Genomic DNA, 95,788 nt, shown 5'->3' with positions numbered 1-95,788 from the left:
TCAACATCCAGCCGGGGCCGACTTCGCCACCAAATTCTTCATCATAGGTAAATAACAATTCCAGCGTGCCAGTCTTGGGCTTGGCGACAGCTTCCAGTGCACGCAGGGCAAAGGTGTAGGTAGAAAAGTCAGATTTGCTGACGGCAGTGGCACGGCCATAGATATGGCCGTTTTCTATTTCACCCCCATACGGGGCCTTGGTCCAGCCTTCACCGGGGGGAACCACATCACCATGGGCATTCAGCAAGATGGTCTTGCCGGGGCCATACACACGGCGTACCAGCAGGTTGGTGATGCTTTGCAGGCCAGCGGCTTTGACTTCACTGTCAGGGACGCTGTGTTTTTCTGCGGTGATCCCCATGTCGTGCAGCAGATCAGCAGTGCGGTCTGCATGCGGGGCATTGTTGCCGGGTGGGGTATCGGTAGGGACGCGTAACAGTTCTTGCAGGAAGCTGACCTGTTCATCAAAGTGGCTGTCGATCCAGGCGTCGAGTTGTTGGTAGTGGTTCATGGGTGGAGAGCTTTCTTTTGTGCTGACGTATTGACTGGCCTACTTGGCACCAGCCTGAAACCAGGCGCCGATAACGGCGCGTTCGTCTTCTGTCATTTGCGTCAAATTCGCGATAGGCATGGCTTTCAACTGCACTGCCTGCATATTCACTTTGACGGCGTTTTGATGTATCAGTTCAGCGGTATCCAGCCTGATACCAGCCGGTGCAGCGGCAAAGCCGGGCTGGGTAGGTACTGCCGCGTGGCAGGCGACGCAACGCTGATGGATGATGGATTGCACTTTGGCAAACTGGACTGCGGCGGCATCCGGGCCAGCGGCTACAGCAGCAGCTACCGGTGGTTTGGGCGCGATGGCGATGGCTACTGCCAGCAACAAGAGCACGCCAACGGCAGGATAAGCCCAGTTGGTAATGCCCTTATGGCGCAGGTTGAAGAAATGGCGGATGGATACGCCCGCAGCCATGATGACGGCCAGTACCAGCCAGTTATAGGCATGGTTATACGTCATTGCATAGTGGTTGCTGATCATGATGAACAGCACCGGCAGGGTGAAATAGTTATTGTGGACGCTGCGTTGCTTGCCTTTTTGGCCGTGTATCGGGTCCGGCGATTTGCCTTGCTGCATGGCTTCGACCAGCTTGCGCTGGCCGGGGATGATCAGCATCAGCACATTGCCGACCATCATCGTACCCATCATGGCACCGACGTGGATATAGGCAGCACGGCCACTGAGCAATTTAGACAGCACATAGGCGACGGCAACAATAAATACAAACATGATGATGCCAAGCAGGCCATCGCGCTTGCCCAAAGGCGAGCGACACAGCAAGTCATACACGGTCCAGCCCACCAGCAGGGTACCCAAGCCTATGCCTATGGCTTGCCAGTTCGTCAGGTCGGCGACGGACTTGTCTATCATCATCGCCGACGCATTAAAGTAATACACGATAAACAGCATCGCGAAGCCTGATAGCCAGGTGGAATAGGCTTCCCATTTGAACCAGTGCAGTTCTTCCGGTAATTCCTTGGGGGCGACCAGGTATTTTTGCGGGTTGTAAAAGCCGCCTCCGTGCACGGCCCACAGTTCGCCGGATACGCCCTTGTTGGCCAGATCAGAACCGGGTTTGGGTGGGCGGATCGTGTTATCCAGCCAGACGAAGTAGAAGGATGCGCCTATCCAGGCGATGCCGGTGATCAGGTGCAGCCAGCGGACGATCAGGTTCAGCCACTCAGTGCCATACGCAAGTAAAAAAGCTTCCATGTGTTCTCTCATGTTTGAAGCTCGTCTGCCTCCGCGGGCTCTTCAGACGAGAGGGATAAAAAATCCCAAAGTGGTCGCGAACCATGACAGCTCCGCTGCGACCAGGACAATGACTTTCAGAAATGTCATTTTTATTGACGATTTTAGTACTGAAAAACCACAGTTGCTCTTTAGTTGTGTTTTATTTGCAGCAGATCGCCACTATTGCCGCCTGCCGACTTGTGGTCGGCAAGGGCGATAGGAAAAAAACCTGAGGATGTTTATCAACGATAAACTTTTCCCCGGCAAACTATATAGAAAACACAGTATAGTAAAAATACGGATTTCGATATAGACAAGACTTTATTGCACAATCAATTCGGTCAACACGCTCTAAGATCGTAAACAGGTTCTAACTACCCCTGTAGGTGGAATACGCCCATGGCGACACCACCAGCGGCACATGGTAATTCTGGCTGGTATCTGCCACGCCAAATGCCAGGGTCACGCGGTCTATGAATTTGGGGTTGGGCAGGTCCACGCCCTGCTTATCGAAGTAATCGCCAGCGGCAAAGACCAGTTCATACTGACCGGGTTTCAGGCTGTCACCCTCCAGCAGGGGGGTGTTGCAGCGGCCATCCTGGTTGGTGACTGCTGTTTTCAGCAATGTTTTATGGCCTGCCTCAACTGCATACAAGGCCACTTGCACACCCGCACCGGGTTTGCCTATGCTGATATCGAGCACATGTGTACTGAGCTTTCCCATTGTGAACTCCTATATTGATGTCTTGAAATACGCTATCAGCCAAATCTTATACTCTCAGCAGTCTATCAATATACTATCGAAGATATACACATCATGAAGATGACAACATGATACCGGCAAGCATTTTCAAAATTTAGCCTAGGCCTGAGCGATGACGACTACCACCCTGGACCATCTGAACCATCTGAACAACTGCACGGCGGCGGAATTTGTGCAAATTTTGCATGGTATCTATGAGCATTCCCCCTGGATACCGGAAAGAGCCGCCACGCAAAGACCGTTCACCCGCATCGCGGCGCTGAAGCTGGCCCTGCAAACGGTGGTGACCGCAGCGACGCAAGATGAACAACTGGGCCTGATACGCGCCCATCCGGAACTGGCGGGCAAGGCTGCCTTAGCGGGTGAATTGACCAAAGAATCTACCGGCGAACAGGCCAAGGCCGGTTTAAATAACTGTAGCCCGGAAGAATTCGCCACCCTGCATCAGTTGAATGCTGATTACAACAGCAAGTTCGGCTTCCCCTTCATCCTGGCCGTCAAAGGGCCGGATGGCAAGGGTTTTACCCGGCAGGCCATCATTGCCACCTTCCAGCGTCGTTTTAAAAACCAGCGTGAAGATGAAATGGCAGAATGCCTGCGCCAGATAGGCCGCATTGCCGAACTGCGCCTGAATGATTTGCTGGGCCATACGCTGCAATTCGGCCCCGTCATCATGGAATGGTCAGAAACCCTGGCAAGCTGGAGTGATGATGCCGAAGGCCTGACCTGCGCCTATATGACGCCCACGCACCAGAAAACCGCAGGCCAATTGGCGACCTGGATGCGCGAAGCCGGCATGCAGGTGCATATCGATGCCGTAGGTAATGTGGTGGGGCGCTATCTGTCTGATGTACCGGATGCCAAAACCCTGATGACCGGGTCCCACTATGACACCGTATGCAACGGCGGCAAATATGACGGGCGTGAAGGTATATTGCTGCCCATCGCCATCATCAGGCACTTGCATGAAAGAGGCGAGAAATTGCCTTTTCATCTGGAGGTCATCGGTTTTTCTGAAGAAGAAGGTGTGCGCTACAAAAGCACCTTCCTCGGCAGTAATGCCATCATCGGCCAGTTTGACCTGGCCTTGCTGGATAAAACAGACGCTGCCGGCATCAGCATGCGTGATGCCCTGACAGCTGCCGGACACGATGTGGGCCAGATACCCGCGATCGCACGCGACCCCGCACAAATACTGGGCTTTGTCGAAGTGCACATAGAACAGGGGCCAGTCTTGCTGGGGCGCGATTTGCCTGTAGGCATAGTCACCTCGATTGCCGGTAGTTGCCGTTATCAGGTACAACTACAGGGCGTGGCCAGCCATGCCGGCACTACACCCATGCATATGCGCAAGGATGCCGCCGCCGCCGCGGCAGAAATCATCCTGTATGTGGAACAGCGTTGTACAAACGGGACATCCCTGGTCGGTACGGTGGGGCAATTGCAGGTACCGCATGGTTCGGTGAATGTGATACCCGGTGCCTGCAATCTGTCACTGGATATACGTGCTGCCGATGATGCCCTGCGTGATGCCGCCGTCAATGACATCCTGGCGCACATCGCCACCGTCTGTCAGCGTCGCGCCATAGAAGTCAACGTGGTCAGGGCTGTGGCAGCATCGGCTGCCCCATGCGCACCCTGGCTCATGCAGCAACTGGCTGCCGCCACGCAAAGAGCGGGTTTGCCAGCATTTGAACTGCCTTCAGGAGCAGGGCACGACGCCATGGCCATCGCCAGGATGACCGATGTGGCCATGCTGTTTACCCGCTGCGGCAACGGCGGCATCAGCCACAATCCGCTGGAAACCATGACCGCCGATGATGCCGACGTATCGGCGCAGATCTTGCTGGATTTCTTCAGGAACTTTAAGGCAAAAGTTTAAATCTTCACTAGGCTGCAATTGCTTTACGTATCTCGGTTTTTTCCAGTTCAGTAAAGTCCAATACGGTCAGTTGTTCATCCAGCAGGATGAGGTGATCGGTTTCCGGCACCCCGACTGCCAATGCGACAGCGTGCTGTTCAGACAGAAATAGCGGGCGTTCATTTTTGCGCATGAAGTTACTATGTTCTTTCTTGATGCCGCCGATATGGGTTTCAAAACTGATGTTGCGCTCGTTTTCAATTTTGGTGACACCGACCAGTACGGGTTTCAGTACCAGTTTGTGTTTGATAATGCTGCGCAGCTTGTAATCTTGCCAGGCAACCAAAAAACCTCTGACAGAAAACCCGCCGAATAGCAGGCCAAAGACCAGTATCATCAGAAAGCGATTGGTAATATGTTCAGTCGCGATTGATGTGGTAATCATCGACGGGTCTTTTCTGTACCTGAGCACTTCGGTTTTCATCGAAGGGCTGAAACTGATAAACCAGAAACTGTGTTCGATCTCTTTGACGGTGCTGTCTTCCGGCGTGGCCAGGTATTGGATCTTGACATCACAATCAACAAAAATGAATTTACGCGTCTTGCATGAACCGTGTATTTCAGATTGCGTATCTACCACCGGGTCTTTGGATACCTTATAGTCATAGATCAGATCCGGCACAAAGAAGTACGCGATCACCGCTGTCAGGGCAACAAACAACAAGCCCAGGCCTATACTGGTCATCAAGCCTTGCTTGCCAGTGGCGAGTACGGACATGCGACGTTTGGGAAAGGCTGAGGCAATGCTGGCGAAGTGGTCGGTCGCTGTCGTGGTCATGTTCTGGGTTCCCTGTTTGTTTGGAAAAAATTTCGCCTGTATCGGCGATAGGTTCAAGAGTTGCTACCAAAGTATAACGGAAGCTATATTTTCAAAAAAGCACTACTGTAAATTTTTACAAATCGCCATAATGTATCAATCAGGCACGAAAAAAGTGGGTTGGCTTGCCTGATCCAAAGGTAAGCCGTCTCTTTTATCTTCCCCTGACTGCGTTTATCGTTAAAATCATGCGCTTGTCGCAAGCCTGGCAAGGCTGGCTTTGTCTCTGGCAAAGTAGCCACATGACATGTCGTCATGAAAAGGAGAAAACATGAAACCTGGATATATTATTTTGTCTTTACTTGCTGCTGCGTCTTTGTATGCGGTGGCCGCTGAATCGGTAGAGAAATTGGCCGAACCCTGGCTGCTGGCTGGCGAAACGCCGAAGTCTTACCAGATCGGTATCGACCGCAGCCAAACCATCAGTGGTAAAGGTGGTAAGTTCATACGTTACGTGAGTGGCGAAGGCAATAGCTGGGGTACGCTGATGCAGATGGTTTCTGCTGACCAGTACCGCAACAAGCGCGTGCGTTTCCAGGCCAGGATAAAAACCAAAGATGTGGATAGCTGGGCAGGCCTGTGGATGCGTGTCGACACCTCTTCACGCAATGAAATGCCGTTTTACAATAGCGAAGACAAACCCATCACCGGTACCACCGACTGGCAATTGCGCAGCGTGGTGCTGGATGTGCCGGCCAACGCCAACTCGATCGCTTTTGGTGTGATTGATGGAGGTAAAGGCCAGGTCTGGCTGGACGATTTGAAACTGGAAGTAGTCGGTAATGATGTGCCGGTAGATAAAATGAAGCAGGGCAGGCAATTGCCCACCGCCCCCAGTTTATGAAATTGGTGTTATTGAATTCCCTGGCTACAGCAGGCAGGCGCTTGCTGTGGGCCAGCCCCACCGGGGAAAAATGTTTTCCTGTTTTCGCCGGTGAGTCTAATGGTGATGTGGCACGGCTTGTGTCCGGCGTGCTGGGTTTTTCCAGACGGCAGGCGCTGCTAAGTGCAGGTTTGCTGGTGGGTGCTATTTTGCTGGCATTCCTGTGGCAGGCCCACGCCTGGCTGGGGTTGTTTGGTTTGCTGGTTTCGCCCTTGTGCATAACGGGATGGATATTGCTGGTCAGTCTGCGCCTGTCGGGCAGGTCGCATAACTGGCTGTGGGTATGGTGTTGCTTGTTGTTGCTAGCTGTATTGACATCCTGGACTGCGGTGAACGCTTATCACTGGTGGGTGGATGCCAATGAATTACGTGGCTTGAATACCCTGCAGGGTTTTGTCAGCGCCTTGATGTTGACGACCCTGTTGCTGGGTTTCCCCTTGTGGCGGGCGCAGACACAGTCGCGTGACTTGCAGATCGCCAATTTGAAACAGCTGGCACTGGCGGCTGAACTGAAAGCTTTGCAAGCCCAGGTTGAGCCGCATTTTCTTTACAATACCCTAGCCAATAGCCGCTATCTGGCGCGTCACGACCCGGATAAGGCAGTGCAGATGCTGGACCACCTGATCGCCTATCTGCAAAGTGCCTTACCCGATTTGCGCAGCCCCATGTCTACAGTGCAAAGAGAATTTGAACTGGCAGAACATTATCTGGCACTGATGGCCATACGTTTTGGTGAGCGCCTGCGTTTTCAATTACAATTTTTGCCTTCATTGAATGAAGTAGCCTTGCCACCCATGATGCTGATGTCACTGGTGGAAAACGCCGTACAGCACGGCGTTGAATGCCAGCCAGGACAGGTGGAAATCATTGTGCAGGCGCATGAGCAGGCCGGATACCTGCATATTACCGTCAGCGATGATGGTGCCGGGCTGGAACAAAAGGTCCTGGGCAGCGGTGTAGGTTTGCGCAATTTGCGTCAGCGCCTGCACGCACTGTACGGCGACAAGGCAAAATTTGAATTACGTATGGCACCAGACCAGCGCACGGTGGCAGAACTGGTCCTGCCATTGACTGCAATCAGAATCGAATCATGAATAATCCCGACAGAAGGCCGCGTGTGCTGATCGCAGATGATGAACCCTTGCTCAGGGCAGAACTGCGCGAGTCGCTGGCGCTGTTATGGCCGGAAGCCGATATCGTCGCCGAAGCCGTCGATGGTTTTGAAGCGCTCAGGCTGGCCAGGGAAATGATGCCGGACGTCGCCTTCCTCGACATACGCATGCCCGGCCTGAACGGGCTGGAAGTGGCGAAAGCCTTTGCTGCCCGCACCCATGTCGTGTTTGTCACAGCATTCCAGGAACATGCCATCGCTGCCTTTGAAGAAGGCGCACTGGATTATGTCGTCAAACCCAGCAGCCCGGCCAGGCTGGCACGCACCATCACCCGGGTGCGTGAGCGTTTGGGCACGCCACCACCTGATATCAGTCGCGTCATGCAGCAAATACAGGAAAAACCGCACAACAAGACGCAGTCCCCGGCCTGGCTACAGGCGGCGGTGGGCAATACCATTCACTTTATCGATCTCAGCGACGTTATCTATTTTTGCGCCGAACTGAAATACACGCGCGTGGTGACGGATACCATCGAGGCACATATACGCACCCCTTTAAAGGAACTGGCAGACACGCTGGAAGAGGCCGGCTTCTGGCAGATTCATCGCGGCTACCTGGTGGCCGTCAAACGTATTGCCAGCGTCAACCGCGATGCTGATGCCGCCCTATGGCTAAGCCTGCGCGACCACAGCGCCCGCTTACCGGTAAGCCAGCGTTATCAATACCGGTTTAAGGGAATGTGATTTGCCAGCGCCAAGATCGTAAACAGGTTTTGAGATAAGGTATGGCTGGTCTCATCTGACCAAACTGACTCAACTGACCGTGATGCTGTGTACCTGGCCGGTTTGGCGGTCTATATCGATCAATTTTCCGCATTGATCGAAGATCAGTATGTGGTTCAGCTGTACATGGATGTGTGCCTGTGCTGCTTTGCTCAAGCTGATATTGGCAAGTATCTGGTTGAGGGTCGCATGGATGATCATGATGCGTGTTTCATTTGCTGAATACAGTTTCACGAACAGATAGCCATCCTTCAATTCCACTTCTGGCTCGCTGTCGAGTGTACCCAGGGTGAACTGATGTTGACTGCTGGTGCCAAATTTCCGGATGACCAGCGATGTGATGTCATTCGCAAACATCAGGTACAACCTTATCGGCTCTTCAGAAATGGCAACGGGGAATACTTTCCAGACATCAGAATCTGGCAATGCCCAGGCATCGCGCTGGTTCAACTGCCGTTTGGGTAACAGGTAACGCCATTGTTCTAGTTCCCGCTCAGAAGCGATCAGCATAGTCTGTGCGTTGACGGTTTCGACAAAGGCAATCACCTTGCCAGGAAGATCCGCCACCTGCCAGTGGGTCGTCAGGTGGGCGTTGCTGGTATCCACCGCCAGCAATTTATTTTGCATGACGATATTCCAGTTGATACCGTCGTAGCGGTCAGACCAGAAACTGATTGGCAGGCTCAGCCAGTCAATGACCTGATGACCAACCAGGTCCAGAGTGCTGACACGTTTCACCGTATCACGTCTGGCCAGCGCCAGTGCACGCAAACCATTGTCTGCAATGACCAGATGGTGGGCAGGCACTGGAAAATGCGTCAGTTGGCGTCCGCGTCGGTTGATCTGTATGACACCACTTTCGCCCAATGCCAGCAAATAATCGCCGCCTGGCAAATGGACTGCATCGTGGATGGTGGCCAGGCCGCTATCCTGTAACTTCAGTTCGAGGGGGCTGGTTCTTGTAACGAAAGAACTGGTCCGCATTTCCTGTCCGGAAAACTTCAGTTCGGGTAAATCAGCCTTCAGTGCATCGGAATTTACCAACTGATGCAGTTGCCGGATTTCTGCTGTTGTCAGGCTGCTTTGCTCTGCCTGCTTTTCTGCGATTATGTGTGGCAACAAGGCGGATGCTACGCGTCTGCTGGCCTGTGAATGATTCTTTTGCTGTATCAGTTCCATGGCAAGGCGGCTTCTTTGCATGATGCCGTCGTCGTCCTGTTGATACAGCAGGTCTTGTATCATGAAGGCACTGTCTGCCAGCCCTTCTGGATACAGACATAGCTTTCTTACCAGTGCGCGCAAGCTGATAAAACCACCCGCCTGCTCGGCCTGCAATAACCATGACATTGCCTGCGTGCGGTGTTCGGACAGGGGCCAGATGGCTTCTGCCGCTTCGCACAAGTCGCCACGTGCTGCCAGGTATTGTGCCCAGTGCAGGCGCATATCATTGGCCGTACCGGCGTGCTTTTTTTCCAGTAGTTTGATGGCTTCGGCAAAGGCGTTGTACATGCCGGCCAGCTGTATCGCCCGCTTGCTGTCACCAACCAGCGTCCATAGACGTATCATGATTTCCGGGGCCAGATTCAGGGTTTCAGCAAGTTCTGCTGCCTGCCTGATGCGCCCTTTTTTCTCCAGGTAATCAACCGCCTCGCCGCCTGCTCTCAGCAATTCAGCAAGTACAAATACGGCTTCGTCTATCTTGCCTTCACGATCAAGTTTTTCGAAAGTCTGTCTGTATGTTTTTCTCAGGTGCAGTTCCAGTGGATCTGCAATGTTGATCTGGCTGTTTTGGCCAGAGTTGCCGAAGATCGAAAAACTATCCCTGCGCCGGGGAACAGAAAAAGCCTGTTTCGAAGGCTTGCCGCCTAGCGTATCCAGCTTGCTTAAGGGAATGGCGTGTCTTAACGCCTCCATCAGGTCACCATGGTCAAACATGTCGAGCATCTTGCGCAGATAATTCGCCTGCCGCTGGCTGAGTATTTTCGATACCCCCGTCATCACTGCCGCTTTGCTCAGCATGTCATTGAGTTTTTGTTCAAAGGCGGATGGCGCAGATGGACGGCCCGGCACTTTTACCCCGCCATCTTCGCTGCCCTGGCGACGCTGAAGCATTCTGGCGAGCCAGCCCATGGCTTTTTCGGCAGAATCTCTTGCCATGGCACGTGCGCCAGCGAGCAGCGCCTGCTTCACATCCAGCTTTTTCGAATTTCTGGGTGTGGTGAAGTTCTTTTCTTCATCCAGAAACCCCTGCACATGTGCTGTCGCATCGGGGCTGTCTTTGCCCAGTATGTCGCGCAAGGTCTTGCCGGGTTTGACCTCGACATCGGTGCCGGCTTGCTGCTCTTGTGGAAATTCCATGGGAACCAGAAGCGGCAGCTTGCTCAGATCCAGCCACAATGCGGGATCCAGTTTTTTTACCGTGTTCAGGTTCTGGGTATAAATCAGTGCCCCGCGTACGAGGCAAAAACTGCCTGGCTTTACTTGTCGGCGTTCTTCCGTACTCAGTGGGGCGCTGCTCAAAATGCCACTGACATCGCAGATGGCCAGACCATTCAATGTGGCGCAGTGCGCGCGCAATGCTTGCGGAAATTCCAGGAGATAGCCATCGAATATCTGATACAGACGTGAGCCGGCGCGCCATTCTTGCAGCACCCGTCGCTGGCCTTCGGTGTCGGCCATCATGCTTAAATCGAACCACAGGCCATGGATGTGCTGGGTACCTTCAAATACCGGTCTTTGTACCTTGGCTTGTAGCGTATTTTCTACCTTAGTTTCTATATTACTGAGCATGATGCACTTTCTCCGCCCTGACACGCAGCAGCGGGCGTTGTTCGTACAGGCTACAGACATGCAGTTCCAGTGTCGCTTCCACTACCCATGCCAGCTTGCCAGACAAGGCCTCCATGCTGATGTGGAGGATGGGCTGCGGGGATTTGTGCAATACGTGCAGGCCGCGCAGGCTTTTGAAAAAGATGGTTTTTCTATCCTTGTGCAAGACCACCAGACCATACTCTGCCTGCGCGGTTTCGTGATAGCGGACAACCCCCACCACCTGGGCGGCATCCACCACCTCAATCTTGTGGTTGCTGCCTTCACGGCTGATCAGCCATTCTGTATAACTCAGTTGCAGGGCCAGCAAGCCCGTTTTTTTGCTGTTCCAGGATGATTGGTCACCAAACAGCAGGCGCGTGCCGGAATAGGCTAGTTTTTCCATCAATACCGGTGCTTCCTCGTGCGCGTACCATCGGTATATCAGGGTGCCGATTTCTGTACTGGTTCCAAAAATAATTTTTCTATCCAGGTATCCTGTACCAACGACTTTTTCAGCAAGCTCAGAAAATTCTGGCGTGGACGTATCATCACTAACAGGATTAGACGATTTGCTGTCGCCGAATGTCCAGCACACCAGACGTTGCTCGGTATCCACCACCAGTACGCGACTGCGGTTAACACCTGCAACTTTGCCTGGCAGGAAATAGCAGGGCAGCATCCTGTCAGCATCAGCCGGAGGCTTGAAGGATGCAGGGTCGGGTAAGCTGGTCGATACACGTTCCAGGTAAAAATGTTTTTTCGGAAATCCCACAAAACACAAATCTCCTTCCTCTTCTTTCAGGATAAGGTAGGCTGGATTTTTGCCAAGCAATTCACAACTGATCATCCGCTCTGGAGTCGGCATGCTGACGGTACGTAGTTTGCCCGGTGCTGCTCGCGGTGAATTGGGGACATGATAAATTTTCAGGCGCTTATCTTGCTGAGCTATGGCTACCCAACCGCCGCCGGGTGACAGACGCGGGCTGTGTTTGTCTGAAGGACGGGCATCCGCGTCTTCGATATGCCCCAGCAAATCGAAACGCCTGAATGGCTCACGCAGCAGGCGTACGCTATGGCCAGGTTCTGGAAGCTCAAGTTCGATGTCTTTCCGGTTGCTGGCAGCCGACATTTGCAGGCGCAGGCTATTCTTCAGCAAATCCATGTTGATACTGACCAGTGCCGTGGCTTTTTTGACAGAGCCGGGTGCTGGTGACGATACTTGCCAGCAATCGCAATTGACAGTGATGTCGTCTATGGCCTTGTTCCATGCCTGTAGATGCGATTCTGTGGGGCTGACCAGGGTCTTGGCTGCCAATAATTTTTGTATGCCTTCTTTGCCGTTGCTGTCATGCAGGACGCCGGGTTGTTGCAATATGCCCCATTTGAATTCTGCACCAGCCTCATGCGCGCGCCGCGTCAGTATGATGAACAGGGCCATATGGGCAAGGCGGCATTCGCCCAGTTGCAGCGGGCCAGCATCGAACAGGGCAAGGCATAGTTGCGAGCGCAGGCGTATATCAGGTTCCGGACCAAGAAAAAGTAATTCATTGCTAGCCGCACGGCGCAAGAACTCGTCCGGTTCGGCGTCAGCAAACAGCCATTCTGTCATCAACAGACGATCGTAGCTGCCACGTCGCACAATATTGCCGACACCTGTCAGCACATCCCGGTTGGGAGTGGCGGCAGCCTTCAATTTGCCTACCAGCGGGTGCAGGCGCAACAGCAGTTGCCCCATGCTTAAGCCTAGTTCCGGTGGAAACAGGCTTAGCCATTGACGCCATTCTTCCAGTGCAGGAGGCAGGCTGAGTGGCGCAGGATTCATCCCAGCTCCCTTGTCAGCCAGTGCAGCAGGCCCTGGTGTATTTGTGCCGGTCTGGCCAGCGGGACGATACAGGCAGGATCATGCCATAGCAGAATGGCCTGCGCGCCTGTACGTTGCGCCAGATGGGTTTGCAACAAGTCGGCCGGCAAGGTGGGTCGGCACAGCGTCGGCAGCCAAAGATTGCGTGCAGTTTCATGCGGCGCGCAATAGCGCACACCATCAACCCAGGGCAGATCAGCGGCGTTTCCCAGCACAACCATCAGGCTGCGGGTGGCGACGATGGACAGCGCGTGTAATTCGTCGTCATGCAGTTTTTGCATGCGCTTTAACAAGGCGCTTGCATATTTGCCGTGCGCAACCACACCGGCAGGTGGCGGTGCATCACCACCTGTAGAAACCCATTGCAAATCATCCATCAATTTGCTTCCAGCAAGCCCATCAATTGCTGACGACGTTCTTGCAGTGCATCAGGCAGGCTGCTTTGATCAAAATTGGCATCAATTTCACGCAATAGCGCTTCCACCGGTTTAACTTTATTTACGGCATCGGTTTCCGCCAGCAGTTGATCCGCAGTTTCCAGCAGCCGGCCCAGCCTTGCCATGGGTTGCTGACTGGCGACTTCGACCACCGCATGCAATAGCGGATGCTGGGCATGTGCCAGTGTGTCACGCAGAATTTCCCTGGCATTGCGTTGCCCCATCGCAGTCGGGATGACATAAATCAGTGGCCACAGGTCTGCCTTGCTGGCGATTTGCCTGCCAGCCAGCACAGTTGCTGCCGCAATCAATTGCTGTGCCTTGACAATGCGACGATCCGACAAACTGATATTCGCCTGCCGCAGCTGGCGTATCGCTTGTGCCAGGTCGCTACGTATCGCATTCATGTCGACCAGCGGCCCGGCCCGGTTCAGCACATCCAGCGAGGCCAGATCGGCACAGGTACTCACCTGGCGACGATTCATTTGCCAGCCACCTTCCAGCAAGTCTTCCAGCTTGGCATCTGGCACAGAATCGATAAATACATGTAACAGAAAGCGGTCTGCAAAGGCAGCCAGACCTTCGTCTTCTGGCAAATCATTGGCGGCACCGACGCAGATACGCAAAGGGCAGCGTATGCGCGTGTGGCCACGACGGAACTGGCGTTCGTTCAGCAAGCCCAGCAAACTGTTCAGAATGGCGGTGGAGCCAAGAAACACTTCATCCAGAAACGCTATTTCTGCTTCTGGCAGCATGCCCGCAATATCTGTTTCTACCGTGCCTTCGCGCAACTTGTTCAGATTGACGGGTCCAAACAGTTCAGCCGGTTCGGTAAAACGCCCCAGCAGGTATTCAAAATACTGCCCACCCAGGCTTTGCGCCACCCGCCTGACAACCGCACTCTTGGCCGTACCCGGCGGACCGATGACCAGTACATGTTCCTGCGCGACAGCGGCCAGTATCATGAGCTCCGCCAGGTGATCACGGTCTATCAGCCCCGTTGTGGCTTCGCGCATGGCATTCCTGAGCCGCTGTGCGGCTTCACTGATGGCTACTTTGAGACGTGCATTTGCTTCATTGACGGTGGTGTTCATTATTCTTGTGCGTGAGCCGTTACGAGTGATGGGTGGAATGGCATGAAGCTTTTGTCTGAAGGGCAAGCGGTATTATTCAGTTTGCCAACCTGTTTTGCTGAATCAGACATAGTAAAATGAAAAGCCCATAACTTCAACTGGCACTGTGCATGCGCTGCCAGCCTGATACATGCTCAGATTGTGACTTCGAGATTTTAGCCGAGTAGTTTGTCTGATCTTGCTTGTACCAATATGAAAACACGGACCTCTTTACACCCAGATGACATCGCAGCTTTGCAAAAGCAGTTTTTTCATTCACTGACCCTGGGAACAGGCAGGGCGATGTTGCTCATGAGGGCACATCCGCATGTTGAATTTTCAAAAGAGCTTATTGCGGCGGCGACCGGAAATTTGGCAAATGACCCTCAATCCGAAGGCAGCAGGGCTGATTCTTTGTTTCGTCTGATTAAACGGTCCAAACAACAAGACTTGATTGTAAATGTTGTTCTTCAAAAGCTGAAAATCAGGAAGCGGGACAGGTTTAATCTTGCTCAGCTCTGTGACCTTGCTGTTTTCTTATACATGGATGGAACTGTTGGTGCGAATGAGGTGCTTATACAGAGATTTGAAAAATCCTTTCATGCTGATTTTGATGCGTGTGGGGAATCTCAAATACTGCAATTCGAAGATTTACAGGGTTTGTTCAGACGGGCTGAAAATATCAGCAAACTTCCTTCTGATGAACGGAAAAATTGGGAAGACCGCTGGTTGCTTGAAGATTTTCAAGAAGAAAATAAATCTCTCGATGCATTGTTGGAGTTCACTTGAATTTAGTTGTTTTTAAAATCACAAATATTTTCAAAAATAGTTAGATTGTGATTGTATTAAAAGCATGTAACAATTATTATTGTTGGTAATGTAACATGTCAAACGAACCCTTCGATGTTGAAACCATGTTCCGGAAGGGGAGGCTATTGCTGAAGCCAAGTCTATGGTCGGTTCACCAATCAAACTACTTGGGGTGTCCGGATGGGTCATTACAGTTTTTTTCTTCTGATTTTTTACAACTATTTTTTTCCTTGGCATAACTAAGTACAGTAAAAAGGAGACTGTCTTTGGCTATGTTACAACCACTGATGGCAGTTACAAAGTGACAGCACTTCATTCTAGGAAAGTCATGAACTTCCGATCATGTAAAGATTTACTATTTTTATCGACTCTATTAATATTTTCGCGTTTGGCCTGTGCGCAAACTACCGTAGATATATCGGTTCCGCACGCGCATTGGGCATCACCAGTTGTTGAAATATTTAAATTACAGTGTCCTGACGTTCTATACGAACTAGAATTAACTTTAGACCCAAAAAAACTAATTCTACGAGTCCAGGATAAAGGTGTAGTGACTACAACTGATTTATCAGACACACTGCTGCTGACCGATTGGTTAAACGACAGATATGTTTGGAAGCCTGTTTTTCTTTGCGGCCAAGGTAGTCTTGGATTTAATTTGCAAGGAGTAGACTTAAACGGTGGACGAAACAAACTTGAAATCGTAAGTGCCTACAGTTTTATAAATAAAGATGGGAGTCTCAAAAGGTACGCAAGTGTTCAGCCAGAGCCAAGAGATCATCTATTTAGCTATATTAAATAGGGCGTTTGGAACTCAGTGAGCATTTTATTACGCCAAGATGAAACCACTGAATGTGGTCTCGTATGCCTAGCCTTTGCATCTCAAATGCTAGGTGCCGAAATCAGTATTGCCGAATTAAGGAGAAAGTATCAGATTTCTTTAAGAGGGCTACTCAAGGCGACAAATCCTGCCTGACAACCTGAAACGGTCACTAACATGAAAAACTACTTAACCCGCAGTTCCCTGTGTTTGGTGTTGACGCTGTTGGCAGGCTGCTTTATGCCGGTACTGAGTCATGCGACCGATATTGTGGTTAAACTGGCTCAGGTAGAATTCAAAGCCAGCCCTGAAATGTTAGCCCGCGTGGAACAAAGCCAGCGACTGGTGGAAACTTGGTATCCGTTAATCAATAGCCTGCTGTTTGATGAAGGCCATGCCTTGCCTTATGCGGACGTTGGTATCGTGCTGATGCCGGGATTTGGGCCGGAACTGGCAAATGTTGTTGCCTATGCCAGCGATAATACCATTTACATTTCTGCTGAACAGGTGGCGGCCATGCCCGACAATTTCCAGGCCATGTTGGTGCACGAAATCACGCATATCAACCAACAATACCTACCATCGAAGCACCAAATCGGCTGGTTGGTGGAAGGGATCGCTGATTATGTGCGCCACAAGTATTTTGAAAAAGATATCAGCGCCACCTTGCAGATCAATGCGCAAGACCAGCTGACAGGCTATCAGCCTGACGCGCGTTATTTTTATATGCTGGAAAAGCACGGCGTCAATATGAAGGAACAGGGTTATCTGAAGGCTTACACTGTTGCTTCCAGTTTCTTGTACTGGCTGGAAGTCAACAAGGACAAGGATATCGTAAAAAAACTGAACCGGGCGCTTAGCAAGGGCGAATATACGCCTGAGCTGTTTGCGGCATACGGCGGTGCCACGCTGGATACCTTGTGGCAGGAATTTATCGAGGCATCTAAAGCGGCAACGCTGGTGACAGCGACGACCACCAAATCCTGAATACCCGCGAAAGCAACCGAAAACTCTGTCTTACCAAAAGCTTTGTCTTACATCTGCTGGAACAAGTGCGTATGGTTGCGGCTGACTTCCAGTTTTTCGGTATGGCCTTTCAGCGCAATGAGCTGGCGGCCACGAAAATCCCGCGTTACTTCGGCAATGGCAGATACGCGTACCAGGGTGGAACGGTGTATGCGCCAGAATTCCTTGGGGTCGAGTTCGTCTTCCAGTTCTTTCAGTGATTTGCGGATCAGGAATTCTGCCTGTTCGGTTTGTACCAGGGTATATTTTTCGTCAGAGCGAAAAAACAGGATTTCTTTGGTGCTGATCATGCGCAGGCTGCTACCCACGCTGGCCTGTATCCAGCGCAGGTATTCGCGGTTTTGGCCCTGATGTTGCATCAATTGTGTGAGCAATTGTTCTACCTGTGTTGCCTGGTTGGGCGCAGGGGCAAGCGCTTGCTTAGCTTGTTGCTGGCGCTGTTCCAGTTGTTTTTGCAGGCGCTGGCAGGTGCCGGCCAGGCGTTCAGCTTCTACCGGCTTCAATAAATAATCCATGGCACCGCGTTCAAACGCCTGTATCGCATATTCATCATAGGCGGTGACGAAGACGATCAGTGCCTGTTTGGCCAAAGTGCTGGCAGCTTCTATGCCATTTTTGCCAGGCATGCGTATGTCCAGGAAGATGATGTCGGGCTTGTCAATTTCAGCCTGTTCGATGGCGGCAATACCATTCGCTGCTTCGGCAATGATGGATAGCTGTGGCCATGCCTGTTGCAGGCGTGAACGCAATTGCTCGCGCATCGGGGTTTCATCATCGACGATCATTGCCGTTGCAGTTGTTGTCGCTTTGATTGACATGCTTTTGCCTTATGTCTAATTACTGCTTGCCGTCCAGAGGCAGTTGTATGCCTACCACGGCGCCGCCGCTTTGAGGTGCTTCAATGATGAGCTGTGCCTTGCCTGCATACAATACTTTCAGGCGTTCACGGATATTGCTCAGGCCCAGGCCATCATCTGCATGCATATTGAAACCCATGCCATTGTCGCGGACTTCGACCAGCAAGTGGTTATCCAGTTTTTTTGCGGTGATGCAGATATGGCCGCCCGTGGTCTTGGGTTCCAGGCCATGCTTGATGGAATTTTCCACCAGGGTTTGTATCATCATGGAAGGGAAGGGCAAGAACTCCAGTTCAGAAGGTAATTCTATCTGATAAGTCAAACGTTCCTGCATGCGTGCCTGCATGATGTTCAGGTAAGCACGACACATTTCCATCTGTTGCCCGAGCTTGCCATTGCCCTTGTCGCGCATTTGTGGCAAAGCAGAGCGCAGGTAGGTGATCAGGTGCTGGTGGACCTTGCTGGCTTCAGCCGGACTGGTTTCTATCAGCTGTCCTATCAGGGCCAGGGTGTTGAACAGGAAATGTGGTTCTATCTGGGCTTGCAGGGCAGCCATTTCCGCTTCCAGCACTCTTCTTTCCAGCGCTTCGACATCGGCGCGCGTGGCGGCTGCCGTGGCCGCAATTTCGGCCCGTCGCTTGCCGCCAGCCAGGCTCTTGACGATGATGGAAACAATGATCAGCAAGAATACCGGCCCGCCCAGGCCCAACATGCCACCTATGATCAAGCTCAGCAAAGCCGTGACCATCAAGTAAGTCCAAGACTTGACTGCCAGCCAGTCAAAGAATTGCCACCACAGCACGGTCATCGTTTCGATGACGTCCGTGATGAAATCCAGCACCTTATTGTCGTTGTGGTGGTTCATGATCATTTCTCGATATCTTGTTCACGGCCAGCCTGTTTGCCTGGTTGTTAATTAAACCTGAGACGAAGTCTGTTTGTCTTTATTGGCAAACAGTTTCACCAGAATGGCACCAAAGACTGCGGTATTCGCCAGCGATGACAGATGGATCAGGCCGCCGGTGAGAATGGTCAGCAAGGATACCAGCAACAGCTTTTTCCAGGATGCCTGGATGATCCAGTCAAATGCCTGTTGTCCGACATAGGCCAGTGTTTCACCCAGATTCTTGATAAAATCCATTGTAGGGTTGCTGTGAGCGTTGTTCATGGTGTTTTCCTCTGTTGTTGTGTGGTGGATGGTCATTAAGTCATTGCCTGGGTTCATGGTGTGCTCCTTTGTTTGCTGCCATGGAGTGACTATAGCGATACCCATTTGCGGGCGACAGCGACTTGTGACCAACTGCGTAATGGTGAGGTTTAATGGTAACCGGGGAAGATAAGTGGGGCGCTGGCATTTGCCCTGTTATGGCTTACAAGGGGTAGTAAGGGGTGGCAATGGGTGGCAAAGTGCAGCAGGTGTAAGGATGACGGCTTTTTTAGATAGAATGGCGGTTTCTGCTTAAAAGAATAATAAGATGGTCATCAAGGAATTGATTAAATTTGCCATGGTCGGCTTATGCGGCACGGCAACCCAATACCTCACGCTATGGCTGGGGGTTGAGTATTTGCATATTTCTCCTACCATTTGTTCGGCAACCGGCTATCTGCTGGGCTCGTTCTTGAACTATGCATTGAATTATTTTTTCACCTTTGAAAGTGATGGCGAGCATCTTTCATTGGCCCCCAAGTACTTTGCCGTGCTAGGTGTGGGCTTTTTGTTTAATGTCGTAGCGATGTGGTTCCTGACTTCACATTTGCAAGTCAATTACTGGATTTCACAGATATTCATTACCGGGATCGTTTTCTTGTGGAATTTTATTGGTAGCAAAATATGGGTTTTTAAATGAACCCCGGTGTGCGTTAGCTCATTTTTCTTTAGAACGTGTTTACGATCTGTAGCGAGCGAGCGTCAGCGGGGTGAAGAGCCGCGCAAAAAGCGGAATGTACTTAAAGTACATGAGCATTTTGAGCAGCGCATGAGCCCCGATCACGCTCGCGCAGTAAGATCGTAAACACGTTCTTGGAATGTGAATTGCTTCGTTGATAAGAATTACTTTGACCGGAGGTACACATGCATAAAAGTCGATTGGCAGGTCTGGTGATAGATTGCCAGGTAGATGACATCAATCCGGCTGCTACGTTTTGGGCCGGTGCCTTGGGATATACGGCGATTGCGTCTGATGAAGAATGGGCATCCAAGTATGTCTACCTGGATGTGCCGGGGGAAGAGGCAAGATTACTGTTACAGAAGGTTGAGCACCTCAGCCGCGTGCATCTGGATATAGAAACAGACAATATCCAGGCCGAAGTACAGCGCCTGGAAAAACTGGGTGCCAAAATCGTCCAGGTGATGGAACGCTGGACGGTGATGGAAGCACCCACCGGACATCGGTTTTGTGTAGTGAATCCCCAGCGTTCAGATTTTCATGAAGCCGGGGATGTGAATGTCTGGAAGTGATCTGGCTGCCGGGTCAGCGCTGTCGTGATGACCCGGCAGTTCAGAAGGGCGATCCTACATTTTCATAAGCTTGATTTGTATTTCTGTTGCAAAGCATGAGGCGATCTTGCGAAAGCCTTGACGGCTTGTTCGCAAGGCAAAATAAAAAAGCCCTCTGAGTCAGGCTGAGAGGGCTTTCTTCACAATTACGCAAGCAATAACCTTCCCAGCCACAGATGTGACTGATGATGGCGTGCATGCAAAGCGAATGTGATAGCAAATTTCATGAGCCTGATCTTAGATTTTCAAATGAATTCTGTCAACCTGAAACATAGTAAGTTTTTTCATCTCTTCTATTGTGGTCATCATGTCGATATTGCTGCCTCAATCGTGTTCACAGTATCAATATCGCCCTGAAATCATTGACATTGGTGCGCGTCGGGCCGCTGACGACCAGGTCATCGAGGGCACTGAAAAAGCCGTAGCCGTCGTTATTCTCCAGCAGGCTGCGGGCGCGTAGTTGTTGTGCTGCTGCACGATTGATGGAGTCGGGTGCGTACAGGGCACCGGCATTGTCTTCGGAACCATCGATGCCGTCGGTATCGCAGGCTATCGCATGGATGTCAGGATGGCTGTCCAGCGCGACTGCCAGGCTCAGCAAGAATTCTGCATTACGGCCACCACGTCCTTTGCCACGCACGGTGACGGTGGTTTCACCGCCAGAAATCAGTACACAAGGTTTCTGGAATGGCTGCCCATGTTTGGCCACCTGTTTTGCCAGTGCGGCATGCACCAGCGCCACATCGCGCGCTTCGCCTTCTATGCCGTCGGACAAAATATAGGGGGTGATGCCAGCGGCGCGTGCGGTGGCGGCTGCGGCTTCCAGTGCTTCTTGCGCGGTGGCGATGATGTGATGGCTGTGGCCACTAAAGCGCGGGTCGTCGGGCTTGGGGGTTTCACCCTTGCCGCTGTCCAGATGTTGCAAAATCTCAGCCGGGATGGCGATGTCGTATTTGCGCAAGATTGCCAATGCCTCGGCACAAGTGGTCGCATCGGGCAGGGTGGGGCCGCTGGCAATGATGCCGGGTTCATCACCGGGTACATCGGATATCAGCAGGGTCACCACGCGTGCCGGGGCGCAAGCCAGTGCCAGACGGCCACCCTTGATGGCAGACAGATGTTTGCGCACGCAATTCATTTCAGAAATCGCTGCACCGCTTTTCAGCAAGGCTTTGTTGATGGCCTGTTTTTGTTCCAGGCTGATACCGTCTGCCGGCAATGCCAGCAGGGCAGAGCCGCCGCCAGAAATCAGGCATAGCACCAGATCGTCTTTGCTCAGCCCTTGCACCATGTCCAGTATGCGTGCTGCTGCCTGTTTGCCTGCTTCATCTGGCACCGGGTGGGCGGCTTCCACCACTTCTATCTGGTGGCAATCTGCACCGTGGCCATAGCGTGTTACTACCAGGCCGGACAGTTCACCTTGCCAATGCTGTTCCACCACTTTAGCCATGGCTGCTGCGCCCTTACCGGCACCGATGACCAGCGTGCGCCCTTGCGCTGGCGGTGCTGGCAGAAACGCAGGCAGGCATTTTTCTGCACTGACGGCAGCAACGGCGCTGCTGTAGAGGTCAAGCAGGAATTGGCGAGGGGCGAGGGTGCTCATGGTATGGCTTCCATAAAATTGCAGGCATCTTATATAAAAATGGCATAGCGAAGTTGCTGCAGTCCTTATCGCTTGCTATTCAAACAAAACTGAGTATGCCTGACAGATTGCCGCCAAATTGCCATTCATGGAATGAAATTTTTTCGTGTGTGCCTGGGCAATCAGGTGCATACAGGGCGCGGGTGCAGGCTATCGTTGTGTGCTTCCGGGAGGTATTCAGCAGTTTTGTGGTTAAATCATTCATTTGATAAAACTGAGCGGTGCGTCATGACAGTAAAAGATAACAAACAGCACATATTCGCCAGCCTGCAGGAAGCAAAAGTGGCGCTGGACAATTTGCTGGCGAATGAAGAGGCGCTGGCCTCTATCGAACAGGCTGCACGGATACTGGTTGGCGTGTTTGAAAACCAGGGCCGTGTGTATAGTTGCGGCAATGGCGGTTCCATGTGTGATGCCATGCATTTCGCCGAAGAACTGACCGGTCGCTACCGCAAGGACAGGCCCGCGCTGGCTGCCATGGCCATCAGCGATGCCGGGCATTTGAGCTGTGTCAGCAATGACATGGGTTATGAACAGGTATTTTCCCGTTTCATAGAAGCCCATGGCCGGGCCGGCGATTGCCTGCTGGCCCTGAGCACCAGCGGCACCAGCAAGAATGTGATCCGCGCGGCAGAAGTGGCACAGGCGCGTGGCATGCATGTCATCATACTCAGTGGCCGGCACAGTGAAGTGCTGAAAAATTTGAGCAGCGCCTACATTTGCACACCCGGCGGACAATTTGCCGACCGCGTGCAGGAACTGCATATCAAGGTCTTGCATATCCTGATTGAGATGGTGGAGCGTCATTTTTTTCCGCAAAATTATGCCTGAGCAGCGGGTAAAGCAGCAGCTAAAGCAACGGGTAAAACAGTCGGCCATCCACATACGCCATGCGGTCCAGCATGATAATGCACAGATACGCAACATCGTTAGCGCATCGCTGGCTGACTTTGGCATCAGTGTTGAGTTTTCCGGACTGGATGCAGCCATAGGCGCTGCGGGTTTGCCAGATAGCAGCAATGCGATAGAACTGGTGGCTGCCCGGCAGTGGAAGCCCTGCCTCCTGCAAGAAAGCGGCCATCGGGGTATATTCAGGACTTCCTTGGCTTCCGTTTATTCCGATGTCAGAACCACGTACCGTCATCCTGCTTGGCAGCGCGCGCAATCCGGGCAATACCTACCATCTGGCGCAGGCGCTGGCCGATAAGCTACAGGCCAGCCTGCTGGATCTTAATCGCTATCAGATCAAGCCCTTTGACTACGCCTTCCATAACCAGGACGATGATTTCCCTGGCCTGATTCGCGAAGTCCTGACCTATGATCGCATCATCCTGGCCAGCCCTATCTATTGGTATGCCCCCAGTGGCAGCATGAAAATATTCATGGACAGGTTGTCTGATCTGCTGAAAATCGACAAGCCACTGGGTCGCCAATTGCGCAGCAAGCGGGCTGCCGTTCTCGCTACTGGCTCTGATGCCATCCCGGCAGACTGTTTTGAGCAGGTATTCAAACTCAGTTTTGCCTATCTGGGCATGCAGTATGAGGGCATGCTGTACGCCAGTTGCGACGAGAATTTTATTCTAGAGCAGCATGCAACAGCCATCAACGATTTTTGCCGGAGGCTGCATGCTGGATGACGTACAAATACAGGCTTACCTGGACAGAATCGCGTATACCGGCCCGCGTGTGGCAACGCTGGACGTGCTGGCGGCTTTGCATGTCGCCCACTTGCAGCACATCCCGTTTGAAAACCTGGATATCAGCCTGGGTCACAAGCTGGATTTATCCACACCGGCATTGCTGGACAAGCTGCTGCAACAGCGGCGCGGTGGTTTTTGCTATGAATTGAACCAGGCATTCAGGCTATTGCTACAGTCTTTCGGTTTCCAGACCAGCCTGATTGCTGCGCGCGTATTCAATGGCAAAGACTATGGGCCGGATTTTGATCATATGCTGATACAGGTGCAGCTGGATGGACAAGGCTGGATTGCCGATGTCGGTTTTGGGGACAGCTTCCGTGCACCGCTCACTATGAATGGCCAGCCCGTCACCGAACTGGGCATGCAGTATCAGGTACAGCCCGAGCCGGGGCTTGGGTCAACTACGGCATGCTTCAAGCTGATGCAGGGCAGGGATGACAAGAGCATGCAGCCGCAGTTCCGCTTTTCCTTGCAGGCTTTCGAGATCAATGATTTTGCAGCCATGTGCCTGTATCAACAGACTTCGTCACTATCGCACTTCACGCAAAAAACCATTTGCTCGATAGCCATACCGCAGGGGCGCATCAGCATCTCCAACAACAAATGCATCCGCACCGAGCGTGGGGTCAGACAGGTGCACAGTATTCGTGACGAAGATGAATACCGCTCCCTGTTGCAACAGCATTTTGGTATCCGCCTGGCCGCCGGTGCCGCCGTCCAAAGGCTGATGGCACGCCACCCGGTCTGAGTTGACTGACTACGCTTAGTCAATGATGCGCATCTTGAATTGCCTGCCCTTGATATTCGTGCGGCTCAGGCGATCCACGGTCTTGACGGCGACATGGCGGTCAAGTGCTACATAGGTGATAAATTCGGATACATTGATTTTACCTACCTGTTCTTTCTTCAAACCCAGGTCTGCCGTCAGGGCACCCAGCAGATCACCTGGGCGCAACTTGTCTTTTTTACCGCCCATGATGCAGACGGTCATCATCGGTGCTTCAAGGTGCTGTGCATCCTGATTCTGTAGTTCATGAATATCGGCCCAGGTGACAGCTTCACCCTGATATTCTTCTATCAGCTTCACCCATTTCTTTTCACCCGGCGTTGCCAGACTCAGCGCCAGACCTTTTTCACCGGCGCGACCGGTGCGGCCTATGCGGTGGATATGCACTTCGGTATCTTTGGATACATCGACGTTGATGACGGCCCCCAGGGTTTGTATGTCAAGGCCACGGGCGGCGACGTCGGTGGCCACCAGTACAGAACAACTCTGGTTGGCAAAACGGATCAGCACTTCATCACGGTCGCGCTGTTCCAGGTCACCATGCAGGGCCAGGGCGCTGATGCCACGGGCATGCAATTCTTCTGTCAGTTCGCGGCAATGAATCTTGGTATTGCAAAAAGCAATGGCGGATGCCGGTTGATAATGATGGAGCAACTGCGCGACAGCAGCATTGCGTTCTTCCGGCGTTACCAGGTAAAACAGTTGTTCGATATGATTGGCCGCATGTTGCGATTCAACCTTGATTTCTACCGGTTCACGTAGTAACTGCTCGCTGGCCTTGCGGATGTTATCCGGATAGGTGGCAGAGAACAGCAGGGTTTGCCGGCGCGGCGAAGTGGCCTCAACGATGTTATAGATATCATCATAAAAGCCCATGTCCACCATGCGGTCGGCTTCATCCAGTACCAGGGTCTGGACAGTTTTCAGGTTGATGGTGCCACGGCTGATATGGTCGATCAAGCGCCCTGGCGTACCAACGACGATATGTGCACCGTGTTCCAGCGAAGCGATTTGTGGGCGCATGGCGGTACCGCCGCAAAGAGTGATGATCTTGACGTTTTCTATGGCCCTGGCGAGGCGGCGCAATTCATTCGCCACCTGGTCTGCCAGTTCTCGCGTCGGGCAGATCACCAGGCCCTGTACCGCAAAATAGGTGGGATTGAGTTTTGCCAGTATGCCCAGGCCAAAGGCCGCGGTCTTGCCACTGCCGGTTTTGGCTTGGGCAATCAAATCCTGCTGTTGCAGGATGACGGGCAGGCTGGCAGCCTGTATGGGGGTCATTTCCTTGTAGCCCAGGCTTTCCAGATTACTGAGCAGGGGGACGGACAGGGACAGCGAGCTAAAAGCGGTAGATGCAGACATGGGAATAATTTCAAAAATAGGAGTGGCGCTTGTGCTTGTCCGCCAATTGCTGGACCGTGGCGAGCCGATGACAGTAGCGCAGGATATGCCGCCATTGTAGGTGAAGCGGGCGTCGTGGTGGGAAAGCTTTATGACAGCAGTGCTGATAGCAATAACAACAAGGCCCGCATTGCGGGCCTGTTTTGTGTTGCAGATAGCGCTGTAGTGCTGTAGCTATGCGGAGATCAGGCAGTGGCGTGCCACAGCAGGTATTCTATGCCGTTCTGTATGGCACCGATGACCAGTGCCTGGTTTTCGGTACTTTCGCAAAAACTGGCGAGTGCACCGGCCGCGGTGATTTTGTTGGTATTGAGCTGATCCAGCCAGTAATTGAAGCCGGATTGATCCGGCGCACGGTGCAATACATTCTGGTAAAAATTCGTGACCAGCGTGGTATTGGAAGGCTTGCTGCCATACAGCTTCTGAAATTCCGCCGATTGCATGAAGCCAGCCGCCACCGTAGTCAGGTTGGAGCCATTGTCCATGTCGGCAATCCAGTAACCCAGACCCAGCATGTCCGGCTTGCGGTCAAAGGCTGCTTGATACAGGCGATATGCCTGGCCGGCGGTGCCGGTGATATCCAGTGCAATGTTTTCATCGCTGAATTGCAGGCGTTCCACATTGATCAGATTGTCGGCACCGTCCGTGCCGGTTTTTGCTTTGATGTACGCAGTATTGCTGACGGCCGTCAGCGTGTAGTTGCTATGCAGGCCATTGTAGATGGCTGTATCAAGACCCAGGCCGCCGTCTATGGTGTCATTGCCACCGTTGCCGGTGAAGGTATTGTTGATGGAATTTCCTATCAGGGTATCGTCCCCGGCACCACCTATGGCATTTTCTATAAAGGTCTGGTAGGCGATACCCAGGTTAGCTACACCATTATAGGTGGGTACTGTTCCCCCGACGAAACCGGCGGGGGTAGGGGCAGACACCATGCGTATGTCGGAATAATTACCCGGTGTCAGGTCAATCTTGCAGCCCAGGGTGAAATTGGCAACCGAAATCGTATCATTGCCACCTGCATCCCATAGCGTTTTCAGGAAAGGCTTGTCGGTTTCAAAGGTGTAGACATCATTTCCGGTTTTGTAAGTCATGTTGGCGCCATACATGTCTTGCATGGCGGCGATGTCGGCAACCATCGGTGTTTCTGGCACGATATTCTCGTAAGTGAAAATCGGTTTGCCATTCGTGCCATAGGTAATGGTACGGAACAGGTCGTTCGCCTGCGCCGTGTAAGACATGATGGTGTATTGCCGCGTATCGAATGCGGTCGGCATGATGACACCGTCTTCAAACGGATGCTTCAAACCCAGCGCATGACCCAATTCGTGCAAGATAGCCTGGTAATTATAGGAACCCACTGTCCAGTCCGTATCCTTGTTTGCGGAGGAGGTGGAGATCCAGATATCGCCGCCTTCCGGATAATAATTGGACGGATTATATGCCCAGCCCCAGGCCGCTTTACCAGTGCTGGTTTTATCGGTGGCAGAAGTCAGGGCAATACGGATATCACCGGCTGAGCCGCTGTTATCTGCTACCTGGGTGAACTGAATATTGGCAACGTCAGACCAGGCCTGCATGGCGGTTTTCGCTGACTGTTGCTGTACTGTGTTTAATGCCGCGTGGGAGCTGGCATTCGGTTCATCGGTCGTCGAATAATTGCTGGACCCATTATGACCAAAAAAATAGGAATCGCCGGTTGACCATGGAAAACTGTAGGCGAGCGAAATTCCCGTTTGCAGCCCGGTACCCCATTTGGCACCTGCAAGCAACGCATCGATCAAAATAACACCGGTAAGTGGTACGTTGGTGGTGGGTACGGTGTTGTATGGGGTAGGCATGTCGCTTAAAAATAAAAAGTGGTTGAACCCTGGGATCAAAAACAGATCGCTGTAATGTTGTTTATTGTAACGGGGAAAAAACCGATTATTATGAGGATTGTGGTAATTTGATTAAGGTTTCAGCGCTAAAAACACACATCTGTGGTTTTCGCAGGATGCAACTGGTAATAATGTCATTGTCGTTTTAAGCTCAGCACTTGTTTCTTCAACCCCGGAGTCAGCTCATGATAATACTTGCCATACTCGTGCTTTTGCTCATCGCCTTTCTGCTGTACATCGCATCTTTGCCAGATGCTTTCCGGGTTGAGCGCTCGCTGGAAATCAATGCCGCCAGTGAACAGATTTTCCCCTTGATTAATGATTTCCACGCATGGGAAGCCTGGTCGCCATGGGAAAAAGCCGATCCCCAGGTCCAGCGCAGTTATAGCGGTAATGACAGTGGCCCCGGGGCGGTGTATGCCTGGCAGGGGAATAAGCAACTGGGCGAAGAGCGCATGGAAATTCTGGAAACCCGGCCACATGATTATTTGCGCCTGCAAATCAATTTCTATAAGCCTTTTGCGGCCCAGAACACCATAGAATTCAAGCTGGAAAGCCAGGCTGGCAAGACCGTGGTCAGCCACGCCATGTTTGGCCCCAGTAATTTTATGTCCAAGCTGATGGGCACATTTTTTAATATGGACAAGATGGTGGGCGGCAAATTTGATGAAGGCTTGCAAAGCCTGAAAGCGATTGCCGAGAAATCGTCGACATCGGCTGCCGGAAAATAAACATGGCCAGGCAACGTAAATTGTATGCCTGGTTGTGTGATCACAGCGTGGCCTGCTTTGTCTTGCTGACAGTCAGTTTTCTGGTGTTTGGCAAATTGTCTTTCGACCTGATACACCTGTTCAGTGCCAATGCCGACTATCTGCTGGACAACGGCTGGATAGGGCTGATGGAAGGTGGCTTGCAGCAGTTGCTGGAATTGCTGGCTACCTCTTGCGGTGCCATGATCGCTTACCTGCTATTCAAACTGTGCGAAAACGCCCTGGTAGAGCGGCTGCGCCATCGCCAAAATGAGTAAAAATGAGCAAGACTGATCATGCTTGCGCGATGGGGCTTGCGTAAGCTGTGATCTGTCAGGGGGAAGCACAGTGAATATCAGGGATGCGGCGTATCAAATCAGAATGCTGAAGGTCTTGTATTACATCGACCAACATCTGGAACAAGACTTGTCGGTAGAGTCATTGAGCGCAGTCGCTGCATTCTCAAAGTTTCATTTTCACCGGCAGTTTTCTGATTACTTTGGCATAGCGGTCATCAAATATGTGCAATTGTTGCGCTTGAAGAAGGCTGCGCATGTGCTGGCTTTTCGCCAGCACCGTCAGGTCATCGATATTGCTCTTGAAAGCGGATATGAAAGTAGCGAGGCATTTTCTCGCGCGTTCAAGAAAAGCCTGGGGCAAAGCCCTGCGCATTTCAGAAAACAGTCACAGTGGACCGCCTGGCAGAACAGCTACTTATCCCTACACCACATGAGAGAACAGCATATGTCAGCCCAGCACCAGCTTGATGATGTGAAAATCATCACCTTCCCCGCAACCAGCATCGCCGTATTGGAACATCGCGGCGACCCCGCGCTGCTGAATAGCAGCATTCAGAAATTCATTGCCTGGCGCAGACAAAACAAATTGTCGCCGAGCGTCAGCGCAACCTTCAACCTGATTTATGATGATCTGGAAAATTGTATTCCCAGTCAATACCGTTTCGACTTGGGGGCGGCGGTACAAACGCCAGTAGAAGAGAATGCTGCCGGCATCGTCAATAAAATCATACCGGAAGGGTCTTGTGCCGTATTACGGCATACAGGATCAGATGCCTTGCTGGGTGCCAGCATACGATTTCTATACGGACAGTGGTTACCGCAAAGTGGTGCCAGCTTGCGCGACTTCCCGCTATTTTTGCAGCGTCTGAGTTTTTACCCGGATGTGCCGGAACATCAGATGATGATCGATATATTTTTGCCCTTGAATTAAAGCGCGTTGACTTGGGTCAACACGCTCAAAAACAGGGGGTTACCGCAAGTCGGCATGACTTGCGGTAACCAGCAGACAATTATTTCAATGTCCAGGCAAACGCAAGGTCATTCCAGCCTTGTGCTGCGCCAGTCTGGAAGCGGCATGCTTTCAGTGCCAGCAGGGATGCTTTATCGAGTTTGCGGAAACCGCTGGAAGCAACGATTTTTGCATCAACAACGGCACCTTGTTTATCCACTACGTAGCTGATCTTGACCAGGCCTTCTTGTTCGTCAGTCAACGCACGTTGATCATAAGATGGGGCTTCGCAACCGGATTCCGCAAATGGGTTACGGACTTCTACAGCGAATGCCGGTGCGGTGACCAAAGCAAAAGCCAGTGTGGATACTATTGCATAGAGGCGGAAATGTGAGGACATAATAAACTCCTGAAAATAATGAAAGCTATCGATGAATTTGCTGTTGCCCCTGGGGCAATTGACTGCCACCAAACCGAGCAGGTGTTTGCACTATACGTCGTGCCAACGCAGCTAAAAAATCAATAATTCGTATAGGCATTATTTCCAAAAAGCATAATTGTTGCGTCGCATCAATTTGGTGCATTTATCTCATCATTACCTTCTCAAAAAATCACATGCTTGAGCAAATAGGCGGTAAATTGGGCCAATTTTGCATTTTTCTGTTCTTGCTGGTGCAAAAAACGGCATAAGATGGCATGAAAATATTTTTCGAAAAATTGTAAGCAAATGCTGCAAGTGCAGTATTTTTTTTCATGCCTATATGAGAAAATTAAATGTTTATTAATATTTAGCCTGCTCTATGCTCATCAATTCAATTGCTGACCGGCAATTTAAACGTTTCTCAAATTCATTGTTGATGCATATTCATAACGTGAAGGTAATCAAAACCTTCCCATACTGTTGTGTACTTGTATGACAAGCTGTTGTCTTCAAGCATATTTGCCTCAAATCAATTTTTTCGCGGTAACAAGAATCATCTTCAGGTTAGAATTGCCCTCAGTGTAATAGTGAATACGTGATGACCAGTTCACCTTGCTTTGTTAACCAAAATGCTTTATTTCACTGAAATTTGTTGAATTTGTGCAAACACTACAAGATTTTTTACAGCGTTGGCAGCAGCGAGGAATCTATACCCGGCTATTTGTACCGCTCTTTTTCTTGATATTTGCCGTCAGTGGTTTGCGCTACTACTTGCTGCTTGGTGCAGAAACCCTGGATGCCCGCCAAAGGTCAGAGGCAGAGCTGCGGCATTCTTTTCATTACCTGATCCCGGTATTGAGTACATTATCGGCGCAAGGTGATAGTAAGGGCATACATACTTTGCTGGATCAGGAAGTACGTTCCAGCACCATCATTACCCGTATTATCTGGAGTTATGGTAAGCAGCAGTTTGTCGGGCAAGATTCGCAACTCCAGCGTGCTGCCGTGCCAGCCTGGTTCAATAAGGTGCTGTCCTTGCCTGAGGAAACAGTTGCCAATGAAGTCAGACTGGCCAATGGGGATGCCGCCGTGCTGCGGCTTGACACCACGGCCGAGTATGAAAAAGAACACATCTGGGAAAAGTTCATTACCCAGGCAAAAATCTCGCTGGGCATCATTTTCACCATCTACCTCTTGCTGAGCCTGATACTGCGCTCGAATGCCAGAACCATCAGTCGTTTGGCCAACGTGACTGAGCAATTCAAGCAAGGTCAGCATGCGGTACGCATGTCGGTGTCGGGCACGGCTGAAGCACGCGCCCTGGCCCTGACCTTTAATAGCATGGCAAATGAAGTGCAAGCCTTGCTGCTGACTTTACAACGCAGCCAGCGCGACCATAGCGAGCAATTGCATTTCACCTGGCAATTGCTGAATGCCTTGCCGATACCGATATTCTTCCAGGATCAGCATGGCATCTGCAGACGGGTGAACCATGCCTGGGAACTGATGTTTGAACTCAGTGCTGAAGAAGTCATAGGGCAGCCCATGCCAGCCCTTTTCAGTGATAAGAACATACCTGGTGTATCCAGCATGCCCCTGATGCCGGATGATGCCGGCGATGCAGTGAAACGGGTGACAGAGGCCAGGGCCCATGTCTCCGGCAAGCATCTGGATGTCATTTTTTACCAGGCGAACCTGACCAATGTCGATGGTGAGCCAGTTGGCAGCATCGGTGCCATGATCGACATCAGTGAACGTATTCAGGCGCAGGCAGCATTGGCCGCAGAAAACGAAAAGGTGGAAACCACCTTGGCTTCGATTGGCGATGCCGTCATCAGTACCGATGTCGATGGCCGCATCCTGATGCTCAACAAACTGGCGCAGCAACTGAGTGGATGGAGTAGGGAAGAAGCATGCGAGCATCACTTGCAGGATGTATTTTTCCTGGCCGACTCGGTCAGCCGGGTTGGATTGGGTGATTTTGTCAACAATATCTGCAATAGCGAAGACGTCTTGCAGGCCAGTAACCAGATTCTGGCGGCGCGTGGTGGCAGGCAGATCGAAGTGGATTACACGGCGGCACCGATACGCCAGAAAGATGGCAGCGTCACCGGTTGCGTCCTGGTGTTCCGCGATGTCAGTGAACGCCGGCAACTGATACAGCAACTATCCTGGCAGGCAGGCCATGATGTGCTGACCGGGCTGGAAAACCGGGCCTCGCTGGCCGAACGCTTCAGCCTGGCCATCAACAGCGCCCGTGAACAGCAATGCTGGCTGGCTGTTTGCCTGCTCGACCTCGATTATTTCCAGGTCATCAATGAAAAATACGGCCATGAATTTGCTGACAAACTATTGCAGCAGGTCGCGCGCCGCCTGGAAATCAGCGTGGGGTCCAGCAATAGCGTAGCCAGGCTGGGTGGCGATGAATTTGTGGTGCTCCTGCACAACCAGACCGATGTCGCCGGGGTAGAACTGAACCTCGCCCTGCTGCTGGCCGAACTGGCACAACCCTATGAAATCGAGCAACGCATGGTCAGCATGTCGGCCAGTATCGGCGTGGCGATTTACCCGCGTGATGATATCAATGCCGATACCTTGTTGCGCTGTGCCGACCAGGCCATGTACCAGGCCAAACTGAGCGGACGTAACCAGTTCCATCTGTTCGATGCCGAGCAAGACCAGCAGTTGCGCACCCACCATAATCAGCGCGCCCGCGTCAGACAGGCTTTGCACCAGAGTGAACTGTGCCTGTATTTCCAGCCCAAAGTGAATATGCGTCTGGGCCATGTGACAGGCATGGAAGCCCTGTTGCGCTGGCAGCACCCGGAACATGGCATCGTCGGCCCACTGGAATTTTTACCCCTGGTCGAACACACGGATCTGATCATTGATATCGGTGACTGGGTCTTGCAGCAGGCCATGGAACAACTGCGGCTATGGAATCGTGAACACCAGCAATGGATAGTCAGCGTGAATATCGCTGCCCGTCATTTCCAGAGCAAGAATTTTTTACCGCGCCTGCGCAAAATACTGGCTGACTATCCGGATGTCGCGCCCGAACGGCTGGAAATAGAAATTCTCGAATCCGCCGCCATACAGGATATTCAACATGTACGCGAAGTCATGCTGGCCAGCCAGAAAATGGGTGTAAGTTTTGCGCTCGATGATTTCGGTACAGGTTATTCTTCCCTGTCTTACCTCAAACGATTACCCGCCAATACCCTGAAAATCGACCAGAGTTTTGTGCGCGATATGCTTGAAGACAAAGATGACCTGGCCGTGATCAGTGCCGTCATCGGTTTGGCGCGCGCGTTTAACCGTGAAGTGATTGCGGAAGGGGTGGAAAGTGCCGAACATGGCGTCGCCCTGATGCGACTCGGCTGTATGCTGGCACAAGGGTATGGCGTGGCGCGACCGATGCCAGCACTGCAGGTCAGTGACTGGGCAAAAAATTACATCATGCCGCCGATATGGAGCCAGGGCAAAGACCTGCATTGGGAAGGTGCCTGAACACTCTGTTAGCAGATAAAAAAAGCGAATCACCTCAATGATTCGCTTTTTTTTGCGATGAAGACTTGCTTACTTCGCCGGGTACCTGATCGTCATTTCCTTCAGTACATTGTCGGCATGATCAACTTCGCTCATAACCCACAGCATATAGCGGATATCGACATGGATGGCCCTGGTGATGGCACTGTCAAAATACCAGTCCTTGGTAATTGATTCATAAGTGGAATCAAAATTCAGGCCCACCAGTTCACCATTCCTGTTCAACACAGCAGAGCCGGAATTGCCACCGGTGGTATCTGCCGTCGACAGGAAATTTACCGGAACAGTATTCAATACCTTGTCCTTGAATTGGCCATAGTGCTTGTCCTTGATGCTGGCCAGCAGATTGACGGGTGCCTCGAACGGCGCTTTGCCGGTATCTTTTTCCAGTATGCCTTCCACCGTGGTGAATGGCCCCTTGCTGATGCCATCACGTGGTGTGTACGGAGCCACCGTGCCATAGGTGACGCGCAAAGTTGAATTGGCATCGGGATACACCGGTTTGCCTATGGATTTCTTCCACGCGATGACAGCCTGCATGTATTGCGGGATGATGCGTTCCAGGTTGCCATCCACTTCCTTGCGCTGGTTTTCCAGCGTCATATCAATTTCATGCAGCTTGATGGCCAGACGAATGAAGGCATCGTCTGAAGCGTCGAACGCAGCGCGGTTCTTGCTCATCCAGCCCAATCGCGTGGCCGTGTTACCCAACTGGCTTTGCTGATACAAGTTGACCACGCTTTCCGGCGCTGGCAGCAAGGCGTCCAGTCCTGCCGGATGAGCATGTTCTGGCAATTTGCTATAGCGTTGCAGGGCGGCGGTGAAACGTGCCTGATCGACATTGGGCAGATAAGATTGTTCGAGGCGGTTCAGGCGTCCGGCGATAAACGACAATTCGCGCTGTTGATAGTCGGCATGCCGTTCGACATCCGGTTTTTCGCTTTCGATAGCGACACGGTAGAGCGTGCGCGCACTTTTCAGCATTTCACCGGTATGGATGATGGTCCATGCCGTTTCTTGTTCAGACAGCGTCATGTCACTGGCGATGACCGCGTCCAGTTCTGACAGCAAAGTCTTGTTGTCGCCATGCTGTTTATACCAGGCACGGAAGTCGGCATCCTGGCCATCCTTGATGGCGGCCAGGTCTTTGCGCGCAAAGCCAGCCAGCAAGCCTTCAGTTTTTTTCAAACCGTTGTTGATGCCTTTGACGACGCTGGCGTAACGTACTTCTGCAGTCTTGTCACCAGCGCTTGCGGCCTGGATGACAGCAATATCGGCCGTGGATTCAGTCACCTTGGCCGGATAGCTGCGGTCACGCGCAAAACGTATTTCTGCCGGCAGTTTATAACGACTGGTGCGTCCTGGGTAACCGGCCAGCAAGATCGGGTCACCATTTTTCAGACCCTGTGCCGACACCACCAGGAAGTCTTTGGACTGATACGGGATATTGTCGGCAGACGGGTCAGCAGGGCGACCGTCCTTGCCCACATAGGCACGCAAAAATGCATAGTCGCCAGTATGACGCGGCCATTCAAAATTATCGACTTCACCCCCAAAATTGCCAATCTTGTCAGAGGGTGCGTACACCAGCCTGACATCCCGTATCATCATCTGGCGTATGCGGTAATACTCCAGTCCGCGATGGAAGCTGGGTACGGAACAACGATAGGCTTTGTCCTGTTCACATTCAGCAATCAGGGCCTTGATGCGGTTTTCCACCTGTTCATAGCGGGCACGGCCAGACATGGTGGCCGTCAATCCCTTCAATACCTGGTCGGTGACGTTGTCTACCTTGTCGGTGATGTACATGTGTGCATCCGGTCCGGCCGGTAATTCCTCGGCCTTGGTGCGGGCCAGGAAACCGTCGCTGATGTAATTCTTTTCTGCCGTGGAATTTCTCTGTATAGCTTTGTACGCGCAGTGATGATTGGTTACAACGAGACCGCTGTTTGACACGAAAGAGGCAGAACAGCCGCCCAGCGACACCATGGTATTCAGTGGGTGCTTGCTCAAATCCGCCAGTTTTTCAGCCGGGATGCTGATGCCTATGCGTTTGAGTTCGGATTTTAACTGGGGTAACTGATGTGGTTGCCACTGACCTTCGTCAGCATGGGCGGATGAAAAAGCACCGGCAACGGCCAGCGTGAGGGCGATAACTTTGAACAAATTGGTCTCCAACGAGGTAAAACATACGGGCGGCAGTACAGCTGCACCCATCAACGAAAATAATCAGTGTGCAGCAAAATACAGCGAAATACGGTGACTTGCGGTCAAATTTTCAGTTTGCTTATTAAAATGGCAGAAAATCCTGACAATAGCAGTCAATTACAGACACATCTCTACAAATTTAGTTCCTGTCTTGCGCGGCGACCAGTGCAGATTATTTCCATTATTCCGCTAAAAGGAATAATGAATTATAAATGATGGGGATTCTAATCCTGCTGACTTTGCTACAGAGTAGATGGCAGGCGTTCATTTTACGCCAACTACCTGATTGGAAACCATCATGTCCCGCGCCTTTGCCGATATCAGCTTCACACCCAGTGTCAAAGCAGCACAAAGCCTGTATGGCAGCCGGGAAGACAATCTTGGTTTTGAACTGGTGGATGAAAAGCGGGATCATTTGCTGCAGCGTGACATTGAATTCCTGCAGGCGCGCGACAGTTTTTATCAGGCGACGGTGTCTGAAAATGACTGGCCTTATGTGCAGCACCGGGGCGGCCCGGCGGGCTTTCTGCAGGTATTCGATGCCAAAACCATAGGCTATGCCGACTTTTCCGGCAATGCGCAATACCTGAGTGTGGGCAATCTGTTTGCAAATGACAGGATTTCCCTGATCCTCATCGATTATGCCAGACGGCGGCGTATGAAAATCTGGGGCCGGGCCCGCATCGTTCACGAGAATGAACAAGCTGAGCTCATCGCCAGACTGACAATGCCGGCCTACCGTGCCCGGGTTGAGCGTGCCGTCATCATCGCGGTAGAGGCGGTCGAATGGAATTGTCCGCAACACATCACCCCCAGGTTTAGCGAAAGGGAAGTGCAGGGGATGATGGCGGAATTGCTGGAAGAAAACCAGTTGCTCAAAAAGCAATTGCAGCAACTGCAGCAATTACAGCAATTGCGGCATTTGAAGGCTGCCGGTTAGGGAAGACTGTGTGCGGGATAGTATTTGCTTGCTATCCCGGCATCGGCTGCCCGGGGGCGGCTATAATGGGAGACTCACAGCAAAGACAGGCACCATGAAACTCTATCGTTATCTGACCGGCCCCGACGACAAGGCATTCTGCCTGCGTGTATCTGAAGCGCTGAATAAGTGCTGGACCCTCTATGGCGGACCGACCCTGAGTTTTAACGGTGAGGACACGATAGCCGGTCAGGCCATCATCAAGGAAGTGGACGGCGAATTTTCAGCCGGTCTGGACTTGTCGGCTATGTAATGCTGCTAAGTAATGCTGATATGTAATGCTGCAATGTACCGGTCATCCGCTACAGCACCAATTCTGGTCTTCCCTTCCTATTTATGAAACAGCAACACGATCAATTTCCCTCGGCGCTGGAAGCGGTTTTTCTGGTCGCTTTTCTGATGGGCGTGGAATTTGTCATCAACGCCGCTTTTTACGATATGCGTTCTGTGCTGGGCATGGACCCCGCGCATATGATAGGCATCGTTTTCCTGCTGGCCAATGCCGTGTTATTCACGGTACTGCTGCATTACAAGAAGATGACTTATTCATCCCTGTTTCATGCTTCCCCTACCCCGGTGGGGGCTACCGTTGGCTTGCTGGGTGTGCCGGTACTGATGCTGGTGCCGGCATTGTCGCTGCTGATCATGCTGCTGGAACAAGTGCTGGTGCAATGGTTGCCGGTACCAGCGGGGCAGCAAAAGATTTTTGAACAGATGATGCTAAGTGGCCTGTCGTCCATCGTCACTGCCTGCCTGATTGCCCCGGTGGTGGAAGAAATGCTGTTTCGCGGCATTATCCTGCGCAGTTTCCTGGGCCAGTATTCACGCTGGCAAGCGATCTGCGGGTCGGCCTTGTTGTTCGGTTTTGCGCACCTGAATATCTACCAGTTCTTTGCCGCCTTCCTGCTCGGCTGCCTGTGTGGCTGGCTGTATGAACGCAGTCGTTCCTTGTGGCCGGGTATCATTTTGCACGCCAGCTATAACAGCCTGGCCATGCTGATGGAGCGCTGGGCAGTATCCGGGGAAGACTGGCAACCGTCACCAGCGCATTGGTTGATTGCCATCGTCTTGTTTGTCATTGGCGCTGGCTTGTTGCACAAGCTGCTATTAAGACGAACATAATACGAACTTAAGGCGACGAATTTAAGGCGAACTTAAGGCCAGATTGAGGCGAACTTAAGGCCCGCTTTGCCAATGACAGGAAGAAGCGATCAGACCCTGCGGGAAAGGCACAAGCCCTTCCCCTGGCTGTTTAGTCTGGCTGCATTTCGCGCTTCAGGCGGCGCTGCACTTCCCAATCCAGTTCGGTTTCACGTTTCTTTTCCAGTGCATCGATATGGCGCAGTTTCTTGCCTTCGACAAATAGGCCGGACAACAGCAGGCGTGGCTTGCTGGTGGCGGACACCATACCATGTGTCGCCCAGCGTGAACGTGGCAGGGTGGTGCCAGCCAGGATGCCGTAATCGCTGCCGCAACTGATGCCTTTTTCACCAATCACAGATTCACCCGACTTGATGTACTTGGCCGCATAAATCGTGGCCTTGGTGGCGATCCAGCGTCCGCAATGGATTTCACCGCGCAGGCTGCTGATTTCGCCGGTGGCACGCAAGCTGCCCCAGGTACTGATATCACCCTGGCTGCACAGGCTGTCTACTTCCAGGTTGCCCTGGCAAATCACGGTGGCGGCAAACAGGCTGCCTTCTATCTGGACATCGGTTTCGCTGAACAATTCACCCTGACAATTGCAGTCACCGGCAACATGGATACCAGCAGCCGACAAATGTCCGCCGATAAACTGGATTTCGCCGGCTTCCAGCACATCGTCGAGTTGTACATTGCCATGACAATCCAGGTCGGCACAGGTCAGGTAGCCCAGCGCCTGAATATCGCCATAACCGCCAAAGGCATCATGATGATCATGCCGTGCCAGGATGGCAGGATGTACCAGTTGATGAATGAAATTACTGCCAGCCACCAAAGCCTTGCGCTGATCCAGTTCCAGCATGCGTGCCATCCAGTCGGCGCTGCAACCGGTCTTCAGCAGGTATTCGACTTCAATATTGCCACCGGCATCCAGCGTATGACCAATATACAGCGATTGCACGCGGATATCGCCGGTTACTGTCAATTTACCCAGGCAAAATACTTCTTCTGCTTCCAGGTCACCATCGATCAGGCAGTCACCACCGACGATAAGCTGGGTGGTGATCAGGGCATCGCCCTGTACATGGACGTCGCCCGTGCTGGCAAATTGCTTGCGTTTCAGGCGTGTGGTTTGAACCGGTAAGGGCGCAGGAAGTATGGCGGGCACGGTGATTTTTGTGGCCACGGTGGCAGTGCGCTTGGACATGGTAAGCCTTGCAGAGAGAATGGTAATCGGAGAAGCGTAAAGAAGAGCAAGGCGGCATTATCCCAGAGTTTTGCCGTCAATCGCCATTTGGATTGACGGTCTTGGCGGTGTTGCCGATGTTGCCATTCAACTCAGGACGGCAAGGCATCCAGCCTGCCGGCTTCTGCCAGCTCGCGGATGATGCGTACGGTTTCGACGTCGGCTTCGTGATAGGCCGATTTGCGATATTCGTCATACATATCATTTTCGGCATCGTGCTGCGCACTCTGGCCATTGTCATAGCTGAAACGCACGAACAGCGCCTGTGGCTGCGGTTCTTCTATACTCATGCGCAGGGTGGAATGCGGGATTTCTTTCTGCGCCGCCACATCGTAATGCACATGTTCCAGATGCACGAAACTGACACGGTCCGTGACTTCCAGCTCACCATACTTCAGCGTACGCGTCATGCCAGCTTCGGTACGCTCCATGATCAGGGCGTCGTCCAGGTAAGACACAAACATTCTTGGCATTTCTGCCCTTAATACCAGGCCGCGCCACAATTGCTCGCGGGTGATGACTTCTATCATGGGATTGCTCAGATCATTGATTTCTACCAAATGCTCAAATTTCATGGGACACCTTTTTTCAGTAACCCATAGTTTACCTCGCCTGCCCGGCGTTGTAAGCAAATTCTACGTCGGAGCACTTGCCAGGATGATAGCAAGCTAACTACTCAGGACCTTGTTTACCAGATCCATGAATTGCTGGTAACGGATGGGTTTTGCCATATAGGCATCGCAACCCGCTGCCATGAAGCGTTCTTTGTCACCATGCATGGAAAATGCCGTCAATGCCATGATACGGATATGCGCGGTAACGGCATCATTCCTGAGCAGGCGCACTGCTGTCATGCCGTCAATGCCGGGCAATTGCATATCCATCAAGATCAAGTCCGGCAACTGTTCTTTTGCATAACGCAGGCCCACTTCTGCATCAGCGGCTTGCAATACCTCGTGACCGGCATTGTTGAGCAGAAAGGAGGCCAGTTTCATATTGACAGGATTGTCTTCCACGATCAGTACGCGTGCCATGTCATTTTCCTCTGCCGGCCATGGCACGTCTGACTTCGCCGATGAAACGACCATGATTGAATTCGGATTTTTCCATTACTTTTTTTACATCGCCGTTCAGGCGTAGTTTGTCTTCAGTGGTGATTTGTTTGGCTGTCAATATCATAACGGGAATTCCGGCGGTGCTGGCATCTGCTTTCAAGGCTTCAACCACGTCAAAGCCGTTGACTTCGGGCATCATCAAATCCAGTACGATCAGGTCAGGCTGGGCGCGACGGGCTGTATGTATGCCTTCCTGGCCACCCAGGGCAGACAGGGTACGGTAACCGAAACTGTCGAGGTAGGTTGTAATCAGTTGTATCGCCTTGGGGTCATCATCAATGATCAGCGCACTTAACTGCCGCCCGCTGCTGCGCGATGCAAATCCCAGTTGCGCCAGGGCCGCATTCATGGTTTCCCTTGATACCGGTTTTTGCATGACCTGCGCTGCTCCCAGTGACATGCCACGGCCACGGTCAGCCACGATAGAAATAATCACCACCGGTACCGATGCAAACCGGGTGTCCAGTTTAAAGCGCTGCAAGAATTCCCAGCCATCCATGCCCGGCAACAAAATATCCAGGGTGATCAGGTCAGGGCATTCCTGTTCAGCCAGGGCCAGGGCACTTTCTGCCGAACTGGCCCGCACAACGCGAAAGCCTTCGCTTTCCAGTTGCAGGCGCAATACTTCAGCGGCCTGGTCATCATCTTCTATCACCAGTGCCAGCAGCGTACCGCTGGTATCGGCCGCCGGGGCCGGAATACTGCTATGGCTGACCGGCATGGACGCGTTGCCGACAATCGCTTCCACCTGAGCGGCAGTACGCAAAGGCAAGAGTACCGTGAAAGTGGAACCCTGGTCTGGTTCACTATGCAGTGTCACGCTGCCGCCATGCAATTCTGCCATGCGCTTGACCAGGGCCAGGCCCAGTCCGGTACCTTGATGGCGGCGTGCCAGGCTGCTGTCTATCTGGGTAAATGGCCGGAACAGGCGCGTCTGCTCTTCCGCCGACATGCCTATGCCAGTATCGCTGACGCTGATTTCAAGATAATGTTCATACCGTCCGCCCGCGATCTTCACGCCATCGACGCGGCGAGCAGCAATGCTGACTTTGCCGCCTTCAGGCGTAAACTTGACGGCATTCGATAACAGGTTATAGATGATCTGTTTGATCTTGACTTCATCCAGCCAGGCTTCACCCAGGTTTTCCTGTACTTCTGCACTCAGTTGCAGTCCCTGGATCAGGGCCTGTTCACGCACGATTTGCAGGCTGGACTGCACCAGCGGCGCGACGCTGACGGCTTCGAAATTCACATTCATTTTTCCGGCCTCGATCTTGGACAGGTCAAGAATGTCATTGATCAGGCTCAGCAGGTGCTTGCCACTATTGAAAATATCATTGATGCCTTCGCTTTGCCGGGTATTCATTTCTCCCATCAGGCCATCCCTGAGTATTTCTGAAAAACCGATGATGGCATTCAGAGGGGTACGCAATTCATGCGACATATTCGCCAGGAATTCGGATTTCATCAGGCTGGCTTGTTCTAGTTGCTGATTTTTAGCCGCAATTTCTTCACTGCTGATGCGCAGGCGATCAGCCAGCAATTTCAGGTCGTTATACTGACGCAGATTGTGCAGGGCGACACCCAGCTGTATCACCAGTTTTTCCAGAAACGCCTGGTCGCTGTCGATCAGCCTGGTGGTCGCCGCCAGCACCAGCACTGCCAGACGGCGCTCCTGATAAGTGACCGGCACCATCAACACCTGGGTCGGCGCGAAATCTGCCAGCCCGACCTCCAGCTTCAGGTAGCTAATATCCAGGAAATTGGTTTTTCCGCTCAGGGCTGCCTGACCCAGCAAGCCTTCGCCCAGCGCGAATTGACGTGGCACCTCGCGGCCCAGGCCATGCCCTGCTTCACAGCGGAACACGGCATTCCATTCATCAAATCCATACAAGGCAGATACGGCGAAACCATGGCGTCCGGCCAGCAGGTCCAGCAGGCCGGAAAAAATTTTCTCACGGTCAAAGCTGGTGGCAAACAGGTTTTGCGCCTGTACCAGGGTGTCGTCATAGTGGGCGGCAGCCCTTAACTTGCGCTCAGTATGGATAAAGTCGGTGACATCCACATTCACCGCCAGACCACCGACGATGCGACCGCTGTCGTCACGCAAAGGGGAGGTATTATTTGAAATGGTTTTACGGCTGCCATCAAAGCAGCGTATGTCTGCCAGTTCGTTCAAAATGGTTTCACCGTTTTGCAGGGTGCGTGCCAGCGCCCATTCATCTGCCGCGATGCGTTTGCCGCTATCTGGCCACCAGCCTACGTATTCGCCATATTGGTCCATGCTTACATGACGCGCACCGCCCCAGATTTTTTCGCCATACTGATTGATCTGGGTCAGCAAGCCGTTGCGATCTGAAATGAACACACCCACCGGCAAGATATTCAGTATCTGCTTGAGTAGCGATTCACTATCGTGAACGGCTTTTTCGGCAGCCGAGCGATGTTTGACATCAATCCTGATTTGTTGCCACAGCAAGAACCAACCCAGCAAAGTGATTACCACCATCAACGTGCCGACATTGCGCGCCTGCACTGCACTCTGTTCGGCCTGTCGGCTGCGCTGACTGAGCAATACCTGTTCTTCCTGTTCCATTTGCCTGATTTGTTCCAGCAGGCTCTCCATGATGATGCGTGGTGTCCCACCTATCAGTCTTTGCCGCGCGGCTTCAAAACCGGCTTCCTTATACAGGCGCAAGGTCTGGTCCAGGGTGGTCAGGCGTTCATTCAGTCTTTGTGCCAGGACTTTCCCTTGCAATTGCTGGCGTGGATTGTCTGCCGTCAGCTCAGTGATTTTTTTCATGGCAGCCTGTGCCTGTATGGTCTGCGCTTCGCGCTGGCCGATGAAGGAGGCATCACCGGTAATCAGATACAGTCTTTGCACGCTTTCCATTTCCAGCACACCTGATTTCATGTCATCCAGCGCACCCATGACCAGATAGGTATGTTCTACCCAGTAGGAGTTGTTGCGGTATTCCTGCAAGGCGCGATACAGTTGCCATCCGGCTATCAGCAGCAATATCAGGCCAAGGCCCAGACCAGTGACCAACCTGAATTCTGTACTGAATTTTTTCATGTGGTTCTTCCTGTGGAACTTGATATTGTCACTGCATGACCGCTATGAAGCTGATACAGAATGCTATGTATCCGGTGGACGTCCAAGGCTGGGTTCAGGAGCGAAAGCGATCAGGGTACCGGCAGTCAGTTCCAGCACGAAATAGTCCACTCTGCGATTGATGGCAGTGCGGTGTTGCAGGCGCTGACGGCGCGGGGCATGCGGCGCGTCCTGCAAGGCAGCGGGCAAGTGCGCCAGGCTTATACCGGGTTCTGCCGGGGTTTCTTCCATCTCCTGCAAAAACCGCCGTGCCGGTGCATTCGACAGGCTGACACAGTCATTCACCAATAGCAATGCACCTACCGGCAAATGATGTATGGCATCCGCTGCCATATCCTTGTGGATGGAATGCATGAGTGCATCCAGCACACGGAAAGCATGGGCACCTTCCGCATTGGCCAGTATGCCCTGGTATTCGCGCAGCAAACGTTGCTGTTCCTGTTGTTGTACCGCATGTTCCAGTGCCTGTCTGACCGTGCCCAGCAATTCTGCATCGCTAACAGGTTTAATCAACAGGCGGTAAGGTCTGGCCCGATTCAGCACCTGCAATACTTGCGGATGTTCAGGATGAGCGGTCAGGATCAGGCTGACCATATCGCCATCTGTTTCATGCATGTCCTGCATGAAATTAGCCACACCTGCGTCTGCCGGTTCCGCAATGAGCAAGCTGATGCGCTGCTCTGCCATCACACGGCGGGCTTGTGCGGGGCCGGCGGCGATGCAGAGCCGCTGTGGCAAAGCATGTAGCAAGATCGCCAGCCTGGCTTGCAAGGCAGGGTCGGCATCGATCAACAAAATACCCGGAGTATGCTCAGGCATCGTCATGTTGGTCATAAATGGCGGCAAAGCGATCGCCCTGGGCGACGAAACAGGCCAGCACGACGGGGTCAAAATGACCGGGTTCAGTTCGCCCATCACCATGGGCGATGATGGCCATGCTGCGCTGGTGGTCAAAGGCCGGCTTGTAAGGGCGACGGCTGCGCAGCGCATCATACACATCGCAGATTTGCATGACACGCGCAGCGATGGGAATGGCGGCGCCTTTCAAGCCATTCGGATAGCCGGTGCCATCCCAGCGTTCATGGTGATTGAGAGCGATTTCTGCCCCCATCTCTGTATACGGAGAGCCGCCGCTGGATAAAATACTGGCACCCAGCGCACAATGGGTGCGCATGATATTCCATTCATCCATGGTGAAACTGCCGGGTTTTAACAGTACGTGATCAGGGATGCCTATTTTGCCGATGTCATGCATGGGACTGGACTGGAAGATGGCATCGTGGAATTCCAGTGGCAAATTCATCGCCTGGGCCAACACCTGGCAGTAATAGCTGATACGGCGCACATGGTGGCCGGTTTCTTCATCCTTGTGTTCGGCTGCCCGCACCAGGGTAAATACTGTTTCGCGGTAGGCATCTTCCAGCTGGTTGGTGCGCTGTTTTACCTGTTGTTCCAGCAACTGGTTATGGTCATTCAGAAAATCACCATATTCCTTCAGCCTGAGCAAATTACGCACCCGCACATTGAGGTCGGCGCGGTCTATGGGCTTGGACAGAAATTCTTCGGCTCCCGCCTCCAGGGCGCGCAGTTTCGAATGGCGGTCATCCAGTGCAGTCAGCATGATGACGGGTACGTGTTGGGTCGCACTATGGGCTTTCAGCGCGGTGACAGTTTCAAAACCATCCATGCCGGGCATCATGATATCCATCAATATCAGGTCTGGCGGCGCGTTGACCGCCATTGCCAGGGCGTCGCGCCCGTTGCTGGCCGATGCCGTGGCATAGCCTTCTGACTGCAACAACACCTGCAATAGTTTGACGTTTCTTTCTTCGTCATCAACGATAAGGATACGAGCTGATTTTAACTCTTTCATAAAATGCATCCCTCCTGCGTTGAGAATAGTCTTGGCTTATGTAATTGTCTAGTGTTAACACTATTGTTAACAAAATTTTTACTTTTTTACTAACAACTTGATAGCCATTTCCATTATTGGGCTGTCGCCGGGAATCGATTGCTACTCAGGCTGATACTCTGAAGAAGGCAGGAATTGCCTGCACTCAAGTTACAATAGCACTTGAAAGTTTTTCCGGATGTGCTCCGCCTGCCAGTTATGTCTCATGGTCTGAATACCCCCCAGCGCAATGCAGTCAATTATATGGATGGTCCTTGCCTGGTGCTGGCAGGGGCCGGTTCGGGCAAGACGCGCGTCATCACCCAGAAAATCGTCAATCTGATCGAGCTGCATGGCTATGACCCAAGACATATCGCCGCCCTGACTTTTACCAACAAGGCCGCGCTGGAAATGCAGGAGCGCATCGGTAAATTGCTGGCAGAACCGCGCCAGGCCAAGCAACTGACGGTATCCACCTTTCACTCGCTGGGGGTGAAAATACTGCGCCAGGAAGCGCAGGCCCTGGGCTTGAAAGACCGCTTTTCCATCATGGATAGCGATGATTGTTTTTCCCTGGTGCAAGATCTGGCAATCACCACCGACAAGCAGTTGATACGCCGCATACAGACTGCCATGTCGCTATGGAAAAATGGCCTGGTCGATCCCGAACTGGCATTGAAACAGGCGCAGGATGAAGATGAAGCCATCGCGGCCCGGGTTTATCGCAGCTATGTTGCCACCCTGTCGGCCTATCAGGCGGTGGATTTTGATGACCTGATACGACTGCCGGTAGAATTGTTTCGCAGCAATGAACAGGTAAGGGACAAATGGCAACGCCGACTGCGCTATCTGCTGGTGGATGAATACCAGGACACCAATACCTGCCAGTATGAACTGGTCAAACTGCTGGTGACCGGCATCGGCAAGAAACCCATGTTTACCGCAGTGGGCGACGATGACCAGGCGATTTATGCCTGGCGTGGTGCCACCATAGAAAACCTGAAGACCCTGCAAGTCGATTTTCCTGACCTGGAAATCATCAAGCTGGAACAAAATTACCGTTCCAGCACCCGCATCCTGCAGGCAGCCAATGCCGTCATCGGCAACAATCCCAAGCTGTTTGAAAAAGCGCTGTGGTCAGAACATGGCCTGGGTGACCCGGTCAAGGTGCTGGGCATGCAGGATGATGAACAAGAGGCAGAGCAGGTCGCCATCATGATCTCAGCCCACAGATTCGAGCGCCAGGCCAAGTATTCCGATTACGCCATCCTGTATCGCGGCAATCACCAGGCGCGCGTGATCGAACAGGCGCTGCGGCGTGAACGCATCCCATATACGATATCCGGTGGGCAGAGCTTCTTTGACCGCGCCGAAATCAAGGACATCATTGCCTACCTGCGCCTGATCGCCAATGAAGATGATGACCCGGCCTTCATTCGCGCCATCACCACCCCCAAACGTGGGGTCGGCCTGGCCACGCTAGAAGTACTGGGCGAATTTGCTGGCCAATGGCAATGCTCGCTGTTTGCCGCAGTCTTCAAAGGTGGTATAGAAGCCAAGCTGCCTGACAAACAGTTACGGCCATTAAGAAATTTCTGTAGCTTTATCAACCAGGTCGAAGCCCATGCCCACCGCGAAGGCCATGCCACCGAACTGCTGGATGACCTGATGAAGGAAATCAATTACGAAGGCTATCTCTACGACAGTTTTGAAGACCGTGCGGCGCAAGGCAAATGGCAAAACGTGCTCGACTTTACCCAGTGGCTGAAAACCAAGGGCAGCGGCGGCAAGGATGGCAGCGATGATCACCGCAGCCTGCTTGACCTGACCCAGATGGTAGCGCTGATGACCATGATGGAAGGCAAGGATGAAGAACCCGATGCCGTGCGCATGTCCACCCTGCATGCTTCCAAGGGGCTGGAATATCCGCATGTGTTCCTGGTCGGTGTGGAAGAAGGCATTTTGCCGCACAAGGGCGACCCGGATGCGCCGGTAGAGACCATGGCTGCCCGCATAGAAGAAGAACGTCGTCTCATGTATGTGGGTATCACCCGCGCCCAGCGCAGCTTGCATATCACCTGGTGCAAAAAACGCAAACGCGCCGGTGCCCCGGTGCACTGCGATGTCTCACGCTTCATCAAGGAAATGAAACTGGATGAAGGTATCGCCTTGCCAACGGAAACCGAGGTGCTGACACCCAAGGAACGTCTGGCAGGTCTGAAGGCCCTATTGAATAAGCCACGGGAATAAACCTCGGGAATAAGCCAGGAGAACAAACGCACCGTAAAATTGCGTAAGAACCTTTTACGATCTTACTGCGCGTGCGTGATCGGGGCTCATGCGCTGCTCAAAATGCTCATGTACTTAGAGTACATTCCGCTTTTTGCGCTGCTCTTCACCCCGCCGACGCTCGCTCGCTACAGATCGTAAACACGTTCTAAGAAATCGCTGCCCTAAAAAGGTGAAAATGTTAGTATTACTTACCGGGTAAGGATGATGCACTGTTGCAAGTGTTGTGAGCTTGCCATTTTTGCGGAAGTGATTTATGCATCGTTGTCTGATTTTGCTCTTCTTCATTTTGTTTGCGCCACTCACTCAAGCGGCTGGAAAATGTGAACGCATGGTGATTTCGGCAGACCCTGCCTACCCACCCCTGCATTGGCATGATGGTAAAAATTTCCATGGTGCCAGCATAGACATTGCCATCCGCATCATGAAAGATCTGGGCATACCGTATGAAGTGCGTTATCTGGGCCCCTGGAAACGGGTCTTGAATGCAGCACAAAACGGCGGCATAGACCTGATCGCCACCCTCAAAACCACGCCGGAACGTACCAGTTTTTTACTCTTCAGCGATCTGGTGCTGGTTAATCCTGTGGCTGCCTTTGTCAGGAATGGCAATGCCTTCCCTTACAACAAATGGGATGATTTGATTCCTTATCGTGGCGGCATCGCCCGTGGCAACCGTTTTGGCCGGCCATTCGATGATTTCATGGATGGTCGTTTGGCCATCAACGAAGTGGATAACCTGGAAACGGCACTCAAGATGTTGCAGGCCAGGCGCTTTGATTATGTCATCACCGGTTATCATTCCGGCATGGCGTATATGGCGTCGGGCAAACTGGACGACAAGCTGGTACCGTTGACTCCCTACCTGATCGAGACCGCGAATTTACTGGGTTTTGTCGCCAGCAGCCCGTGTGCCGTTTATCTGCCGGCAGTGAACAAGCAACTGCAAAAACTGCAAAAAGAAGGCTATATAGAACGCATCCTGCTGCAGGCCAGGGAAGAATGGCGTCTCGCCCCTTACCTGGGGAAAAACTGAGCTGCCTTACACCACCATTTACCTACCATGACAATCACGCCATCCCATCTCATCACCACTGCAGAGCAACTCGCCGGGCTTTTCGATACCGTCGGCGAGGCTTCGCTGAAAAAGGAAATCAGCTATCTTCATCCGCATTACCAGGCGATGATAGCGGCTTCACCATTCGCCATCCTGGCCACCCATGGTGCAGATGGCATGGATGCATCACCCCGTGGCGATGCCCCCGGTTTTATCGTGGCAGAAGACCAGCACACCCTGTTGCTACCCGAGCGCCGTGGCAACAACCGTATCGACAGCCTGCGCAATATCTTGCATGACCCGCAGGTGGCGCTGCTGTTTCTGATTCCCGGCCTGGGCGAAACCCTGCGTGTGAATGGCAGTGCCAGCATTTCTGTTGATCCGCAGTTGCTGGATAAACTGTCCGTGGATGGCAAAGCGCCAAAATGCGTGATACGCATACAGGTGGAATGCGTGTTTTTTCAGTGCGCCCGCGCAATTTTGCGTTCGCAATTATGGCAACGTGCAGGCGCAGAGCGTCCGGCGGGCATACCCAGCGCCGGCACCATCCTGGCGAGCCTGAGCAATGCAGCCATTGATGGTGAAAAATATGATGTGGAATTACCTGCCCGCCAGCGCGCAACTCTTTATTAGGACTTACTGGTCGCGAACACATTTCTGCTATCCTGTGCCGCGTTGACACGTGGCACAAGGTCCCATTTTCTCTTTTTACGGAACATCCATAATGAATTTCAAAACTTCCTTTACCCGTCTCGCTGCCCGCTATCTTGGTATCGTCGGCCTGAGTCTGGTCTGTGCTGGCGTCAATGTCCCAGCCCAGGCCCAGACTGCCAAAGAAGACCCGGCCAAAGGTGTGCTGTGGGAAGTGAAGTCGGCTGGCAATACCGCGTATTTGTTTGGCTCCATCCATCTTGCCAAGGCCAGTTTCTACCCTTTGCCAGAAGCAGTGGAAAATGCCTACAAACAGGCCGATACCCTGGTTGTTGAAGTCGATACCTCTGACCCCAAAGTAGCAGAAAAAGCCATGCCGTTTTTTACTTACGCGGCACCGGACAAGCTGGAAAACCACATCACAAAAAAAACCTGGGAAGACTTGCTAGGCATGGTCGGCGCTGCCAGCACCCAATTGCAGGTATTGAAGCCAAGTATCGTGGCGACGGCACTCAGCGTTGGTGTTTTCAAGCAGCAGGGTTTTGATGCCAGCAAAGGTGTGGACCTGCACTATATGCAAAAGGCGAAGCAGGACAAGAAAGATATCGTCTCACTGGAAACCATGGAATTCCAGGCCAATGTGCTGGCCGGTTTAAGCGATGAAGATGGCGATGCCATGCTGGCACAAACCCTGGACGGCTTGAAGAATGGTGATTTGCTGCGCGAAACCAATGGCATGATCAATGCCTGGAAAGCCGGTGATGCCGAAGCCCTGACCAAGATCCTGCAAGACGCTGCCAGCAAGGATGCCGGTTCGCGCAAGGTCATGAAATTGCTACTGGATGACCGCAATCCCGGCATGGTGGAAAAAATCAGCGGCATGCTGGAAGGCGGCAAGAAACTGTTTGTCGTCGTCGGCGCCGGACATATGAGTGGCCCCAACAGCGTCACTGAATTGTTGCAGAAAAAAGGCTTTGAAGTGAAGCAGATCAAGTAAATCCACGATCAGGTCCAGGGGCCACAAGGTGCCCCCTGGAAATGGCAGTGGCGACGCCAGTAAACAAGAAAAAACAAGAAAAATTTCTTTGCTCAATCGCGCTTAAGATGCCAGGGCTGCAAAGGTATCTCGTCGGGAATCAGGGCATGCAGGCGCTTGTACAGCAAACGCGTTTCCAGCAAATTCGAGATTCTCAATATCGATTCGATAAAGTCGAAAGGCTTGGTCAGGAAATCTTTTGCGCCTAGCGCCAGCGCCCGGTGTTTTGCTTCCGGCATGACATCGGCGGTCAGTACCATGACGGGCCGGAAATCGTTTTTCGGTGTGCACCTGGCCAATTGTTCCAGCACGGCATAGCCATCGAACTCAGGCATCAGTTTTCCTGCCATGGCATGATGCCCTCCATATAAAAAACCGGGTGGCAGATTCCTCTCGCGTAGCATGTTTCTTTTTGTACTGGCAACTTCCCTGTCTGATACTGAATGTGCCTGGCAATTTGTGTCAGAATGCGGCTGTTGGTGCCCATACGCCGTCAAATTAAAATGACAGTTCAGAAAGTAACAAAGAAACAAGATAATGTTTAATGACAATCCGCAACCTGATGCTGTGCCAGACTTGCAAGAGCACCCCTGGGTCTCTCTGGAAACCGCGCTGGATGTCGAAGCATGGATGGATTTGCAACACCGTGAATTACAGCAGGCCCTGGGCAACAAGCCGACCACAGGGCAGGGCATCTGCCTGACTTTATTGCATGGCGGAGAACTGTATCTGCACACCAATTCTGATGGCGATGTCTTGCTGGACCTGACGCCGGAAGCACAGTGGGTGGCCCCGGTATTAAGCGCCGTGACCCAGGCTACAGCGCCACGTGGCCAGGTCTGGTGTCTGCAAGGCCATGTACTGATACAGCTGATGCTGGGATTGAATACCCTGGTTGCCAGCAGCAGGCTGGTGCTGAAGCATCAATACAAAGGGGCGCGCCACAGCATGCAATAGTGCTGGTTGCTACATACCAACTGATGCAACACTACACTAGCGCAATGCGTACACCCTGGCCAGTTCACCTTCCTGATGGGCACGTGCGATGGCGCGGTCGATTTTCTGTATCAAGCCCTGGTCAAGATCAGGCCGGACAGCGATATGAATATCCATGGAAGAAACCGGCTTTGGCAAAATACAAAACAGTTTTTCCTTTGTCTGGTTAGTAGTAAATTGTGTGGCGAATTTCGCCGCATATTGCCGGTTGAGTCGTTTTTCCAATTGGCTGATGTTGTTTGTCGAGCTATACAACAAAAATGCATCCATGCGCCCCAGGTAAAGTTTCTCCAGGCGCCGCGAATTATTGTTGGTATCGTCTTCCACCTTGAACAGCACATTGCTGAGCCGGTCAAATTTGTCGCCGTTGCTGGTGCCACGAACTATGCCTATGGTTTTATCCTTCAGGTCGTCCAGTGACTGAAATACAAATTTGCTATCGCAACGGGTGACCAGCAAGGACAGGTCGGTAAAAATTGGCTGCGAAAACTTGAAACTGCGTAATCTTTCCTGCGTTTTTGATATGCCAAAGATCAGGCCTTCCCCATTTTCCGCGTTTTCCAGTGCACGCTTCCAGGGATAGCGCCGTACGTCAAACGTGATTCCAGAGTGCTGTTCCAGGTAGCGCAACAAGGTCTTGACTGCTGCGGGTATCGGCATCACCTTGCCTTCGTCACTCTGCTCTTCACTCATCAGCAGTACCGCATGCTGGTTGGTCTGGGCATGCACCGGCGCTGCCTGAGACAGACAGGCCAGCAGCAGGCAGACAAATAAACGCAAAAAACAAGGCATGACAATTCTGGTTGCGGATTCGAAACTTATCTTAGCGTAATTTTTTGCCTTGTGACGCGGTCTAGGTAGTTTCCCTGATCATCCCGAAGAGCATTGTTCGGCGTATCACCTCTTTTTGAAAAGAAGACTAGAATTTAATTGCAAAAATAAAAATATTTCCATAAATTAATTGTTAAAATAGACATATTATGAAATGCCATAAAAATATGACTACGAATAACAATAAAGTCCTCTTTGCTGATCAGCTCAGGGGTCTGGCTGCATTGCTGGTGCTGGTTTCACACTGGTTCGGCGTGTACTGGGGAATGAGAGAGGCGGTTTCCTTTTACACTGCGTCGCCGGTTCATGGCGGGGCCAATCCGCTGGCATATGAGCTGGTGTCATTCAATCCCAATTTTGGCCTTGGGCCTTTTGGTGTATCGATATTCTTTCTCATTAGTGGTTTTGTGATCCCTATTTCTCTTGAAAAGAATCGCGCATCCAATTTTCTGATCATGCGATTCTTCAGGATATTTCCCACTTACTGGATCAGCTTGTCCATCGGCCTGTTATTCGTCTATGGTTCCAGTCAATTCTGGGGGCAGGCACTGTATTGGAATACGAAAATCCTGGTGTCCAATATGTTGTTAATCAATGACCTGTTGTTGCTACCAGGCGTTGATCTGGTCAATTGGACGCTGGCGATGGAATTGAAATTTTATCTGGTCGTGGCATGCCTGAGTCCGGTAATCAAAAGGGGAAAAGTTTTTCCGGTGTTTATTTTCTCCGTCTCGGTATTGATATTGAACTGGTGCTTAAACAGCGTGCCCAATGTTTGGACTTCCAATGAATTTGTAGCTGTCGCCAGGATGCTGGCCTCAGAGTTTGTCTACGTCCAGTTCATGCTGGTCGGGCTGTTTTTTTATTATGCGTATCAACAGAAAATTTCGAACAGGGAATTGATTTTCTATGTCTTGCTTCAATTGCTGCTGTTTTCACTGACATGGGGGAATAGCAGTATCCGCGATGAATTCCCGGTCGTGACCCTGATTTATTGGTATGGATTGGTGCTCTTTGCATTGGCCTATGTCTTCAGAAAAAAATTCCGGCAACATGCGGCCATCAATTGGCTGGCTGATATCAGTTTTCCCCTGTACCTGCTGCACTCACTGGTCGGCTATGTGATGATAAAAATAGGGATGTCTTACGGGTTTTCATTCTATGTGGCGATGTTGCTGGCGGCGCTGGTCGTTGGCCTGATTGCCTATGCAATTCACCGCCTGGTAGAAATGCCGACGAATGCGTTTGGAAAAAAGATATCAAACTTGCGGACATCCAGACTAAAGGTCGGTAATGAGCTTTAGTGACTGCGACAACGACCGTCCATGAAAAAAGCGTCCAGCCGCTGTCGCAGGCTGGACGCTTTAGCTGGTGCACTGACAATCAATGGTCAGTGCACCTGTGCGGGCAATTTCTAACTCTCTACGCCGTTGCGGTCTATTTTGACTATTCGTGAGCCGCCGGTTTTTTTGACATTAACTTCTGCTTCACCGGGGCCGGTGACCTTGATGCTGGCGCTGTCGAGCAGCAGTTCGCTGGCGCGCAGGTCGCCACTGCCGCTGACTTTGGCGGTCAGGCTCCTGGCCTTGCCTTTCAGGTTGACCTGTCCCGGGCCTTGCATATTCAGTTCCAGTGCTGCATCGGATTGCAATTCCGCATCAAGATCACCCGAACCCGACATATCTGCCTTCAGGATACCTTGTATGCCACGGAAGCTCTGGTTCGAGGGACCATTGTTGGCGAGGTGCAGATCCTTGATTTTCAGGTTTTCTGCATCCAGGTCGCCGGAACCGCTGGTGGTGACCGTCAAATCACCGACTTCACCTGTCAGCCTGATATCACCAGAACCGCTGGCACGCAGGCTTGCCTGTTCAGCCTTGATGCCCTGGATATTGATATCCCCCGATCCCACCGTTTCCAGTTGCAGGGCCTTGATATTACCCAGCAGACGCACATCGCCCGATCCGTGCTTGATCAGCCTGACGCTGGCTGCCTGCAGATTGTCGACACGCAGATCACCGCTGCCGCTGGAGGTGGTATCCAGCGATTGGCTGACGGTATCCAGGTGTACTTCACCAGAGCCGCGCATTTCCAGCTCAGCCTGGGCGACTTGCAGTTGCTGCATGTCCAGGTCACCGCTGCCGGTGGACACTAGTTTCAGGCTGCCCAGCTTGCCGGTGACCCTGACGTCGCCAGAGCCATGCAGGTTCAGGCTCAATTTGTCGGTTTGCAGATCATGTATATCCATGTCGCCGCTGCCAGAATTGGTGGCCTTGTTCAAACTCGCCGTCGTGATCCTGACGGTACCTGGCTGGTTGCTCCAGGTAAAGTTATAGGATTTGCGCTTGCTGCGTATGATCAAGACCTTGTTTTCCACCACGGTTTCAATTTCTGGCACCAGATTGTCGTCGCCACTGATCACCACACTCGCCTGCGGCGCGTTGGTGACCACCACATCAAAGAAGCTGGAATTTTCTATGGCATTGAATTCAGTCATACTGCGCTGTTCCGTAGTGATCTTGCCGCTGCCCTTGATGGTATCGCCTTTGACACTGATTTCGCAGCCACCCAGCAAGACTGCCAGCAGTGTGAGACATCCTAGTGATTTGATCATGATTTGACGTGATGAAAGAGTTAACAGTTTCCAAGTGTAGTAGGATTTATGCGGTTTTTCACTGCCTATACAGACAGACTGCACATTCCGTGTCATCAAACGCAAATTTGCCCGACGAAGCGTTGCCATATCAGCCAAAACCCGGATTCGGATGTACACTTGACAGCAGTTTCTTTAGGTGCAACCACGACGACACTATGATGCCAAGCCGCCGCCAGCTTTTAAAACAAGGTTTACTGCTCAGTGCCACTGGTTTGATCGGCCAGCCTGGGTTATCGCAGGCAGCGCAGGCAGCCCAGGCTGGGGAAAAATCCACCCAGCTAGCGCCACCACCGGATTTATTTGATTCCCAGGCACTGGATATTGAATTCTGGGTCAAGCCCCGCACCCTGGACCTGATACGACCGGCAACCGGTGAACGCAGCAAAATCCTGTACTGGAAAGACGGTGACGTGCTCGAATCTGCGTATCAGCAACTGTGTCATCTGTTGCGCGACGTGAATGGCAAGCAGACCGCGCCGATTGATCCCAAACTGCTGGAAACCCTGTGGGCTACCCAGGCCTATGTGGCACGCTTCGGTGTCAGCCGGCCACTGGAGATTTTGTCCGGTTACCGCACCCAGGCATCGAATCAGCGCCTGATTGAAGAAGGCGTACCCGCCGCCCGCAAATCCCTGCATATGGAAGGCAAGGCAGCAGATATCCGCATACCGCAGTTGCATGAAGAAATACTGGGGGAATTGATACAGAGTTTCCGCCAGGGGGGCGTTGGTTTCTATTACCGCCAGACTGCGCAAGGCGGCTGGATACATACCGATACCGGTCTGCAAAGAAGCTGGAAAGGTTGATTGCTCCTTCCGGCAAATTCCCGTGGTTTACGGTTTCTGGTTCATCTTTTTGGGGTCCCCCGTGGTCACGATGCTCCACAGGCCGGGTTGCAGATATTTGCGGCAGGCCTGGTTCAACTGTTCCAGCGTCAGGTTTTGAATGGCAGCTTCCCGTTGCGTATACAGAGTAAAATCCTTGCCCTGATGCAAAACGCCGTTCCACAAGCTGGCCAGGCGGCTGTCGTCGGCACGTTGCTGCTGGGTCAGGCGGCCCAGTGCCTGTTTGGCTTTTGCCAGTTCTTCCGGCCTGAAACCGCCGCTTTCCACCGCCCGCAATTCTTCCAGGATGGCGACTTTCAGCTTGTCCACATTGGCTGATGCAGCGGTGGCAATGATTTGCCAACTGGCGGCAGGGTCGTTTGCCTGTGCTTCAATACGCGAGCGCACGTGATAGCTCCAGCCTTCTTTCTGGCGCACCCGCAGGCCCAGTCTTGATTCTGCCGTCATGCCGCCTATCAGGTAGTTGGCCACTTCCAGTGCCGCATAATCGGGATCATTCTGGCTGATGGCCAGATCCAGGCGTCCCATGAAATAGCCATTGTCTTTACCCGGGGTAGGGATGAAGGTATTGAGTGGCAGGCGTTCGATGATACTGGTGTGGGCAAGCTGGAAAGGCGCCTTGCTTTCCCAGCCGGCGAATTGCTGGCGCAGGATGGTCGCGGCTTCATCCACGTCAAAATCACCGACGATGGCCAGGTGACCGTTGGACGCGCCATAAAACTGTTTGTGAAATTCAAGCAGGTCGGCAGGCTTGATGGCATTCAGTTCGGAAATGATTTGCTGGGCGGTTTCTTGCGCCCGTATATCGCCATCCGGGTAGGCATTGAAATGCCTGGCCATTTCATCCATGCCCATTTGCACCGGGTTGCCGCGTTCGCCAAACCATTTTCTCTTTTCCTTCTCGATGATCGTTTGTGCCTGTGCAAACCGGGGTTCTTTCAGGCTCATGACCATCAATTGCAAAGCCTGTTTCAGATGTGCCCTGTCGGTGGTGAACTGGGTCAGGCCGCCACGGATATGCGATTTTTCTCTTTCCGCTTCCAGGGCTTCCTTGCTAAACGGGCCGCTGCCGTGGAGCATGGTCTGGTCGGTCATACGTTCCAACCAGCGCTTGGCAAACAGGGATTGTTCATCCCCCCAGTGCAATGCCAGATCGACACTGACTGCCTGGCCACGGCTGGGCTTGGACAGCAGGGCCACATCCAGGTTACCGATTTTCAGACGCCGGGTCTGTTTCTGGATATTGGCGACGCTGGCATTGAAATCGCTGACCAGTGCATATTCATTGACATGCGAAAAATTCTTCATGACATCGCTGAGGGGCGGTGCCGGTGGGATACTGCTGTCCGGGCTTTTTTCGTCTGACAGCAAGACGCCCACGGTACGGTTTTCACGCACGAAATAGCGTCTTGCCGCATTTTGTACCTGTACCGTCGTCAGTTTGGCGATACGGTCTTTTTCCACGAATAACAAACGCCAGTCACCCAGCGCAATGTATTCAGAAAGCATGGTGCCCATTTTTTCGGCATCATTCATGAGCCTGGAAAAATTGTTGACATACTGGCTTTTGACGAAATCGAGCTCATCCTGACTCAGGTTTTGCTGGCCAAATCCTTCTATGATCTTGATCAGACCTTTGGCGTTTTCATCCGAAGGCGTACCTGCATAACTGTCGGTGGTAAACACGGCCAGCCCGGCTTCTGCATTGCCCTGCATGGAAAAAGAAGGCGCGAAATTGGTGAGGATGATTTCATTGTCTTTGTTGCGCTGCTCACGCCCGGATGACAGCATGCCACCGGCCACTTTCAGGGCCGCATGATCCGGATGCAGGGCAGACGGTTTGTGATAGGCCAGCATAGTAACGTTGTAGCTGGACTTTCTTCTGACGATGACTTGACGTTCGCCCAACTGGGCTGGTTCTATCGTGGGTATCACCGGCAGTGCTGTTTTGGGGGTTGCCAGGTGGCTGAACTTGCGGGCGATCACCTCCAGTGCATGGGCCGCATCAAATTTTCCTGCCACCACCAGCACTGCATTGTCGGGTCTATAGTAGGTGTGGTATAGCTGGCGCAATTGCTCGATGTCAACCTTTGCGATATCACTTTTTTCACCGCCGGTGCTGTGGCCATAGCCATGCCAGTCAAAGGCAACTGCCAGCAAGCGTTTGTTGAGGATTTCGCTCGGGCTGACCTCGCGCATTTCCAGCTCATTGCGCACTACCGTCATTTCCGTATCCAGCTCAGACTGCAAGACCTGGGCATTTTGCATGCGGTCTGCCTCCATCCCCAATACCCAGTCCAGATCCGCTTCATTGGCGTCAAAGTAAGCGATGTAATTGGTGTGGTCGAGGTGGGTAAAGGCATTCCAGCGTACCCCGCGATTACTGAGCTGGTTGGCAATCTGCGGATAATTCTTGCTGCCTTTGCACAGCATATGTTCAAGCAGATGGGCATACCCCGTCTGTCCGATGTTTTCATGTTTGGAACCCGCCATGTACACCATGTTGACCGTAATGGTTGCCTGGGAATTGTCCGGCATCAGCAAGACCTTGAAGCCATTCGGCAAGCGGTATTCGGTAATGCCTTCGACGCTGCTGGCCTGCATGACATTCACCGGCAGAGTGGTAGCAGCATGAGCAGGCGTGTGAGATATCAGCAGGGAAGTTGCTAGTACCAGCGATGTGAGAGTGGTGTTCAAGGCGGCCATATTGAGTACAAATAAAATAAAAAAAACCGGAAATCATCGATTTCCGGTTTCATCACCAGCCAGCTTTATTTGGCTGCTGCTGTTGCTGCTGCTTTCGCCTTGGCTTCATCACCGGCGATGAAGATACTCATCTTCGCCGGGTCTATATAGCGACGGAAAGCTTCATTGACTTGCTCTACAGTCAAGGCCTGTATCTTGTCATCCATGGCTTGTGACCAGCCCCAGTTGCGGTTCAGGTACAGGTTGCTGTTCCAGCCACCAGCCAGAGCGCCGTCACTGGTACGGGCTTGCAGTCGTTGTTGCAGCAGGCCGGATTTGGCTTTGGCCAGTTCTTCAGCGGTGAAGCCATCCTTCAGGGCGCGTTCCAATTCTTCCTTGATGGCGATTTCCAGCTTGGCCAGATTTTGTGGTGCCGCCGTGGCGTTGATGCTGAAGCTGCCGATGCGATCAATTTCACCGACACTCAGGTTGGAACTACCGCCATACGACAGGCCTTCTTTTTGACGGATGCGTTCCAGCAGGCGGGAATTCAGGCCGGCACCACCACCAAAAATATAATTGGCAACGCGCAGGGCAGGGAAATCAGCATCATCGTCCCGCATGCTGAGATTCATGCGGCTCAGATAGATCGCGCTTTCCTTGTCTGGCGTGTTGAAGGTCTTGCGCACCACCTCTACATCACTACGTTTGCCGACCATGCGGGTATACGGGGCTTTGCTGGTCCAGCCATCAAATACCTTGCTGACGATCTGTTTGGTGCTGTCCACATCAAAATCACCGACGATACTCAATTCACCTTTGGAGACGCCATAAAAATCTTGATGGAAAGCCTTGATATCTTCCAGCTTGACCGCACGCAGTTCTTCCAGCGCTTCATCCAGCGTCACGGCGGCGCGCATATCGCCTTTCGGGTAGCTGTTGAAGTGCAGGCCCACGGCGCGGCTGGCAACAGCGACTGGTTCATTGCGCGAAGCTTCCAGTGCGACCAGTGTCCTTTCCAGTGCCTGCTTGAATTCAGTTTCCGGATAATTGGCTTCTTTCAGCACGTGAGCCACCAGCTCCAGCGCCGCCGGCAAGTTCGCCCTGGTGGTCTGGAAGGAATACAGGCCGCCACTCATTTTCAGCTTGGACATTTCATCCGACAACTGCGCCCGTGAATATTTGCTGGTTCCGGTGGCCAGCAAGGAACCGGCGAAACCGGAAATCGTGCCTTTCTTGAACAGGCTCTTTTCATCACCCCAGTGCAGGGACAGTGACACGTTGACGGTTTCGCCACGGGTTTTCTTGGGTAATAGCGCCAGTTGCAGATTGCCCATGGTACTCAATTGCGTGCGCTTGTCGATATTTGCCGGGGCCGGGTCAAACGCTTCGCCGGTCAGGGTGGCTGCCTTGGGTTTGAAGTCTTTCATGACTTCGGCCATGGTCGGTGCCGCAGGCACCTCGGCACGCTGTGGATTGTCTTCCGGGATAAACATGCCTACCGTGCGGTTGTCGCGCACCAGATAGCGTTTGGCAGCGGCCGTCACCTGTTCGGCGCTGACATTGTCGCCATCATCCCTGTCCTTGAACAGATAGCGCCAGTCACCCATGGCGATATATTCGGACATGCTGATGCCTATGGATTCGTGGTTGTTCAAGAGTTTTTCGTAATAATTGGCATTGTTGCGTTTCTGGCGATCCAGTTCATCCTTGGTCGGTGGGCTATTTTTGAAATCTTCTATGCCTGCCAGCAGCGCATCTCTGGCCGCTTCTACCGATTCGCCTTTTTTTACTACCGCACCTATGACGTTGATGCCGGGTTCAACCTGACCCAGGCTGCTGGAAAAGACCTGGACCACCTTGCCGGTTTCCACCAGTTGTTTGTGCAGACGGCCATGTGGTGCCGTGGTCAGGATACTGTTGGCCAAACCCAGGGCATCGCGGTCTTTATGCAGGCCCGCCGGTACTTTGTAGGCAATCATCACCAGTTGTACATCACCCTTGCGGCGCACGACCACACTGCGTTCACCATCCTGTGTTGGTTCCACGGTCCAGAACTGCGGCAGGCTGCGGGTCGGCTTGGCGATCTTGCCGAAAGACGCATTAATCCATTGCAGTACTTTTTCCTGCTCGAACTTGCCGGCTACCATCAGCACCGCATTATCAGGTTGGTAGTAGTTGCGGTAAAAAGCCTGCAGATTTTCTATCTTGACATTTTCGATATCGCTGCGGTTACCGATGGTGGAATTGCCATAGTTGTGCCAGTCATAGGCCACGCTTTGCAGGCGCTTCATCAACACGCTACCAGGCGAGTTTTCACCACCTTCATATTCATTGCGCACGACCGACATTTCTGTGTCCAGGTCTTTTTTGGCAATGAAGGAATTCACCATGCGATCGGCTTCCAGCTCCAGTGCCCATTTCAGGTTGTCGTCACTGGACTGGAACAGTTCAAAGTAGTTGGTGCGGTCAAGCGAGGTGGTGCCGTTCATGCGCATGCCGCGCTTGTTGAATTCTTCCGTGATCTTCGGGTTATTTGGCGTGCCTTTGAACAGCATGTGTTCGAGCAAATGTGCCATCCCGGTTTCACCGTAATTTTCATGTCGCGAACCGACCAGGTAAGTGATGTTGACGGTGACCGTGGGTTTGGTTGCATCCGGCATCAGCAATACCCGCAAACCATTTGGCAAGCGGTATTCGGTAATGCCTTCGACACTGCTGACCTGGCTGACACCCTTGGGCAAACTATCTGCCAGGGCTAGCGGCGCAGTGAACAGGAAGACGCCACCCAAAACCAGTGCGCGCAAAACGGGTTTGAGTGAAAGCTGGATACCGGAGCGGACAGAATGCATAAAATCCTTCAGTCGAAAATAAAAGCAAAAAATAAATGATCCGGCCAGCGCTTCTACACTGGTGGGATCATTTCTGGATGGTAACGATTTTGTACAAGTGATAAATTCAATACAGTCAAAGTCGGCTTGCAACAGGCCAATGCGCGGCAAACCGATAATTGTGACTATGTGTTAAACGGACCGCATTGTCAATTGCTTCATGCACGGATTTCCAGAGTCTGGCTTCCACGCCAGTTTTCACCGGGGGCCAGGTTGACCGGGCGCAATATGCTGGCTGCTTCCACACACAGCATGCGTTGTTCGCCACCGGCTTCCATATCGCCGATGCTGGCCGCAGCGGCACCCGGGTTCCATACCACGGCATCGGCAAAGCCTGCACTGCTGATAAGGGTGGTTTGATGCGGCTGGCGCAATTCCAGACAGGCTGGAACACCCCCATAGATACGGTCGGTTTCTGCACGAATGTGCAGTGCAACATCCTTATCCAGGCAATGGTCCTTGCCGGTGACCGTGTCGCGGTAATGCAAGCCGTGCAGGCCGTGCAGGCTGACCTGGTTGATATCCCTGACCGCCAGATAGGTGTGCAAGGCGCTGCAAAAGCTGAAGTAAGTGTCGCCGGTGTTTTGTATCTCCAGCGTCATCTGCAGGATATTGCCATGCAGGGTAAAGCGCAGTACCGCACGGAATACATGCGGCCATATCGTCAGGCGGGCAATATTTTCCTTCAGCTCATACACGGCCTGGGCCGCACCGGTATCAACAGAGCTGGATTCAACTGCGCCAGCTTCCAGCAGACGCCATTCCGAAGTACGGGCAAAACCATGCTTGGGCAAGGTGCCCAGATTGGAAAACTGGGGAAACACCACCGGCACGCCACCACGTATGGCAATCCCTTCCTTGAATTCTGAACGACTGCTCATGAATAATTGTTCGGACCCACTAGCAGGTATCCATGAACATAAATGCGCACCCTGGCTGGCAATTCTTGCTTTGGCACCATCTTTTGACTGCAGGTCGAGGAAATTCATCAAGTCGGGCTTTCTGGTTGAATAGTGATAGCCTGAAGTTTAATGGATTTTGCCAGTTGCTTGTCAGCATCCACCTTTGCTGGCTTTCGGGTAGTATTGCAGGCACAAAAACGCCAATGAGGTTTATCTATGGATATGCTGCCCAGCTATCTTGCCATTAAACATTTGCATATGACTTGTGCTGCCCTGAGTGGCAGTTTGTTTTTGTTGCGTGGTATCTGGATGTTGCGTTCTTCATCGATGCTGGCGCGACGCTGGGTCAGGATACTGCCGCATGTGATTGATACCGTCTTGCTGGCTAGCGCGTTGACCCTGGCGATGTGGAGCGGGCAATACCCGTTCCGCCAGGATTGGCTGACTGCAAAATTGCTGGCGCTGATTCTGTACATCGTGCTTGGTACCATCGCCCTGAAACGCGGCAAGACGCCTGCCATCAGGGCCGTGGCTTTGGTGGCAGCTTTGTCGGTGTTCGTCTATATTGTCAGCGTTGCACTGACGCGCCAGGTTTTTCCCTGGTGAATGAGAAGAGGAATCAATTGATGAGATCCCGATTGCGTAAGTTCTATCTGAGTTTGAATCTGGCGCGGGCTTGTGCCTTGCCATTGTTGCTGGTACACACTGCGCAAACAGCGGCAGCCAGTGATGAATTGAGCGTACTGGCACAAGAGCTGCGCCAAGGGAAAATCACGGCACAAGAAGTGCTGGCAAGCTATCAAGCCAAAATCCAGTTAACCAACCCCTTGCTACAGGCAGTCATGACCATCAACCCGCAGGCTCAGACGGATGCGATAGCGATAGATCAGCAGGGGCCGCGCCGTGGCAGCCTGGCTGGGCTACCCATCTTGCTGAAGGACAATATCGATGCCAGGGGCATGGTGACCACGGCGGGTTCGCTGGCGCTGGCAGATAATCTGGTGCAAAAAGATGCATCCGTGGTGGCGCGCCTGCGGGCTGCCGGGGTCATCATTGCCGGCAAAGCCAATTTGAGTGAATGGGCGAATTTGCGTTCCAACCTGTCCAGCAGCGGCTGGAGTAGCGCCGGTGGACAGACCCGCAATCCGTATGCACCACAGAGCAGCCCTTGCGGATCAAGTTCGGGTTCTGGTGCAGCGGTGGCGGCGCGCCTGATACCGGCGGCGATAGGTACTGAAACCGATGGTTCCATTGTCTGCCCGGCATCGGTGAATGGCCTGGTGGGGTTAAAGCCTACCGTTGGCCTGGTCAGTCGTAGCGGCATCGTGCCACTCAGCCATAGCCAGGACACGGCAGGACCGATGACACTGACGGTACGTGATGCTGCCATGCTGCTGAATGCCATGGCCGGTAGTGACGTGCATGACCCGACGACACTGCAGGCGGACCGCCGTCGCAGCAAGGACTATACGGCAGGCTTGAAGACCAGCGCGCTGCAGGGTGTGCGGCTGGGCATAGTGCGCAAGATGGTCGATGGTTACGATGCCGAAACCCGCGCCCTGTTTGAGCGCAGCCTGGCAATACTGATTGCGCATGGTGCCACCATCGTTGACCAGATAGACCTGCCTTATCTGGAAGAACTGGACAAGGATGAATTGACCGTTTTGCTGTATGAATTCAAGGCTGACCTTAACACCTATCTGGCCGCTACACCGGCGGCAGTCAAGACCCGCACTATGGCTGATGTGATTGCCTTCAACAAGCAGCATGCCGCTACTGTCATGCCACATTTTGGCCAGGAATTGATGGAACAGGCGCAAGCCACGCCGGGTTTGCAGGATGCCGCTTATCGGCAGGCCGCAGCCCGCATCAAATCAAGGGCAGGCAAGCAGGGGATTGATGCGGTGTTGAAAAAATACCGGCTGGCGGCGCTGATCGCCCCCACCACCGGCACCGCCTGGGCCATTGACTATAAGCTTGGGGACGTGGTCGCCGGCAGTGCCAGCACTCCGGCGGCGGTTGCCGGTTATCCGCACCTGACCGTACCCATGGGCCTGGTGCGGGGTTTGCCGGTGGGGCTGTCCCTGTTCGCCGGTGCCTGGAGCGACGCCAGGCTGCTGAACATGGGCTATGCCTTCGAGCAGGCCAGGCCGGCTTTACCGGCACCGGCCATGCTGCAGCCGCCCCCCTGACCAGGTAAATCACCAGACGGGGAGGGTGTTCAGCTACCCGCCCGTATCATGTCCGCCGCCTTTTCCCCTATCATCATGGCGGGTGCGTTGGTATTGCCACCGATCAGCGTCGGCATGATGGAGGCATCCACTACCCGCAGGCCTGTCATGCCATGTACGCGCAATTGCGGGTCGACCACGGCCGTGTTATCCACCCCCATCTTGCAGGTGCCGACCGGGTGATACACCGTATCGCAGGTCTGGCGCAGGACCGCGCGGATATCATCGTCGCTGTGTACATTGGCGGTCTGGAAGTCGCTGCTGCGTGCAGCTACCAGCGCCGGGGCATTCATCAACTGGCGTGTCAGCTTGAAGCCCTTGACCATGTTTTCCAGGTCGTCCGGATGTTCAAGGAAACGCGGGTTGATCTGTGGTGCTGCCATGGGATCAGCACTGGCCAGCGTCACTTCCCCCACGCTTTTCGGACGCAACAGGCAGACATGGCAGGAATAGCCATGGCCCAGATGCAGTTTGCGCGCATGGTCGTCCAGCATGGCCAGCACAAAATGCAGTTGTATGTCAGGTGCTGACAGCGTCGGGTCGGTCTTCAGGAAGCCACCGCCTTCCGCCCCGTTGGAACTCAATATGCCGCGTCGCTGTTGTTGATAACGCCGGAATTCTTTCACCATGCGCACGCTGCCAGCGGCAGAAAAGCCCAGCAGGTCGAGGCTCTTGGCGCGGTATTTGAAGACGAAATCAGGATGATCCTGCAAATTCTGACCGACGCCGGGCAAGTCATGCACGACTTCTATCCCCATGTTCCGCAATGCCTTGCCATTGCCGACACCGGACAGCATCAGCAATTGCGGAGTCTGGAAGGCACCTGCCGCCAGCAGCACTTCACGCCTGGCTTTCAGTATCTTGATTTGCCTGCCCTGGCGATATTCGACACCGACGGCGCGCTTGCCTTCAAACAGGATGCGGGTCACGTGGCAGTCGGTTTCCACCTGCAGGTTCTGGCGCTTGCCCATATGTGGATGCAGGTAAGCTCGCGCAGCGGTCCAGCGCTCACCATTGTGCTGGGTGACCTGGTAGATGCCTATGCCTTCCTGGTCTTCGCCATTGAAGTCGGTATTGATGCGAAAACCGGCCTGGCGCGCAGCTTCCAGGTAAATTTGCTGATACGGATTGTCGCTGCGCAATTCGCTGACATGCAGGGGGCCAGACTGGCCATGATACGGGCCACCGTGGGTTTCATTGTTTTCCGAACGCTTGAAGTAGGGCAGCACTTCATCAAACGACCAGCCGGGATTGCCTAGCGCCGCCCAGTGATCGTAATCCTGCTTGTGGCCACGGATATACACCATCGCATTGATGCCGGAAGAACCACCCAGCATCTTGCCACGCGGCTGATAGCCACGGCGGCCATTCAGGCCGGGTTGCGGCAGGGTTTCAAAAGCCCAGTTATTCAGTTTGGTCGGCAGCATGGCGATCACCGCAGCCGGGGTATTCACCACCCAGCTATCTGCCTTGGCACCGGATTCCAGTACGGTGACGTGCAGAGCCGGGTCTTCAGTCAGGCGTCCGGCAACTGCACAGCCGCCCGAACCACCGCCAACGACGATAAAATCAGTAGTAGTCATTTCGTCTCTCTTATGTTTTTGCGATCTTGCCGGACTCATCGTTCCGTTGTAATTTCAGATAGTAAACCTTTGAGCTGTCACTGTAACTGTTGAAAACAGAGCGCCTTCCACGCTTACTGCCTGCCTGAAAGTATTTCAGCGATACACATCAAATTCAAACCAGAAGGTGGTGCCTACATCCGGTGTGCTGTGGAAGCCGATTTGTCCATGCATTTTTTCCAGCATGGCCTTGGTAATCGACAGACCCAGCCCGGTTCCGCCTTTTTGCCTGGTGTTGGTGCCGTCGGCCTGGGTAAATGGTTCAAACAGGTGTTCCTGGAATTCTGGCGCAATGCCGCTGCCGCGGTCGCTGACTTCCACCCGGTAGCGCGGCCCCGCATTCATGATATGCAGTGACACTGCATCACCCTCACGCGAGAACTTGGCGGCGTTCGACATCAGGTTGGCCATGACTTGCATCAGCCTGTCAGTGTCGGCCAGTATCCAGGCATGCGGCGGACAGCTTTCCAGCTTCAGGCTGACCTTCAGTGAAGCGGCATAGGACATATTCGATTCGATGGCATTCTGGACCAGGCTTACCAGATCCAGCGCTTCCGATTTGAAAATCATCTTGCCGCTGGCCAGTTTGTCCATGTCCAGTATGTCATTGACCAGGGTAATCAGGCGCTTGCTGTTATTGTGGGCGATGCGTATCAGGTGTTCTGCCTGCGGCGGCAAGATACCGCTGACGCCAGATTCCAGCAAACTGAGCGAGCCGCGTATCGAGGTCAGCGGCGTACGCAATTCATGGCTGACCACGGAAATGAATTCGGTCTTCAGGCGGTTCATGCGCAGGCGGTCGCTGATATCCATGGCAAAGGCGACCCATTCACGTTCGGAATTTTCCAGATGGCTAAGGCCGACCAGGATGGGCACGCCGTTATTATCTCCCTGCTGCAACATGATTTCGAAAGGCACGGTAGTGCCGGTCCGTATCAAATCCTGGTATGCCTGTTGACAGATCTTGATATCCTGTTGCGACAACAGGGTTTCCCACACCTTGCTGTGGGTCAGCAAATAGTCGCGGTTATAACCGCTGAACTGGGTGAAGACGTCATTGACGTCCAGTATCTGTCCCGCTTCATTGCCCTGGATGATGCCGATCAGGCTGGAATTCATCAGCCTTTGCAGGCGCTGCTCGCTATTGCGCAGGGCATCCAGCATGGTTTTTTGCTCGGTGATGTCCTGTATCATCCACACAGCACCCTTGACATAGCCACCGCTAGGCAAGGCACGCCCGGCGATGCGGCCGATGAACGCTTCTCCATTATGGCGACGCAGAGGCCATTCCAGTTCGACCAGTTCATCTGCCAGTAAGCCGGGGATGACCTGTTTGCTGAACGCTTCATAGTCTGCCTGGTTCTGGTACAGGAAAGCGGTTTGCTGCCCTATCATGGCCTGTACATCGTGGAAGCGACAGAGTTCGGCCAGCGCCTTGTTGGCACGGACGATCACGCCGTCACTGACAAACATGATGCCGACCGGGACATTGGTAATCAGGATTTCCAGCTCTTTCGCCAACACCTTGTAGCGGTCTTTGCTGGATTTCAGCAGTTCCTGGTTTTGATGCAGCATGTCTTCGATCTGCTTGCGTTCGGTAATATCGATATGGGTGCCAACCATGCGCAGCGGCAGGCCACTGCTATCCCATTCGACGATGCTGCCCAGCGACATGATCCAGCGCCAGGCGCCAGCCTTGTTCTTTTGTCGGAATTCAGCATGGTAGTCACCCTTGCCCATGCCCTGGGCATGGGCTTTATAGGCTTTCTTAAGACTTTTGACATCATCCGGGTGCACCCCCGTGCCCCAGAAATAATCCCAGAACAGTTGCGGCGTAGCAAAGTCATCCGGGTCGTAACCCAGCATCTGCAGGTATTCCGGACTGAAACTGCCTTCGCCGGTTTGTAGATTGATATCGTACAGCCCCTGGTTTGAAGCCTTCATGACCAGGCGGCGCTGGCGTTCGGCAGCCTGCAATCTTTGCTCGGTCAGCTTGCGTTCGGTATTGTCTGTCAGAAAGCCATGCCACAATATACTGCCATCCGGCAATAATTCTGGCGTGGCATTCCCCATCACCCAGCGGTCTGGCTTGTCGGCAGAAATGATGCGGTATTCCTGGTGCCAGACGCTGAGATCGGTATACGATTTACGTATCGCGACTATCATTTTCGGCAAATCATCCGGATGTATGATGCTTGCCAGGAAACGGGCATCTTCACGCAACTGTTCTGCCTTGACCCCAAAAAAAGTGCTGACGGCATCGCTGGCGTATGGGAAACAGACGCGGCCATCCGGATAACGCCGGTATTGATAAAACATGACCGGCAGATGATGCGAAAAACTCGATAACAGATGATGGCTGCGTCTCAGCATGTCCAGCTCCGCCTGATCAGGCGGAAGCATGGGTGGGGGAGACAGATCAGACATCCGGATTGACCATGCTTAGTGATACAGGGCGGTGATTTCATCAAAAAAATCATATACCCCTTGCTCACTCATTTTGCGGGCATTCGACAATTCGCCACCTTTGGATGCATACAGCACACTATTGTCCGGCCTTAACAAGACCGCTGCCGGTATCCCCTTTTTGGTCGGCGTGCCATAGCTATCGGACAGGTCCATATTTTTATCGAACTGGCCGACATTCACCTTGACGGTGACAAACTTGCTGTTCAGCAGGGGGGCGTTTTTGCCATGCATGGATTTGTCCAGTTCCAGGCAATCCTTGCACCAGTTGGCACCGAAGATCACCAGAACTTTTTTGTCACTTTTTTGAGCTTCTGCCAGCGCTTTGGTGATGGCGGTCCTGGCATCGGCGCTTTCATCATAGACTTGCGCCGGATTGGTGCCGGCATGCGCCATGCTCAAGCCAAAAACCATAGTACAAATCAGCGAAAACAGTTTTTTCATCACCTATCCTTCAAAAAAAGCATGCAAATCGTGTTGCGGAAGATAAGACTATCTTAGCTTAAACCACAACAACTAGTCATTTCTTACAAGAATTAGTCGCATTTATACTGTATGTATGCTCAGTTAAACCCTGGATTCGGGATAAAATACGGTATTCTTACTTTGAGTAGCCAGTTTGAAAAAGATTATCCATTGCGACTGTGACTGTTTTTATGCAGCGATAGAGATGCGTGATGATCCGACGCTGCGTGGAAAACCCCTGGCGGTGGGCGGTAAGCCCGACCAGCGCGGGGTGGTGGCGACCTGTAATTATGAAGCGCGCCGCTTCGGCATCCGTTCGGCCATGCCGATGTCACAGGCGGTGCGGCGCTGCCCGGACCTGCTGATCATGCCGCCGACTATGGAAAAATACCGGGTAGCCTCGCGCCAGATCCTGGCGATTTACCGTGATTACACCGATGCAGTGGAACCGCTGTCGCTGGATGAAGCTTATCTGGATGTCAGCCATTCCACCCAGTACAAAGGCAGTGCCACCCTGATAGCGCAAGAGATACGGGCGCGCATTGCCGACACGGTGGGCATTACTGCATCTGCCGGGGTGGCACCGAACAAGTTCCTGGCCAAGATCGCAAGTGACTGGAACAAGCCAGATGGCATGTTCGTCATTTTGCCCGACCAGGTGGAAGACTTCGTCGCCGCTTTGCCGGTGGCCCGCCTGTTTGGTGTCGGCAAGGTCACTGCCGCCAAACTGCATTCCATGGGCATCCATGAATGCCGCGACTTGCTGACCTGGTCGCTACCGGACCTGATGCAGCATTTTGGCAAACTGGGGAATAATCTGTACCAGCTTTGCCGTGGCATAGACCGGCGTGAAGTATGCGCTTACTCGGAACGTAAATCAGTGAGTGTGGAAGAAACCTATACCATCGATTTACCGGATTTAGCCACCTGCCAGGCCGAGTTGCCGGTCCTGTTCAAGTCCTTGCAGCAGCGCATGCAAAGGGCGGCAGCAGAAGACAGTATACAGAAGCTGTATGTCAAAATCCGTTTTTCAGATTTTCGCGTCACCACGGTGGAATGCGGTGCCAGGGCGCTGGATCAGGACATGTATGCACAACTGCTGGCAACCGGCTATTCTCGCCGCCAGTTACCAGTACGCCTGCTGGGTCTGGGAACGCGGCTAGCCGATGAGAAAACCGAGAGTCAGTTGAATTTGTTTGGTGGTGAATAGCTGCAAGGACTTTCCTCATGAGAAGGAGGGAATTCCTTGCAGCCTGGTTTGTAGGCTTACTTGATTGTAGGCTTATTTGAAATCACCCGCAAAAACCCGCACCAGCTTGTCATAACCCAGATGCCGGTTCATGGCTTCCTTGATGGTGGTGACGCTCAGGCCCTGGATTTTCTTTTCCATCTCGGCATCAAATTGCATATTACGACCCAGATACAGGTTGGTGGTCAGTGTGGATGCGAGGGCATTGTCCTGGCTGCGTTCCAGTTGCATTTGCTGTAGCAGGCTCTTCTTGCCGTCTTCCAGTTCGGCGGCGCTAAAGCCATCTTTCAGGGCGCGGCTAATTTCTTCCCGTATGCCGGTTTCCAGCTTGACGCGGTTTTGCGGTGCATAAATGGCCGCGACCGAGAAGGAAGCGACTTCATCCAGGGATGAGCCATTGAAGGAGGAACTACCGCCATAACTGATGCCGTCTTTTTGGCGTATGCGTTCCAGGATGCGTGAGTTAAAACTACCACCCAGCAGGTAATTACCCATCACCAGTGCCGGGTAGTCAGGATGTTTGATGCCGACGGGTACCTGCATGCTGGCATAGAAGAAGGCATTGGCCTTGTCCGGTGTGATCAATTGTTTTTCTTCGGCCTTGGTGGCGCGATAAGGCCTGGCCAGGCGGCTGAAGTTTTGCTGTGCCTTCCAGTCACCAAAGGCGGTCTGCAACTGGGTTTTGATGGCGGCTGCATCGAACTCGCCAACGATGGACAATTGCGCCTGGTTAGCCTGGTTGACACCGTAGAACTCTTTCCAGAATGCCTTGGCATCGGCAAGTTTGGCGGTTTTCAGGGCGGCAATCTGTTCATCGATGGAGCGCTGGTAACGCGGGTCATCTGCCGGCCAGTTGTTCAATGCTTTTCTGGCGGCATCCACTGCAATGGCCTGTGGGTCTTTGCGCGATTCTTCCAATTGGGCCAGTTGGGCATTGATCAGTTGGGTAAATTCGGTTTCGCTGAAGGCCGGTTGGCGCAGGGCATCATGCAACAGTTCCAGTACCCTTGGCAGGTTGTCGCGTACGGTTTCTGCATTGATGTAGACGGTTGCCGCACTACCACCGATTTGCAGCTTGGCCTTGAGTTTGTCGAGTTCTTCGGTGAATTGCTGGCGGCTGAGTTTTTCAGTACCACGGTTCAGCATGGCGGCCGCCAGTTCACCGGCACTGACCTTGCCTTTCAGGCTGTTTTCATCACCCAAGTTCAGCATCATGGACAGCACCACGGTATTGCCACGCGTGGTTTTTGGCAGCAGCGCATACTTGAAGCCATTGCTGAGTGCACCGGTCTGGGTGCGCTTGTCTATATTGTCTGGGGTAGTGGCAAAATTTTCTGCCTGCGCCAGGGCCACGCCAGGTTTGAATTCCTTGATCTGTTCATCGACTGCGACTTTGGCCGGGGCCGGTACGCGTTCAGGTTTGTCGCTAGGGATGAAGCTGCCGGAAGTACGATTGGTGGATTTCAGCCAGGTCGTGGCCACCCTTTGTACTTCATCGACTTTCAATGCCTTGACGCGGTCACGGAACAGGAAGAACAGGCGCCAGTCACCACTGGCGATGCTTTCTGACAAAGACACGCCAAGTTTTTCCGGATCATTGAAGACCTGGGCAATGTCGGAATCCAGCTTGGACTTGGCACGCGCCAGTTCGGCTTCGGTGACCGGGGTTTTGTCAAAACTTTCTATGGTTTCCAGTAAAATCTTTTTCGCTTCCGGGACACTCTGTTCGGTACGCATAGTTGCGCCCAGCAGCAGGAAGCCAGGTTCTTCCAGATTGGCTGCCCATGGGAATACATCAGTGGTTTTCTTGGTTTCCACCAGGGCCTTGTACAGGCGGCCATTCGGTGTATCACCCAGTATCAGGGCCAGTGCCTCTGTCGCTGCATAATCGGGATGCGCTGCCGGCACGGTATGGTACAGCGCCACCACGGCCTGCGAATCGCCGACGCGGCGTACGGTCACGTCACGTTCGCCGTCCTGCACCGGGTCCAGGGTATAGGTGGTTTCTATCTGGCGTTTCGGTCTGGGGATTTTGCCGAAATGGGTACTGATCAGTTGCAGCGTCTGCTTTGCATCAAAGGCTCCGGCGACGATAAGGGTGGCATTGTCCGGCTGGTAATATTTGCGCCAGAAAGCCTGCAGGTGCGGGATATTGACGTTTTCCACGTCGGTGCGGGCACCGATGGTGTCCTTGCCATAGTTATGCCATTGGTGGGCGCTGGAAATGACGCGCTGTATCAGGGTACCGACGGGCGAATTTTCATTTTTTTCCATCTCATTGCGGACGACAGAAAATTCGGTCTTCAGGTCTTCACCAGAAATTCGCGAATTCACCATGCGGTCTGCTTCCATGGAAAGCGCCCAGGCCAGGGTTTCAGGCTTGGCGGCAAAGGTTTCATAGTAATTGGTGCGGTCCAGCCAGGTTGTGCCATTGAACTGCACACCGCGCTGCGACAGTTCTTCCCACAGGCGAGGATGGGCTTTGCTGCCCTTGAACATCAGATGTTCCAGCAAGTGGGCCATGCCGGTTTCGCCATAGTTTTCATGACGCGAACCAACGCGGTAAGTAATATTCACGGTGGTGGTCGGCTTACTGGCATCCGGTACCAGCAATACCCGCATGCCGTTGGCAAGCTGGTATTCATCTATGCCTTCCACCTGGCGTATCAGTTTCAAGCCTGCCGGCAAGGCAGCTTTGGCAAGCGGCGCTGCCTGGTCCGCCGCCATCGTGGCGGGCGACATGGTGGCACAGGCCAGGGCAATGGGCAGACTAAGCGTAGTGAGCTGGAGACGGCTTGATTTCATAAGCGACCTTCATATGTCATGTGAATGGGAAAAACCTGCACCTGTTATGCCATAGGGATACCGGTATGACAGAACAGATAGGGGCGGGTTCAAAAAATGAAATACTTGCAAGGCAATTAAGCTTGGCTAGCATATAGCAGATGGCGTAATTTCTACAAGGACATAGAAAATGGTGGTGGCTGGGGTCGGTCGTAGATAGCTACTGACACTGAGCAATTAGCACTGAACCTCCGGCTGGTATAAACAGGGAAGTCAGTGACAGGAAGGAATTTGGTGCGCCAGACACGAATCGAACGTGCGACCCCAGCCTTCGGAGGGCTGTACTCTATCCAACTGAGCTACTGGCGCTTGGGTATGCTGTTTTGAACTCACTAAAATTAGCAACGACAATGACAATGAGTTCTGGTAATGCAAGGGCAACATTCTAACCTAAATTGGCCATTTCCTCCTGTCTCACACCAAGGAATTTGTCGTTAAACGACTTGGAATTTTTGTATTCTTGCTTAAGTGCTCCTGCTTTTCATTCCAAACAGGGCACTTTCACACTATAATCCCAAGCTTTGGCAATTGCTCGCGCAAGCGGCGTGCCTGCATTCCCGATTTATTTTCAGCACCTAATTTATTTGCAACGAGGAAACCATGAGCGACGCGCACGACGAACACGAATCAGCGATCAAGACCCCTAAGCAACTCATCGTTGCTATTCTCGCCGGATTCCTGGTCCCCATTATCGCCATTGTCTTGCTGGTACAGTATGTATCGAATGACAAGAAAGTCGGCGCTGGCTCTTCTGCACTGACACCAGAAGCGACCGCGGCACGTATCAGCCCGGTTGCTGACCAGGGTTTTACTTTTAAAGATGCAAGTGGTCCTAAAACTTTACAGGCAGGCGAAACCGTCTACAAGACCATCTGCGCGGCTTGTCATGATGCTGGTGCTGCCGGTTCACCAAAATTTGGTGATGCAGGTGCATGGGGTCCACGTATTGCCCAGGGTTACGACAAATTAGTGGCCAATGCCATCTCCGGTATTCGTGCCATGCCAGCCAAAGGCGGCAATCCAGATCTGGATGATGTAGAAGTCGCCCGTGCCGTGGTTCACATGGCCAATGCAGGTGGTGCCAAGTTCAAGGAACCAGAAGTCAAGGCTGCACCAGCGGCAGCCTCGGCAGAAGCTTCAGCCAAGTAATTCTCTCGCCAGTTTTCTGGTGCCTTAACAAAAACCCCGGTGCGCCGGGGTTTTTGCTTTTCTGCTTTCGGTTTTCTCCCTCATTCTTTTAGTCGGTGATTTTTTATTTTTTTGCATTGTATCTTTGAGTGCTTAATATGTTAAGTGCACAAATTTAGGGCAAATTTTTAGAAGTAAAAAAACACTAATTGTCGTTTTCATCTTACATCTTCGTGGTACTACCAAATTGCAAGAAAAGTAATTTTCGAGAGGAGTAGTAGTAGAAAAACTATGTTACAAAACAGTTAAAATTATTTTCGTTTTTCCGGAACTTTCGTCCTATTCTGTAGACTTATGTAAGCGCCATGTTTCAAGAAAGTGGGCAAAATTAATCAAGTGTTGTTTTTTCGTCGTTTGTACTATTTCAAGATTGACAGCAGATTCTCCAAAATGGTTTCATTCTAGAGCTAAATTTTTGAAAGAATTTTATTCAAAAATTCCTCAAGAATGGAAAGATTTTTCCATTTTAATTTGGTAATTTTGCTTATCCGCAAAATTTATCTGGTTGTCACAGAATTGTTAGTAATGTACAAACAACGGAGCAAAAAGTGATTAAAGAAAAAACCATTTCAAGATCAGTACGGCTGATCTGTTCTAGCGGTCTGGTGCTGAGCATGGGTGTTTTGGCACCAACAGCTTTCGCACAAGACGGTGTCCAAAAGGTAGAAATTACCGGTTCCAGTATCAAGCGTACTGAAACAGAAGGTGTTGCAACGACTCAGATACTGAGCCGCAAAGACATCGAGCAAACAGGCAAGACTTCCATCGCTGACGTGGTACGCAGTATCTCTGCGGATAACAACGGCAGTATCAGTGGCTCTTTCACCAATGGTTTCGCCGGTAGTGCTTCCGGTGTTTCCCTGCGTGGTTTGAGCGTCAGTTCGACTCTGGTGTTGATCAATGGTCGTCGCACGGCACCTTATGGTTTCGGTGATGACGGTCAACGCAGCTTCGTTGATCTGAATTCCATTCCTCTGGATGCGGTTGAACGTATCGAGATTCTGAAAGATGGCGCTTCGGCGATTTATGGCTCCGACGCGATTGCCGGCGTGGTCAACATCATATTGCGCCAAAATTATGTTGGTCAATCGGTTGCTGCCAGTATTGGTCAATCTTCCCGTGGCGATGGCCGCGTCTCCAGCGCTTCGGCATCGATAGGTTTTGGTAATCTGCAAACCGAAAAATACAATGTGTTTATGACCATTGATGCCAAGAAACAAGAAAAAATCTGGCAAAAAGACCGTGACGATTACATCGGCCAGGCCGATGCCCGTCCATGGGGCGGGCGCGATCAACGCGCCGGTTTCATCACTTCCGGTAATGCTGGCGGCAGCAATATGCTGGGTTCAGTACGCCCTGTGAGTGCCACTGGCGCTACCATTCCTGGTCGCGGCATACAGCAATTGGCAGGTACTTGCGATCCAAAAAATCTGGACCCAGTAGGCGGTACATCGCTGGATAACGCCGGCGCGGGTTGTATGTACGATCCAGTGCAATATCAAACCATTCAGCCAGAAACACAGAATCTGAACCTGTATGCACGCGGCACTTTCGCTATCAATGACACGACGACTGCCTATACAGAACTCGGTTTGTTCAACAACAAGGCAAAAACCCAGACTACGCCTTCCGGCCTGACTGGCGCTGGTTTCGATCTGGTGAATGCACGCGTCAACAATACCGGCACTGGTCCTGACCAGTTGCTGCTGCCTATCGGCCATCCAGACAATCCATTTACTGATGCACGCGCCCGTCCACGCTGGATTGATGCTACTCGCCCACGTACCGCCGATCTGGAAACCACGGTTACCCGTTTCCTGGCAGGCGTAAAAGGTAATTTCGCTGAATGGGATTACGATACCGGCTTCCTGTATGCCGAAAGTAAAACAGACAAGACACAAAACGGCTACTATCGCCAGTCTGCGCTGAAAGCAGCGATTGCAAATGGTAGTTTCCGCATTGGTCAGGGTCGTGTCAATACACCTGACGTGCTGGCACTGGTTTCACCAACACTGGTCAATTCCGGTGTGACCAAGAGCACATCCGTGGATTTCAAAGCCACTCGTGAACTGATGCAATTGTCGGGCGGTGCCATGGCCATCGCGGTTGGCGCAGAATATCGCAAAGAAGAAACCAACAGCGAAGCAACACCATTCACCAACACCAATGATATCGCTGGTCTGGGTTACTCTGCTGCCAAAGGTTCACGCAACGTCGCCGCACTCTACACAGAGTTGGCTATCCCTGTCCTGAAATCGCTGGAATTCCAGTTGGCTGCCCGTTCAGACAAATACTCTGACTATGGTCGTTCCACGACACCAAAAGCCGGCTTCAAATTCACCCCGACCAATACCATCGCTTTCCGCGGTACGTATGCTGAAGGTTTCCGTGCTCCTAGCGCGGCAGAGAATGGCGATAGTGCTGTAGCAGCATTTACCAACATTCCTAGCGACCCTATCCGCTGCGCAGTGACCAAACTGGCGGCTGACTGCTCTTCACAAAATGTGGGCGCAATTACCGTTGGCAATAAAAACATCAAGCCTGAAACTTCCAAGAGCTATAGCCTTGGTCTGGTTGTAGAACCGATCAAGAACTTCAGCATTTCTCTGGACTGGTGGAAAATTGTTCGTGACGGCGAAATCAGTGGTTCTGACCCAGGCGCGATTGTTGCCAATCCAGCTGGTTACCCGGACGCTCAAATCGTTCGTGGTGAAGCAACTACCAACTTCCCTAATCTGGTTGGTCCTATCCTGATGGTCAAAGCGCCTTACCTGAATGCAGGCAAGACACAGACTTCCGGCCTGGATCTGGACATGCGCGCCAAGTTTGACCTGGGCAGCAATGGCAAGTTGAATGCTGGCGTGGTGGTGACCTACATGAATGAATTCAGAAGAACTGATGCCGACGGTACCGTGCATGAATTTGCTGGTACTCACGGTGACGTGAATCTGTCAGGTGACGGTGGTACACCACGCACTAAAACCAGCTTCACGCTGGGTTGGGAAGGTGGTCCATGGACATTGTCTGGTAACGTCAACTATGTTTCCAGCATCAGCGACACCAATGAAATCGGTGGCGACTGCCTGGACGTAGATGCAAATGGCAAGCCTTACCTCGGTTGCCGTGTTGCTTCATTCACGACCATGGATGTATTTGGTAAATGGAAAATGTCGAAAAACCTGGAATTCACGGCATCCATCACCAATCTGTTCGACAAGATGGCACCACTTGATGTCCAGACTTATGGTCGCATCAACTACAACCCATCCCTGCATCAGTCCGGCGCAGTTGGCCGTTACTTCAATGTTGGCGCACGTTACACATTCTGATAAGAATGTAGACGGCGGATACGTATAAAAGCGCGGCCCCTGCTGTCGCATTACCGGGCAGCGTGGGGTGGGCTGAAATAAAGTATCGGTGTCATTGACATAAAAAACCGCAAGCTTGCTTGCGGTTTTTTTTATTTCAGCTGGTCAAAAACCGTCAGGCTTTATTCTGCAATGTAAAAAGATGAATTATGTCGGCTTGGTACACGCACCCATGAGTTTTGTCTCATTAAAGATACAGAAAAGTATATGAAAGAAAATATATTAACAATTTCGCCTGCCACCATTTTCATAAATTTTGCACAATTTTACATCTGAAGAGCTTTGTAAAGATTGTGTAAATTACAATGCCAATACTTGGAGCTTCAACTTGTGTCGAAAAAGACAAAAAGAAATCCGCGAATTTTTGTCCATTTAATAGGCCCCTGTTGGCAATAAAATTTTGTTCTGAGTCCCCGCGGGTAAATTTAATCGAACAAATTGGCAGTCAGTTATAAGATTAGAAAATATTGACAAGAATAAATAAAAAAATATTACTTTGTTTCGTATTTTTATATCGACTAGTCCCACCCCCCAAACCGGCTTTGCAGCCCGAAAAAACAGCCTTGACACTAAGTTTGTGCAATGGTTCCATGCAATATGAGTACTTTTTGACAGAAAATTTTACACATGTAACTTCAAGATTTGAGTGGAATGATGGCTGTAATTTCCACTCAGTTGATAGTTATCGTGCAATTTTTCTTTGGAAAATATTTATATGACGTTTCGACCATTATTGGCATTAAACATGCATTTCTGCGTGCTGGACAGAGCAAGAAATCGCCGCCTGAGCAATCAAAAGCAAAAGAAGTGAAGCGAATAATGGCAGCAGTAAAAGGGGAGTAAAGGGAGTAGTCAAGGAGTAGTGCGAAATTGGTGAGTTGAAGGACATTTCGTACCGCGTTTCGTCGACATAAAATACTTAGGGAAAAAAACACATGTCCAAGAATAGTCTGGTATTTAAAAAGACGCTGGTTGCCCGTGCGCTGATGTTGGCGTTTGGCGCTAGTGTGATGACAGTTGGTATCAATCAGGTTGCCATGGCGCAATCAAATACAACTGGTACGATCTCAGGTAAGGTTGCTGGCAAGCCGAACACCAGCATTTCCATCGTTGGTGTGGATAATGGTGTCAAGCGCACCATCACACCAGATTCCTCTGGTGCTTTCCGTGTTCCCTCAGTACCAATTGGAAATTATAAGGTGTCGCTGTTAGAAGGTACGTCCGTGGTCGCAACGCAGGATCTTGAAGTCCGCATTGGCCAGGACAGCGAAGCGACCTTCGGTATGCAAGTGGTGCAAATTACACAACGCGCCAAGGCGATTGATATCAAGAGTTCCAATTCCGGGTCTTCCTTCACAGCCAAAGAACTTTCTGTGATCCCGATTGCACCGGCAGTTGCCAACATCGTCCAACTGGCGGGCGGTACGACACGCGCAGAATCCCGTTTCGGTAATAATGCGGCTTCTTTCGGTGGCTCCAGCGCGGCTGAAAATGCGGCGTATATCAACGGCTTTCCAGTGACCAGCGCCTTGTATCAGGTGGGTTATTCTTCCCTGCCATTCGGATCAATTGCGGAAGCCCAGGTGATAACTGGTGGTTATGGTGCTGAATTCGGACGCTCTACTGGCGGTGTCGTCAATATTACGACCAAGAGCGGTACCAATAACTGGGAAATTGGCGCAGGCTTTACGTATGCACCAAATAGTTTGCGTTCAACCCCAAAAGACATTCTGTTTCCCAACACTGGTGCCGCACGTAACGCAGCAACCGACGGCAAAATGTACAACTACAAAGCGGGCGATATTGTAGACGAGAAGGTTTACAACTTTTCTTTGGGCGGCCCTATCATCAAAGACAAGTTGTTTATCTACATAGCGGCCGAAACAACACAAAAAAATACCCAGACAGCGCGCCTGGCGTCTTCTAACACGACCAATAACAAATTGGGTTGGCTTGAGCAAACCTCTGAAGTGCCACGATACCTTGCTAAAATCGACTGGAACATTACAAACGATCACCATTTGGAATACACCCGCATTGGTGATGAGTCCCGAGTAGAAGACAAGTATTTTGGCTTTGATTATGCGACAAATCAACGTAGCTATACCCAGTATGGTGGTGCCACGTTTAAAAACTATGCATCCGGTCTGCTGGGGCTCAATGCCAATGGTGCTGCATTGCAAGCTCCACAGGGCGCAAATATTGATATTCTCAAATATACCGGCTACCTGACTGACGATTTAACTGTACTGGCCCTGGTTGGTCAATCCAAAGTTGACCACGTTCAGACACCATTTGGTTACATTCCTGGTGTAAAACCCTTTACCGCAGCAGACGCCAACCGCGTCCCGGGCGTCAACTACAATGTGACTGATCCACAAACTTTTGCGGGTAGCCTGTTACGCGAAGGTGCCAATGACCAGAATAAGGGCTATCGTTTCGATCTGGAATACAAGGCCACCAAAGAGCATACCGTTCGTGCTGGTCTGGATTACAACAAGATCAATTCGGTTGCCGGTAGTCAGGCTGCTGGTGGTGGTACCTGGACTTATCTACGTGCCACGAATCCGAATGCAGTTCTTTCCGGACACAATATTTCTCCGGCAGCAGGCGGTGGCTATGGCACACAAGGTTATTATGTTGACTTGAATCTGCAGGCTACGGGTTCTACTCCTTCAGTAAAACAATCTGCGCTGTATATCGAAGATCGCTATCAAGTCACCAAAGATGTGCTGCTGACTGTTGGTCTGCGTAGCGAAAGCTTTTCCAACCAAAATGAGGTGGGAACCACTTTCGTTGAGCAGAAAAATCAGATTGCCCCCCGCCTGGCTGCCGTCTGGGACGTGAGCGGTGATGGCTCTCTGAAGGTCTTTGGTACCGCAGGCCGCTATCATTTACCATTGCCAACCAACCTAGCGGTGCGTTTTGCCGGTGCGTCTCTGAACACGGATCAATTCTACACTTATACAGGGGTTGATTCGAAGACGGGTGCCCCTCTTGGCCTGAACAAGATCAGTGGTGTATTGTCAGCTAACTCTGAATTTGGTCAACCGAAAGTTGCGAATGAACTGGCAGCTACCAACCTGAAGGCTCACTATCAGGACGAAATTAATATTGGTTTCGAAAAAGCACTGTCAGCGGAATTCAACGGCGGTGTCAAATTTACTTATCGTAAATTGAAAAATACCATCGACGATTATTCTGATACCCGTGCCATTCTTAAGAAACTGAATGCAGCCGACCTGGCTACTTACAACGCTGCAGGTTTGGGCTGGAATGGTGCGTTGTTCAATCCAGGTCAGGATGCGACTTTCGTTTTCCCATTGGGTAATGGTCAGCAACGTACAATATCCGTGACAGCGGCAGAGATGGGTTTCCCAGAAGGTCCGAAACGTGAATACACAGCTTTGGAATTCATGCTCGAACATCCAATGCGCAATAGCTGGTACGGCAAATTTAACTATACCTGGTCTCGTAGCGAGGGTAATCAGGAAGGCCTGACCAAGTCGGACAATGCACAGTCTGACGTTGGTAACAGCTCTCTGTGGGATTTCCCGGAAACCATGATCAACGGCAGCGGATTATTGCCAAATGATCGTACACACCAATTCAAGGCATATGGTTTGTATGAAATTAATCCTGAGTTTGCGATTGGGGGTAATTTACTGGTGGCATCTGGTCGTCCAAAATCCCTCACGTGCAACATCCCGTCAGCGATGGATCAGGAAGGTCTGGGCCTCTCGCAATATGGCTCCATCTTCTATCTGTGCCCAGCCAGCTCTGGTGTACCAAATGGTCGTGGCGCAGCAGGCCGCTTGCCACGGGATACACGTCTGGATTTGAACTTCATGTATAAGCCAAGCCTGGTCAAAGGCTTGTTGCTGAAAATAGATATCCTGAACGTCTTTAATAAACAGACCGTACAGTCTATCGATGAAGGTTATAACGTCAGGTTGGCAGGCGATGCGGTTAGCCCAACGGCAGGTCAGGAACTGTCGTACACAGCGCCACGCTCTGTCCGCCTGTCGGTTCAGTACAATCACAAGTTCTGAGCCTAGTCTGAGCACGCTGTAAAAAAAGAAATCCCCTGTCAGTAAAAACTGACAGGGGATTTTACATTTTTCGGTGAAAAATAAGATCAGCATGCCCCGGAAAGCAGCCATTTTCAGACGTGATTTTGTTGTGCATTTGCGACAAAAAATTGTTTCAGAATCTCTGCTCTAGTGTGCTCTACAGCAATTGATTCAGCACATTCTTGTACAGTCAGCTTGCTGCCGGACGATTTGAAAATGAATGTGGATAAGCGCAGCGGGAACTATTTTCTTTCTTTTCGAAAACGCACTTTTTAATAACATTTTTTATCAAGAAGATCGCATTTTGGTTATGTAAAAATTCTGTCACAAATGAAATGCGCTAAATTAAATAGATAAATGCGCAAACGAGGCTAAATCGCCACAGATTTCATTGCGAAAATTCCAGCTTTTGATCAAAGAAAATTCATGCGTCCATTCCATTGCAAATGGACACAATCGATGCTTGCCCGGAAGAATGTCAGCCTTGACAACAAACATCCCAAATGGTTCCATGAAAAAAGATGTTTTTTGATGAAAAAATTTACATAAGCAAAAATAAAAAAACAAATGTTTTACATACCCATGTTTAACACAAGGTTTTTACAATGCTGCCAGTCAAAAAACATCAAAGATAGAAATGTGGTTACGCCGTGCAAATAGGGGTCTCACTTACAAGGTGGGGCCTGGCATGCGTAGCCTGACTTATTAGATATATTTTTGGGGGATTAGTCATGGTAGAAAAAATATTGGCCCGATCAGTGCGCCTGATGTTTATAGGCAGTTTCGCGGTCGGTGCAGGCTTGCTGGCACAACCGGCAATGTCGCAAGATGTAGGACAAAAGGTAGAGATCACCGGTTCATCGATTAAACGGATTGCGCAGGAAGGTGCGTTGCCAGTACAAACACTGACACGCAAAGACATAGAACAAAGTGGTTTGAATAATGTGGCAGATCTGGTTGCCGCCTTGCCAGCCATGCAAGGTTTCATTACCGCTTCAGCTTCTGTCAACGGTGGTGGCTTAGGTCGCCAGTCGGCCTCCATCCACGCGATTGGTACGGATTACACCCTGGTGCTGTTGAATGGCCGCCGCATGGCGCCGTATGGCACCGGTAGCGCAGTGAACCTGGGCAGCATCCCCCTGTCCGCAGTAGAGCGCGTAGAGATACTGACGGATGGTGCATCCACCCTGTACGGCTCTGATGCGATTGCCGGTGTGGTCAACTTCATCCTGAAAAAAAATCAGACTGACCTGAACCTGGAAGCAACCCTGACCAGCCCGCAACAAAGCGGTGGTCGCAGTAGCAATTTCTCGATTTCCAAAGGTTTCGGTGATCCAGTCAAGGATGGCTATAACGTCCTGCTTGCGTATAGCCATGATGAACAAAAAGCGCTGGAAGCATCGCAACGCAGTTTTGGTAGCTCCGGTGTTCAGAAGTTCGTCAAGGACGGCAAGATGTATGCCACCTGGCAGACCAGTATCAATTCCATCCCGGCCAATGCGGATATCTATGATTCCCTGGGTAACAACGCCACCTTCTCGCCTGACCTGGTAAATACCAGCAAATGCAATGGTCCAAATACATTTGCCCGCGGCGGTGTGTGCCGCTATGACTATGCGGCAACGGTTCAATTGATGCCAGAGCTGAAGCGTGACAGTTTCTTTGCGTCCGGTAACCTGAAAGTGGGCAAGGACACGACATTGTTCGGTGAACTGGTGATGTCAGATTTATCCAACACCGCTCGTTATGCAGCGCCTGCTCAACCTTTGACCACCTTCAGCACTGATCCTGTGACCGGTGTGAAAGTCATTAATCCGAATTATATCGGTGCTTACAACAAATCTGTTGTGCCACTGCTGGCAGGACAGGGCATCAACCCTAACAATGTGACCGATGCCTTCTTCTATTTCCGTGCCCGTGATGCAGGTGGTCGTGCAGATAAGTACAAAACGGAAGCCCGTCACCTGGTCCTGGGCCTGGAAAGCAATCTTGAAGGCTGGGATTACAGCGCTAACTATACCCATTCCGAAAATACGGAAAGGGATGATGCTGTTTCCGGTTACATGAGTGCCAACCGGTTTGATGCCCTGGTCAAATCCGGCGCTTACAATCCGTATATCATCAATGCGAATGCGGCTTCCATTCTTGCTCCGGCAGTATTGCAGGAAAACCTCAGCGTCACCAAATCCAAGATTGATGTAGTGAGCGCACATGCTTCCAAAGAGCTGTTCGATATGAGTGGCGGCAAGGCACAGCTGGGTCTGGGTGCAGATATGACCAAGCAGTCTTACAATGACGCGCCTAGCGAACTCTCACAAGGCCCTGGCCCGCAACATCCGGCCTGGACGGATGTCATTATCGGTGGTAGCACAGGTTCTCAAGGTCTGGTCGCCTCACGTAAGAGCTGGGGTACCTTTGGCGAATTGCTGATGCCTGTCATCAAGAACCTGGATGTGACAGCAGCCTTGCGTTATGACAGCTATGACGCTGTGAAGAAAGACAATATCAGCTATGACGTCAACGGCAATGCATCGCAGCCGGGCACGCAGGGTATTTCTGTTTCCAAAGCCACGTATAAACTGTCGGCCCGTTACCAACCTATGCAAAGCCTGATGTTGCGCGGTTCTTATGGCACTGGCTTCAAGGCACCAACATTGAACGACGTTTCCGACCCATTGAAAAATGACGGTTCATCGAACGCCTTCCCTTGCCCTATCACCAAGGCATCGGACCCACGTTTTGCCTATTGCCGTGGTACAGCTGAATATGGTCTGCTGAAAAAGGGTAATCCAAGCACAGGTGCAGATGCACTGAAAGCCGAAGAATCCAAACAGGCAGCTTTGGGATTCCGCTTTGAACCAACCAGCAGCCTGTCTTTGGGCCTGGACTGGTGGGACGTGAAATTGAAAAACCAGATCCAGAAATTGTCTCAGGATTTGATTTTCACTACACCAACACTGGCTGATCAGTACATTTCCCTGTACTACGATCCTATCCAGAAATCCAAAGTTCTGGTGGCAAATCGCAGCCCTGTGAATCTGGCCAGCTCACGCTACTCCGGCCTGGACTGGGATGCCACCTTCAAGACCGCCCTGCCTATCGGCAAGCTGTCCATGAACTGGTCTGGTACTTACATGTTGACAGCAGAAAAAGATGTACCTGGTGCCGCCAAGGAAAGCAGCATAGGTCGTTTCGATTCCTATGATGATGTGACCTTCCGTATCATCTCCAGACTCGTGACTTCCCTGAAAGTGTCTGATCAGTACACCCACAGCGTGACCATGAACTACCGTTCCGGTTACCACGACAAAGTGGCATCTGCTGATGACGGCTATGTACGTGGCGTGAATGCAGATGGCAGTATCGGTGGTTATGTGGACATGGTGCGTGATGTCAGCAACTACATGACTTTTGACTATCAACTGCAAGCCAAAGTAATCAAAAATCTGACTATTACAGGTGGTATCCGCAACCTGTTCAATGTCGATCCGCCATTCACCATCCGCAATACTGGTGGTGGTAACCAGGTTGGTTACGATGGTCGCTACACCGATCCACTCGGTCGCACCTTCTATGTCACTGCTGCATACAAGTATTAATTATTGATATGCCGTATAAAAACCCCGGTGAAAAAGCCGGGGTTTTTTTTCGACCAGATATTCTAGTTTTTTTCGGGGCCTGGCCTTTGATCTACAGAAAAAAACACCGACATGCATAGTTCACGTTGAGGTCGATTTGCCAACAAAGCGTTGTTGCCATGGGGAAAGCGTTTAAAGTGTGAAGAAAATTTAGTCAGAACACCCGCTTGGCGAGAATAAGTTAGTCTGCATAAAAAATAGGCAAATTTATATGCCTGCACAAATGGAAATACTTTCTTTCCATACTATGAAAATCTTGCATTTTTGCGCAAGCCAAGAGAGTAAAAACCCCTTGCCAGAGAGCAAAATTCGAGTATATTTCTAACCTTAATCACTAAATTCCCACAATTTAAAAGCTGATAACTTCAAAAAGGCCGGATTCCATCGGTTTTTTGACGCATAAACCAATCAAAGTGATTTTTCTTTCGGTCTGGTAAATTAAAGAGACAGATATTGTGTGGAGAATAGAGAGTAATGAAGCTTTATCGGGATTCGTCTTTTCTTCAACCTTTTTAAAACCAGTCAAGCAAATGAATTTATCAAAAATGACAGTAAGTAAACGTCTGGGGCTGGGCTTTGCTCTGGTGTTGGCATTATTAATTGCGGTGACTGTGGTCGGCATTTCGAGGATGTCGCAAATACAGGCCCGACTTGAAAAGATCGTGAATATCAGCAATGCCGAGACCCGTCTGGCGCTGGATATGCGTGCGATCGTGTATGACCGCATGGTATCCCTGCGTAACCTGACCCTGCTCAACGATGCCGCAGATATGGAACCGGAACTGAACAAGATTGCTGACCAGACCAAGAAATATGCCGCCGCCGATGAAAAGCTGAGCAAGATGGCGCTGGAAGAAAGCAATGTCACACCAGAAAAGAAAACCCTGTTGACCAAGCTCAAGGAAGCAGAAACTGCTGCTGCCTCGCTGCCAGCCAAAGCCCAGGAACTGGGGATGGCCAACAACGCAGAGGTGGCGACCATCACACTGATCAAGAAACTCCGTCCAGTTCAGAAAAAATGGCTGGATACACTGGATGAACTGGTCACGCTGGAAGACAAGCTGAATGGCCAAACGGCAGAAGAAGCCAAGTCTGCTTTTAAGGCCGCTACGACCATGATGCTGGTGCTGGGTGCTTTGGCGCTGGCTGGCGGTATCCTGGCTGCCTGGGCGATCAGCCGCAGCCTGTTGAAACAACTGGGTGGCGAGCCTGATTATGCGGCAACCATTGCTGGCCAGATTGCTGCCGGCGACCTCAGCGGACAGATAGACTTGAAATCCGGTGATCAGGACAGCCTGCTGTTTGAAATGAAAAACATGCGCGACAGCCTGGTGAATATCGTTGCACAAGTACGCACCGGTACGGACACCATCGCTACTGCATCCAGCGAAATCGCCACCGGTAACCTGGACTTGTCTTCACGTACTGAACAACAAGCCGGTTCACTGGAAAAAACCACGTCGTCCATGAAAGAATTGACGACGACAGTGAAACAGAATGCCGACAATGCACGTGAAGCCAATCAACTGGCCGCATCTGCATCCGAAGTCGCACGTCAGGGTGGTGTCGTGGTGGCACAGGTGGTGGACACCATGGGTTCCATCAACGAATCGTCGAAGAAAATCGTGGATATCATCAGCGTGATTGATGGCATCGCCTTCCAGACCAATATACTGGCGCTGAATGCTGCGGTGGAAGCGGCACGTGCCGGTGAACAGGGGCGTGGTTTTGCCGTGGTTGCCGCTGAAGTGCGTAACCTGGCACAACGCAGTGCTGCTGCCGCCAAAGAGATCAAGACCCTGATCGGCACCTCGGTAGAAAAAGTGGAAATCGGTACCAAGCTGGTTGGACAGGCTGGCGTGACGATAGACCAGGTTGTCTCCAGCGTGAAACATGTGACCGATATCATTGCCGAAATCAGTGCTGCCAGCCAGGAACAAAGTGTCGGTATTGAGCATGTGAACCACGCCATTATTGAAATGGATGGCGTCACTCAACAAAATGCTGCCCTGGTAGAGCAGGCTGCCGCTGCCGCCCAAAGCTTGCAGGATCAGGCTTCTGAACTGGCGAAGGTTGTTAGCATCTTTAAATTGCAGGCTGGCGAACGCGCGCAGCAACTGTCTGCGCCACCTACACCTGCGCCAGCACCCGTGCGCCGTGTTGAGCCTGTGGTCGCTATCAAACCCAAGGTAAGAAACAGTCAGGTAAAATCTTTACCTGCAGCCAAGGCACAAGTTAAAAAAGCTGCATCGGCAAACAGAAGCGATGAATGGGAAGAGTTCTGATCGTTCTGTAACGCTTCCTGGCCGGCTGCCGTTGCAGCCGGTTGCCCGCATCAGGTTTCAGGCTCTAAGAATGACAGTTAACAATCCTTGACTTGCAATCTGCCAGAAATTTTTTATACTGAACAAAAGTGAATAAAAATATTTTTATGAAACCGCAAATATCCATCCTTGTTTCATCCCTGCTGTTGGCAATGAGCGCATCCGTACTGGCGGCCGAAACTTCACCGGTCATGGATGGCAAATCCTGTGAACCACCAAAATATCCAAAAGCAGCCCTGATGAATGAAGAGACCGGCACTGTCACCATGGGTTTTCTGATCAGTACTGACGGTAAAGTCGTTGAGTCAAAAGTCGACAAATCCAGCGGTTCCAAAAGCCTGGACAAAGCCGCACTGGGCGCATTGAGCCAATGCAAATTCAAACCAGGTACCAAAGATGGCAAACCCGATCAATTGTGGGCCAAGGTCGATTTCGTCTGGAAGCTTGAATAAGCATCGGGGCCGGTGAGTTCAGACGCCGGACCACCTGAACGCGAAACCGGAATATAAAAACAGGAAGGGGACACTATCATGTGTCCCCTTCCTGTTTTATGTCCGAATTTTTATTCAGCGCATTGAGTTGCCAGGGTCTATTTCTGTCCTGCTTGCAAACCACGACGTATCAGCAAGGGATCGATCTTGGGATCACGTCCACGGAACTGGCGGAAGGATACCAAGGGGTCGATGCTGCCACCCTTAGACAGCAATTGCTGGCGGAACCAATCGCCGTTTTTGCGGCTGAGGCCACCGTTTTCCTTGAACCATTCTACCGATTCGGCATCCAGTACTTCGCTCCACAAATAGGCATAGTAGCCGGCTGAATAACCGCCACCAAAAATATGCGAGAAATAGGTGGTGCCATAACGCGGTGGGACCGGCGCAAAGTCCACGCCTGCCTGTTTCAGCGCCTGCGCTTCAAAGGCCAGTGCGTCGGTCGGTATCTGGGCCGGTGTCAACTGGTGCCAGCGCTGGTCCAGCAGCGATGCGGCAATGTATTCGGTGGTGGTGAAGCCCTGGTTGAACTGATTGGCGGCACTGATCTTGTCGACCAGCGATTGCGGGATGACTTCGCCGTTCTGGTAGTGCCTGGCATAGTTCTTCAACACTTCCGGCCAGGTAGCCCACATTTCGTTGACCTGGGATGGATACTCGACAAAATCACGCGGGACATTGGTACCAGAAAAACGCGGGTATCTCACTTTGGAAAACATGCCGTGCAGCGCATGGCCAAATTCATGGAATGCGGTGCGCACCTCATCAAAGGTCAGCAAGGTAGGCTGCCCCGCCGGTGGTTGTGGAATATTGAGATGGTTGGCAATTACCGGGTGGGTGCCGAACAGACCGGATTGTTCGGTATACGCATTCATCCATGCGCCACCGCGCTTGGTATCACGTGCGTACATGTCAGCGATAAAAAGGGCCAGGCTGCTGCCGTCGGCATCCAGCACTTCATATACTTTGATACTGGGGTGATACACCGGCAAGTCCTTGCGTTCCTTGAAGCTGATGCCATACAGTTTTGATGCAGCGTAAAACACGCCGTTTTCCAGTACATTGTTCAGCTCAAAATACGGGCGCAACTGGCTGTCGTCAAAACTGTATTTTGCCTTGCGCAATTGTTCGGTGTAGTAGGCCCAGTCCCATGCTTCCAGCTTGAAACCACCTTGCTGTGCATCGATCAGCTTTTGCAGCTCTGCTGCTTCCAGCCTGGCGTTATTGACTGCTGCCGGGGCCAGGTCAGCCAGCATCTTGTTGACGGCGGTGGTGGTTTTTGCGGTTTCATCTTCCAGGCCATACGCAGCATGGTTAGCGTAACCCAGCAGGCTTGCCCGTTCTGCGCGCAGGCGGGCTATCTTGATGACGACAGCGCGATTATCAAATTCACCGCCATGGTTGCCGCGTGCTACCGACGCTTCATGCAAACGCTGGCGCAATGCGCGGTTAGCCAGCACGGCTTCAAACGGCTGGCCAGTGGTATTCATCAGCGGTATCACATATTTACCGTTCAGGCCGCGTGCCTTGGCGGCTTCGGCAGCACTCGACAATTCACCCTCTGACAGACCTTGCAGGTCAGTCTTGTTATCGACAATGATGGCACCGGCATTGCTTTCCTTCAGTGCGTTCTGGCTGAATTGCGTGGCCAGGGTCGCCAGTTGCGCATTCATGGATTTCAATCTGGTTTTATCCGCTTCTGCCAGCTTGGCACCAGCGCGCACAAAGTCGGTGTAATACCGTTCCAGCAGGCGGAAGGATTCTGCATCCAGATTCAGGCTGCTGCGTGCCGCATATAATTTGCCGATGCGCTGGAATAAGCTGGCGTTCAGGAAAATCTGGTCTTGATGGGCTGCCAGTTTGGGGGCCAGTTCGCGTGACAGGGTTTCCAGTTCCGGGTTGGTATTGGTGGATGTCTGGTTGGTGAACACGGTCGACACGCGGTTCAGCATTTGCCCGGCGCGTTCCATCGCCACCACGGTATTGTCGAAAGTCGGCGCAGCACGGTTATTGGCAATGCGGGCGATTTCGGCATTTTGCTGGCGCATGCCTTCGGCAAAGGCCGGGGCATAATGTTCATTACGGATTTTGTCGAAAGGCGGGTACTCATACATCAGGCTGCTGGCCGTGGCGAAAGGATTATTCGCCAGCGGGCTGAGCGTTTTTTTGCTGGTCGCGGTGGCCTTGGCAGTTGCCTTGGTGTTAGCCAGCGTATCCGCTGGCGCAGAGTGTGCCGGACTGGATTGAATTGCCAGTGCAGAACTCAGCAGAACGAGCATGAGGTGTTTGTTCATAAGGTTTCCGGTAAGAAGTGGATATGAAGTGGATGAGCGGGGTAATGGCAGAGGAAAGCAGTGTATCAGACCATCACGCCGGAAAATAATTTCGCGTCATGCTGTGTGCATCAGCATTGCAGGTATTGGGCACTGCGCCGCCAGGTGCCTGGCCAGCACAGATATCAGGAAGAGAAGGGCGGTTTTAGCAAAGAACGAAGCGATTGGCCAGTTCCAGGATGAAGGCTGGCCGCAGATAAGCCATGAAAGTCAATGCCAGTACGATGGCCATCAAGGCCAGCCACAGCAGTTGCGGGATTTTTTTGCGAGGTATCATGATCTGGGCAAGACTAAGGTTTTCATCATGCAACTGCCGCCTGTTCACGGGCGATAGGTTGTTCGCTGATAGGGAAATTCACCAGGGCGGCAAAAATACCCAGCGCCAGCACGATGCCCCAGACCATATCGTAATTCCCGGTTTTGGTATAAATATAGCCGCCCAGCCAGACGCCCATGAAGCTGCCTACCTGGTGCGAGAAGAACACGAAGCCTGACAGCATCGACAAGTATTTAACCCCGAAGATGCCAGCGATGATGCCATTCGTCAACGGCACGGTAGACAGCCACAGCAAGCCCAGCGCCGCAGAAAAAGTGTAAACGGAATAAGACGACAAAGGCGCCAGCAGGAACAGGCCGATGACTAGTGTGCGCGACAGGTAAATCGCCGACAGCAGGTAAGGTTTGGAATACATGCCACCCAGCTTGCCAGCGTAGTAAGAACCAAAGATATTGAACAAACCGATCAGGGCCAGCGCAAACACCGCGACATCCGGGTCGAGTATGCCCTTGTCCTTCAGGTAGGCTGGCATGTGCACGCCGATGAACACGACCTGGAAGCCGCAAACGAAATACCCCGCCAGTAGCAAAAGGAAAGGCTTGTAGGCAAAGGCCTCGCGTATTGCATGGCGTATGCTTTGTTGCGGCCCGCTGGTTTGTTCAAGCGCAGGTTCACGTAATTTCCAGGCCATAGGCAGCATGACAATGATGACCAGTGCCGCCAGCATGTAAAATGCATTTTGCCAGCCGGTATGTCCTATCATTTGCTGTTCGACCGGCATCATGACAAATTGACCGAAAGAACTGGCCGCAGAAGAAATACCGAATGCCCATGAACGCCGTTCCAGCGGTGCAGTGCGACCGATGATGCCGCTGACGGCACCAAACGAAGTACAGGCCAGCGCCCCACCGATCAGCACACCGGTACCCAGAATAAATACGGTAGGCTGATCTATCATGGCCATCCACAACAAGCCCCCCGCATACAGGAAGGCACCGAGTATCACCATCTTCATGGTGCCGAAGCGGTCTATCGCCATACCCGCAAACGGGCCAAATACACCCCACATCAGGTTCTGCATGGCCATCGCCATGGAATAGGTTTCCCGGGTCCAGCCATGCGCCTGTGATATCGGTTGCATCCACAGGCCAAAGCCATGCCGTACACCCATGGCCAGCGTTAATACGAAACCGCTGGCAATCAGCACGGTCTTCAGATCGGGGGCGCGTTGAGTCGTCATGGGATAGATGGTTTGCAAATAAGGAAATACTTTCCAGTGTAGTCGAAACCTGAACATCATGTGGACTGCCACAAAGACCATGACGGTACTGTCATTCCGACAACCGGTGTATGCTTGGATTTGTTTGTCCGAAAGCGGCTAGAACAGTGCGCTGCAGTCGCGTATAAATGCAAATGTGGACTGTGACAGTTCATCAGGAACAGAAAGCACTTTAATTGCAAAGGCGAGGATCAAGTGGCAGCGATGAAACCAGTCAGGAATACGTTTGAAGGCATAGTGGAAAGCGCGGCGGAAAAAGCGGTGAAAAAAACCGCCTCCGTCCTGTTTCCCATTGCCGGCGAAAGCCCGACCCAGCAGCAATGCTATTACCGCGCCCTGGCTGCCAGGGATAGCCGTTTTGACGGCGTCTTTTTTACCGGCGTAAAAACCACCGGCATTTATTGTCGTCCGGTCTGCGGTGTCAAAACCCCGCGTGAATCTTCGTGCGAATTTTTTAGTAGTGCAGCAGCGGCAGAGGCGGCGGGTTTTCGTCCCTGCCTGCGTTGCCGGCCTGAACTGGCACCGTATGCCCTGCAACAAAATCTGGCGCATGCCGTGTGGCAAAGAATTGCCGATGGGGCTTTGAATGAAAGTGACCTGGAAAGTTTTTCACAACAGGTAGGTCTGTCTTCACGGCAATTGCGGCGCGTGATGTTGCATGAATTTGGTGTCACGCCGGTAGAACTGGCACAGACCCAGCGCCTGCTGTTTGCCAAAAAGCTGTTGCAGGAAACCCGGCTAGGCATGGCCGAGATTGCCTTTGCCGCTGGTTTTGGCAGTGTCAGGCGATTCAATGCCCTGTTTTCCGAACGTTACCAGATGGCCCCCGGTTCTATACGACGCGCCGCTGATCTTGGTGGCGAAGGTGTCAGCCTGCGCCTGGCGTATCGCCCGCCGTATGCCTGGGACGCAGTGATTGACTACCTTGCTGGCCGTGCCATGCCGGGGCTGGAAGCCGTGATAGATGAAAAGGGTGGTAAGGCCTACGTTCGCAGCGTGCAGATAGATGGCATTGCCGGCTGGCTGAAGGTGGCCCATTTGCCCGACAAACAGCAACTTAGCCTGCAGGTGGCACCGGCACTGGCACCGGTCTTGATGCCTTTGATGGCGCGTGTCAGACAGCAGTTTGACCTGGAAGCCAATCCGGCCATTATACAAAGCCATCTGGAACAGGATGCCATGCTGACGGCGCAAATCCGGCGCACGCCCGGCATGCGGGTGCCAGGTGCCTTTGACAGTTTTGAGCTGGCGATCCGTGCCGTACTCGGCCAGCAAGTCAGCGTGGCCGGGGCAACCACGGTAGCCGGGCGGCTGGTGACACGTTTCGGGCAAGCGACGACGACGCCATTTGCGGCGATTACCCATCATTTCCCCTCGCCGCAAACCATCGTTGCGCTGTCGATTGATCAACTGGCCGGTATCGGTATCCCCGGTGCACGCGCAGCGACACTGCAGCATATCGCCCAGTTCACGCTGGATGGCGGCTTGCAAAAACAACTGGCCGCGAGTTCGGATGAGATGGTTGCCAGATTGAAGACCGTGCGCGGCATTGGCGAATGGACAGCGCAATACATCGCCATGCGGGCCTTGCGATTTTCTGATGCTTTCCCCGCTGGCGACCTGGGTTTGCAAAAGGCAGCGGCACAACTCAGCCTGCCACCACAGATACGGCTGACAGAAAAGCAGTTACTTGGCCGTGCCGAAGCCTGGGCACCCTGGCGCGCCTATGCAGCATTATTGTTGTGGCAATCGCTGGCAACATCTTGAATAAAACGGAACAAGAAAGGAATAATCATGAAAACCATCCACTATATGAATATGGACAGTCCGCAAGGCCCTTTGTTGCTGGCAGCCAGCGACAGCGGTATTTGTGGTGTGTATTTTGAACACCACAAGCATTTCAAGGGCAGTGCTGGCTGGCAACTGAATCTGCAGCACCCCTTGCTGTTACAGGCGGCCCGACAACTGCAAGACTATTTTGCCGGACAGCGCCAGGATTTTGACCTGTCGCTAGATGTATCGGCTGGTACCGCGTTTCAACAAGCCGTCTGGGCCGGGCTGCGGCAAATACCGTTTGGCATGACCGCCAGCTATGGGCAACTGGCCCAGCATATCCGGCAACCGGCGGCGGTGCGGGCAGTCGGGGCGGCAAATGGGCGCAACCCCATTTCCATCATCATTCCCTGCCATCGTGTGATCGCCAGTTCAGGGGCGCTGACGGGTTACGCCGGTGGCCTGGAGAATAAACAAGCCTTGCTGGCGCTGGAAAATGGCCAGGCAAAACACGGTCAGCCAAAACAAGGTCAGCCTATGGCGCAACATGAGCAACACAGCCGGAACCAGTCCTCACTCTGCTTTGCGTAATTTCTTGCGGGAAACTTGTAGATATGATTTTCAGAGTGTAATTTAGCTAATTTTGGTGCGACGCACAAAAAGTGCTTGACCTTTTAAATTCTCCGTGTAAAATCGTAATTGTTGCGGTGCACCATTCAAGAATTAATGGAAGGCGCTGCCGATGTTTGATTCCACTTAATTCCTTTTACCGGAGAATGTTATGACTACCAATACACCAGAACAATTTATCGCTGCTACTAAAGCTAACCTGGAAGCCCAATTTGCTTCCCTGACATCCCTGAACAAGAAAGCCTTTGAAGGTCTGGAGCAGTTGTTTGCCCTGAACGTCAATGCTGCCAAAGCCAGTTTCGAAGAAGGTACAGCTGCTGCCAAGCAATTGATCGGCGCCAAAGACCCACAAGAATTTTTCTCCCTGACTGCAGCACAAGCTCAGCCAAGTGCAGAAAAAGCCCTGGCTTATGGCCGTCACCTGGCAAGCATCACGACAGCGACTCAGCAAGAATTCACTAAAGCAGTTGAAGCGCACATCGCTGAAACAAACACCAAAGTGATTTCCCTGATCGACGAAGTGACTAAAAATGCACCCGCCGGTTCCGAACAAGCTGTGACAGCTTTGAAATCCGTTGTTGGCAACATCAACGCCGGTTACGAACAACTGTCCAAAACTACCAAGCAAGCTGTTCAGACTCTGGAAGAAAACCTGAACAAAGCAACTCAGCAATTTACACAAGCTGCTGAAAAAGCAACTTCTAAAAAGAAGTAATTAGTCATTCGCTGCATGCTCAATGAAAATTGAGCAGCAGTAATGTAAAAATCCCCTCATGGTGTAAACCTGAGGGGATTTTTTTCGCCTGAAATCAAGAAACTGTGACCTGCGACGGTTTCTCCAGCAAATAAATCAGGTACAGCAGCACGCAGGTACCATCAAAAATAGCCGCAATATGCAAGCCCTGCAAGGCGGGTTCTGACCAGTTGATGAGCAGCATGACGACCAGCCCCAGTTTCTCTGTGGCCGCTGCCAGTAAAATCGCCCGACGTGCCTCTACCTGTTTGACGGCATACAGGATCAATGCACCAACTACAAAGGCCATCAAACCCCAGTGGCGGGCAAAGAACAGGCCGGTAACATCACCCACCTGCATGCCGGATGCCTGCAGGAACAGGGTCGGTGCCAGAAACTGCAGGCCCGCCAGCATGGTCACAACGCCGCTGACATATAGCACTTTGCGTATGGATTTTTCTTGCATGTCGTCTCCCTTTATTATTCGAACTTATTTGTCATTTTCTAAAACCTCAAGCTTTTACCCCTTGATGATACAAGAACGCCGGCCCCGGTAATTCTTTGCCCAGGTCGGCACCGACTTCGGCAGT

At 52.2% G+C, this 95,788-nt stretch carries 78 protein-coding genes and 1 tRNA gene (1 of these 79 only partly in view); 40 read left to right on the top strand and 39 right to left on the bottom strand.

Annotation, left to right across the window (positions count from 1 at the left end; genetic code table 11):
- The 3 genes from ACO0K9_RS11175 to uraH form a co-directional block, all read right to left on the bottom strand.
- Positions 1-511 (bottom strand): M20/M25/M40 family metallo-hydrolase (locus ACO0K9_RS11175; protein ID WP_422984789.1); only part of this gene is annotated, 511 nt, incomplete at its 3' end.
- A 39-nt stretch (positions 512-550) separates the two neighbouring features.
- Positions 551-1,771: a urate hydroxylase PuuD gene (locus ACO0K9_RS11170; protein ID WP_422984787.1), complete on the bottom strand. Its 1,221-nt coding sequence runs from the start codon at positions 1,769-1,771 to the stop codon at positions 551-553.
- 391 nt (positions 1,772-2,162) lie between these two features.
- Entirely contained in the window at positions 2,163-2,516 is a 354-nt protein-coding gene (gene uraH, locus ACO0K9_RS11165) for a hydroxyisourate hydrolase (RefSeq protein WP_422984785.1), read from the bottom strand.
- Between the two features lie 151 nt (positions 2,517-2,667).
- Here uraH and ACO0K9_RS11160 point away from each other — a divergent pair, with 151 nt between their 5' ends.
- Positions 2,668-4,437, top strand: coding sequence for an allantoate amidohydrolase (locus ACO0K9_RS11160; protein ID WP_422984783.1), 1,770 nt, complete (start codon positions 2,668-2,670; stop codon positions 4,435-4,437).
- 7 nt (positions 4,438-4,444) lie between these two features.
- On the opposite strand, the gene ACO0K9_RS11155 is transcribed toward ACO0K9_RS11160, so the two are convergent.
- Positions 4,445-5,254 (bottom strand): hypothetical protein, encoded by an 810-nt coding sequence (locus ACO0K9_RS11155; RefSeq protein ID WP_422984781.1) that lies wholly within the window; start codon positions 5,252-5,254, stop codon positions 4,445-4,447.
- A gap of 310 nt (positions 5,255-5,564) precedes the next feature.
- Here ACO0K9_RS11155 and ACO0K9_RS11150 point away from each other — a divergent pair, with 310 nt between their 5' ends.
- Genes ACO0K9_RS11150 through ACO0K9_RS11140 form a run of 3 tightly spaced genes read left to right on the top strand, consistent with a single transcriptional unit; the run spans position 5,565 to position 8,031 of the window.
- Complete coding sequence (locus ACO0K9_RS11150; RefSeq protein ID WP_422984779.1) at positions 5,565-6,137, top strand: transcriptional regulator; 573 nt, start codon at positions 5,565-5,567, stop codon at positions 6,135-6,137.
- Positions 6,134-7,270: a sensor histidine kinase gene (locus tag ACO0K9_RS11145; RefSeq protein ID WP_422984777.1), complete on the top strand. Its 1,137-nt coding sequence runs from the start codon at positions 6,134-6,136 to the stop codon at positions 7,268-7,270. The genes ACO0K9_RS11150 and ACO0K9_RS11145 overlap by 4 nt, the downstream gene beginning before the upstream one ends.
- Positions 7,267-8,031: a LytR/AlgR family response regulator transcription factor gene (locus tag ACO0K9_RS11140; protein WP_422984775.1), complete on the top strand. Its 765-nt coding sequence runs from the start codon at positions 7,267-7,269 to the stop codon at positions 8,029-8,031. The genes ACO0K9_RS11145 and ACO0K9_RS11140 overlap by 4 nt, the downstream gene beginning before the upstream one ends.
- Before the next feature lie 69 nt (positions 8,032-8,100).
- Here ACO0K9_RS11140 and ACO0K9_RS11135 read toward each other — a convergent pair whose 3' ends face one another.
- The 4 genes from ACO0K9_RS11135 to ACO0K9_RS11120 are packed head-to-tail and all read right to left on the bottom strand — an operon-like array spanning position 8,101 to position 14,273.
- A complete protein-coding gene (locus tag ACO0K9_RS11135; RefSeq protein WP_422984773.1) occupies positions 8,101-10,860 on the bottom strand; it encodes a bpX6 domain-containing protein in 2,760 nt (919 codons plus the stop codon).
- Entirely contained in the window at positions 10,850-12,703 is a 1,854-nt protein-coding gene (locus ACO0K9_RS11130; protein WP_422984771.1) for a hypothetical protein, read from the bottom strand. The genes ACO0K9_RS11135 and ACO0K9_RS11130 overlap by 11 nt, the downstream gene beginning before the upstream one ends.
- Positions 12,700-13,119, bottom strand: a complete 420-nt coding sequence (locus ACO0K9_RS11125; RefSeq protein ID WP_422984769.1) for a hypothetical protein — start codon at positions 13,117-13,119, stop codon at positions 12,700-12,702. The genes ACO0K9_RS11130 and ACO0K9_RS11125 overlap by 4 nt, the downstream gene beginning before the upstream one ends.
- Entirely contained in the window at positions 13,119-14,273 is a 1,155-nt protein-coding gene (locus ACO0K9_RS11120) for an AAA family ATPase (RefSeq protein ID WP_422984767.1), read from the bottom strand. The genes ACO0K9_RS11125 and ACO0K9_RS11120 overlap by 1 nt, the downstream gene beginning before the upstream one ends.
- 231 nt (positions 14,274-14,504) lie before the next feature.
- Between ACO0K9_RS11120 and ACO0K9_RS11115 the strand changes: the two genes are divergently transcribed.
- The 4 genes from ACO0K9_RS11115 (at position 14,505) to ACO0K9_RS11100 (ending at position 16,908) form a co-directional block, all read left to right on the top strand.
- Complete coding sequence (locus tag ACO0K9_RS11115; RefSeq protein WP_422984765.1) at positions 14,505-15,080, top strand: hypothetical protein; 576 nt, start codon at positions 14,505-14,507, stop codon at positions 15,078-15,080.
- Positions 15,081-15,429: 349 nt separating this feature from the next.
- A complete protein-coding gene (locus ACO0K9_RS11110; protein ID WP_422984763.1) occupies positions 15,430-15,903 on the top strand; it encodes a hypothetical protein in 474 nt (157 codons plus the stop codon).
- Between the two features lie 15 nt (positions 15,904-15,918).
- On the top strand, positions 15,919-16,077 hold the full coding sequence (locus ACO0K9_RS11105) for a cysteine peptidase family C39 domain-containing protein (RefSeq protein WP_422984761.1): 159 nt from the start codon (positions 15,919-15,921) through the stop codon (positions 16,075-16,077).
- Positions 16,078-16,098: 21 nt separating this feature from the next.
- Positions 16,099-16,908 (top strand): basic secretory protein-like protein, encoded by an 810-nt coding sequence (locus tag ACO0K9_RS11100; RefSeq protein WP_422984759.1) that lies wholly within the window; start codon positions 16,099-16,101, stop codon positions 16,906-16,908.
- A gap of 47 nt (positions 16,909-16,955) precedes the next feature.
- Here the strand turns inward: ACO0K9_RS11100 and ACO0K9_RS11095 are convergent, their stop codons facing one another.
- From ACO0K9_RS11095 to ACO0K9_RS11085, 3 genes are read right to left on the bottom strand one after another with little or no spacing between them, the layout of a single operon-like run.
- On the bottom strand, positions 16,956-17,765 hold the full coding sequence (locus ACO0K9_RS11095; protein WP_422984757.1) for a LytR/AlgR family response regulator transcription factor: 810 nt from the start codon (positions 17,763-17,765) through the stop codon (positions 16,956-16,958).
- A 19-nt stretch (positions 17,766-17,784) separates the two neighbouring features.
- Positions 17,785-18,669, bottom strand: coding sequence for a sensor histidine kinase (locus ACO0K9_RS11090; RefSeq protein WP_422984755.1), 885 nt, complete (start codon positions 18,667-18,669; stop codon positions 17,785-17,787).
- A gap of 51 nt (positions 18,670-18,720) precedes the next feature.
- Entirely contained in the window at positions 18,721-18,972 is a 252-nt protein-coding gene (locus tag ACO0K9_RS11085) for a hypothetical protein (protein WP_422984753.1), read from the bottom strand.
- A gap of 307 nt (positions 18,973-19,279) precedes the next feature.
- On the opposite strand from ACO0K9_RS11085, the gene ACO0K9_RS11080 reads away from it, so the two are divergent.
- Together ACO0K9_RS11080 and ACO0K9_RS11075 are read left to right on the top strand one after the other, a co-directional pair.
- Positions 19,280-19,651 carry a GtrA family protein gene (locus tag ACO0K9_RS11080; protein WP_422984751.1) on the top strand — a complete coding sequence of 124 codons (372 nt, stop codon included), beginning with the start codon at positions 19,280-19,282 and terminating at the stop codon, positions 19,649-19,651.
- Positions 19,652-19,875: 224 nt separating this feature from the next.
- Positions 19,876-20,262, top strand: coding sequence for a VOC family protein (locus tag ACO0K9_RS11075; RefSeq protein ID WP_422984749.1), 387 nt, complete (start codon positions 19,876-19,878; stop codon positions 20,260-20,262).
- Between the two features lie 373 nt (positions 20,263-20,635).
- Here the strand turns inward: ACO0K9_RS11075 and ACO0K9_RS11070 are convergent, their stop codons facing one another.
- Positions 20,636-21,904, bottom strand: a complete 1,269-nt coding sequence (locus ACO0K9_RS11070) for a glycerate kinase type-2 family protein (RefSeq protein ID WP_422984747.1) — start codon at positions 21,902-21,904, stop codon at positions 20,636-20,638.
- A 267-nt stretch (positions 21,905-22,171) separates the two neighbouring features.
- On the opposite strand from ACO0K9_RS11070, the gene ACO0K9_RS11065 reads away from it, so the two are divergent.
- Positions 22,172-22,774 carry an SIS domain-containing protein gene (locus ACO0K9_RS11065; RefSeq protein WP_422984745.1) on the top strand — a complete coding sequence of 201 codons (603 nt, stop codon included), beginning with the start codon at positions 22,172-22,174 and terminating at the stop codon, positions 22,772-22,774.
- Positions 22,775-22,793: 19 nt separating this feature from the next.
- On the opposite strand, the gene ACO0K9_RS11060 is transcribed toward ACO0K9_RS11065, so the two are convergent.
- Positions 22,794-23,024, bottom strand: a complete 231-nt coding sequence (locus ACO0K9_RS11060; RefSeq protein ID WP_422984743.1) for a hypothetical protein — start codon at positions 23,022-23,024, stop codon at positions 22,794-22,796.
- 40 nt (positions 23,025-23,064) lie between these two features.
- Here ACO0K9_RS11060 and ACO0K9_RS11055 point away from each other — a divergent pair, with 40 nt between their 5' ends.
- Together ACO0K9_RS11055 and ACO0K9_RS11050 are read left to right on the top strand one after the other, a co-directional pair.
- A complete protein-coding gene (locus ACO0K9_RS11055; protein ID WP_422984741.1) occupies positions 23,065-23,580 on the top strand; it encodes a flavodoxin family protein in 516 nt (171 codons plus the stop codon).
- Positions 23,534-24,391 (top strand): arylamine N-acetyltransferase family protein, encoded by an 858-nt coding sequence (locus ACO0K9_RS11050; RefSeq protein ID WP_422984739.1) that lies wholly within the window; start codon positions 23,534-23,536, stop codon positions 24,389-24,391. Before ACO0K9_RS11055 ends, ACO0K9_RS11050 begins: the two co-directional genes overlap by 47 nt.
- 15 nt (positions 24,392-24,406) lie before the next feature.
- On the opposite strand, the gene dbpA is transcribed toward ACO0K9_RS11050, so the two are convergent.
- A complete protein-coding gene (gene dbpA / locus ACO0K9_RS11045) occupies positions 24,407-25,792 on the bottom strand; it encodes an ATP-dependent RNA helicase DbpA (protein ID WP_422984737.1) in 1,386 nt (461 codons plus the stop codon).
- Positions 25,793-26,016: 224 nt separating this feature from the next.
- On the bottom strand, positions 26,017-27,672 hold the full coding sequence (locus tag ACO0K9_RS11040) for a DUF4214 domain-containing protein (RefSeq protein WP_422984735.1): 1,656 nt from the start codon (positions 27,670-27,672) through the stop codon (positions 26,017-26,019).
- A 224-nt stretch (positions 27,673-27,896) separates the two neighbouring features.
- Between ACO0K9_RS11040 and ACO0K9_RS11035 the strand changes: the two genes are divergently transcribed.
- The 3 genes from ACO0K9_RS11035 (at position 27,897) to ACO0K9_RS11025 (ending at position 29,690) form a co-directional block, all read left to right on the top strand.
- A complete protein-coding gene (locus ACO0K9_RS11035) occupies positions 27,897-28,442 on the top strand; it encodes an SRPBCC family protein (RefSeq protein ID WP_422984733.1) in 546 nt (181 codons plus the stop codon).
- 2 nt (positions 28,443-28,444) lie between these two features.
- Positions 28,445-28,738, top strand: coding sequence for a hypothetical protein (locus tag ACO0K9_RS11030; RefSeq protein WP_422984731.1), 294 nt, complete (start codon positions 28,445-28,447; stop codon positions 28,736-28,738).
- A 70-nt stretch (positions 28,739-28,808) separates the two neighbouring features.
- Entirely contained in the window at positions 28,809-29,690 is an 882-nt protein-coding gene (locus ACO0K9_RS11025; protein ID WP_422984729.1) for an AraC family transcriptional regulator, read from the top strand.
- A gap of 79 nt (positions 29,691-29,769) precedes the next feature.
- On the opposite strand, the gene ACO0K9_RS11020 is transcribed toward ACO0K9_RS11025, so the two are convergent.
- The gene (locus ACO0K9_RS11020) at positions 29,770-30,108 is read right to left on the bottom strand and encodes an energy transducer TonB (protein ID WP_422984727.1); all 339 of its coding nucleotides are present in this window, start codon (positions 30,106-30,108) and stop codon (positions 29,770-29,772) included.
- A gap of 759 nt (positions 30,109-30,867) precedes the next feature.
- Here ACO0K9_RS11020 and ACO0K9_RS11015 point away from each other — a divergent pair.
- On the top strand, positions 30,868-33,639 hold the full coding sequence (locus tag ACO0K9_RS11015) for an EAL domain-containing protein (protein WP_422984725.1): 2,772 nt from the start codon (positions 30,868-30,870) through the stop codon (positions 33,637-33,639).
- A 69-nt stretch (positions 33,640-33,708) separates the two neighbouring features.
- Here ACO0K9_RS11015 and ACO0K9_RS11010 read toward each other — a convergent pair whose 3' ends face one another.
- Positions 33,709-35,844 (bottom strand): S46 family peptidase, encoded by a 2,136-nt coding sequence (locus ACO0K9_RS11010; protein WP_422984723.1) that lies wholly within the window; start codon positions 35,842-35,844, stop codon positions 33,709-33,711.
- Between the two features lie 340 nt (positions 35,845-36,184).
- Between ACO0K9_RS11010 and ACO0K9_RS11005 the strand changes: the two genes are divergently transcribed.
- The 3 genes from ACO0K9_RS11005 (at position 36,185) to ACO0K9_RS10995 (ending at position 37,987) form a co-directional block, all read left to right on the top strand.
- Entirely contained in the window at positions 36,185-36,826 is a 642-nt protein-coding gene (locus ACO0K9_RS11005) for a pyridoxamine 5'-phosphate oxidase family protein (RefSeq protein WP_422984721.1), read from the top strand.
- Positions 36,827-36,920: 94 nt separating this feature from the next.
- Complete coding sequence (locus ACO0K9_RS11000; RefSeq protein ID WP_422984719.1) at positions 36,921-37,118, top strand: DUF1737 domain-containing protein; 198 nt, start codon at positions 36,921-36,923, stop codon at positions 37,116-37,118.
- A gap of 83 nt (positions 37,119-37,201) precedes the next feature.
- Positions 37,202-37,987 carry a lysostaphin resistance A-like protein gene (locus tag ACO0K9_RS10995; RefSeq protein WP_422984717.1) on the top strand — a complete coding sequence of 262 codons (786 nt, stop codon included), beginning with the start codon at positions 37,202-37,204 and terminating at the stop codon, positions 37,985-37,987.
- A gap of 130 nt (positions 37,988-38,117) precedes the next feature.
- On the opposite strand, the gene ACO0K9_RS10990 is transcribed toward ACO0K9_RS10995, so the two are convergent.
- From ACO0K9_RS10990 to ACO0K9_RS10965, 6 genes are all read right to left on the bottom strand, one after another.
- The gene (locus ACO0K9_RS10990) at positions 38,118-39,215 is read right to left on the bottom strand and encodes a hypothetical protein (RefSeq protein ID WP_422984716.1); all 1,098 of its coding nucleotides are present in this window, start codon (positions 39,213-39,215) and stop codon (positions 38,118-38,120) included.
- 131 nt (positions 39,216-39,346) lie between these two features.
- The gene (locus tag ACO0K9_RS10985) at positions 39,347-39,829 is read right to left on the bottom strand and encodes an SRPBCC family protein (RefSeq protein WP_422984714.1); all 483 of its coding nucleotides are present in this window, start codon (positions 39,827-39,829) and stop codon (positions 39,347-39,349) included.
- A 93-nt stretch (positions 39,830-39,922) separates the two neighbouring features.
- Complete coding sequence (locus tag ACO0K9_RS10980) at positions 39,923-40,288, bottom strand: response regulator (protein WP_422984712.1); 366 nt, start codon at positions 40,286-40,288, stop codon at positions 39,923-39,925.
- A gap of 1 nt (position 40,289) precedes the next feature.
- Complete coding sequence (locus ACO0K9_RS10975) at positions 40,290-43,445, bottom strand: response regulator (protein WP_422984710.1); 3,156 nt, start codon at positions 43,443-43,445, stop codon at positions 40,290-40,292.
- Positions 43,446-43,508: 63 nt separating this feature from the next.
- Positions 43,509-44,303, bottom strand: coding sequence for a hypothetical protein (locus tag ACO0K9_RS10970; protein ID WP_422984708.1), 795 nt, complete (start codon positions 44,301-44,303; stop codon positions 43,509-43,511).
- Positions 44,296-45,357 carry a response regulator gene (locus tag ACO0K9_RS10965; RefSeq protein ID WP_422984706.1) on the bottom strand — a complete coding sequence of 354 codons (1,062 nt, stop codon included), beginning with the start codon at positions 45,355-45,357 and terminating at the stop codon, positions 44,296-44,298. Before ACO0K9_RS10965 ends, ACO0K9_RS10970 begins: the two co-directional genes overlap by 8 nt.
- Before the next feature lie 237 nt (positions 45,358-45,594).
- Between ACO0K9_RS10965 and ACO0K9_RS10960 the strand changes: the two genes are divergently transcribed.
- The 4 genes from ACO0K9_RS10960 (at position 45,595) to ACO0K9_RS10945 (ending at position 50,369) form a co-directional block, all read left to right on the top strand.
- Entirely contained in the window at positions 45,595-47,625 is a 2,031-nt protein-coding gene (locus ACO0K9_RS10960) for a UvrD-helicase domain-containing protein (RefSeq protein ID WP_422984704.1), read from the top strand.
- Between the two features lie 295 nt (positions 47,626-47,920).
- Positions 47,921-48,700 (top strand): substrate-binding periplasmic protein, encoded by a 780-nt coding sequence (locus tag ACO0K9_RS10955; protein WP_422984702.1) that lies wholly within the window; start codon positions 47,921-47,923, stop codon positions 48,698-48,700.
- Between the two features lie 27 nt (positions 48,701-48,727).
- Complete coding sequence (locus ACO0K9_RS10950; protein ID WP_422984700.1) at positions 48,728-49,354, top strand: pyridoxamine 5'-phosphate oxidase family protein; 627 nt, start codon at positions 48,728-48,730, stop codon at positions 49,352-49,354.
- Positions 49,355-49,445: 91 nt separating this feature from the next.
- Positions 49,446-50,369 carry a TraB/GumN family protein gene (locus ACO0K9_RS10945; protein WP_422984698.1) on the top strand — a complete coding sequence of 308 codons (924 nt, stop codon included), beginning with the start codon at positions 49,446-49,448 and terminating at the stop codon, positions 50,367-50,369.
- 92 nt (positions 50,370-50,461) lie between these two features.
- On the opposite strand, the gene ACO0K9_RS10940 is transcribed toward ACO0K9_RS10945, so the two are convergent.
- On the bottom strand, positions 50,462-50,743 hold the full coding sequence (locus ACO0K9_RS10940) for a response regulator (protein WP_422984696.1): 282 nt from the start codon (positions 50,741-50,743) through the stop codon (positions 50,462-50,464).
- A 202-nt stretch (positions 50,744-50,945) separates the two neighbouring features.
- Here ACO0K9_RS10940 and ACO0K9_RS10935 point away from each other — a divergent pair, with 202 nt between their 5' ends.
- Positions 50,946-51,365, top strand: a complete 420-nt coding sequence (locus ACO0K9_RS10935; protein ID WP_422984694.1) for a hypothetical protein — start codon at positions 50,946-50,948, stop codon at positions 51,363-51,365.
- 36 nt (positions 51,366-51,401) lie between these two features.
- Here ACO0K9_RS10935 and ACO0K9_RS10930 read toward each other — a convergent pair whose 3' ends face one another.
- The gene (locus ACO0K9_RS10930; protein ID WP_422984692.1) at positions 51,402-52,196 is read right to left on the bottom strand and encodes a substrate-binding periplasmic protein; all 795 of its coding nucleotides are present in this window, start codon (positions 52,194-52,196) and stop codon (positions 51,402-51,404) included.
- 206 nt (positions 52,197-52,402) lie between these two features.
- Here ACO0K9_RS10930 and ACO0K9_RS10925 point away from each other — a divergent pair, with 206 nt between their 5' ends.
- Complete coding sequence (locus ACO0K9_RS10925) at positions 52,403-53,539, top strand: acyltransferase family protein (protein ID WP_422984690.1); 1,137 nt, start codon at positions 52,403-52,405, stop codon at positions 53,537-53,539.
- 110 nt (positions 53,540-53,649) lie between these two features.
- Here the strand turns inward: ACO0K9_RS10925 and ACO0K9_RS10920 are convergent, their stop codons facing one another.
- Positions 53,650-54,849, bottom strand: coding sequence for a GIN domain-containing protein (locus ACO0K9_RS10920; protein WP_422984688.1), 1,200 nt, complete (start codon positions 54,847-54,849; stop codon positions 53,650-53,652).
- Between the two features lie 200 nt (positions 54,850-55,049).
- Between ACO0K9_RS10920 and ACO0K9_RS10915 the strand changes: the two genes are divergently transcribed.
- The gene (locus tag ACO0K9_RS10915; protein ID WP_422984686.1) at positions 55,050-55,697 is read left to right on the top strand and encodes a YcbK family protein; all 648 of its coding nucleotides are present in this window, start codon (positions 55,050-55,052) and stop codon (positions 55,695-55,697) included.
- 27 nt (positions 55,698-55,724) lie between these two features.
- On the opposite strand, the gene ACO0K9_RS10910 is transcribed toward ACO0K9_RS10915, so the two are convergent.
- The 3 genes from ACO0K9_RS10910 to ACO0K9_RS10900 form a co-directional block, all read right to left on the bottom strand.
- Positions 55,725-58,442: a M16 family metallopeptidase gene (locus ACO0K9_RS10910; protein ID WP_422984684.1), complete on the bottom strand. Its 2,718-nt coding sequence runs from the start codon at positions 58,440-58,442 to the stop codon at positions 55,725-55,727.
- Between the two features lie 65 nt (positions 58,443-58,507).
- Positions 58,508-61,273 (bottom strand): M16 family metallopeptidase, encoded by a 2,766-nt coding sequence (locus tag ACO0K9_RS10905; RefSeq protein WP_422984682.1) that lies wholly within the window; start codon positions 61,271-61,273, stop codon positions 58,508-58,510.
- Positions 61,274-61,470: 197 nt separating this feature from the next.
- Positions 61,471-62,301 (bottom strand): D-hexose-6-phosphate mutarotase, encoded by an 831-nt coding sequence (locus ACO0K9_RS10900; protein WP_422984680.1) that lies wholly within the window; start codon positions 62,299-62,301, stop codon positions 61,471-61,473.
- A 129-nt stretch (positions 62,302-62,430) separates the two neighbouring features.
- Here ACO0K9_RS10900 and ACO0K9_RS10895 point away from each other — a divergent pair, with 129 nt between their 5' ends.
- Both ACO0K9_RS10895 and ACO0K9_RS10890 read left to right on the top strand, forming a co-directional pair.
- The gene (locus ACO0K9_RS10895; RefSeq protein ID WP_422984678.1) at positions 62,431-62,820 is read left to right on the top strand and encodes a SirB2 family protein; all 390 of its coding nucleotides are present in this window, start codon (positions 62,431-62,433) and stop codon (positions 62,818-62,820) included.
- Between the two features lie 20 nt (positions 62,821-62,840).
- Complete coding sequence (locus ACO0K9_RS10890) at positions 62,841-64,406, top strand: amidase (protein WP_422984676.1); 1,566 nt, start codon at positions 62,841-62,843, stop codon at positions 64,404-64,406.
- A gap of 29 nt (positions 64,407-64,435) precedes the next feature.
- Here the strand turns inward: ACO0K9_RS10890 and ACO0K9_RS10885 are convergent, their stop codons facing one another.
- The 3 genes from ACO0K9_RS10885 to ACO0K9_RS10875 all read right to left on the bottom strand — a co-directional run bounded on the left by ACO0K9_RS10885 (position 64,436) and on the right by ACO0K9_RS10875 (position 68,977).
- Positions 64,436-66,028: a GMC family oxidoreductase gene (locus ACO0K9_RS10885; RefSeq protein ID WP_422984674.1), complete on the bottom strand. Its 1,593-nt coding sequence runs from the start codon at positions 66,026-66,028 to the stop codon at positions 64,436-64,438.
- A gap of 135 nt (positions 66,029-66,163) precedes the next feature.
- Positions 66,164-68,440 (bottom strand): PAS domain-containing protein, encoded by a 2,277-nt coding sequence (locus tag ACO0K9_RS10880; RefSeq protein ID WP_422984672.1) that lies wholly within the window; start codon positions 68,438-68,440, stop codon positions 66,164-66,166.
- Between the two features lie 69 nt (positions 68,441-68,509).
- Positions 68,510-68,977, bottom strand: a complete 468-nt coding sequence (locus ACO0K9_RS10875) for a thioredoxin family protein (RefSeq protein ID WP_422984670.1) — start codon at positions 68,975-68,977, stop codon at positions 68,510-68,512.
- 175 nt (positions 68,978-69,152) lie between these two features.
- Between ACO0K9_RS10875 and dinB the strand changes: the two genes are divergently transcribed.
- Positions 69,153-70,208 (top strand): DNA polymerase IV, encoded by a 1,056-nt coding sequence (gene dinB / locus ACO0K9_RS10870; protein ID WP_422984668.1) that lies wholly within the window; start codon positions 69,153-69,155, stop codon positions 70,206-70,208.
- A gap of 72 nt (positions 70,209-70,280) precedes the next feature.
- On the opposite strand, the gene ACO0K9_RS10865 is transcribed toward dinB, so the two are convergent.
- Both ACO0K9_RS10865 and ACO0K9_RS10860 read right to left on the bottom strand, forming a co-directional pair.
- Complete coding sequence (locus tag ACO0K9_RS10865) at positions 70,281-73,052, bottom strand: M16 family metallopeptidase (protein WP_422984666.1); 2,772 nt, start codon at positions 73,050-73,052, stop codon at positions 70,281-70,283.
- Positions 73,053-73,323: 271 nt separating this feature from the next.
- A tRNA-Arg gene (locus ACO0K9_RS10860) sits at positions 73,324-73,400 on the bottom strand.
- 291 nt (positions 73,401-73,691) lie between these two features.
- On the opposite strand from ACO0K9_RS10860, the gene ACO0K9_RS10855 reads away from it, so the two are divergent.
- The 7 genes from ACO0K9_RS10855 to ACO0K9_RS10825 all read left to right on the top strand — a co-directional run bounded on the left by ACO0K9_RS10855 (position 73,692) and on the right by ACO0K9_RS10825 (position 88,134).
- The gene (locus ACO0K9_RS10855) at positions 73,692-74,240 is read left to right on the top strand and encodes a c-type cytochrome (RefSeq protein ID WP_422984664.1); all 549 of its coding nucleotides are present in this window, start codon (positions 73,692-73,694) and stop codon (positions 74,238-74,240) included.
- 587 nt (positions 74,241-74,827) lie between these two features.
- Positions 74,828-77,608, top strand: coding sequence for a TonB-dependent receptor (locus ACO0K9_RS10850; protein ID WP_422984662.1), 2,781 nt, complete (start codon positions 74,828-74,830; stop codon positions 77,606-77,608).
- 693 nt (positions 77,609-78,301) lie between these two features.
- Positions 78,302-78,490 (top strand): hypothetical protein, encoded by a 189-nt coding sequence (locus tag ACO0K9_RS10845; RefSeq protein WP_422984660.1) that lies wholly within the window; start codon positions 78,302-78,304, stop codon positions 78,488-78,490.
- A gap of 92 nt (positions 78,491-78,582) precedes the next feature.
- Entirely contained in the window at positions 78,583-81,699 is a 3,117-nt protein-coding gene (locus ACO0K9_RS10840) for a TonB-dependent receptor (protein ID WP_422984658.1), read from the top strand.
- Positions 81,700-82,451: 752 nt separating this feature from the next.
- Positions 82,452-85,319 (top strand): TonB-dependent receptor domain-containing protein, encoded by a 2,868-nt coding sequence (locus ACO0K9_RS10835; RefSeq protein WP_422984656.1) that lies wholly within the window; start codon positions 82,452-82,454, stop codon positions 85,317-85,319.
- Between the two features lie 584 nt (positions 85,320-85,903).
- A complete protein-coding gene (locus ACO0K9_RS10830) occupies positions 85,904-87,643 on the top strand; it encodes a methyl-accepting chemotaxis protein (RefSeq protein ID WP_422984654.1) in 1,740 nt (579 codons plus the stop codon).
- 146 nt (positions 87,644-87,789) lie between these two features.
- Positions 87,790-88,134, top strand: coding sequence for an energy transducer TonB (locus ACO0K9_RS10825; protein WP_422984652.1), 345 nt, complete (start codon positions 87,790-87,792; stop codon positions 88,132-88,134).
- A 137-nt stretch (positions 88,135-88,271) separates the two neighbouring features.
- Here the strand turns inward: ACO0K9_RS10825 and ACO0K9_RS10820 are convergent, their stop codons facing one another.
- The 3 genes from ACO0K9_RS10820 to ACO0K9_RS10810 all read right to left on the bottom strand — a co-directional run bounded on the left by ACO0K9_RS10820 (position 88,272) and on the right by ACO0K9_RS10810 (position 92,023).
- The gene (locus tag ACO0K9_RS10820) at positions 88,272-90,467 is read right to left on the bottom strand and encodes a M3 family metallopeptidase (RefSeq protein WP_422984650.1); all 2,196 of its coding nucleotides are present in this window, start codon (positions 90,465-90,467) and stop codon (positions 88,272-88,274) included.
- A gap of 184 nt (positions 90,468-90,651) precedes the next feature.
- On the bottom strand, positions 90,652-90,783 hold the full coding sequence (locus ACO0K9_RS10815) for a hypothetical protein (protein ID WP_422984648.1): 132 nt from the start codon (positions 90,781-90,783) through the stop codon (positions 90,652-90,654).
- Positions 90,784-90,808: 25 nt separating this feature from the next.
- The gene (locus ACO0K9_RS10810) at positions 90,809-92,023 is read right to left on the bottom strand and encodes an MFS transporter (protein ID WP_422984646.1); all 1,215 of its coding nucleotides are present in this window, start codon (positions 92,021-92,023) and stop codon (positions 90,809-90,811) included.
- 243 nt (positions 92,024-92,266) lie between these two features.
- Between ACO0K9_RS10810 and ACO0K9_RS10805 the strand changes: the two genes are divergently transcribed.
- The 3 genes from ACO0K9_RS10805 (at position 92,267) to ACO0K9_RS10795 (ending at position 95,180) form a co-directional block, all read left to right on the top strand.
- The gene (locus tag ACO0K9_RS10805; RefSeq protein ID WP_422984799.1) at positions 92,267-93,829 is read left to right on the top strand and encodes an AlkA N-terminal domain-containing protein; all 1,563 of its coding nucleotides are present in this window, start codon (positions 92,267-92,269) and stop codon (positions 93,827-93,829) included.
- A 27-nt stretch (positions 93,830-93,856) separates the two neighbouring features.
- Positions 93,857-94,426, top strand: coding sequence for a methylated-DNA--[protein]-cysteine S-methyltransferase (locus ACO0K9_RS10800; RefSeq protein WP_422984644.1), 570 nt, complete (start codon positions 93,857-93,859; stop codon positions 94,424-94,426).
- 190 nt (positions 94,427-94,616) lie between these two features.
- A complete protein-coding gene (locus ACO0K9_RS10795) occupies positions 94,617-95,180 on the top strand; it encodes a phasin family protein (protein ID WP_422984642.1) in 564 nt (187 codons plus the stop codon).
- A 94-nt stretch (positions 95,181-95,274) separates the two neighbouring features.
- Here ACO0K9_RS10795 and ACO0K9_RS10790 read toward each other — a convergent pair whose 3' ends face one another.
- Positions 95,275-95,664 carry a hypothetical protein gene (locus tag ACO0K9_RS10790; protein ID WP_422984640.1) on the bottom strand — a complete coding sequence of 130 codons (390 nt, stop codon included), beginning with the start codon at positions 95,662-95,664 and terminating at the stop codon, positions 95,275-95,277.
- Positions 95,665-95,710: 46 nt separating this feature from the next.
- A protein-coding gene (locus tag ACO0K9_RS10785) for a sulfatase-like hydrolase/transferase (RefSeq protein WP_422984638.1) crosses the window boundary here: on the bottom strand, positions 95,711-95,788 show its final stretch. It continues 1,716 nt past the right edge of the window; only the last 78 of its 1,794 coding nucleotides appear in the window; the start codon falls outside the window, past its right edge; it ends in the stop codon at positions 95,711-95,713.

Origin of the sequence: Undibacterium sp. Ji50W, from assembly GCF_049340445.1 — a bacterium.
Lineage (GTDB): Bacteria > Pseudomonadota > Gammaproteobacteria > Burkholderiales > Burkholderiaceae_D > Undibacterium.
This window is presented reverse-complemented; position numbering and strand designations above follow the sequence as displayed.

Excerpts from the sequence above, each read along its gene's own strand:
- ACO0K9_RS10970 (WP_422984708.1), bottom strand. The coding sequence starts at position 44,303 with ATGCCTGAGCATACTCCGGGTATTTTGTTGATCGATGCCGACCCTGCC.
- ACO0K9_RS11120 (WP_422984767.1), bottom strand. The coding sequence starts at position 14,273 with ATGAACACCACCGTCAATGAAGCAAATGCACGTCTCAAAGTAGCCATC.
- ACO0K9_RS11080 (WP_422984751.1), top strand. The coding sequence starts at position 19,280 with ATGGTCATCAAGGAATTGATTAAATTTGCCATGGTCGGCTTATGCGGC.
- ACO0K9_RS10975 (WP_422984710.1), bottom strand. The coding sequence starts at position 43,445 with ATGAAAAAATTCAGTACAGAATTCAGGTTGGTCACTGGTCTGGGCCTT.
- ACO0K9_RS10945 (WP_422984698.1), top strand. The coding sequence starts at position 49,446 with ATGAATTTCAAAACTTCCTTTACCCGTCTCGCTGCCCGCTATCTTGGT.
- ACO0K9_RS10895 (WP_422984678.1), top strand. The coding sequence starts at position 62,431 with ATGGATATGCTGCCCAGCTATCTTGCCATTAAACATTTGCATATGACT.
- ACO0K9_RS10820 (WP_422984650.1), bottom strand. The coding sequence starts at position 90,467 with ATGAACAAACACCTCATGCTCGTTCTGCTGAGTTCTGCACTGGCAATT.
- ACO0K9_RS11065 (WP_422984745.1), top strand. The coding sequence starts at position 22,172 with ATGACAGTAAAAGATAACAAACAGCACATATTCGCCAGCCTGCAGGAA.
- ACO0K9_RS10835 (WP_422984656.1), top strand. The coding sequence starts at position 82,452 with ATGGTAGAAAAAATATTGGCCCGATCAGTGCGCCTGATGTTTATAGGC.
- ACO0K9_RS10855 (WP_422984664.1), top strand. The coding sequence starts at position 73,692 with ATGAGCGACGCGCACGACGAACACGAATCAGCGATCAAGACCCCTAAG.
- ACO0K9_RS11135 (WP_422984773.1), bottom strand. The coding sequence starts at position 10,860 with ATGCTCAGTAATATAGAAACTAAGGTAGAAAATACGCTACAAGCCAAG.
- ACO0K9_RS10925 (WP_422984690.1), top strand. The coding sequence starts at position 52,403 with ATGACTACGAATAACAATAAAGTCCTCTTTGCTGATCAGCTCAGGGGT.
- ACO0K9_RS10900 (WP_422984680.1), bottom strand. The coding sequence starts at position 62,301 with ATGAATTTCCTCGACCTGCAGTCAAAAGATGGTGCCAAAGCAAGAATT.
- ACO0K9_RS10950 (WP_422984700.1), top strand. The coding sequence starts at position 48,728 with ATGACAATCACGCCATCCCATCTCATCACCACTGCAGAGCAACTCGCC.
- ACO0K9_RS10800 (WP_422984644.1), top strand. The coding sequence starts at position 93,857 with ATGAAAACCATCCACTATATGAATATGGACAGTCCGCAAGGCCCTTTG.
- ACO0K9_RS10995 (WP_422984717.1), top strand. The coding sequence starts at position 37,202 with ATGAAACAGCAACACGATCAATTTCCCTCGGCGCTGGAAGCGGTTTTT.
- ACO0K9_RS11055 (WP_422984741.1), top strand. The coding sequence starts at position 23,065 with ATGTCAGAACCACGTACCGTCATCCTGCTTGGCAGCGCGCGCAATCCG.
- ACO0K9_RS11150 (WP_422984779.1), top strand. The coding sequence starts at position 5,565 with ATGAAACCTGGATATATTATTTTGTCTTTACTTGCTGCTGCGTCTTTG.
- ACO0K9_RS10875 (WP_422984670.1), bottom strand. The coding sequence starts at position 68,977 with ATGAAAAAACTGTTTTCGCTGATTTGTACTATGGTTTTTGGCTTGAGC.
- ACO0K9_RS11160 (WP_422984783.1), top strand. The coding sequence starts at position 2,668 with ATGACGACTACCACCCTGGACCATCTGAACCATCTGAACAACTGCACG.
- ACO0K9_RS10865 (WP_422984666.1), bottom strand. The coding sequence starts at position 73,052 with ATGAAATCAAGCCGTCTCCAGCTCACTACGCTTAGTCTGCCCATTGCC.
- ACO0K9_RS10890 (WP_422984676.1), top strand. The coding sequence starts at position 62,841 with ATGAGATCCCGATTGCGTAAGTTCTATCTGAGTTTGAATCTGGCGCGG.
- ACO0K9_RS11100 (WP_422984759.1), top strand. The coding sequence starts at position 16,099 with ATGAAAAACTACTTAACCCGCAGTTCCCTGTGTTTGGTGTTGACGCTG.
- ACO0K9_RS10815 (WP_422984648.1), bottom strand. The coding sequence starts at position 90,783 with ATGATACCTCGCAAAAAAATCCCGCAACTGCTGTGGCTGGCCTTGATG.
- ACO0K9_RS10825 (WP_422984652.1), top strand. The coding sequence starts at position 87,790 with ATGAAACCGCAAATATCCATCCTTGTTTCATCCCTGCTGTTGGCAATG.
- ACO0K9_RS10795 (WP_422984642.1), top strand. The coding sequence starts at position 94,617 with ATGACTACCAATACACCAGAACAATTTATCGCTGCTACTAAAGCTAAC.
- uraH (WP_422984785.1), bottom strand. The coding sequence starts at position 2,516 with ATGGGAAAGCTCAGTACACATGTGCTCGATATCAGCATAGGCAAACCC.
- ACO0K9_RS10845 (WP_422984660.1), top strand. The coding sequence starts at position 78,302 with ATGGCTGTAATTTCCACTCAGTTGATAGTTATCGTGCAATTTTTCTTT.
- ACO0K9_RS10960 (WP_422984704.1), top strand. The coding sequence starts at position 45,595 with ATGTCTCATGGTCTGAATACCCCCCAGCGCAATGCAGTCAATTATATG.
- ACO0K9_RS11145 (WP_422984777.1), top strand. The coding sequence starts at position 6,134 with ATGAAATTGGTGTTATTGAATTCCCTGGCTACAGCAGGCAGGCGCTTG.
- ACO0K9_RS11050 (WP_422984739.1), top strand. The coding sequence starts at position 23,534 with ATGCAACAGCCATCAACGATTTTTGCCGGAGGCTGCATGCTGGATGAC.
- ACO0K9_RS10810 (WP_422984646.1), bottom strand. The coding sequence starts at position 92,023 with ATGACGACTCAACGCGCCCCCGATCTGAAGACCGTGCTGATTGCCAGC.
- ACO0K9_RS11130 (WP_422984771.1), bottom strand. The coding sequence starts at position 12,703 with ATGAATCCTGCGCCACTCAGCCTGCCTCCTGCACTGGAAGAATGGCGT.
- dbpA (WP_422984737.1), bottom strand. The coding sequence starts at position 25,792 with ATGTCTGCATCTACCGCTTTTAGCTCGCTGTCCCTGTCCGTCCCCCTG.
- ACO0K9_RS10965 (WP_422984706.1), bottom strand. The coding sequence starts at position 45,357 with ATGAAAGAGTTAAAATCAGCTCGTATCCTTATCGTTGATGACGAAGAA.
- ACO0K9_RS11170 (WP_422984787.1), bottom strand. The coding sequence starts at position 1,771 with ATGGAAGCTTTTTTACTTGCGTATGGCACTGAGTGGCTGAACCTGATC.
- ACO0K9_RS11035 (WP_422984733.1), top strand. The coding sequence starts at position 27,897 with ATGATAATACTTGCCATACTCGTGCTTTTGCTCATCGCCTTTCTGCTG.
- ACO0K9_RS10920 (WP_422984688.1), bottom strand. The coding sequence starts at position 54,849 with ATGATCAAATCACTAGGATGTCTCACACTGCTGGCAGTCTTGCTGGGT.
- ACO0K9_RS11070 (WP_422984747.1), bottom strand. The coding sequence starts at position 21,904 with ATGAGCACCCTCGCCCCTCGCCAATTCCTGCTTGACCTCTACAGCAGC.
- ACO0K9_RS11115 (WP_422984765.1), top strand. The coding sequence starts at position 14,505 with ATGAAAACACGGACCTCTTTACACCCAGATGACATCGCAGCTTTGCAA.
- ACO0K9_RS10790 (WP_422984640.1), bottom strand. The coding sequence starts at position 95,664 with ATGCAAGAAAAATCCATACGCAAAGTGCTATATGTCAGCGGCGTTGTG.
- ACO0K9_RS11020 (WP_422984727.1), bottom strand. The coding sequence starts at position 30,108 with ATGTCCTCACATTTCCGCCTCTATGCAATAGTATCCACACTGGCTTTT.
- ACO0K9_RS10985 (WP_422984714.1), bottom strand. The coding sequence starts at position 39,829 with ATGAAATTTGAGCATTTGGTAGAAATCAATGATCTGAGCAATCCCATG.
- ACO0K9_RS11085 (WP_422984753.1), bottom strand. The coding sequence starts at position 18,972 with ATGAACAACGCTCACAGCAACCCTACAATGGATTTTATCAAGAATCTG.
- ACO0K9_RS10915 (WP_422984686.1), top strand. The coding sequence starts at position 55,050 with ATGCCAAGCCGCCGCCAGCTTTTAAAACAAGGTTTACTGCTCAGTGCC.
- ACO0K9_RS10805 (WP_422984799.1), top strand. The coding sequence starts at position 92,267 with ATGAAACCAGTCAGGAATACGTTTGAAGGCATAGTGGAAAGCGCGGCG.
- ACO0K9_RS10955 (WP_422984702.1), top strand. The coding sequence starts at position 47,921 with ATGCATCGTTGTCTGATTTTGCTCTTCTTCATTTTGTTTGCGCCACTC.
- ACO0K9_RS11060 (WP_422984743.1), bottom strand. The coding sequence starts at position 23,024 with ATGGCCGCTTTCTTGCAGGAGGCAGGGCTTCCACTGCCGGGCAGCCAC.
- ACO0K9_RS11125 (WP_422984769.1), bottom strand. The coding sequence starts at position 13,119 with ATGGATGATTTGCAATGGGTTTCTACAGGTGGTGATGCACCGCCACCT.
- ACO0K9_RS11110 (WP_422984763.1), top strand. The coding sequence starts at position 15,430 with ATGAACTTCCGATCATGTAAAGATTTACTATTTTTATCGACTCTATTA.
- ACO0K9_RS11000 (WP_422984719.1), top strand. The coding sequence starts at position 36,921 with ATGAAACTCTATCGTTATCTGACCGGCCCCGACGACAAGGCATTCTGC.
- ACO0K9_RS10910 (WP_422984684.1), bottom strand. The coding sequence starts at position 58,442 with ATGGCCGCCTTGAACACCACTCTCACATCGCTGGTACTAGCAACTTCC.
- ACO0K9_RS11090 (WP_422984755.1), bottom strand. The coding sequence starts at position 18,669 with ATGAACCACCACAACGACAATAAGGTGCTGGATTTCATCACGGACGTC.
- ACO0K9_RS11005 (WP_422984721.1), top strand. The coding sequence starts at position 36,185 with ATGTCCCGCGCCTTTGCCGATATCAGCTTCACACCCAGTGTCAAAGCA.
- ACO0K9_RS10840 (WP_422984658.1), top strand. The coding sequence starts at position 78,583 with ATGTCCAAGAATAGTCTGGTATTTAAAAAGACGCTGGTTGCCCGTGCG.
- ACO0K9_RS10930 (WP_422984692.1), bottom strand. The coding sequence starts at position 52,196 with ATGCCTTGTTTTTTGCGTTTATTTGTCTGCCTGCTGCTGGCCTGTCTG.
- ACO0K9_RS10830 (WP_422984654.1), top strand. The coding sequence starts at position 85,904 with ATGACAGTAAGTAAACGTCTGGGGCTGGGCTTTGCTCTGGTGTTGGCA.
- ACO0K9_RS10990 (WP_422984716.1), bottom strand. The coding sequence starts at position 39,215 with ATGTCCAAGCGCACTGCCACCGTGGCCACAAAAATCACCGTGCCCGCC.
- ACO0K9_RS11140 (WP_422984775.1), top strand. The coding sequence starts at position 7,267 with ATGAATAATCCCGACAGAAGGCCGCGTGTGCTGATCGCAGATGATGAA.
- ACO0K9_RS10940 (WP_422984696.1), bottom strand. The coding sequence starts at position 50,743 with ATGCCTGAGTTCGATGGCTATGCCGTGCTGGAACAATTGGCCAGGTGC.
- ACO0K9_RS10980 (WP_422984712.1), bottom strand. The coding sequence starts at position 40,288 with ATGGCACGCGTACTGATCGTGGAAGACAATCCTGTCAATATGAAACTG.
- ACO0K9_RS11040 (WP_422984735.1), bottom strand. The coding sequence starts at position 27,672 with ATGCCTACCCCATACAACACCGTACCCACCACCAACGTACCACTTACC.
- ACO0K9_RS10905 (WP_422984682.1), bottom strand. The coding sequence starts at position 61,273 with ATGCATTCTGTCCGCTCCGGTATCCAGCTTTCACTCAAACCCGTTTTG.
- ACO0K9_RS11075 (WP_422984749.1), top strand. The coding sequence starts at position 19,876 with ATGCATAAAAGTCGATTGGCAGGTCTGGTGATAGATTGCCAGGTAGAT.
- ACO0K9_RS11030 (WP_422984731.1), top strand. The coding sequence starts at position 28,445 with ATGGCCAGGCAACGTAAATTGTATGCCTGGTTGTGTGATCACAGCGTG.
- ACO0K9_RS10885 (WP_422984674.1), bottom strand. The coding sequence starts at position 66,028 with ATGACTACTACTGATTTTATCGTCGTTGGCGGTGGTTCGGGCGGCTGT.
- ACO0K9_RS11095 (WP_422984757.1), bottom strand. The coding sequence starts at position 17,765 with ATGTCAATCAAAGCGACAACAACTGCAACGGCAATGATCGTCGATGAT.
- ACO0K9_RS10880 (WP_422984672.1), bottom strand. The coding sequence starts at position 68,440 with ATGCTGAGACGCAGCCATCATCTGTTATCGAGTTTTTCGCATCATCTG.
- ACO0K9_RS11155 (WP_422984781.1), bottom strand. The coding sequence starts at position 5,254 with ATGACCACGACAGCGACCGACCACTTCGCCAGCATTGCCTCAGCCTTT.
- ACO0K9_RS10935 (WP_422984694.1), top strand. The coding sequence starts at position 50,946 with ATGTTTAATGACAATCCGCAACCTGATGCTGTGCCAGACTTGCAAGAG.